This is a genomic window from Deinococcus sp. YIM 134068, assembly GCF_036543075.1.
Classification (GTDB): Bacteria; Deinococcota; Deinococci; order Deinococcales; family Deinococcaceae; genus Deinococcus; species Deinococcus lichenicola.
In genome coordinates, this window is record NZ_JAZHPF010000003.1 from 169145 (window position 1) to 280742 (window position 111598).

Below are 111598 nucleotides of genomic sequence, written 5' to 3' on the forward strand. Positions count from 1 at the left end.
CGCTGGTGGCGCTCGGCGGGCTTTGCGTGGGCCGGATTCGTCTACAGCTACCGGGTGCAGGCCAACTTCCGCATCGAGGTCTGGGCGGGCGTCGTCGCAGTCGCGCTCGCCTTCCTCCTGCGCGTCCCCCTCTCTCCCATCCTCCTCTGCTGCACGCTCGTGCTGAGCCTCGAACTCCTCAACACGGCGCTGGAGGCGGTCGTGGACCTCGCCAGCCCGGAGCTTCACCCGCTCGCCAAAGTGGCGAAGGACGCGGCGGCGGGCGCGGTTCTCGTGGCGAGCGTGGGGGCGCTGCTCGTCGGCGCGGTGGTGCTGGGGCCGCCGCTGCTCGCGTGGGTTGGGCGGTGGATAGCTTGAAGGACGGATGAGTTTGAGTCTCGAAGCCAGGAAGAGACTCTTCGCCCCTCCTCTCGGCTCCGCCACAGGATGAGGCGGCATGCACATCGCCACTCCGCCCGAGATGTGCTAAACTCTCCTGTCTATGGAGCCTCCCAGTTCTGGCTCTGGTTTGACGCCCGGTGAACTCCGCCTGCGGGCGGCGTTTTTGCTGTGGCCCCCCTACCGGCGACCGACGCCTTCTCCCGGCCCACAGCGGCGGGGCGAGAGGCGGGCAGCTTGTGCCGCGCGGAACGCCGGGGCGCGATGGAGCGCGCCCATTCATGAATGACCTTTTAGGGATCGTCGCCCTGTTCGTCCTCGTGCTCGTCAACGGGTTTTTCGTCGCGGCGGAGTTCGCGCTCGTGAGCGTGCGCCGCACCCGAATCGACCAGCTCGCCGAGGAGGGCAACAAGACGGCGCGGGCGACCCAGCGCGCCCTGCAAAATCTGGACCTGTACATCGCCGCGACCCAGCTCGGCATCACGATGGCGTCCCTGGGCATCGGCTTTGTGGCCGAACCTGCCATCGAGCACCTGATCGAGCCGCTGCTGGGGGGGACCACGCTCAGCGAGGGGCAGATCACGGCCATCGCGTTCGGCGTCGCCTTCGCGGTGAGCACCGTGCTGCACATCGTCTTCGGGGAACTCGCGCCCAAGAGCTGGGCCTTGCAGCGCAGCGAGCAGGTGTCGCTGTGGGTGACGCGGCCCCTGCTGATCTTCACGGCGGTCTTCAAGTGGGCCATCCGGGGGCTAAACGCGATGGGCAACGGCGTGGTGCGCCTCTTCGGACTGCGGGGCGTGGCCGGGCACCACACCGCCTACTCGGAGGAGGAAATTCGCATGATCGTCTCCGCGTCCAGCCAGGAGGGCGTGCTGGAGGACGACGAGAAGGAACTCGTCTACAACGTCTTCGACCTGTCGGACACGACGGTGCGCGAGATCATGACGCCGCGCATCGAGATGGTGCTCGTGGACGGGGCCAGCCCGCTGCGGCGGCTGCTGGAGCTGAACACCGAACACGGCTACTCGCGCGTGCCCGTGTATCAGGACACCGCCGACAACATCGTGGGCATCGCGCACACCTCGGACATGCTGCGGCACCTCGACGCGCTCGACACGACCACCATCGCGGACGTGATGCGGCCCGTCTTCTTCGTCCCGGAGGGCATGAAGATCAACGACCTCCTCGCCAAGATGCGCGAGAAGAAGTCGCACCTGAGTATCGTGGTGGACGAGTTCGGCGGCACCTCGGGACTGGTGACGCTGGAGGACGCGCTGGAAGAGATCGTCGGCGAAATCTACGACGAGACCGACGACGACGAGGTGCCGCTCGTGGAGGTGCTGTCCGAGGGCGTGTACCTGATGAACGCGAGCCTGACGGTGGGCGAGGTCGAGGAGCGCCTGGGCAGCAACCTGGAGGACGGCGACGGCGAGTACGACACGCTGTCGGGCTTCATGACGAACCACTTCGGGGACATTCCCGAGGTCGGCCAGAACTTCGTCCACGAGGGCTGGGCCTTCACCGTCGAGGAGGCCGATCAGCGCCGGGTGGTACGGGTGCGGGTCGAGCGGGCACCCTACGTGGACGCCCTCGAACCCGCCGTCTCCGAGGAGCAGGCGCGTGAGTGAGAACGGGAACCCTCCGGTGCCGGACCCCCAACTGCTGGAGGGGGCGAAGGCGGCCTTCAAGCAGGCTTATGTGCCCTACAGCAGGTTTCGCGTCGGCGCGGCGCTGCGAACGCCGGATGGACGGGTCTTTCTCGGGGCGAACGTGGAGAACGCCTCGTACGGCCTGGGCCGCTGCGCCGAGCAGTCCGCCGTGCAGGCGATGGCGACGGCGGGGGCGCGGAAGTTCACCGACCTCGTGGTGTACTCGGAGGCCACGCCGCCCGCCAGCCCGTGCGGGGGGTGCCGCCAGATTCTCTTCGAGTTCAGCCCGGAGGCCCGCGTCGTGTGCGTCAACCATCACGGCGAGGTGGTGAGCGGCCTCGTCCGCGACTTCCTGCCCCACGGCTTCCGGCTGGAGCAGCGGGACGACGGGCACGGGGTGGGGACGAAGTAGAGGGCGAGGCGAGTGGATTGTGGGAAGTAGGGGGCCATGGAGGCCGGACCGCTTCCCACTTTCCGTCACCGCTGACAGTTCAGCCGGGTTCTGCGTGCGGCATGGTGCATGGGGCAGTGGCGTCCGAGCGGGCAGGAAGAGTCACGCTCTCGACGGGCCGCAGCGAGGGAAGAGCGTAGTGGACCGTGGTGCTTCGCTGGGCAAGGGCGAGGCCACCCGACTTCCTGAATACATCGGCCAGCAGCTTCACGCACAGACCGTTTCCGTGAAGTTGGAGGCCGGTGATCGTGCGGGTCCGCGTCACGCGGTTGGGTTCGTCTACCGGAGTCTGAGGCACCGCCGTCCGCGCCCCGCCCACCAAGTTCCACAGTCGCACCGTGTTGACTCCAGCGCCGATCAGGTACTTCCCGTCCCGAGTCCAGAGGAGCTGCCTCACGTTGCTGTTTTTCAGCACCTGCACCGTCCCGTCTGGTCGTGCCAGCCGCATCTGGCACGAGTCGTACTTAGGAATATCCCAGCAGAAGCGCACTGCCGCCGCGTCCCCACGTGGGAAAAGGAGGGTCTGGATAGGGTTGGCCGGGAAGTCCGCCATAGGCACCGGACCCTCGACGCGCACGATCCGACCTCCGGGAAAGGCAACGTCTACCTGTCGGATCAGGGACGGGACGGGAGGCAAGGGGGCGTCGGCTGTGAGCACCAACATGCTCCAGCCTACGCCTCCCACCTCACCTCTTTCGTCCCTCAAAAGGCTGGGAGGAGAACCGCTCCGGCTCTCCCCCCGACCGTCAAGCTATGGACCCCTGCCTCAGTCGTGCGCCCCCGCGAGTTCCTTGCCGAACTGCTGCGCCTCCGTGCTCCCGGCCAGCGCCGTCGTGCTGCTCTGGCCGCCGCCCGCCGCCTGCGCCACGAGGTCGAAGTACCCGGTGCCCACCTCGCGCTGGTGCTTGACGGCGGTGAAGCCCCGCTCCTGCGCGGCGAACTCGCGCTCCTGCAACTCCACGAAGGCGCTCATCTGCCGCCGCGCGTAGCCGTGCGCGAGGTCGAACATCCCCATGTTCAGCGAGTGGAAGCCCGCCAGCGTGATGAACTGGAACTTGTACCCCATCCTTCCAAGTTCGACCTGAAAGCGCGCGATGGTCGCGTCGTCCAGATTCTTGCGCCAGTTGAAGGACGGCGAGCAGTTGTAGGCGAGCAGCTTGCTGGGGAACTTCGCGTGGACCGCCTCGGCAAACCTGCGCGCGTCCTCCAGGTTGGGCACGGAGGTCTCACACCAGATCACGTCGGCGTAGGGGGCGTAGGCCAGCGCGCGGCTGATCGCCTGCTCGATGCCGGGGCGGACGCGGTAGAAGCCTTCCGGGGTGCGCTCCCCGGTGCAGAAGGGCCGGTCGTTCTCGTCAATGTCGCTCGTGAGCAGGTTAGCGGCGTCGGCGTCGGTGCGGGCGATGAGGACCGTGGGCACGCCCGACACGTCGGCGGCGAGGCGGGCCGCGTTCAGGGTGCGGATGAACTGGGAGGTCGGCACGAGGACCTTGCCTCCGAGGTGGCCGCACTTCTTCTCGGAGGCGAGCTGGTCCTCGAAGTGGACGCCCGCCGCGCCCGCCTCGATCATCGCCTTCATGAGTTCGAAGGCGTTCAACGGCCCGCCGAAGCCCGCCTCCGCGTCGGCGACGATGGGCACGAAGTAGTCGATCTCGTCCCTGCCCTCGCTGTGCTGAATCTGGTCGGCGCGGCGCAGGGTCTGATTGATGCGCCGCACCACGTCGGGCACCGAGGAGGCCGGGTAGAGGCTCTGGTCGGGGTACATCTGCCCGGCGTTGTTCGCGTCGGCGGCGACCTGCCAGCCCGAGAGGTAGATCGCCCTCAACCCCGCCTTCACCTGCTGCATCGCCTGATTGCCCGTCAGCGCGCCGAGCGCGTTCACGAAGGGTTCCTCCCGCATCAGCCGCCACAGCTTCTGCGCGCCGTGCCGCGCCAGCGTGTGCTCAATGGGCAGACTGCCGCGCAGGCGCACCACCTCGTCGGCGGAGTAGGTGCGGCGGATGCCCTGCCAGCGCTCCTCGGTCTTCCAGGTCTTTTCCAGAATCTCGGCGTGGGTGCGGGGGCCGTGTTGCTGGGAATGGGGGGTCATGAGGGTCCTCCTGTGGGGTGTGAGGGGGGCGGCCCCCGCCCGGCTGGGCGAGGGAACGGGGGGAAGGGAGGTTGGCGGACGCGCCTCCGGTGGGTTGGATAGCGTCATTGTGCCCGGCCCGCCCGGCGTTTGAACTGGTGGACTTGCCGCACGTCCCGGTACACCACTTCGGCGGGTCCACCACCGGCGGGGGCAACAGCAAACGTCCCACCTCGCCGTGAGGGGGACGCCCGAATGTCCTGCTGGTCGCTGAAAGCTGGCGGCTGGCCGCCCTCCCCTACACCCGGACGCTCACCCCCAGCCACGCCTCCAGCTCGCGCTCGAACTCGGCGTGGTGGTCGTGGTGGTAGAGCAGGCCGTGGAATCCGGCCACCCGCGCCGCGTCGATGTTCTCCTGCACGTCGTCCACGAAGGCGACCTGCGAGGCGGGCACGCCCATCGCGCCTTGCAGGGCAGAGAAGGCGTCGGGGTGGGGCTTTTTCTGCCTCAGCTCATTGCTGAACACGAGCGCGTCGAAGCGGGCGAAGCGCGGATCACGGCGCAGGTGGTCGCTGACGACGGGGTAGTTGTTGCTCAGCAGGCCGACGCGGACGCTGCGGGGCAGGGCGGCCAGGGTCGCGTACATGGGCGCGTTGTCGTGGACGCTGCCGAGGTACAGGGCCTCGAACTCGTCGTAGGGCAGGGTGACGCCCGTCTCCTCCTGCATCGTCACCCAGAACTGCGGCAGGGTCCACTCGCCGACCTCCAGTTGCCGGACGTGCCGGAAGTAGCTCTCTCGCACCCGCTCCACGGGCACGCCGCTCCGGTCGGCGACGTTCTGGGTGGAGCGCCCGTCGAAAGTGCCGACGGTGAACACGCCGCCCCAGTCGAAGGCGACGTGACGGGGGGTGAGGGGGGTCTGGGGGGTCATGCCGGGCATTCTGGCGCAGGGTGAGAGGTGGGGCGGGGCGGCTGTTCAGACGGAGGGAAGCGGCGGCCCGCCTTCGAGACTCCGGCTTCCGCAAACCCTGGACTTCCCGCGAACGGCGCAGAAGGCGGAGGGCAGAGGGGAGCACGCCGACACCGAGCGCCCGGTACCCTCTGCCCCTGACCTTCCGTTCTCCGGCATCCACGTTCGCGGAAGGGCTGATGTTCCCCCTGAGCGTGACGCCTCGACCGCCACACCCAACGGACCCATCCTCCCCGCCCCCCGGCCCCCCAGTCCTTCAGGCTGAGCCGCCACCCGACACCCTATACTGGGCCGCCATGACCAAACAGCGCATTCCCATGACGCAGCGCGGCCACGACAAGCTCGTCGAGACGCTGAACCACCTCAAGACCACCCGCCGCGAGCAGATCAGCGAATACATGGGCGCGGCCATCGCCGACGGCGACCTGCGCGAGAGTGCCGCCTACGACGAGGCGCGGATGCAGCAGAGCGAGAACGAGTCGCGCATCATCGAACTGGAGGAGCAGCTCGAGCGGGCCGTCATCGTCGCCGAGGACGCGGCGGGCGGCGCGGGCCTGGGCGCGCGGGTGCGCGTGCGCGACGAGAAGGGCAACGAGCGCCAGTTCGAACTGGTCGGCACTTACGAGGTGGACGTGCTGAAAAACCGCATCAGCGACGCCAGCCCCATCGGCAAGGCGCTAAGCGGCAAGCGGGCCGGGCAGACCGTGACCGTGCCGCTGCCGAAGGGGACGGCGAGGTTCGAGGTGCTGGAAGTCACCTACGACTGAGGCGGGAAGCTCGCGGGGCCAGGCAGGGGCTTAACGGAACTTGTAGAAGCGCGACGATGAAGGCAGGGAGAGTGGGCGGGGGAGGAGCCGCCTCTCCTCTTTTTTGCCATAGCAGCCGCCTATCTCCAAAAGGGATGGGCGGCTTACATCTCGACTTGCCATACCCCTTACCGGACAAGTCAAGCCGCCCGCCAAGTGAGGATGGGTACAATACGGGCGCTCTTCTGGAATCACTTCCAACCCGCATTCATCCAGCCACGCTCTCACCCCACGGAGGTCCCGACCCATGACGATTCCACGCTCCAGCGGCGTGTTGCTCCATCCCACCAGCCTGCCCGGCCCCTACGGCATCGGGGAGCTGGGCGAGCGGGCCAGGCAGTTCGTGGACTGGCTCGCGGCGGCGGGGCAACGTTACTGGCAGGTCATGCCCCTCGGCCCCACCGGCTACGGCGACAGCCCCTATCAGGCGTTCAGCGCCTTCGCGGGCAACCCGTACCTGATCGACCTCACCACGCTGCGGGAGGAGGGGCTGCTTCAGGAGGGCGACTTCACGGCCATTCCCGACTTCAACGAGGACCGGGTGGACTTCGGCCTCCAGTATGTGTGGCGCAATCAGATGCTGGGGCGGGCCTACGCGCACTACGCCTCGAGGGACTCCGCGAGTGTGAAGGCCGAGTTCGAGGCGTTCGGTCGGGAAGAGGCCGCGTGGCTGGACGACTACGCCCTCTTCTCGGCGCTCAAGGACGCGCACGGGGGCCTGCCGTGGAACGCCTGGGAGCCGGGCACCCGCGACCGCGAGCCGGAGGCGCTGTCGAGCGCGCGGGCGTCGCTGGCCCCGTCCATCGAGCGCGTGAAGTTCGTCCAGTTCCTGTTCTTCCGGCAGTGGACGGCGCTGCGCGAGTACGCCCGTGAACGCGGCGTGCAGGTGATCGGGGACATTCCCATCTTCGTGGCGATGGACTCCAGCGACGCCTGGGCCAACCGCGAGGGGTTCTTCTTCGACGAGCAGGGGCAGCCGACCGTGGTGGCGGGGGTGCCGCCGGACTACTTCAGCGAGACGGGGCAGCTCTGGGGCAACCCGCTGTACCGCTGGGACGTGATGGCGGCGGACGGCTTCAAGTGGTGGATCGAGCGCTTCCGGGGCAGCCTCAAGCTCTACGACGTGATCCGGGTGGACCACTTCCGGGGCTTCGCGGGGTACTGGGAGATTCCCTTTCCCGCCGAGACCGCCATGCACGGGCGCTGGGTGCCCGCCCTGGGCTACGAGATGCTGGGTGCCGTGCGGGGGGCGCTGGGCGACGTGCCCATCATCGCCGAGGACCTGGGGGTCATCACGCCCGACGTGGAGCGGTTGCGCGACGACTACGGGCTGCCGGGCATGGCCGTGCTCCAATTCGCCTTCGGGGGCGGCGACTTCAGCGTGAACGACTTCCTGCCACACAACCTGCGTGAGAATCAGGTCGTGTACACCGGCACCCACGACAACGACACCACGCGCGGCTGGTGGCGCAACGCCGACGAGCAGGAGCGGCACAACTTCCGCGTGTACACGAACAGCAACCCCAGCGAGGAGACGTTCGCGTGGCAGCTCACGGAACTCGTCTTCGGCACCCGCGCCAACCTCGCCGTCGTGCCGCTGCAAGACCTCCTCAACCGGGGCAGCGACGAGCGCATGAACCTCCCCGGCACCACGGGCGACCACAACTGGACCTGGCGCTACCGCGAGGGCGACCTCACGGACGAGTTGGCGGCGCGACTGCGGGAGTTGACGGAGAGGACGAACAGGAGGGTGTAGGTCGTGGGTTGTAGGTCGTGGGTTGCAGGTCGTGGAGGCAGGGGCAAGAGCTTCTGCCCCCACCTCTTTTTGCTTTTCCCACTTCCCACGGGCCACAACCCACTACCCTGCTCCCATGAAGCTCTACACCAAAACCGGCGACGACGGCTCCACCGGCCTGTACGGCCCCGAACGAGTCAGCAAGACGCACGTGAGGGTCGAGGCCTACGGCACGGTGGACGAACTCAACAGCGCGGTGGGTCTCGCGCGGGCGCACAACGGGCGCAGCCATAAGCCCGAGCCAACGCTGGACGCCGACCTCGAATACCTCCAGAACGCCCTCTTTGACGTGGGCGCTGACCTCGCCACCCGGCAGGGCAGCGTCTCGGCGAGCAAGATCAGCCGCATGGACGCCGAGGACGCCGCCTTTCTGGAGGCGATGATCGACCGCTACCAGGAGAAGACGCCGCCCCTCAAGGAGTTCGTTCACCCCGGCGGCACCCTGACCTCGGCGGCGCTGCACGTCGCCCGCGCCACCGCCCGCCGGGCCGAACGCGCGGCCATCCGCCTCGCCGATGCCGAGGAAGTCAACCCCGCCGTCCTCGTCTATCTCAACCGCGTCTCCGACCTGCTCTTCATCATGGCCCGCGCGGCGAACGAGGCGGCGGGGGTGGGCGAGCAGGGATGGACGGTGAAGGGGCGGAGATGAGACGGAACACAGAGCAATAGTCTCTTCATCAACAATCTAAAGTTTCAAGATAGTCCCAGCTATCAGGAAGATTTAAATCCCCCATCATCACGTAGTAGGCTTTCCCAACAGAGTCTAAATTCAAGTCATCCTTTTGGTTGGCTGGCCAGAAGGTGTCGCATTCATCGCAGATATAACCTATTATTCCCGTGGGCTTGATTTTGACATGAAGCAATTCGCCCTGTTCGCATCCCGGACATAGGATCACTATATGTCAGCCCTTCCTCTCTCATAGACCTCAAAACCAGTGCGCTACAGCTATCACTCCGCGTGCACGAAATCCAGAATCGCCCGCGCAATCGCCCCCGCCACCCGCTCGCGGTAGACGGCCTGGGCGAGGCGTGGCCCCTCCACCGGGCTGGTGCCGAAGCCGATCTCGATGAGGATGGCGGCGGTGGTGGGGTTGCGGATGACGTAGAAGGCGTCGGTCTGCACGCCCCGGTTCACGGCCCCCGTGGCGGTGATGAGGCGGGACTGGACCTTCTGGGCGAGCTGGCGGGAAAAGGACATCTTGGCCTGGGCGAGCAGGTCTCCGAGGAGGTTCTGGGCATTGTTGGCGGCGCGGCGGGTGAGTTCCTGGCCGAGGCTGCCGCCGCCGTTCTCGCGCACGGCGAGGCTGCGGCCCTGCCCGGCGAGCGGCTGCCCGAAGTAGTACGTCTCGATGCCCTGCCCGCCCGGATTGGCCGAGGCGTTGACATGGATGCTGACAAAGGCGCTCGTCGTCCGGTTGGAGGCGAGGCGGGAGCGCGCGTCGAGGTCGCTGGCCTTGTCCGCGCTGAGGTGCTGGTTCCCGTTCCGGCTCATCACCACGTCCACACCGTGCCCCCGCAACATCCGGCGCACGCGGCGGGCCACGTCGAGGGTCACGTCGGCCTCCGTGACCCAGCGGCTGTGCATCCCCGGATCGATGCCCCCGTGCCCGGCGTCGAGGACCACGCGGGGACGCAAGGGAGAGTTCGTGCCCGCCGGACGGGTGACGACGCGCGAGCGGACGGGCGTGGCGGGCACGCGGGCGGCAGCCGTCCCCGTCGGCACGTCGATGACGAGGCGGGCCGCCTGCTTCCCCTTCGCCGGGAGAATGTTCGCTTTGGCCTTGCCATGCCCCGGCGCGAGCGTGACGGTGACGGTGCGGCCCGAGACCGTGTAACCTCGCACGCCGGGGGCGGAGAGAGTTCCCCGTGCGGCACGCAGGGTCACGCTCAGCCGCACGGTCGCCCGGCCACTGGCAACGCGGGTGCTGGCGGTGGCGGTGCGGGGCAGGTCGAACACCACGCGGGTATATCCGGCATGGGTGCCCACACGCGGCGCGGCGACCGCCGTGGACACGAGGAGGAGCAGGAGCAGGAGAAGACGCTTCACTGCGGGCGAGTGTAACTCCCCGGACCGTGAAAATGAACTGTTCTTAAAACCTCTCGTCCGCTGAACAGGGTGAGGAAGGAACGGCACCATCCGAGGGTCCTGACGAGAACGACGGCACTTCACCTCGTCTGGAACGACGTTTCCTCCTGCCCGCCGACTTCATGACCGCGAGGCGTCGGCCTCCTGCAAACGATCAGATGAGGGCCGTCCTCTCCCCTCCCCGATCACGTCCGGTTCAGGCCCGTGCTCTAGGGTGGGCCGGATGAGACGTGCCGTTCTTCTTTCCCTCCTCGCCGGGCTGACGCTCGGAATCGGCGACGCCGCGACCTTCGGGGGGCTGAGCGTGACCCCTCGGGGACCCCAGCGGCTCAACCTCCAGACGGGGGCGACCGAACTCCCGCAGGGCGGCACCGCCACCGACACCCGCACGGGGCTGCGGCTCAGCGCGGGGCAGATGGAACTTCGGCCCGGCGAGCGGCTGACGGCGCGGGGGGCGACGGTCACGCTCCGGCAGGGGGGTACCCTGCGGGCGCAGAACGTAGCGTACGACCTCGGGCGCGGGACGGTGACGGCCTCCGGCGGCGTGACGTACACGGACGCGCGCATCCGGGGGCTGACGGCGGCCCGGCTCGTGCTCCATATGAAGACGGGCTACGTGAGCGCCCTCGGCGACGTGCGGGCGCAGACGCCCAACCTGCGGGCCTCCGCCCTCGCCTTCGAGGCCGCCACGGCGCGGGCCATGCTCGCGGGGCCGTCCAGCGTGAGCCAGGGAACTCTCAAGGCACAGGCCAGCGCCGGGGGCCGCCTGCTGTTGACCTTCTGTGCCGGGGGCGTCCGGCGGGCCACACCCGACGCGGCGACGGTGGCCCGCTTCGCCCCGTACTTGAAGTGAAACTCCGACCCTTCCCCATGACCATTTCGCCCCCGACCCCCGGAGGTCCGATGCCGTCCAAACCACGACGTTCGTTTCGTCCCCTCGGCCCTGCTCTCGCGCTCGGTCTGCTCCTGGCAGGCACCGGGTCCGCCGTCTCGTCTCTCACGCAGGCGACTTCGCCCACACTGGAACTTACGTCGGCCCCCCGCACGGCCACGGACGCGGCGGCCCGGCGCGTGATGCCGCTGGGCGACTCCATCACCGACGGGTACAACATCCCCGGCGGCTACCGCATCCCGCTGCTCCCCGCGCTGAACGCGGCGGGCCTGCGGGTGGACCTCGTGGGGTCGGCGCGCAATGGCCCCGCGAGCCTCGCCGACCGCGACCACGAGGGCCACAGCGGCTGGCGGATTGATCAGCTCCTCGCGGAGGTGGACGGCTGGCTCTCTTCCGCCCAGCCGGACGTGATTCTCCTGATGATCGGCACGAACGATATGATCCAGAACCGCGACGTGGCGACCGCGCCCGCCCGGCTCGGCACCCTCCTCGACCGCATCGCCGCGCGCCGTCCCGCCGCCACCATCCTCGTCGCCTCCCTCCCGCCGCTCAGCGACCCGGCGGGGAATGCACGCGTGAGGGCCTTCAACGCCGCCCTTCCCGGCGTGGTGCGGGCGCGTGCCGCCCTGGGCCGGTGGGTCCGGCTCGTGGACGCCTCCGCCCGGCTGACGCCCGCCGACCTCGCCGACGGGGTGCATCCCAACGAGGGCGGCTACCGCAAGCTGGCGGAGATGTGGCTGGGTGCCCTGCGGGGGCTGTGAGGGAATCGCCAGTCGCCGGGGAAGGCGGGGGAGACCCGTCTCCCCAGTTCGCAACCTTCGGCAGATGAGAGCGTCGGGCAAGCAGATGAAGCACAGCCCGGCGTCTGTTTGCCCGAGCAGAGCGAGCGCATATCAACGAGCAGGACGGGGAATAGAGCCGTTTGGGGGGCGGTTCTCCAGACCCGGCGTCATTCGGAGAACTGCTCTAGGGGTGAAGCCGTCGCTCAGCCCGCCTGACCCGCCGGGGAGTCGAAGCGGTCTTCGAGGTGGGTGAAGCCCAGCACCTCGCACACGAACAGGCGGGTGAGTTCGGGGTCGAACTGGCGGCCCGACTCGGTGATGAGGTGGTCCACGGCGTCCTGATAGGTCCACGCGCTCTTGTAGGGGCGGACGCTCGTCAGGGCGTCGAACACGTCGGCCACGGCCACGATGCGCGCGGCGAGGGGAATGCGGTGCCCCGTCAGCCCCAGCGGGTAGCCGCCGCCGTCCCAGCGTTCGTGGTGGTGGCGCACCGCGTCCACCGTGGAGACGGGCAGGAAGGGCAGATCGGCCAGAAGCTGCACGCCCCAGACCGGGTGCTGGAGGATGACCTCGTACTCCAGTGGATCGAGGGGACCGGGCTTCTGGAGGATGGCCTGCGGCACCCGCGCCTTGCCGATGTCGTGGAGAGCCGCGCCCCAGCGCACGGCGGCGACCTCGGTGGCGCTGAGATGGGCGGCCTGCGCCAGCCGCTCGGCGAAGTCCACGATCCGGCGGATATGCTCGGACTGCCAGGCGTCCTGGCTCACCCCCAGGAAATGCACGGCCTCGTCCAGCGCCCGCTCCACGTCCTGAAGGCGCTCGGCGGTGCGGAAGGCGTGCTGTGCCGAGGCCGCCAGCGGCTCCAGCGTGCCCGCCACATATTCGCCCCGCGCGCCCCACGTCACCCGTACGATGTGGGTGTGCAGCGGCGTGGCGAGCGTGACCTCCTCCAATGCCCCCTGCCCCACCCGGAGCGCGCCGGGATGGCGGGCGCGCTCGTAGCGCAGCCAGCGGTGGAGCGGCTGCCCGGTCGCCTCCCCCGGCCTCAGCCCGGTGACGGCCTCCCACGCCCCGCCGACCTCCAGCACCAGCCCCGCCCCGTCGAGCAGAAAGAGCGCCGCCGGTTGCGCCTCCAGCAGCAGTTGGCGCAGGCCGGTGCGCGGGGTCTCCTCCCGCGCGGCGGGCTTGGGAGCGGGCCGCCCGGAGGCGAAGGGCGTCAGCGCCCCGAACAGGTCGAGGTCGTCAAACATCGCCGCCCCGGTCATCCCACCGGACGGGGTGGCTCATCCACCGGGGGGACAGAGGGAAATAGGGGCAGCCTCCGAAGCTCATGCACGCAGGCTAACCCGTCCGGTGTGAGGAGGACGTGAAGTAACACCACAATCATGCCTGCCGCCTGTCTAGCCCAAGATGAGCGTTTGATTACTTGTTTCTAAAAACCCGCTTCAAACGCCCCCCTCCTCGACCTGACAGGAGGAAACCTGCCTCCTATCCCCCCACCCCACCTCCGATGAACCGGCATTTCTGAACCCGTAGTTAAAGGTTTGGTGATGGCGAGACCCTGTGCCGTATCACATCGAAGGACCCAGGGAGAGGAGACGAACAGGAGGTTGAGGAAGGAGGTCGCCACCTCCCCCCGCGAACTTGCGGAGCTACCTGCGGAGCCGGGCGGATTCTTGCGGGTGGGCTGCCGGGGGCAGTCATCCCCGCGCGATTTGCCATAGGGTGGGGACATGTTGCGTGTGCTGTTCGTGGGGGACGTGTACGGGGCACCGGGCCGCCGGGTGCTGGGGGCGCACCTGCCCACCATCCGGCCCCGCTTCGACTTCGTGGTGGTGAACGGGGAAAACGCGGCGGGGGGCTTCGGGCTGCACCGCGACGCTGCCGACGCGATCCTGCGGGCGGGGGCGAACTGCATCACCCTGGGGAACCACGCCTGGCATCACAAGGACGTGTTCGCGCTGATGCTCGACGAGGCGAAGTACCCCATCGTGCGGCCCCTGAACTATGCCGATCCCGGCACGCCCGGCGTGGGCTGGCGGACCTTCGAGGTGAAGGGCGCGAGCGGCACGGGTGAGCGGCTGACGGTCGTGAACGTCCTCGGGCGCGTCTTTCTGGAGGCGGTGGCGAATCCCTTCCGGGCGGTGGACGACCTCCTGGAGCGGGACGACCTCGGCAGCGTGTTCGTGGACATGCACGCCGAGGCCACGAGCGAGAAGGCGGCGCTGGCGTGGCACCTCGACGGGCGGGTGGCCGCCGTGATCGGCACGCACACGCACGTTCCCACCGCCGACACCCGCATCCTGCCGGGGGGGACGGCCTTCCAGACCGACGCGGGCTTCACGGGGCCACGGGACAGCGTGATCGGGGCCGCGCCGGAGGGTCCCGTCCAGAAGTTCCTGACCGAGCGCCCGCACCGCTTCTCCGTGGCGGGGGGCGTGGCCGAACTCAACGGGGTGATTGTCCAGATGGAGGGGAACCGCGCCCTGGCCGTGGACCGTTACCGTTACGTGGAGGGGGAGGACTATGGGGATTCGCAGTGACGTGAATCTGCTCGGGCGCACGCTCGGTCAGGTGCTCCGGGAGCAGGAGGGCGAGGCCTTTTTCGAGCTGGTGGAGCGGACCCGCGCCCTGGTGCGCGACGTGCGGGCGGGCGGCGACGACGCCGAGTTGCGCGCCCTGCTCTCCGGTCTGGACGCGGAGGCCGCCGAGAATCTGGTGCGGGCCTTCGCGTGGTACTTCCAGCTCGTCAATCTGGCCGAGGAGTACGAGCGGGTGCGGGTGCTCTCGGCCACCCAGGGGGTGCGGTCCCAGAGCATCGAGCAGGCCCTGATGGACCTCAAGGCGCAGGGCGTGAGCGCGGACGAGGCCGAGGCGCTGCTCGCACGGCTGGACCTGGGGCTGACCTTCACCGCGCACCCCACCGAGATGCGGCGAAGGACGATCCGCCATCACCTCGTCGAGGTCGCCCGCGACATCCCTACCCTCGACGAGGCCGGGCTGGAGCGCGTCGCCGCCCACGTCGAGGCGATGTGGAGTACCCCGGAACTCCGCCGCCTCAAGCCTACCGTCCTCGACGAGGTGAAGGGCGGCCTGACCTACGTGACGAGCATCGCGCAGGCCCTCCCCAACCTCCAGCGTGACCTCGCGCGGGGCTTCCGGCATGTGTATGGGCGCGAGACGACCGCGCGGCTGCCCCTCTCCTTCTCCTCGTGGATGGGCGGCGACCGCGACGGCAACCCCTTCGTGACGCCCGAGGCGACCCGCAAGACGCTGGCCCTCCACCGCGAGCGGGCGCGTGAATTGATGATGTCCTCCGTGCGGCAGGCCTACTCCGACCTCAGCCAGGACGAGACGGGTTCGCAGGGGCAGGGGCAGGAGCCGTACCGCCTCGAACTCCAGTCCATCCACAACGCCATCCGGGACGGGGAGCCGGTCGAGCTGCTGCCCCGGCTGGAGGCGTTGCAGGCCCGGCTCCACGCCGAGGGGCAGCACCGCAGCGCCGACCAACTGCTGACGCCGCTCCTCGCCGTCGCGCGGGTGTTCGGGCAGCATCTCGTCAGCCTCGATGTCCGGGAGCACAGCGCGCAGACGGGGGCGGCGGTGGCTCGGCTGCTCGCGGAGGCGGGGGTGGCGGCGGATTACCTCGCGCTGCCCGAGCACGCCAAGCAGGAGGTGCTGGCCCGCGAACTTCGCTCGCGCCGCCCGCTGTGGCCCGCCGGGGAGGCGCTGCCGCCCGAATTGGAGACGGCCATCGGCCCCATCCGCGAGGTGCAGGCGGCCACTCGACTGGTCGGCCCGCGCGCTTTCGGGCGGTACGTCATCTCCATGAGCGAGAGCGTCAGCGACGTGCTGGAGCCGCTGCTCCTCGCGCGCGAGGTGGGCTTCCGGGTGCTGCCCGTGCCCCTTTTCGAGACGCTTGCTGACCTCGCCCGCGCGCCGCAGGTCGTGTGGGAACTCCTCAGCCTCCCCGAGTACCGCGCCGTGCTGGGCGACGACGTGCAGGAGATCATGCTGGGCTACAGCGACTCGAACAAGGACGCCGGATTCCTGGCCGCGAACTGGGCCTTGCACGAGGCGCAGAGGAAGATCAGCGACGTGTGCCGCCGGGCGGGGGTGCGCTGGCGGTTCTTCCACGGGCGCGGCACCAGCATCGGGCGGGGGGGCGGTCCGGCGAGCCGGGCGATCCTGGGGCAGCCCGCCGGGACCATCGACGTGGGGTTGCGGATCACCGAGCAGGGGGAGGCGCTGGCGGACAAGTACAGCCACCCGGTCCTCGCGCGGCGCAATCTGGAGCAGGCCCTTTACGGCCTGATGCTCGCCGCCGCCCGCCCGGCGCAGGACCCCCCCGAGGAATGGACGGCGGCACTGGACCGGGCCGCCAAAGCCAGCGCCACCGCCTACCGCGCCCTCGTGGACAGCCCGGCCTTCATTCCCTTCTTCGAGGACGTGACCCCCATCCACGAGATCGCCCGGCTGAACATCGCCTCGCGGCCCGTGCGGCGGTCCGGGGCACCCAGCCTCTCGAACCTGCGCGCGATTCCCTGGGTCATGAGCTGGACGCAGAACCGCGCGAACCTCCCCGGCTGGTACGGCCTGAGCGAGGGCCTGCGCGAGATCGGCCCCGACCTCGCCCGCGAGATGTACGCCGGGTGGCCCTTCTTCCGCACGGTGCTGGACAACGCGCAGATGAGCCTCGCCAAGAGCGATTTCCTGATCTTCGCCGAATACCTGCGCCTCGCGGAGGATCACGACCTCGCCGCCCGGCTGCGGGGAAGCTACGAGGAGACGGTGCGCCTCGTGCAGGAGGTCGTCGGGGCGGAGTTGCTGGCGAACGAGCCGAGGCTGCGCGAGAGCATCGGCCTCCGCAACCCGTACATTGACCCCATCCACCGCGTTCAGGTCGAGTTGCTATGCCGTGCCCGGTCGTCGGAGGGCGGGCTGGACGAGTTCGAGAGGCCGCTGATGGTGAGCTTGCAGGGCATTGCGGCGGGGGTGCGGAATACGGGGTGAGGGAGGTGGGGAGCGAGGGGACGACCACAACTCTCCTTTTTTTCGAGAACGCTCGGCCCGCTCACCCCCTCCCAGCCTCCCCCCTCAAGGCGGAGGGGCAAAACAGCCAACCCACGCCTCTGTCTGTTCGTTCCCTGACTCCCGACGTGTACTCCAACCGCATAAGTAGCAAGCTTGAACCTTCGCTCTCTCCCGTAAGGGTTTGCCCGACCGACTCCTGCTTCCGGCCCCCCGCTCCCAGTACCATGTTCCCACCTATGCGCCGCCTCCCCCTGCTGGGTGCGCTGCTCGCCTCCGTGGCGGGCGCACAAGCTTCCACGCCTGCCGCCGCCCTGCCGACCTGGGAGGGTCAGGTCATCTATCAGGTCATGCCCGACCGCTTCGCCGACGGCAACCCGGCGAACAACACGGGCGTGGACCGCGCCAATCTCCGCGTGTGGCACGGCGGCGACCTCGCGGGGCTGACGGCACGGGTGCCGTACCTCCGGGACCTGGGGGCGACGGCGGTCTGGCTCACGCCGATCTACCGCCAGCAGACGGCGAACTCCTTCGACACCGCGCCCTACCACGGCTACTGGCCCGCCGACTTCCGGAGCGTGGACCCGCACTTCGGGACGCTTGCGGATTTCGATGCCTTCACGGCGGCGGCGCGGGCGGCGGGGATGCGGGTGGTGCTCGATCAGGTCGTCAACCACTACGGCTACGAGGCGGCGGCGGTGAAGGAGCGGCCCGCCCTCTTCAACGGGAAAGCCGAGTGTGACGCGACGCGGAACAAGGACGTGGACTGCCCGCTGGCTGGATTACCCGACCTCAAACAGTCCAACCCCGAGGTGCGCGACCTGCTGAACGGGAACGCGGACTTCTGGCGCTCGCGGGGCGTGAACGCCTTCCGGTACGACGCGATCAAGCATGTGGAGCGGCCCTTCCTGCGCGACGTGCTGGCCCGCGACCGCGCCGCCGGGACGTGGACGCTGGGCGAGTGGTACGACGCCGACACGGGCACGGTGGCCGAGTGGCAGCGGGCGGGCTTCGACAGCCTGTTTCTCTTCAGCCTTCAGGCGGCGATGCAGCGCAGCATCATGGGCGGGCAGGGCCTGAGCGGGGTGGCGAACGTGCTGACCCGGCAGGGCGAACTCGTGCGGCCCGGCGAGGTGGCGCTGTTTCTCGACAACCACGACATTCCCCGCTTCGCGCAGGGGTCGCTCTTCGAGGACGAGGGGCAGGCCCGCACCCGCTACGGCCTGCGGGCGCTGATGACGATGAAGGGCGTCCCCGTGCTGTGGCAGGGCACCGAGATCGCCATGCGCGGCGGCCCCGACCCCGACAACCGCCGCTCCATGCGCTTCGAGAACGAGTGGACGCCCGCCGAGCGGACTGTGTACGACGTGGCCCGCGACGCCATCGCCGTCCGCAAGGCCAGCCGCGCCCTGAGCGTCGGGACGCAGAAGCTCCTGCCCGTTCCCGAGAGCCTGGGAGACGACCTCCTGCTCCTCACCCGCGAGGTGGGTAGCGAGCGTGTGCTGGCGGCGTGGCACGGCAGCCGGGAACGCCGGACCCACAGCGTCCGCCTGAGCGCACTGGGCCTCACCGCGAGCGATCTGGCCGTCACCCGCAGCCTGTACGCCGGGCAGGACGCGAAGGTCAGCGTGAGCGGAGGCTTCCTGCACCTGAGCCTGCCGGGGAAGGACGCGGCGGTGTTCAGGTTGCGGTAGGTGTTGGGGAAGGTGGGAGAGGGACAACAGAGCTAAAGCGTTCGCTCTCCAAAAAACCGTCACTCCCGACGCCCGATGCTTGCCGGTAGACAGACGGCCCATCCCACCACCACGTCGGCTCGCGGAGCGAGACGGTGGGCCTTCCAGACAGAGCACAATAAGATCAAACCTTGCCACGCTAAGAACCCGCCTACGCGCGCAGTCAACAGGCCCTTTGCCCAGCGCAGCGCCGCTCCCCCTGCTCTCTCTGGGGGGTGGGGGCAAACCGAAGCAAGATACCTAGCCCTTAAAAAGCCCCTCTCCAATCTCCCCTGCACTACCATGCTCCCCGTGCGTTCCCCCCTGCCCCGCGCCGTCCTCACCCGTCTGGAAACCGGGCGGCTGGTGGTGCTGAGCGTGGTGCTGGGCGTGCTGGTGGGGGTGCTGTGTGTGCCGCTCCGGCTGGGCCTGGACGCGCTGCTCCGGCTCTCGTCGGTGGTCACGGGCTACTCGCCGCCCGGCACCCCCGGCGAGGGCGGATTGCTGATGGCCTTCGGGGCGGCGCTGCCGTGGGGCCTGCTGGCGCTGCCGCTGGCGGGGGCCGCTTACGCCTGGCTCGTGCCGGGGGAGACGGGCGACCCGCTCGCCCAACTCGTGCGGGGCTACCACGCGCGGGGACAGTGGCCCGGCCCGGTCGCGCAGGTGCGGACGCTGGCGGGAACGCTGCTCGGGTACGCGGGAGGCCTGCTCGTAGGCCGGGACGCGCCCTTCACGATGGTCGGGCAACTGGGGGCGTGGGTGCTGCGGCGGGCGACGCGGCTGGACGCGGTGGAGGTGCGCGCCCTCACGCTGGCGGGGGCGGCGGCGGGGTTGGGAGCGGTGCTGCACGCGCCCCTGGCGGCGGCGGTCCTCGTGGCCGAGGTGCTCTACCGCCGCTTCGAGTTCGAGGTCGAGGTGCTGATGCCCTGCGTCCTCGCCTCCGTGGCGGCCTACGCGGTGTACGGGGTGGCCTTCGGCTTCACGCCGCTGTTCAGCGTGCAGGCGCTTCAGGTGCCCTCCGCCTCGCAGCTTCCGGGGGTGGCGGGCGTGGCGCTGGCGGTGGCGCTGGCGGGGTGGGCGTCCCTGTTCGCCTGCCGCCTGCTGCCGGGGGCGTGGACCACCGGACCGCGCCGCATCGTCCTGGGGGGCGTGTTCGGTGCCCTGACGGCGGCGCTGGCCCTCTGGAGCACGCCCGCCGTTCTCGGGGACGGGGCCGGGTGGGTGCAGCTCGGCGCGTCGGGCTTTCTGGGAGAGGAGGGCATCGTGGCGGGCGCGTGGCGCTGGGGGCTGCTCGCGCTGGGGGCGCGGCTGGCGTTCGGGGGCGGGGTGCTGCCGTCGGTCGGGGTGGGGGGGCTGCTCGGCGCGGGGCTGGGGTCGCTGCTGGGGGTGGACGTGGCGGTGTGTGCGCTGGTCGGCGCGGTCGCCTTCCTGACGACCACCCTCAACGTGCCCGTGGCGGCGGCGCTGCTGGCGGTCGCGTGGGGCGGGGACGCCATGCTGCCCACCGCCCTCCTCGCGGCGGGGCTGGCCCACCTCGTGAGCGGCGAGTCGGGGTTACTGCCCGGTCAGGCCCGCTCGCGCGCGGCGAGTCCCGTCCATGCGGCCACCGGCCTGAGCCTTCTCCCCGAGGGCGTGCGCTTCGTGGCCCGCCGTGCCCCCGATGGGGCGGGGACACCCGGCACGCCGTTGGATGCCCCATCCACCGCAGAGGACGGCGGGTTGCCCCCGCTCGCCTCCGACCGGGAACTGTACCGGCGCGGCGTTCCGGCGAGCTGGCGGGGCGCGCGGCTCTCGGTCCTCTCCCTGCCGCCCGGCGTGGAGGTCGTGGGCGTCGTACGGGAGGGGACGGTGCGCCTCCCCCGCCCCGAGTTGCGCCTCACCGCCGACGACGAACTCGTGTTCCTGGCGCGGCCCGAGGCGTATGCGGCTCTGGAGGGTGTGTTGCGGCTGCCGGGATGAGGTTGGACAGTTGAGCCGTCACGTCACCCCCTCATCCCGGCCCTCTGCCACGAACACCTGACGGGCAAGAGCAGGTCAACGTGCCAACTGTGCTCTTTTCTCCCTCCCTCCTTGTGGGGGAGGGTCGGGGAGGGGGGTGAAGAGCACCGCTCGTCCTCCTGCCAGATAATGAAAACACTCCTTTCGCCCGATCTGAAATTTGCATCAAACGTCAAGAGAAGAGAGGAAAGACGGAAGCCACATCCCGCCGTCTCCCCATCCTGAACGCCCCCGGTCGCACCTCCCGATAATGCCCCGGTGACTGCCGCGCCCGCCCGCCCCGACCGTGCCCCGTGGAACCGAGACGAGCGGCTGGGCATCCTGAATGGCTGGCTGGTGTTCCTGGGCGACGGCTTCCTGAACGTGTCGGTGGTGCTGGCGGGCTTCGCGGCGCGGCTGGGGGCACCCAATGCCGTCATCGGGCTGCTGCCCGCCATTGCGGGGGGCGGGTGGATGCTGCCGCAGCTTCTCGTGGCCGCGCGGGTGCGCCCGCTGCCGCACAAGCTGCCCGTGTACCGCTCGGCGGCGCTGGCGCGGATGCTCTCGTACCTGGCGATGGTGGTGATCGCGGCGACGCTGGCCGACCGTCCCGCCCTGTGCCTGACGCTGTTCATCCTGGCGATGGTGACCAATGCCCTCGCCTCCGGCGTGGCGGGGCTGCCCTTTCTGGAGGTCGTGAGCAAGGTCGTGCCCTCCAGCCGCCGCGCCCGCTTCTTCGGGACGCGCAATCTATACGGCGGGCTGCTCGCGTTCGGGGCCGGGCTGGTCGTGCGCTGGATTCTGGCGTCGGAGCTGGCCTTTCCGCTGAACTACGCGCTGATCTTCCTGCTGGGCACGGTCGCGTACACGGTGGGGTACGGGGTCTTCGGGCGGGTGACGGAGCCTCCCGACCAGCCCCTCCCGCCGGGCAACGTGTGGGACGAGGTGCGGTCCATCCCCGCCACGCTCGCGGACGCGCACTTCCGGGCCTTCCTGCGGGTGCGGCTGCTGCTGGCGGCGGCGAGCCTGGGCGAACCCTTCTACGCCGTGTACGCGCTGCGGGAGCTGGAGTACCCGGCGGCCACCCTGGGCGTCTTCGTGATGACCCTTACCGGGGCCGCGCCGCTATCCAACCTCGTGTGGCAGCGGGTCGCCGAGCGCAAGGGGTCGCGGCGCATCATCCGCTACGCGGCGGCGACGGCGGGCCTCGCCCCCCTCGTGGCGCTGACCGTGGGCACGCTGGGGCTGGGAGCGTGGGCCTACCTGCTCGTCTTCCTGCTCACCAGCGTGGCCGCGCAGGGCTTCAATCTCGGGCACACCAACCACCTCCTGAACATCTCGCCGCCCGAGTCCCGCAGCCGCTACATCGGCACGCTGAACACGCTCGTGGGCACGGTCCTCTTCGCGCCCGTCGTGGGCGGGGTAATTGCCGACACGTTGGGCTACCGCACCGTGTTCGTCCTCGGCTCGGCGCTGTTCGCCGTCGCATGGTGGCAGTGCGGGAAGTTGCGGCGGGACGCGTGAGGGCGGGCGGTAGTGAGACCCGAGCGATGAACCGACAGTCGCCGGAGGTCGTACCCAGAGTGACCCGTGTTGGGTCTCACCCAATGGGGGATGGAAGGACCCGGCCCACATCCTGCCACCGGGGACAGTTACTCACCCCCTGCGAGCGCGACAATGGGTGAACGTCTCCCCCACCCGAGGACCCGCCCATGACCATTCTGCCCCCCGACCGCGACCCACCACCCCAACCCGACCCTTCCCGCCGGGAGTTCCTGCGCCGCGCCGCCCTGTTCACGGGCACGGCGGTCGCGCTGGGCGGTGGCCTGACCCTGCTCACCCGCCGACCCGGAGCGGTCGATGGGGCGACTGGCGAGGAGGTCATCTGGCGGCCCGGCGGTCCCCCCGGCCCCTACGACACGGCGGAGGCAGTCACGCCCTACCGGCAGGCGACGACCTACAACAACTTCTACGAGTTCGGGCTGGGGAAGGACGACCCGGCCCGGCTCGGCGGCAGCCTCCGGACGCGCCCGTGGACGGTACAGATCGACGGCGAGGTCCGCAGGCCGCAGACGGTGGACGTGGACACGCTCCAGTCGTGGTTCCCGCTGGAGGACCGCGTGTACCGGATGCGCTGCGTGGAGGGCTGGTCGATGGTGATGCCCTGGCTGGGCTTCCCGCTCGGGGCGCTGTTGCGGCGGATGGAACCGACCGGACAGGCCCGCTATGTCCAGTTCACCTCCCTCCACGACCCCGAGCAGTTCCCCGGCCAGCGGTCGGGCGTGCTGGCGTGGCCCTACGTGGAGGGGCTGCGGCTGGACGAGGCGCTCCATCCCCTCACCCTGATGGCGGTCGGATTACAAGGTCGGGTGCTCCTCCCCCAGAACGGTGCCCCATTGCGGCTCGTCGTGCCGTGGAAGTACGGCTTTAAGAGCATCAAGTCGGTCGTGCGAATCACCCTGACCCGCGAGCAACCGCGCACGACGTGGAGCGAGGCCGCTCCGAACGAGTACGGCTTCTTTGCCAACGTGAACCCCGCCGTGGACCACCCCCGCTGGAGTCAGGCCACCGAGCGCCGCATCGGGGAGGGGGGCCGCCGCCCGACCCTGCCCTTCAACGGGTACGCGGAGGAGGTCGCGCAGTTGTACGGCGGGATGGACCTGGGGAAGTTCTATTGAGCCGCCGATCAGGCCCGCCGCTCCCCTGGCTCGTCCCCGCCGTCACAGTGGGCGGCCTGCTTCCCGCCGCCGTGCTGCTGCTGGACGCCACGACGGGCACACTCGGCGCGAATCCGGTGCAACGTGCCCTGCACCAGACGGGTCTGCTCGCCTTGACGCTGCTCATCCTCTCGCTGACCTGCACACCGCTCCGGCTCCTGTTTCGCTGGACGTGGCCCGCCCGCATCCGCAAGGCGCTGGGTCTGCTCGCCTTCGGGTACGCGGCGCTGCACTTCCTGATCTACCTCTTCGACCACGCCTTTGCGCCCGGCGTTGTCCTCGCGGACGTGCTGGAGCGGCCCTTCATCACGGTCGGCCTCACAGCGCTCCTCCTTCTCGTGCCCCTGGCGTGGACGAGCGGGCGGGACGACGTGCGCCGCCTGGGCTTCGCGCGCTGGCAGAGGTTACACCGGCTGGTCTACGTCGCCGTCAGCCTCGCCGCCCTGCATTACTGGTGGGGCGTGAAGCAGGACCGCACGGCACCGCTGGTCGCCGCCCTCGTCGTCGCGGCGTTGTTCGCGGTGCGGCTGGTGTGGAGGAAGCGTTCAGCCGCTCGGCGTCGGGTGGGGTCGGCTTCCCGGTTGTCGGGGGATTGAAGGGGTATTGAGGGGTTGGCTTTTTGGGAGGCCAGGCCCGCTTCACCCCCTCCCGGCCTCCCCCCTCAATGGGGAGGAGAAAAAGAGCTGAAGCTTTCGCTATGTTGCTCCCTCTTCCCTTGAGACGCTTGATCTGCAATAGAAAGTGAGCGTCCCAGAAGTACTTTTTGCTCCCTCCCTCCTTGTGAGGGAGGGTTGGGGAGGGGGGTGGCGAGCACCGCTCGCCCTGCTGTCAGAAGACAACTGCGGGTCGCATTCCCTCAATGCCCCAGAATCTTCCCCAGGAACGCCTTCGCGCGGTCGTGCTGCGGATTGGTGTAGAAGGCTTCGGGCGTCGTGTCCTCCACGATCTGGCCCTGATCAAAGAAAAGGATGCGGTCGGCGACCTCGCGGGCAAAACCCATCTCGTGCGTGACGACGAGCATGGTCATGCCGGTGCGGGCGAGTTCTTTCATCACGTCCAGCACCTCCTTGATCATCTCGGGGTCGAGGGCGGAGGTCGGCTCGTCGAAGAGCATCACTTTGGGGTCCATCGCCAGGGCGCGGGCAATGGCGACGCGCTGCTGCTGGCCGCCGGAAAGCTGCGCCGGGTACTTGTGCGCCTGCTCCTCGATGCCGACGCGGCGAAGCAACTCCAGCCCGCGCTTCTCGGCCTCGGCCTTGCCCGTCTTGCGAACACGCATCGGGGCCAGGGTGATGTTCTCCAGCACGGTCAGATGCGGGAAGAGGTTGAAGCTCTGGAAGACCATCCCGACCTCGCGCCGGATCGCGTCGAGGTTGCGCGCCCCCTGAAGAGGAATACCGTCCACCGTGATGCTCCCGCCGTCGTGGGGGTCGAGCGCGTTGATGGTGCGGATGAAGGTGCTCTTGCCGCTGCCGCTCGGCCCGATGATGACGACGACCTCGCCGGGCCGCACGCTCATGCTCACCCCGCGCAGGGCATGGAAGGTTCCGAAGTGCTTCTGCACCTCCTGGGCGACGATGATGGGCTGCACCGCCGGGGCACTCGTGCTGCCGGGCTGGGCACCGGTGCTGGTCTGGGTCATGCCGGGAGTGTACAGGCTACCGGGGAATGGAAAATCGAGTGGCGGCGGTGCCCTCTCCCACTTTCCCTCACTCCTCTCCCGAACTGGCGTTCACGTGGTCACGGCAGGCCAGCCCAGGACACCACCCCACGGCGGGCACGGTCTCCGGCACCGCCTCCAGCAGCCGCGCCCACAGCCCGTCGGCGTCCTCGGAGGCGAGGCACGACAGGCCCTCCCCCGCCCGGTAGCTCCACAGGCCCACGCGGGCCGCGCCGCTGACCCACGCCGCGCGCAGGGCCGCCACCGCGAGGTCGGCCCGGCCCCGCTCCACCCGGAAGGCGCGGACCCACAGGTGGGCGGCGCATCCCGCCCCGTCCGCGTAGGCCCGGAGTGCGTGCGCGTGCCGGGTGACGTAGGCGGCCTGCTCGGCGGGCGTGGGCTGCCAGTCGTAGGGATCGGTGCCCACGCTGCCCACCCGCCCCGCGAGGACGGCGGGATCGGGCCAGCCGTACCCCGGCTCGAAGCAGACGTGGTTGGTCAGCCCCGCCAATTGACCCTCGCGCAGCCAGCCCACCAGGAGGTCCCCCATTGGCCCGCCCCCGAGTCGGTCGCGCGGCTCGTCCCAGAACAGGCCGTCCGGCGCGGCGGCGACGGCGCAGGCGAGCCAGCGGGCCACGGCGTCGGCCACGGCGGGCGAGCGGGCACCGTGATGTGCGACCGCCGACAGCCCCTCGCCTCCGAACACCCCACCGACGCCCCAGGGCGAGAGCCAGGCTTCCAGGCCCGCGTCCCGCGCCGCCGTCACGAGGTCCACGGCGAGTCCGGGCGCGAAGCACACGTCCTGCTCGGTCAGCGGGAAGTTGACCCAGGTGAAGCCCGACCGGGCCAGCTCGCGCAGGTCGGGAGCGAGGTGCCGGAGCACGCGGGCGGAAAAGTAGGCCGTGCCGAGGGCGGGCACGGGGCCACCCCCGGTCAGGAATGGGTTGGCGGGGGGCATCCCAGCGATCATGACCCGTCGGCGGCAAGCTCGACTGTGGGAATCTCACGGAGGAGCTTGGCGGTAGTTCGGACCCACCCATCCCCGTCCCCTGTGGAATCTCTTCCAATTCCCGCCCCATGCTAAACTCCGTCTCATCCGTCACGCGGGCAACGGCCCTTCCGTCGCCCACAAGGAGCCTCCTATGAAGAGAATCACGACCGTCCTCCTGCTCGGTGCCGCCGCCGTGGCGTTCGCGCAGGGCAGCACCTTCCTGACCATCGGCTCCGGCTCGACCACGGGCGTGTACTTCCCGGTGGCGACGGGCATGGCGAAGCTCATCAACGACGCGGGGGCCGGAGTGCGCGCCAACGCCCGCTCGACGGGCGGCAGCGTCTTCAACGTGAACGCCCTCGCCACGGGCGAACTCGACGCGGCCATCGCGCAAAACGACATCGTGTACTACGCCTACCGGGGCACGGGCATCCAGGCCTTCCAGGGCAAGGCGAACAACAAGATTCGCACGATGGCGGTCCTGTACCCGGAGGTGCTGCACGTCATCGCCCGCCGCGACTCGGGCATCAACTCCATCGCGGACCTGAAGGGCAAGCGCGTCGTGATCGGTGATCTCGGCTCGGGCACCGAGCAGACGGCCCGGCAGGTGCTGGAGGCATACAACCTCAGCTTCGACGACCTCGGGCAGGCGCTCCGCGTATCGCCCGCCCAGGGCATCTCTCTGATGCAGGACAAGCGTGCCGACGCCCTCTTCTACACGGTCGGCGTGGGGGCCAGCGCCATCTCGCAGATCGCGCAGACGGTGGACGTGAAGGTCGTGCCCGTGGGCGGCAACCAGGCGTCCTCGCTGATCAAGAAGTACCCCTTCTACGTGCGCTACAACATCCCCGCCCGGAGCTACAAGGGTGTGGGAGCCACGGTGCCCAGCGTGGCCGTGCAGGCGACCCTCGTCACGACCACGGGCGTGAGCGACGACGCCGTGTATCAGGCCCTCAAGGCGTCCCTCGGCAACGAGGCCGAGGTCAAGGCGCTGCATCCCAGCCTCGCCACCAACTTCTCGTACGAGAAGGCCGTGAAGGGCCTCCCCGCCCCCCTCCACCCCGGCGCGGTCAAGTTCTTCCGCGAGAAGGGCGTCACCGTCCGCTAAGCGCCCACCGGGCCGGGAATGGGCCAGCCGCGCAGAGTTGACGGCTGGCCCTCTCTCTTAGGGAAAGGATGAGCAAGGCATGAGCGACCCGACAAGACCAGTATCCAGCGACCCGAGCCTGGACCACGCGGGGATGACCGAGGGCGAGCGCCGCGCCTTGGAGATCGTGGAGGCCGCCGAGACGGGCGGGCGCAAGCTGTTCGGGTGGCAGGCGTGGCTGGTGACGGCCCTCGCCATCGTCTGGTGCCTCTTCCAGATGTACGCGGCGCAGGTGGGCACGCTCGACCCCATCATCCTGCGGGCGACGCATCTCGCGTTCGCGTTCGCGCTGGCGTATCTGGTCTTCCCCTTCCGCAAGACGTCGGGCAAACCGCAGACGCGCGTGCCGTGGCTGGACTGGATTCTGGGGGCGGTCGCCGTGGGCAGCGCCGTCTACCTGATCGTGCAGTACCCGGCCATCGCCAACGTGCAGGGCGGCGTCCTCACCTCCACCGACGTGTGGGTGGGCAGCGCGATGGTCATTCTGCTGCTGCTCGCCGCGTGGCGCACCATCGGCATCGCCATGCCCATCGTGGCGGGCGTGTTCATGCTGTATGCGCTGACGGGGCCGCGCGGCCTGATCCGGGGCGACCTGGGGCCGCAGCTTCAGCTTCACGCGGGGCAGACGTGGCCGCAGATCGTCGGGCAACTGTTCGCCAACACCGAGGGCATCTTCGGCACGGCCATCGGCGTCTCCGCGCAGATCGTCTTCCTGTTCGTGCTGTTCGGGGCGATCTTCGACAAGCTCGGCGCGGGCGAGTGGTTCATGAACGTGGCGCAGGGGCTGCTGGGCGGCTTTCGCGGCGGCCCGGCAAAGGCGAGCGTCGTCTCCAGCGCCCTGAACGGCATCATCAGCGGCTCGTCGGTGAGCAACGTCGTGACTGGCGGCAACATCACCATCGGCACGATGAAGCGGGTGGGCTACTCGGCGGAGAAGGCGGGGGCCATTGAGGTCGCCAGCTCCAGCAACGGCCAGCTCATGCCCCCGGTGATGGGCGCGGCGGCCTTCATTATGGCGCAGAACCTCAACATCGAATACCGCAGCCTGATCCTCGCGGCGGCCATCCCCGCCTTCCTGTGCTACGGCGCTCTCCTCGTCGTCACGCACATCGAGGCGCTCAAACTCGGCCTACGCGGTCTCCCCCGCTCCGAACTCCCGCCCGTGCGGCGGACGCTGCTCTCGGGCTGGTACTACATCCTTCCCCTCGGCTACCTGATCGGCACGCTGACGATCAACCCGGAGGCCACCCCTGAGCGCGTGGCGCTGAACACCATCTTCCTGATGATCGGCATGATGTTCGTGCAGGAGGCATGGCGGGCGACGCGGGACGGGCGCGGCGTGGGGCGCGGCCTCGCGGACGGCGGGCGGATGCTGCTGCAAGCCTTCGAGGGCGGCGCTAGAAGCATGATCGGCATCGCCATCGCCACCGCCGCCGCCGGAATCATCGTCGGCATCGTGACGATCACGGGCCTGGGCTTCGGCCTCGCGGACATCGTGCAGAGCGTGAGCGAGGCGTTCCGGGGCCTCTTCGCGGGCCTCGCGGGACTCATCCCCGGTGTGGACGCCACGGCGGTCGCCGCCTTCGGCGCGATGCTGGTCGTGCTGTTCATGGCGCAGATCATCGCCCTGATCCTGGGGATGGGCCTGCCGACGACCGCCAACTACATCCTCATGAGTGCCCTGATCGTGCCCATCATCGCCCGGATCGCGGGGCTGGACACGAGCAACCCGGCGCAGATGCTCCCGGTCCACATGTTCGTCTTCTACTTCGGCATCATGGCCGACTCCACGCCGCCCGTCGCGCTGGCCGCCTTCGCCGCCGCCGCCATCTCGGGCGGAAATCCGGTGCAGACGGGCGTGCAGGCGTTCCAGTACGAACTGCGGACGGCCCTGCTCGCCTACATGATGTTCTTCAACCCGTCGTTGCTGCTCATCGCCAACAACAGGCTCGGCGGCCTGCCGTGGAGCGAGGCCGTGCCGATGATCCTCTTCGCCTTCATCGGCCTCGTCGCCTTCAGCGCGGCCACCCTGCGGTATCTGCACCGCCGCACGAACCTCCTCCAGACGCTCCTCCTGCTCGTGGCGTCCATCATCCTGATCATCCCCACGGGCCTGATCTGGAACGTGGCTGCCCTCGCCCTGATCGCCGTCGTGTACTTCTGGCAGAAGGCGGGGAGCCGGAACGAGCCGCCGGGGGTGGTGGCGACGGCGTAGGAGTCGCCAGTCGCCAGCTTCCAGTCGCCAGAGAAAAGCCCCCAGCGCATCAGGCCGGGGGCTTTTGCTGATCCTACATTTGCATCCGCTGGCGACTGGCGACTGGCCGCTGGCGACTTCCCTACCGTGTAGCGATCTTCACCCGCTTCTCCAACTGGTCCGTGAACAGCGTCATCACTGTCGTCAGCGCGAGGTAGACGGCGGCCACGGTCGTCAGGGTAGGGATGGGTTGGAAAGTCTCGCTGGAAACGCGCGACCCGGCGAGGGTGAGTTCGAGCAGCGCGATGGTCGAGGCGAGCGAGGAATCCTTGAGGAGCGCCACGAGGTTGTTCACGAGGGGCGGCACCACGATTCTCAACGCCTGCGGCAGCACGACCGTATTCATGGTCTGCCCGCCGCTGAGGCCCAGGCTGCGAGCCGCCTCGCTCTGACCGCGTGGGATGGCGAGGATGCCCGCGCGCACGACCTCGGCGTTGTACGCGCCCACGTTGAAGGCGAGGGCGATCACCGCTGACCAGAACTCGTTGAGCTGGACATTCAGCCCGACCGCTTGCAGGATAGGCGGCAGCGCGTTGTACACGAACAGAATCTGCACGAGCAGCGGCGTTCCCCGGACCAGCCACACGAAGAATCCGGCGGGGGCACGCACCAGCCACGCCCCACTCGTCCGCGCGATGCCAACCAAGACGCCGATGAGCAGGCCAATGACCCCGCTCACCACCGTCAGTTGGAGGGTCATCCGTGCCCCCTCCACGAACAGGTCGGCGCGGGGACCGATGGGGTCAGGCATCTGGCGGAGGATCAGCGTGATAGCGAAGAACAGCAGCAGGAACGCGGCGACGGCCCCCATCAGCCACAGCAGCAGGTTCGCGCCGCCGGGCGGTGGCCGGGTCGGGATCTTCGGGGCCGTCATCCGTCACCCTGAACAGTCGGGATGAATCGTAATGTCGGATGGGTTTTCATTGGGCCGATCATTCCATAAACAGGAGCTTGACGGGAAATGCCATTCCAGACAGACAAAGCCAGACAGACAAACAAAGGAGGAGGGGGCGGCGAACCAGATCGGCCCACCGCCCCCTCCCATGTCATCTGCTCAGCGGCAGCGGATGTCCTGGCTGAAGTACTTGCCGCTCACCTTGACGTAGGTGCCGCTGCTGAGTGCCTGATCGAGCGCGGCGTTGAGTTCCTTGAGCAGCGAGGTGTTGCCCTTCTTCACGGCCATCGCGATGCGCTCGTTGAACAACAGCTCGCCCTGCACGAGCTTGCCTTTTTGCGCCTTCACGAGGTCGAGGCCCGTGAACTTGTCGCCCACCCAGGCATCGGTGCGGCCCGCCAGCAACGCGGCCTGCGCGTCGGTGTCCTTCGGGAAGGTCTTCACGTCGCCCACGCCGGACACCTTGCGGACGTTCTCCAGGTACGTGGTGCCCACCTGCACGGCGACTGTCTTGCCCGCCAGGTCGGCGGCGGTCTTCGGGCCGCCCGGCTTGGAGACGATGGCACCGCCCGTGCAGTAGTGCGGCTTGGAGAAGCTGACCGCCTTTGCCCGCTCCGGCGTGATGCCGTGGCTGGCGATCACGAAGTCGTAGCGATCCTGATTCAGCCCGATCAGGAGGTTGTCGAAGGGCTGTGTCACCCACTGCACCTTGACGCCCATCTGCTTTGCCAGCTCGTTGGCGAGGTCCACCTCGAAGCCGGTCAGTTCCTTGCCCTTGAGGATGTTGAAGGGCGGGAAGGCCCCCTCGGTGGCGATTCGGATGGTACCGCTGCGCCTGATTTCCTCCCAGGTGCGCGCCTCGGCGGCACCCGCGAGCAGGGAGAGGGCAGTGAGGGCCAGCAGGGCGTTCTTGATCATCGGTTCTTCCTCCGAATGGAAATGACGGCTCCCCAAAGCGGTATCAGGCGGTCCGTCGGCGTGGGCGATGGCCGCACTCTAGCGTCTGGATGAAGGTCAGCGAAAGGGCGTATAGAAATACACAGCATCCCCTTTGTCCGGCTCAGGCCTTGTGTTGCCCCTCCCCCCTGAACGCCTGATGTGCAGGAGAAAGCGGGCGTGTCAGCCGTGCTCTTTTCTCCCTCCCTCCTTGTGGGGGAGGGTTGGGGAGGGGGGTGACTAGCAACGCTCGTCCTGCTGCCAGACGGCAAAAACTCCCTAACTCTCCTCTGCCTCCCTCCACAGCGAGCAAGCAGCGCCGCCCCCACTCGGAAGGCGGCGCTGCTTGCTCGCTGTGGATCAGTCGTCGGCGGAGACGCTGCCCAGGTTGACGGTGCGGCGGGACGAGTCGTTGTCGTACTCGTAGCCCAGGCCCAGGGTGTCGGCCTGACCGCGCGTGCCCGTCGGGGTGCCCCGGTCAATCGCCATCTCGGAGGCCACGTCGAAGGCGTGCAGGCGGGTCTGATCGACGAGGAGCTGGATATCGTCGCCGGGTTGCAGCAGGGTCTGGCCCTCGAGCTTGGAGGTCAGGGTCTGCCCCGCCACGTCGATCAACAGGTCGGTCTGCGCGCCCAGCGGCTCCACGACGACGACCTTGCCGTGCAGCACGTTGTTGCCCTGCGGAATGTCCGTCTGGCCGTGGCCGATCACGCCGATATGCTCGGGGCGGATGCCCATGAACACTTCCTTGCCCTCGTAGACCTTGAGGCTCTGCGACAGGCGTCCCATCGGGGCCACGCGGCTGCCGCCGAGCACGAATTCCCCGTTCTGCACCTTCGCCGTCAGGAAGTTCATCGAGGGGCTGCCGATAAAGCCCGCCACGAACTTGTTCTGCGGGAAGTCGTAGAGGTTCATGGGCGTGTCCACCTGCATGATCAACCCGTCACGCATCACCACGATGCGGTTGCCGAGCGTCATCGCCTCGACCTGATCGTGGGTCACGTAGATGATCGTGGCCCCGAGGCGACGGTGAAGCTGGGAAATCTGCGCCCGCATCTCCACGCGCAGCTTGGCGTCGAGGTTGGACAGCGGCTCGTCCATCAGGAAGACCTTCGGCTCGCGCACGATGGCGCGGCCCATCGCCACGCGCTGGCGCTGACCGCCCGACAGCTCCTTGGGCTTGCGGCCCAGCAGGTGCTCGATCTGGAGAATCTTCGCGGCGTCGCGCACCCGCTTGTCGATCTCCTCTTTGGGCGTCTTGCGGAGCTTCAGGCCGAAGGCCATGTTCTCGTAGACGTTCATGTGCGGGTAGAGCGCGTAGTTCTGGAAGACCATGGCGATGTCGCGGTCCTTGGGCGGCACGTCGTTGACCACGCGGTCGCCGATCCGCAACACGCCGTCGCTGATGTCCTCCAACCCCGCCACCATCCGCAGCGTGGTGCTCTTGCCGCAGCCCGACGGCCCGACGAACACCATGAACTCGCGGTCCTGGATGTGGAGGTTGAAGTCCTTCACCGCGTGATGCTTGGTGCCGTACCGCTTGTTGATGTGCTCCAGAATGACTTCCGCCATGAGTGGCCTACCTTTCGCCCCTGCTCTTGCCCGTGAGTGATTTCCCGTAAAGGGAAGGGTCGGGCAACCGGGGTACGTGACGAGAAACCCGGGGTGTACGCTGACGCTTGGCTGACGTGCGAAGTTTACCACGCTTTGGAAGAACGTCCGATGAGAACGGGCCGGGGTGATGGGCGGGGCGGGGTCAGCTCAGGAGGGGGAACGTTCCACCGAGCGCGGGAGGAACGGCTTGCGGGGGATGCCAAGCGCCGCTCGTCCTCTTACCCAGGCTGTCCCTCACATCCGGCATTTTGTAGGAAGGACAAGCCCCAAAACAGGACCGCCCAACGCCCCTACCTCACACCGGGTCCGCCTCCTCCACCGACACCGCCTCCAGCGCGGCGAGGTCCAGCAGCGTGACGCCCTGCGGGGTGACGCGGACGAGGCCCCGCTCCTCCAAACGCCGGACGACGCGGGCGACGGTCTCGCGGCTGGCGCTCAGGCGACCCATCAGGTCGGCTGTGGTGAGCGGCAGCTCGGCGGGACCCGGCACGCCCGCCCGGAGGCGCTGGCGGTAGAGGTGCGCGAGGATATGCGCGAGGGCGGCCTCCGTGTTCTGGCCGAAGGCGATCAACTCGTCGTTGAGGGCGGTCACACGCTCGGCGAGCAGCGCGGCGAGGTTCCACAGCACGCCCGGATGACGGCGCAAGATCACCTCGAAATGCTCGCGGTGGAGCATCAGGGTCCGCACCTCCGTGACGGCGCGGACGGTGGCGCTGCGCTCCTGCCGCGACAGGACGGCAGTCTCGCCCACCACGGCGGGGGCGTACAGGTCGCCCAGCACGCGCTCGCGGGTGCCGAGGCTCACCCGGCTGACCCGAACGACCCCCTGCGTGATGAGGTGCAGCGCCTCACCGGCGGCGTCCTGCTCGATGAGGGCCTGGCCGGGGGGAAAGGTCCGCTCGGTCACGGCGCGGGCCGCCTCGCGCACAGCGTCCTCGGGAACGTTCATGAAGAGTGGGGAGGAGAGGAGATCGTCCAGCCGCGCCATCGCCTCCCATGCTAGAGCATCGGCCCGCCCGCACCGTGATCCTCTCCCACCCAGAGCTGGGCCTGCCGGGGGATGAGCGGGTATGAGGTTCTTCACGTTGCTTCATGTAAGAAAACCTTCAAACGCACTCGGCCAGCATGTCGGCGAAGAGGGACAGTCTGCCGGCCACGTCCACCGACGCCGTTCGCGGGGTGGAAGGCGGCCTCGCCCACTTCCAGAAAGGAGCAACATGAAGGTACGTCACCTACTCAACCCCGCCCTCGCCCTGTGCACGGCGGCGCTGATCGTGGGCTGCAACCAGGCCTCCACCACCCCGACGGCCCAGGCGGAGGCCGCCCGCCCCACCCACATCATGAGCGTGCCCGTTCTCGCGGGCGACACGCGGGAGACGCTGGAGGCGCGTTACGGCGGCACCGTCACTCACCTGGACACGGAGTTCGCCCTCGTGGGCCTGGACGGCGGGAAGGTGCAGGCCCAGAACCTGCAAGCTCTGGCCGCGCGGGGCATCGTCGTCGAGCCGAACCGCGACACGTTCAAGGCGGGTGCCCTCGCCCGAATGGGCGGTGCACGCAGCATGTGGGCCGGGGGGGCGCGCAGCATGTGGGCGGGCGGTGCCCGGAGCATGTGGGCCGGGGGGGCACGCAGCATGTGGGCGGGCGGGACCTACTCCCTCGTCCCGGAGAACACCACCGCGTTCAAGCAGATCAGGCTGGAGGCCGCCCACCTTCTCGCGCCCAAGCTGGGCACGGGCGTGAAGGTCGCCGTCATCGACACCGGCATCGAGCTGAACCACCCCGCCTTCATCGGCAGCCTGGCACCCGCCAGCGAGTGGAAGGATTACGTGGGCAACGACGCGGTGCCGGAGGAGGTCGGCACGCTCGGCGTCGGCGGGTACGGCCACGGCACGGCGGTCGCCGGGATCGTCCTGCAGGTCGCGCCCCTGGCGACCATCCTGCCCATCCGCGTGCTGGATTCGGACGGCGCGGGCGACACGGACCATGTGGCGAGCGCGATCAGCCACGCCGTCGCCAAGGGTGCCCAGGTCATCAACCTGAGCCTGGGCAGCACCACCCCGTCCACGGCCATCCAGACGGCGATCAAGGCGGCCACCGGCAAGGGCATCCTCGTCGTGGCCTCGGCGGGCAACGACAACGCGAGGACGATCACCTACCCTGCCGCCCAGGCGGACGAGGGCTCGTCGGGGGACTACAGCCTGGGCGTGACCAGCGTCAACAGCTCCCACATCAAGTCCACCTTCGCCAACTACGCCTCCGACGTGGAACTCAGCGCCCCCGGCGAGAACATCTACACGGCGGGTCCCGGCGGCCTTCTGGTGGCCTGGAGCGGCACCTCGATGGCGGCCCCCATCGTCGCGGGCGGTCTGGCGCTCGCCCGTGGTCAGACGCTGGCCGTGCCCATCCACGACGTCACCAAGAAGATGGCCGAGAACGGCACCGACCCCTACAACAACGGGATGAACCAGGCCTACAAGGACAAGCTCGGCAAGCGCAGCCTGGACCTCGAACAGGCCCTGAAGAACATCGTCAAGTCCTAACGCGTCGATCAACGTGAGGACGGGGAGAGCTTCTTGCCCCGTCTTCTTCCATTGGGCATTGGGCGGCCCTCCCCCCTCCCCGCCGAGGATGAACGCCCGGACCTCCGGCCTGTAAGACCCCCGAAAGGTCGTGAGGACGAACATGGACCCGTGATGAATTCCTCTGGAGGTCTGGAAAACGCGGGTGGTGCCGACCTCCAGGCGCGGGAGGTGGCCCTGAGCGAGGCCAACACCTCGTCCCCGGCGTCCCCGAACACCGACCAGGAGTTGACCGCGATATTGACGAAGACCGCCCGCGCCGCCCACCTCCAGGGTCTGGCCCACGCCGAGCGCCAGGACGGCGAGCGGGCGCTGGCCTGCTTTCAGGAGGCGCTGGGGCACTTCGGGCGGCTGGGCGACCACGCCGGGCAGCGGGAGACGCTGGAGGCGCTGGGCCGACTCTTCTTGCAGCTCGGCGAGATTCCCAGCGCGGAACACCATCTGGAAACCGCCCTCACCCTCACCCGGCAGGACCACGACGACGCCTCGGAGGCCCGTATTCTCAACCTGCTGGCCGGGGTCTCCCACCGCAACGGGGCCTACACCCGGTCCCTGGATTGTTTGAAGGAGGCGCTGGAGATTCACAGCCGACTGAACAACCGGGCGGAGGAGGCCAACCTGCTGTGTAACATCGGCGTCCTCCAGATCAGCCTGGGGGCCTATCCCGACGCCCTGACCAACCTCACGCGGTCCTACCATCTGCTCAAGAGCGCGGTGCAAAACGAGAAGACGAAGGGCATCGTCCTCATCAACCTCGGGCTGCTGTATCTGGAGATCGGGGAACCGCCGGTCTCTCTGACCTACTTTCAGGAGGCCCTGCGGACGGCGCGTGAGCGGGAGGACCGGTTGCTGGAGGCGAACGCCACCCTGAATATCGGGATGGTGCAGGAGGAGACCGGCGACCACGAGGAGGCCGAACTCTCCTTCCGCGAGGCCCTGCACCTCTCCCGGACCCTCCAGTACCGGCCCGGCGAACTCTCGGCCCTCGACGGGCTGGGGAGCCTCCTCGCCGGGCGCGGGCAACTGGGGGAGGCCGCCGCCGCCCACGCGGAGGCCGTGACCATCGCCCAGGAAATCGAGGACCTGGAGGGCGAACTCGACGCCCTCAACCACCTCGGGCAGGTGCAGGCGCGGCTCGGCGACCTGCCCGCCGCCCTCGACTCGCTGGGACGCGCCCTGACGCTCGCGCAGGAGGCCGACCACAAGAAGCACGTCTTCGAGGTCCACCGCGCCCTGTCGGGGGTCCACAAGCGGGCGGGCGACTTCGAGCGGGCGCTCCATCACCACGAGCGGTATCACGAGGCCGAGCGCGCCCTGTTCAACGAGGAGAGCGACAGGAAGACGAGCGAGCTGAGCGCCCAGTTCGACGTGGAGCGTGCCCGCCACGAGACCGAGGTCCAGCGCATAGAGCGCGAGGTCGCCGAGACGGCGCGCGAGCAGGCCGAGGCCCTGGTGCGCGAGCGCACGCACGAGCTGGAGCAGGCGCAGGTGGAGATCGTGACCCGCCTCGCCGTGGCCGCCGAGTACCGCGACGACCTGACGGGCGAGCACACCTGGCGGGTGGGGCACGTCTCGGCCCTCATCGCGCAGGAGCTGGGGCTGCCGCCGGGGGACGTGGCCCTGCTCCGCATCGCCGCCCGGCTGCACGACGTGGGCAAGATCGGTATTCCCGACGCCATCCTCCTCAAGCCGGGCAAGTTCACCCCGGAGGAGTTCGAGCGCATGAAGGCCCACACCCTGATCGGGGGGCGCATCCTCTCGGGCGGGCACTCGCGCCTGCTCAGGATGGCCGAGGAAATCGCCGAGTCGCACCACGAATGCTGGGACGGCGGGGGCTATCCGCACGGCAGGGCCGGGCACAGCATCCCGGTCACGGGCCGCATCGTCTCGGTCGCCGACGTGTTCGACGCCCTGACGAGCGAGCGGCCCTACAAGAAGGCGTGGACCCCCCAGGAGGCCCTAACCGAGTTGCGGCGGCACGCGGGCACCCAGTTCGACCCCGAGGTGGTGGAGGCGGGCATGCGCGTCTTCACCCGCCCGGATTTCGCCCGCCTCATTCGGAGCGAGGCGGACGCTGCCCCACGGGCGAAGGCGGTCGAGGTAGCCCTTGCAGAGGTGGTCGTGCGGTGAGGTTCCCTGTGGATGACCACGGGAACTGATGATCCTTTTCACCGGCAACGCCCCGCCCGCTCACCCCCTCTGCTGCGGAGCTGTGCCAGTCCCAACCCCTCCCCAGGGGACGCCTGATGTGAGTTACCGATTAGGCAAAAGAAGCGTTCTTGCCGTCTGGCAACAGGACGAGCATTGCTCGTCACCCCTCTCCCCAGCCCTCTCCCGCAGGGGGAGAGGGAGCAAAAAGCACATTCGGCACGCTTAGTTCCTCATTCACATCAAGCGTTCAAGGGGGAGGGGCAAAAGAAATAGCTCCACGTCCCCTGTGGTCGTCCACTCCGTGAACCGGCACGGTCGTGAGGGGCGGCGGGTGAGGTGGGGCAGCAGACTTCCTGCGAACGTTGTGGAGAGCAGAAGGCCGATACCGCGTGCCCCCGCCTTCTGCCTTCGACCTCCTGCACTTCCTAACGCCCACGTTCGCAGGAGGTCGAGTGAGCGCGGGAGAGGCGCGGGCCTGAGCCTCCCGTTCTCGCCCCCAGTCAGCGCCCACCGCCCCACTCCGAACGCTCCCGGTCCGGCCCGCCCGCTGCGCTACAGTGCCCCGCGTGACCGACCCGGCCCCCTCCCCTCCCACGCTGGCCCCGGCCCTCCTCGCGCGGGAGGTGCGCCACGGCTTCGGCGCGGTGACGGTGCTGCACGGCGTCTCGCTGCACGTCGGCGCGGGTGAGGTCGTCGCCGTGACCGGTCCCAGCGGCAGCGGCAAGAGCACGCTGCTCCACCTCCTCGGTGGATTGGACACGCCGCAGGCAGGCGAGGTGTGGTGGGCGGGCGAGCGGGTGGACACGCTGGGCACGCAGGCGCGGGCGATCCGGCGGGCGGGGCGCGTCGGGCTGGTGTTCCAGCACCACTACCTGCTGGAGGACCTGACCGTGGGGCAAAACGTCCTCGTGCCCGCGCGGCTGGCCGGGGAGGACGGCACGGAACGCGCCCTCGCCCTGCTGAACCGGGTAGGGCTGGGGGGGCGCGAGCGGGCGCTGCCGGGCGTCCTCAGCGGAGGCGAGCGTCAGCGGGTCGCCGTCGCCCGCGCCCTCGCCACCCGGCCCGCCGTCATCCTCGCCGACGAGCCGACGGGCAGCCTTGACCGGGCGAACGCGGAGGTGATCGCGGGCCTCCTGATCGATCTCGCGCGGGAGGACAGCGCCGGGGTGCTGATGGTGACGCACGACGAGCGGCTGGCAGGGAGGGCGGACCGGGTGCTGCATCTGCTGGACGGGCGGATGGAGACGAGTTGACGAGCTTTAACCGCCGAGCTGTTCGGGCAGATCAACCCTGAAATATTGTTTCTCACGTCGGATGGGCGAGGCTACCGGGAGGGCCAGGATGTCGGCAAGCCAAGCGGTCAACTTCGGCAGGACAGTGTTTTCCACATAGAGGCGTGCGGCCTGAGACAGGCTGTTGGCAACGGCACCTGCACGGACATAGAGCCTCTCGTACCCCACGTTCTCGTTCGGCGGCCAGAAGTGCGCGTCGAAGAAGATGCCTCCCACACCACGGACGAGGTGCGTGTCTACGGATAGCTCAGCTTCAGCAAGTGCCTGAGCGAGTATGGACGGCTTCAGGACAAAACTCATCCCCCTCGGCAATGGTCCCTTTTCACTCTTCATAAAGTTTTCTTTTACCGACAAGACTCCTGTTTCAAATGGGTGCCCCCTACCACCCCGCCCGCCCATACACGTCCGGGAGCGCCGGACTCATGCCCAGCTCCCGCGCCGCGCGCTGCGGCCAGTGGGGGTCGCGCAGGAAGGCGCGGGCGAGGGCCACGAGGTCGGCGGTTCCCTCCTGCAAGAGACCTTCCGCCTGGGCGGGTGTGTCGATCATGCCCACGGCCATGACGTGCAGGTCGGACACCTCCGCCTTGACACGGGCGGCGAAGGGGGCCTGATACAGCGGGCCGGGGGTGATCTGCTGAACCGGCGTGAGGCCACCGCTGCTCACGTCCAGCACGTCCACGCCCTCGTAGCGTAGGAGCCGTGCCAGCGCCACCGTCTGCTCCTCGTCCCAGCCGCCGGGTGCCCAGTCGGTTGCGGAGACGCGGACAAAGAGGGGCAGGTGCATCGGCCACACGCCGCGCACCGCCCGCACGACCTCCAGCAGCAGGCGCGTCCGGTTCTCGAAGCTCCCGCCGTACTCGTCCGTGCGGAGGTTGGCGAGGGGCGAGAGGAACTGGTGCAGCAGGTAGCCGTGCGCCGCGTGGACCTCCACCACGTCGAAGCCCGCCATCTGCGCGCGCTGGGTGGCGGCGGCGAAGTCGGCGGTCACGCGGCGGAGGTCCTCGGCGCTCAGGGCGACGGGGTGCGGGTAGGCGGCGTTGTACGGCTCGTCGCTCGGGCCGACGACCTGCCAGCCGCCCGCCTCCACCGGCACCGCGCCCCGCCCACGCCACGGGGCATAGGTGCTCGCCTTGCGGCCCGCGTGCGCGAGTTGCACGCCGATCAGCCCGCCGTACCGATGCACGAGGTCGGTGATGTGACCCAGCGGCACGATCTGCTCGTCCGTCCACAGGCCGAGGTCTTCCGGGCTGATGCGGCCCTCCGGGGAGACGGCGGTTGCCTCGGTGAAGATCAGGCCCGCGCCGCCGAGCGCGAACTGGCCGAGGTGAACGAGGTGGAAGTCGTTCGCCAGCCCGTGCTTCGAGGAGTACATGCACATGGGCGAGACGACGGCGCGGTTGGGAAGGGTCAGGCCGCGCAGCTTCAGGGGGGTGAACAGGCGGGGCGTGGGGGCGTCCCCGATGGGTGTGGCGGTCGGCGTGGGGCCGGGTAAGGTCATGCTCAGGAATCTAGCCCGAATTGGGGCCGGGGCGTCCTGCTGCGCCAGATGGCGGACGCGCCGTGAGGAACGCACAAGCGAAGCTGGAAGGATGGAACTTCGCACCAGCTTGGAAGGCATCGGCCCCGCCCAACTTCGGGTTTTTTCGAGGGGTGGCCGAACCCACCCGGCCCGGAGACACTTCACCGCCTCCTCATCGCGTCCTATCGCGTTTCCCTCGCTCTGGACGGTGAGGGGCGAGTCGTCGGCATCGCTCAGGCGATCAGCGACGGCATGCTCACCGCCTTCATTCCGATGCTGGAGGTGCGGCCCGAATACCGGGGCCGGGGGCTGGGAACAGCGCTCATGCAGCACCTCCTCGGGCAATTGGAGCACCTGTACGCCGTGGACCTGAGTTGCGACGACGACCTCGTGCCCTTCTACGAGCGGCTGGGGATGAGGAGGGGGAACGCGATGGTGCGGCGGAATTACGGGCACCAGAATGGCACCCCGCCCGCCGAGGAGTGAGTCTGTTCCAACCTCTCAACTGCTCGCGCTCGTGTAGCTCCCCACCGCCTTCAGCCAGAAGAGCCGCGCGCCCACGAAGAACACGGCGGCCACGAGCGGCGAGGCGAGCGCCAGGGCGGGCGTCAGCTCCCCCGTCAGCGCCTGCGCGGGCACGGTCGTGATGAAGGCGATGGGCACCACGAAGGTCAGGAAGGCGCGCACGGGCACCGGAAAGGCCGTCACCGGGAAGCGGGCCGCGCCGAACACGCCGTTGAACAGCTCGGTCACGTTCTGCGTCTTCACGAACCAGAAGGCCGTCGTGGACAGCACCAGCCAGATGCAGTACACGATGACGAGCGCGGAGACGTACAGCAGGGCGGCCCCCAGCACCCCGAGGGGGGTGACAGTGAGGTGCGAGGCGGCGTACACGGTCAGCCCCATTCCCATGAGGAGGTCGGTCACGCGCAGGACGTTGAGGTGGCGGGTGCTGATGCCGAACTGCGCGTCGATGGGCTTGAGCAGCGTGAAGTCCATGCTGCCCGTCCGCACCGCCTCCGCGATCTTGGAGAGGTTGGGCTGGATGAAGACGCTGATGAAGCCCTCGGTGAGGGTGAAGAGGCCGACCACCAGCAGCGCCTCGTGGAAGGACCAGCCGCCCACGGCGGTCGTGCCCGGCTGCCCGAACAGCACCGCGATGCCGAGCAGCGCCACGCCCACCTCCCCCAGCGAGGCGAGGACGGCCCCGATGAAGTTCGCCCGGTATTCCAGTTGGGCCGAGAGCGTCGCGCCCGTGAAGATGCGGATGAGGCGGAGGTAGCGGGTCACTGGGCACCTTCGATGCGCTTGTGGTCTGTGGATTGTGGCTTGTGGAAAAAGAGGGGGGCCTCCTCTACAAGCCACGAGCCACGTGCTCCACGCCTCACGCCCCCACCGCCCCATACTTCCTAAGCCCCCGCCGCCACACGATCAGGCGCAACAGGCCGAAGACGACGAGCCAACCGAGCAGCACCAGCGCCCCGCGTCCGGCGTCGCTGAGCGTGGCCTTGCCCGCGAGGAGTTGGGCGGGGAGGCCGAGCATGTAGGGGAAGGGGGTCCAGACGGCGACGCGCTGCACCCATTCCGGGTAGAAGGCGAGGGGCGCGAACATGCCGCCGAGCGCGGCGTACACGAGCCACACGACCTCCTGAAAGCTGGTGCTGGATTCGGTCCAGAAGGCGAGGAGGCCGATGACGTACTCCCACAGGAAGCGGGCGCTGAAGCCGAGGAAGGCGAGGCCGAACGCGGCGAGGTAGGCCCAGGGGTCGGCTGTGAACTGCGCGCCCGCCAGCCACGCGAACAGGCACACGAACGCGATCAGCGCGGGAAAGCGCACCACCCGCTCGGCGAGGTGCCCGGCATACCACATCCAGAGGGGATCGAGGGGACGCAGCAGCTTGGGCGAGAGGGTGCCCTGCCGGATGTCCATATCGAGTTCCCATGCGACCCACACGACCATCAGTTGCGAGACGAGCCAGGTGGAGAGGAAGTACGTGGCGAACTCGGCGGAGCTGTACCCGTTGATCTGCCCGCCCGGTGCGTTCCCCGCCTGCGCCATCCACACGAGCATCATCACGAGCGAGAGCGTGCCCGAGAGCATCCAGATCACGATCTCGGCGCGAAACTCGGTCATCTCCGCGAACTGGGTGGCGAAGAGGGTGCGGAGTTTTTTCACGGTGGCGGTCATGGCGTGACCCCGGCCCGCCTATGGACCGTCGCTTGTCGCCTGTGGAGGAACCCGTCTTTTTCTACAAGCCGCAGGCCACGCGCCACACGCCTACACACGTTCCACCTCCCGCCCCCGCCCGAACAGCGCCGCCATCACCGTCTCGATGGGCGGGTCCTCCACCGTCAGGTCGGCCACGTCGAGGTCGGCGAGGAGGCGGGCGGCGCGGGTGCTGACCTCGGCGCGGGGGACGGTGAGTTCGGCGCTCAGGCCGTCCACGCGCACGTCGTCGCCGTAACGGGCGAGCTGGGGAGCGGTAACGGGGCGGCGCAGTTGGAGGCGGACCGTTTTGCCCCCGCTCCCCTGCGCGGCGAGGTGGGCGAGGTCGCCGTCGAAGACGAGTTCGCCCCGGTCGATCACGAGGATGCGGCGGGCGAGCGCCGTCACGTCGGCCATGTAGTGGCTCGTCAGGATGACGGTCGCCCCGTACCGCTCGTTGTAGTCGCGGATGAAGGCGCGCACGCTCTCCTGCATGTTCACGTCGAGGCCGATGGTCGGCTCGTCGAGGAAGAGGACCCGTGGGCGGTGGAGCAGGGCGGCGGCGAGTTCGCACTTCATCCGCTCACCCAGCGAGAGCTTGCGGACCTGCTTCTTGAGGATACCCTCCAGCCCCAGGACCTCGGTGAACTCGGCCATCGTCGCCCGGTACTGCGCGTCACTGATCTCGTAGATCGCCTGATTGACGAGGAAGGAGTCGAGGGCGGGCAGGTCCCAGATGAGCTGCTGCTTTTGCCCCATGACGAGGGTGATGCCCTTGAGAAAGGCCGTCTCGCGGCGGCGCGGCTCGAAACCCGCCACCCGCGCCTCGCCGCCGGAGGGGTGCAGCAGGCCGGAGAGCATCTTGAGCGTCGTCGTCTTGCCCGCACCGTTCGGTCCCAGGAAGCCGACCACCTCGCCGGGTTCGAGGTCGAAGGACACGCCGCGCACGGCCTCGACCTCATGGCTTTTACGCTTCACGAAGGACCGCAGGCTGCCCAGGAACCCCGGCTCCTTCTCGTGGACCGTGTAACTCTTGCGAAGGTCGCGGACGCGCACGCTGGCGTCCGGTGTGGAAGTGGTCATCTGAGGTACAGGGTAAGGCGCTCCGGGTGGAAGCGAATAGGTGAAATGGCGGGGTCGGACTTCAGGGGGTCGCCAGTCGCCAGCGGCCAGTCGCCAGGGACAACACCGACTCCACGTTTCCTCCTGCTTCGGTCGCCTGCGGAGCGGCTGGGCGAGGATAGGCGCGGCGGGGAGGTTCGGGAACCTTCTTTCCCTCCCGTAGCCGGTAGATTCACCCGATGCCCCTGACCCGACGCCCGTTGCCCCTCCCGTCCTTCGCCACGGAGCGCGCGTGAATCCCTGGGTTCTCCTCGCCCGCGCGCCCATTCCCGGCAGCACCGATTCCCTGTGCCTCCACCGGCGCGGCGACGAGTTCTCGATTCAAATTTCAGGGTACGTCAGCGAGCTGATGAACAGCCGCCAGCACGCCTCGGAGGACGCGCTGGCGCACCTGGCCTGCGCCGCTATCGCGGGCCGCCCGGACCCGCAGGTGCTCGTCGGCGGGCTGGGGATGGGCTTCACGCTCGCCGCCGCGCTGGGGGCGCTGGGGCCACGGGGCGTCGTGACGGTCGCCGAACTCGTGCCGGAGGTCGTGGAGTGGAACAGAGGCCCGCTCGGCGACTGCGCAGGCCGCCCGCTGGAGGACCCCCGCACGCGCGTGCATGTGGGCGACGTGGCCGACCTGCTCAGGACGCGGCGGGCCGCCTTCGACGCCGTGCTGCTCGACGTGGACAACGGCCCGGAGGGGATGACGCACCGGGAGAACAACTGGCTGTACTCCCCGGCGGGCCTGGCTGCCGCCCGACAAACTCTGCGGCCCGGCGGCATACTCGCCGTCTGGTCGGCCACCCCGGACCCCCGCTTCACGAACCGGCTGCGACGGGCGGGCTTTGGGGTCGAGGTCCGCACGGCCCGCGCCCGCCCCGGCAAGGGTGCCCACCACACGATCTGGCTGGCCCACTCGCCCGGCGGACGGAATAAGGGCGACACGGGTGGGAGGCGGGAAGTCGCCCGCTCCTGAGCGGCCTGCGCCCCGACCCGCCCTTCTGTGCGTTGAGTGCGCGGCTGTTCCCCCGACAGTCACGGATAAAATCCCGGCTGGGGCGTACCCTCCGGGCATGACGCGCGCCCGTTCGGGGGATAACCCTACCACCTCTCCCGCCGCCTCCCCCACCCCGTCCGCCCTCGCGCGGATGTTCGTGGTCGTGGCCCTGGCCGGGATCGGCGGGGGGCTGCCCGCCCACACGCGCCGGGCGCTCACCTCGCGCGGCTGGATGACGGACGAGGCTTTCGCGGAGACCTACACCCTCGCGCAGCTCACGCCGGGGCCGAACGCCGTGAATCTCGCGGCGATGGTGGGGGCACGGCTGGCGGGACGGGCGGGGGCACTCGCCTGCACCATAGGAGTGCTGACGCCCGGCATCGTCGCCATGCTCGCCGTGAGTGCGGTGGCGCTGGGGCAGGCTGGGGGGTTGCCACCCGCCGTGCAAAGCGGCCTGCGTGGGGCGGCGTGCGCGGCGCTCGCGGTGCTGCTGACCGCCGCGCTCCCCGTCGTACGGGTGGGGTGGGGCGTGCGGGGTGGCCCGGTGCTGACCGCCCTGACCTTCCTCGCGCTCGGCGTGCTGCGGCTGGACCTGCTGCCCGTGCTGCTCGCGCTGGTGGGGGTGGGGCTGCTCATCCACCGTCCCCGGCCCAACTCGGAGAAGGCATGACCGATGCCCCCGTCAACCTCGCCGAACTGCTCCTCGCCTTCGCGCGGCTGGGCCTCATCAGCTTCGGCGGCACGAACGTCGCGGAGTTGGAGCGGGCGCTCGTCCTGCACCACCGCTGGATCGACGCGCAGACGCTGGCGAACGGCTTCGCGCTGGGTCAACTCATGCCGGGGCCGAATATGCTCGCGGTCACGCATTACGGGTACGCCGCCGCCGGGCTGCCCGGTGCCCTGACCGCCACCCTCGGCTTCTACGGCCCGACCGCCCTGCTGAGCGCCGTGGTCGCCCTCGTGTGGCAGCGGCACAACAAGCACCCGTGGGTCGTTGCGTTTCGGAATGCCCTGCTGCCCTTCGGCGGTGGGGTCATCCTCGCCGGGGCGCTCGTGCTGGGGCGCACGTCCGTCACCTCCTGGCCCGCCGCGCTCCTTGCCGGGGTCGCCTTCCTGCTGCTGTGGCGGACGGGGGCGAACAGCGCCGTGGTGGTGCTGGGGGCGGCGGTGGTGGGGGCGCTGCTGGGGTTGTGAGGAACAACTCTACACTCTCCACTCCTCTCCCCAACCCAGGAACGTCAGCGTTTCGCCCTGCATCTCAGCCCAAGACAGACAAGCCTCTGGGTTGACATAAATCCCCTCGTTGATTAAATCTGCCGCCCACTCCGGCACCCAGCACAACAAACCGGACGAGCCACTTGAGGCGAGCAGAGGCGGCACAACCATCAACCAGGTGTCCCACGGTGGAATGTTGTTATCGTCTATGTAACCACTGCTTGCCACACGCGCGGCCCCATCAGACAACGACGAATCGGGATCAACAATGAGCAAGGCTCGCGGACGAGCCAACTCCCGCCGGGCAAATGTGAACGTCTGTTCGTCTGGGGCTTGCCCCAACAGTTGCCGCCGCAGGTCGAAGAATCGTTCGAGTTCAGCGGCATCGGGCATCCCCGAGAAACCGTCCGTCAATGGCCGCGCCGCTGCCCTTAACCCCTCGCTCCGGTGGATGAAAGCGGGTGCCCCGGAGAGCAAGGCGTCCCAACTCGCCACGTCATCGGGAGGCAGTTCAACCCGTGCCTGGAGTGAGGCCACATCGTACTTTGGGGCGAACTCCTCCGCCTAGGCGAGGCATTCGGCCAGACGCTCAAGCAGCATGACTTGACATAGCACGACGGTAAGCGGAGGGACCGCCCGTTTCCCGGCCCTTGCTCTAGCATGGCTCACGTGACGACCGACTGGCGCGAACACGCTCCCTCGCGGCGGGCGCGGCCTCCGCAGGTGCGGGGGGCGGTAGCGCGGCCCCGGCTGCTCGCGCTGCTGCGCTCCTCGCGGGTGGTGATGGTGGTGGCCCCGGCGGGCTACGGGAAGACGACCGCCCTCGCCGCCCACCTGCCCGACCTCGGGCAGACGTGCTGGCTGACCCTGGACGTGGACGACGCCGACCCGCAGGTTCTCGCCTCGGGGCTGGCGGTGGCGGTGGCGGGGCTGCCGGGGGGCGAGGGGCCGGGGGCGCTCCTCGACGCGGGGGCCGCACCGAGACGGGTGGCGGCGCGGGTGGCGGACGTGCTCGACACGGCGGACGCCCTGCTCGTCCTCGACGAGGCGCAGCATCTCGCCGGGCCACTGACGGAAGGGGTGCTACGCGAACTGCTGGGCGGGCGGGTGGCGCTGCTCGCGCGCACGCCGCTCCTGAATTCCGATCTGACGCGGCTGGAGACGGCAGGCGACCTCACGCGCGTCTCGGCGTCCGACCTCGCCTTCACGCCCGCCGAACTCGCCGAACTGCTCGCGGCGCACGGGGTGACGGCGGACGCGGCGGAGGTGCGGCTCGCGCACGGGGTCACGGAGGGGTGGCCCATTGCGGCCCGCTTTCTGGCGCAGGCGGCGGCGCAGGGGCGGGTGCGGCTCGCCGGGCTGTCGGACCTCGACGGGGGGGAGGCGCAACTGGGCACCCTGTTCGCCTACCTCGCGCAGGAGGTTCTGGGACCGCTCGACCCCAGCCTCAGATCGCTGCTCACGCGCGGCAGCGTCTTCGAGGAGCTGACGCCCGACCTCCTGACCGATGTTCTGGGGGCGGACGTGCTGGGGCCGGGGGAATTGGGCGAGCGGGAGGCGGGCACGCTGCTGGGGGCGCTGGCGAGCGGCGGCACCTTCCTGACGCGCACGGGCGACAGCTACCGCGCCCACCCACTCTTGCGGGCGCACCTGCGCGGCCTGCTCACCCCCGGCGAGGCGCGGGAGATCGCGGCGCGGGGGGCGGCCTATTTCGAGCGGACGGGACGGCCCCGGCGGGCACTCGCCGCGCACCTCGGGGCGGGGAACACGGCGCGGGCCGCCGAACTCCTCGCCGGACACGGGGGCCGCTGGCTGGACGGGGGCCGGGTGACGCTCGTGGAGCGCAGTCTCGCCCGGCTGCCGGGGGCCGCGTGGACGCCCGCCCTCCACGCCCTCTCCGGGGACGCCCTGCGGTTGGGGTCGCGGTACGTGGAGGCGCTGGCGGCCTATGCGCGGGCGGAGCCGCTGGCGCGTGCCCTCGGGGAGGCGCAGGTCGCGCTCGACACGGTGCAGCCCGACCTCGCCTGGGGACCGCTGGACATGGCGGCGGCGCTGGCAGGCGGGGAGGAGGCGGCACGGGTGGAACAGATGCGGGCGGAGAACCACCTCAACGCGGGGGACCCCGCGCGGGCGCTCGCCCTGCACCCGGAACTCGCGGCGGGGGCACGCTACACGCTGCGGTCGGGCCGTCTTCAGGATGCCCTCACCCTCGCCCTCCATGCCGCGCGCGGGGAGGCGGGGGGCGCGCGGGCGGCGCAGAACCACCGGGAGGGGCTGCTCCTCGCCTCCTTCCTCCACGCGGTTCTCGGTGAGCCGGGGGAGGCCGCCCGCCGCGCCCGCGAGGGGCTGGCCGAGGGCGAGCGGCTGGAGAGCCGCTTCGTGCGCTCGCTCGCCCTCGCCCGGCTGGGCCACGCGGAGGTGGCGGCAGAACGCTTCGGGCAGGCGCGGGCCGCCTACGAGGAGGCGCTGACGCTCGCGCAGGACGTGGTGCCCCGCCTCCAGGTCGAGCCGCGCCTGGGGCTGGCGTACCTGGAGGCGCGGGCGGGCCACCCGGCCCCCGCCGCCGACCACGAGGCCCGCGCCCTGACCCACGCGGGAGGCGACCGCTACGTGGAGGGGCTGACGCGGCTCACGGCGGCGCTGGGGCGACTGCACGGGGGGGACGCGGCGGGGGCGCTGCCGGGCCTGCGCGCGACTCAGGAGGTTTTCACAGCCTGCGGCGACGCCTTCGGGGTGGGGGCGGCGGCGCTGGCCGTGTATGCGGCGACCGGTGAGGTGGACGACGCGCCCGAGGCCGCCCATGCCGTCGTCTCCTTCCCCTTTCTGCTCGCCCGGCGCTCGCTGCTCTCCCCGGCGCGGACGCGGGCGGCCCGCGCGGCCCTGCTCGCCCGCCTCGCCGCTCACACTCCCGATAGGGGGGCCGCGCTCCTGTCCGTCGCCCACGCGCTCGGCTACGGACACCTGCCCAGCCCGGACGAGGTGCCCGGCGTGAACGTGCGGGTGCACGTGCTGGGCCGGGTGGCCGTGACGCGGGACGGTGGCCCGGCGCGCGAGTGGGGCCGCGCCCGCGCCCGTGACCTGCTTGCGCTCCTCGCCGTTCACGAGAACGGGCTGCCGCGTGAGGCCGCGCAGGAGGCCCTCTTTCCCGGCGCGGACCCGCAGGTCGGCGAGCGCAACTTTCGCGTCACCCTGCACGCGCTGGGGCAGGTGCTGGAGGAGGGCGTGGCGAGCGGCACCTTTCTGGAGCGCGGCGACTGGCTGCGGCTGCGCGGCGGCCCCGACCTGGGGGTGGACCTGTGGGAGGCCCGCCGACACCTCGCCGCCGCCCCCGGCACCCCGGCCCGCGCCGAAGCCCTTCTCGCGCTGCCGGGCGGGGTGGCCGACAGCGACCTCGCCGCCGTGCAGGCCGAGGCCGAACGCCACGCCGCCCTGCTCCCCGAGGCGCTGGCGGCGGAGGCCGACCACGCCCTCAGAACGGCCCGCCCCGACCTCGCCGCCCGGCTCTCGGCCCGCGCACTGGACCTCGACCCCGCCCACGAACCCGCCGCCCGCGCCCTGATGCGCGCCCACCACGCCCGCGCCAACCCCGCCGCCGCCGCCCGAACCTACGCGGCCCTGCGCGCGGCCCTCGCCGAGCTTGGATTGACGCCCTTGCCGGAAACGGAGGGGCTACGTCAGGCGCTGATGGGAGGGATGCGGATTGAGGGATGAGGCGGAGTCGGACGCCACAGTGGAGGAAGGGCCTTGAGCGTTTCTCCCTCTCCCCTGGTGGGAGAGGGCCGGGGTGAGGGGGCGACCCAGTGACCCAACCGAGAACCGCCCCCTCATCAGCCATCCCTTCCCCTCCCCACTGAAACCGCCCCGTGACGCCCCCTCCCTAAACTCCCCTCCATGACCCACACGGAAACACGCGCGGCCCTCGTCACGGGCGGCACGAGCGGCATCGGCCTCGCCATCGCGCGGCGGCTGCAAGCGGACGGTCTGCGCGTCGCCGTCCTCGACCTCGACCGCCCGCAGGCCCGCGAGACGGCCTCGGCGCACGGCCTGGCCTTTATCCCCGGCGACCTGACCCGGCGCTCCGAATGCGCGCGGGCGGTGGAGGAAACGGTCGCCACGCTCGGCGGGCTGGACGTGCTCGTGAACAATGCGGGCTTCCAGCACATCGCGCCCGTGGCCGAGTTTCCGGAGGACACGTGGGACGCCATGCTCCACGTCATGCTCACCGCGCCCTTCCTGCTCAGCAAGTACGCGTGGGCGCACCTCACCCGCTCCGGGCAGGGCCGCATCATCAACGTGGCGAGCATCCACGGGCACGTCGCCAGCCCCTTCAAGGCCGCGTATATCAGCGCCAAGCACGGGCTGATCGGCCTGACGCGCACGGCGGCGCTGGAGGCGGGCGAGCAGGGGCTGACCGTCAACGCCATCTGCCCCGCCTACGTCCGCACGCCCCTCGTGGAGCACCAGATCAAGGACCAGGCCCGCACGCGCGGCATGAGCGAGGCCGAGGTGGAGGGCCGCGTCCTCCTCGAATCCGCCGCCATCAAGCGCCTGCTAGAGCCGGAGGACGTGGCCGCCCTCGCCAGCTACGTCGCCAGCCCCGCCGCGTGGGGCATGACGGGCGCGGTCCTCGACCTCGATCTGGGGTGGACGGCGCGGTGAGGGAGGGCTGAGGGGAGTCGCCAGTCGCCAGCTTCCAGTCGCCAGGACGGGCGGGGGCTGGGTCGTTTTCTCCGTTCTGTCCCAAAAAAATCCGTGGATGTAGGTCTTGCTTTTTGCCCCTCCCCCTTGAGGGGGGAGGCTGGGAGGGGGTGAACGAGCCTGGCCCTCCCAGAGAATAGACTGCCGAGCCATCCTCCACCCCAAGAGCAAGGCCCGAAGTCCTTTCCCAGACTCCGGGCCTCCCCTCTTTCCTCCCTATGCCCCGACTAATCCACTCCTCTTCAGCAGGGCCTCCGGGTCGGGGTCGCGGCCCATGAAGTCACGGTAGAGCTGTGCGGCGTCGGCGCTGTTGCCCCGGCTGAGGATGGCGTCGACGTAAGCGCGACCCGTCTCGCGGTTGAAGATGCCCTCCGTGGCGAAGCGGGAGAAGGCGTCGGCGTCGAGAACCTCCGCCCACTTGTAGGAGTAGTACCCCGCCCCGTAGCCGACCGGGTTGGAGAACAGGTGGGTGAACTGCGCGATGCGGGCGTAGTCCTCATGGAAGGGATACGGGTAGAAGCGGCCCATGATCTCACGCGCCACGCGGATGGGGTCGGCGTCCGGCGCGTCGGGGTCGAACTCCACGTGCAGCACGAGGTCCACCGTCCCGAAGGAGAGCTGACGCATCGTGGCGGTCGCGGCGCGGTAATTGCGGGCGGCCACCATGCGGTCGAAGAGGTCGTCCGGCAGCCGCTCGCCCGTCTGGTAGTGGCGGGCGAAGAGGTCGAGGGCCTCACGCTCCGTCACCCAGTTCTCCATGATCTGCGAGGGCAGCTCCACGAAGTCCCAGGCGACGCGCGTGCCGCTGAGGCTGCGGACGGGCACCTGTGAGAGCGCGTGGTGGAGCAGGTGGCCGAACTCGTGGAAGACCGTCTCCACCTCACGCAGGGAGAGCAGGGCGGGCGTGTCCCCGCTCGGCGGCGTCATGTTGCCGCACATCAGGCCGAGATGAGGCTCAACGTCCCTCTTCCCATTGGCCTTCTCACGCGGCCCGCCCGTCACGAAGCCGTTCATCCACGCGCCGCTGCGCTTGGTGTCGCGCGGGAACCAGTCGGTGTAGAAGGAGGCGACGTGGGTGCCCTCCTCATCGGAGATGTCGTAGTAGCGGACCTCCGGGTGCCAGCCGGGGGCCTGCGCTTCGCGTACGGTGATGCCGAAGACGCGGTTCACGATCTCGAACATGCCCGCGAGCACACGGTCCATCTCGAAGTAGGGCCGCAGCGCCTCCTCGTCGAAGTCGTACTTCGCCTGCCGCTGCTTCTCTGCCCAGTAGCTCACGTCCCACGCCTCCAGCGCGGGGGCGTCCGGCCCGGCCTGCTCGCGGTAGAAGGCTTCCAGCTCGGCATTCTCGCGCTCGAAGAAGGAGCGGACGCGGGCCTCCATGTCGCGCTCGAAGCCCAGCGCCGTGTCGCCGCCGCCCGCCATGCGGTCCTCCAGCACGTAGTCGGCGAAGTCGCGGAAGCCCAGCAGGCGGGCCTGCTCGCGGCGCAGACGCAGGATTTCCAGCACGAGCGGGCGGTTGTCGCGCCCCTCCTGCACGCCCACCGAGTTCTGCGCAAGCCACATCTCGCGGCGCAACTCGCGGTCGTCGGCGTACACGAGGATCGGCTCGGCGACGGGCTGGTGGAGGGTCAGGCGGTGGCCCTCCCGCCCATGCGCCCCCGCGTCCCGGCGGGTGGCGTCCCGCACGCGCTCCGGCACACCCGCGAGGCGCGACTCGTCCACGTACAGCTCCCACGCGGCGGTCGATTCGAGCACGTTCCTGGAGAAGTCGTTCGTCACGTCCGCCAGCCGGGTGTTGACCTCCAGCAGCCGCTCCTTCTGGTCGTCGGGGAGGTCGGCCCCCTCGCGGCGGAAGTCGTCGAGGGTGAGCTTGAGGTGCCGGGCACGCACGGGGTCGAGCGTGCGGGCCACCCTCGTCTCCGCGAAGCCCTTCAACGCCGCCCACAGCGCGGGGTGGAGGGTGAGGCCGGTGTAGAACTCGGTGACTTTGGGCAGGATGGCGCGCTTGGCCGCCTGCCACTCCGGGCTGCTCACCACGCTGTCGAGGTGCGAGACGATCACGCGCACGGTGTCGAGTTGCTCGGTCAGCGTGTCGAGGCCCTCCATGAAGTCGGCGTAGTCGCGCTCGCCCGCCCGCGCGAGGGTGTCCAGCCGCTCTCGCGTCTCCGCGAGCAGGGCGTCCACGGCGGGTTCGGCGTGTTCGGGGCGGATGCGGTCGAAGGGGATGCGGAACCCCACGTTCAGCAGCGGGTTGCCACTCTGAACGGGCGTGGCCGGAACTGTGGTCATGGCTGGGAGTATAGAGAGCGCGGGGGTGGGACAGTGTGGATTTCAAAGGGGTGTGGGGGTGCCTCCCCTCCCTCTGCCCTCGCCCAATGGCAGATGACGACGGGCCTCCTCCCGTGCTCAACTTCCGCATGGACGTTCAGCTCCATCCGCCCCTTGCCCTGCCGCCCGGCGTAACTCTCCGGCCTGCCACGCCCGCCGATACGGCCCGCGTCGCCGCCTTCCTGAGCATCGCCCACCCGGAGTCGCCCGTCGCCGCCGAGGACTTGGAGCGGCTGGAGGCCACCCGGCAGCCGGACGAGCCGCACGCTCGCACGCTCGCGCTGTCAGGTGGGGAGATCGTCGGCCTCGCGGAGACGGGTGTGCCACGCTCGGACGGGCATCCCGGCTGGCTGGACGTGAGCGTGCGGACGCTGCCGGACCTCGCGAGCGGGTCACTTGCCGAGGCTCTGTTCGCCCACGCCGAGGCGGCGGCCCTCGCGCACGGTGCCCGCGTCCTCGTCACCCGCGTGCGGGAGGACTGGTGGGAGAAGCCCTTCTACGAGGCGCGCGGTTATGCCGAACACGACCGTATGTGGATGAGCACGCTCGATCTGCGGACGCTGGATTTCGCCCGGTTCGCGCACTACGAGGCGCGGGCGCGGGCGGCGGGCCTCTCTATCCGCCCCCTGAGTGAGTTGGGGGAGTTCGACGAGGCGCAACAACACCGCCTCTATACGTTGATCGCCGCCCTGCTGCGTGACGTGCCGAGCACCACACAGGTCAGCGTGTGGCCCTTCGAGACGTGGCAGCGCCGCGTGGCGGAGCGTTTGAATCCGGTCGGCCTCTTCGTCGCCGTCGCGCCGGACGGAGAGTGGGTGGGCGTGAGCGAGCTGTACCTTCCCATCCCCACCCGCCCTGGCACGCTGCACAACGGGCTGACGGGCGTGCTGCCCGCGTGGCGTGGGCATGGCGTCGCCTCCGCCCTCAAGCTCGCCGCCGCCCGCGCCGCCCTGGAACGCGGGTTTACACACTCGCGCACGGGCAACCACAGCGGCAACCGCCCGATGCTCGCGGTCAACACGCGGCTGGGCTTCGTGCGGGAGGCGGCGATGGTGACGCTGATGAAGGCTTGTGGCGTGTAGCTCGTCGCTTGTAGGAAAAGCCCTCGACAAGCCACACGCCACAAGCTACGAGCCTCTCTCCAGCAACATCGCGTCTCCCAGCGAATAGAAGCGGTAGCCCCCCGCGAGCGCCGCGTCGTAGGCCGCCCTGATTCTCTCCTCGCCCGCGAAGGCCGCGACGAGGAGAAGCAACGTCGAGCCGGGCAGATGCAGGTTGGTGATGAGAAGATCAGGCACCCGCACGGGCGTTCCCGGTGTGATGAAGATGCGGGTGTCGCCCTCGCCCGCCTGCACGGTCCCGTCCTCGTTCGCGCTGCTCTCCAACGCCCGGACGGTCGTGGTCCCGACGGCGACGATGCGGCGGCCCTCCGCCTTCGCCGTGTTGATCGCCCGCGCCGTCGCCCCCCCGATGGCGTAGCGTTCGGCGTGCATCACATGGTCGGCGACGCTCCCGGAGATAGGGCGGAAGGTCCCCGCCCCGACGTGCAGGGTGAGGGTGTGGCGCTCCACGCCCAGCGCGTCCAACCGTCCTAGAAGTTCCGGCGTGAAGTGCAGCCCCGCCGTGGGAGCCGCCACGCTGCCGGGGTCGCGGGCGTAGACCGTCTGATACCGCTCGCGCCACCGCTCGTCGCTGTCGCCCGCGTCAATGTACGGCGGAAGCGGCAACCGCCCGATCTCGTCCAGGTGCGGCTTGAGGTCATGGTCGAAGCGGAGCAGTCGGGCACCGTCTTCGAGAACGCCGACAACTTCCGCGCGATGATCGCCCAACCACAACTCCTTCCCCGCCCGTTTCGCTGGCTTGAGGTAAGCCGACCAGACGTTCGCCTCCTCCTCTCGCAGCAGCAGGACTTCGACCTGACCGCCGCCGCTGTGCTTACCGTTTGGAGCGCTCACGACGGGCTTGCGGGCCATGACGCGGGCGGGAATCACCCGGCTCTCGTTGAAGACGAGCACGTCGCCGGGGCGCAGGAGGTCCGGCAGGTCACGGAAGACGCAGTGTTCGATGCGCTCTCCCACGACCATCAACCGGGACGAGTCGCGGGGTTCGGCCCCAGTCTGGGCAATCCGCTGCTGCGGCAGCTCGAAGGCGAGGCGGGCCAGCACGGCGTCCGGGTCGGGTCGGGGCGGCGTCATCGGGTGGGGGTCACTCCTCGGGGCGGGCGACCTTCTGGCGGGCGGGCATCAGGGCGTCCTCGATGTCGGGAAGGTGGGTGAAGCGGTCGGCGGCGTCGATGAGCTTCTGGGCGGTGTGCTCGCGGAAGGCGACAACCTCCACGCGCTTGCCGCGCTCCTGCAACACCTCCACCATGTCGGTGAAGTCGCCGTCGCCGCTGCCCAGCACCACCACGTCGAGGTGGTCGAGGAGCCGCACCATGTCGGCCACGATGCCCATGTCCCAGTTGCCCTCGTAGATCGCCCGACCGCCCTCGGTGACGTGGTGCAGGGTCAGGTTCATGCGCCGGACCTTGTAGCCCAGTGCGCTGAGCTTGTAGATGAAGGGCCGCGCCGTCGCCTCCCCCTCGCGCTCGACCGTGTAGGCGATGGCGTGGACGAGTTCGCGGTTGGCCGTGGCCGCCCTCATGATCGTCTCGAAGTTGACGGTCCGCTCCACCAGATCACGCGCCGAGTGGTAGAGGTTCTGGGTATCGATAAAAACGCCCACACGGGGGCGGGAAACGACGTACTGCATGGGGCTTCTCCTGTTGCGGGGGCAGAAAGGGACGGGACGAAAGGCGGGCCTGCTCAAAAGACGCGGGCAGTGTAGCAGGCCCCCTCTTCCCCGCACTCCGCACCCCCGGCACGGGTAATGTGGGGGACATGACGACCGACACGCCCCGGCTCAGTGACGCTCTCGGTGTGGCCCAGGCGGCCTACGACTCGTACAGGGCGCGCGGCCTCAAGCTCAACATGCAGCGCGGCCAGCCCTCCGACGCGGATTTCGACCTGTCTAACGGGCTGCTGACTGTGCTGAGTGCAGAGGAAATGAAGATGGACGGCCTGGACCTGCGGAACTACTCCACCACGGTGGCGGGCCTGCCCTCCGCGCGGGCGCTGTTCGCCCAGTATCTCGACGTGAAGGCCGAGAACGTAGTGGTGTGGAACAACGCCAGCCTGGAGCTTCAGGGCATGGTGCTGACCTTCGCCCTGTTGCACGGCGTCCGGGGGTCGGAGGGGCCGTGGATCACGCAGGCTCCGAAGATCATCGTCACCGTGCCGGGCTACGACCGCCACTTCCTGCTGCTGGAGACACTGGGCTTCACGCTGCTGACGGTGGCTATGCAGCCCGACGGCCCGGACGTGGAGGCCATCGAGCGGCTCGCGGCGGCGGACCCCTCCGTCAAGGGCGTGCTGTTCGTGCCGACGTACTCCAACCCCGGCGGCGAGACGATCAGCCTAGAAAAGGCGCGGCGGCTGGCCGGGCTGAAGGCGGCGGCCCCCGATTTCACGATCCTCGCGGACGACGCCTACCGGGTTCACCACCTCAGCACCGAAGACCGCGACGAGCCGGTCAACTTCGTGGTGCTGTGCCGGGACGCGGGCTACCCGGACCGGGCCTTCGTGTTTGCCAGCACGAGCAAGATCACCTTCGCGGGGGCGGGGCTGGGCTTCGTGGCAAGCAGCGAGGACAACGTGAAGTGGCTCTCGAAGTACCTGAACGCCCAGTCCATCGGCCCGAACAAGCTGGAGCAGGCACGGCACGTCCGCTTCCTGTCCGAGTATCCCGGCGGCCTGGAGGCGCTGATGGACGCCCACGCTGCCCTCATCGCCCCCAAGTTCCGCGCGGTGGACGAGACGCTGCGGGCGAACCTGGGCGACGGGAGCGAGTACGCGACGTGGGCCTCCCCACGGGGCGGCTACTTCATCAGCCTGGACACGGCGGAGCCGGTGGCGGCGCGGGTGGTGCAGCTCGCCAACGAGGCCGGAGTCAGCCTCACGCCTGCCGGGGCCACCTATCCGGGCGGGCAGGACCCCACGGGCCGCAACATCCGCCTCGCCCCGACCCGCCCGCCTGTGGAGGAGGTCTTCACGGCGATGGAGGTGGTCGCCGCGTGCATCCGCCTGGCAACGGAGGAATACCGGGTGGGCCGTCAGGGGTAACTCCAACTCGCCCTCCCGCGACTGAGCGACCACACGAGGACGTGAGGCTATTTCTGTTGCCCCTCCCCCTTGAACACTTGTTGTGAACGAGGAGATGAACGTGTCGGATGTGCTCTGTTCTCCCTCCCTCCTTGTGGGGGAGGGCCGGGGAGGGGGGTGACGAGCACCGCTCGTCCTCCTCCCAGACGGCGGAAACGCTTCCTTCGTTCAATCTGTCATCTATTCCCAACGTTCGTGAGAGAGGGCATCCTGACGCCTCCGCCGCCCTATTCCCGCCTCCTCCCCAAATCGTTCACACCGATTGACTGGACGGCGGACCCCATCCCCGCCTACATCTGCTTGCTTTCCCCCGCCCATGAGCCGACGATGTGTCCATGCCCACCCGTTACTCCGGCTCGGTGGAGGAGCGCACCGCGCTGGACGCCTACATCAAGCTGTGGCGCGCGGCCCACGCCGTCGAGGTGGCCGCCAACCGCCACCTGGGCGACCACGGCCTGACGACAAGCCAGTTCGGGGTGATCGAGGCGCTCTACCACCTGGGGCCGCTCAGCCAGCGTCAGCTCGCCGACAAAATCTTGCGTTCCAGCGGCAACCTCACGATGGTCATCGACAATCTGGAGCGCGACGGTCTGGTCAGGCGCGAGCGTGACGCGCAGGACCGCCGGGTGGTGAACGTCTTTCTCACCGAGGCGGGCGAGGCCCTCGTCTCGCGCGTGCTGCCCACCCACGTGCGCGGCATCCGCGAGGTCTTCGGCGTCCTCGACCCGGCGGAGGTGGCCCAACTCGCCGCGCTGGCCCGCAAGCTCGGGCTGGGGCTGCGGGAAGTGGAGCGGACGCCCACGCGGGGCCGGGTGCGTCAGGGCGATTGAGCAGGTCTGGTCCACCTCACACCCAAATCGTTCAACGTCAATCTAAATTAGGGTCATGACCTCCCCCCTCTCCTCCATTCCCGGCACGACGCCCGTGCAGGGCCTCCACCACGTCACGGTGATGGCGCAGGACCCCCAGCGCAACATCGACTTCTACTCGCGGACGCTGGGGCAGCGGCTCGTCAAGGTGACGGTGAACTTCGACGATCCGGGGACGTACCACTTCTACTACGGCGACCTGACCGGGCAGCCGGGCACGATCATGACCCACTTTCCCTGGCCGGGCGCGAAGAGGGGCGTGCGCGGTAACGGCGAGGTCGTGGCGACGGCGTACAGCGCCCCCCGCGCGAGCGAGAATTACTGGCGGGAGCGCCTGACCAAACACGGCTTCACGTTCCGCGAGGGCACCCGCTTCGGGGAGGCGGTGCTGACCGTAGGGGACCCGGACGGCACCTGGGTCGAGCTGATCTTCGAGGACGGCCAGCCCGTTCAAAGCTGGCCCGCCAGCCCCGTTCCCGCCGAACACGCGCTGCGCGGCTTCCACTCCGTCACCGCCTGGGTGCGGGAGACGGGGGCGGTGCGCGACCTCCTCATGGGGCGGCTGGGCTTCGCGGAAGCAGGGAGCGAGCCGGACGCCGAAGGCACCCGCACCCGCTTCCGGGGCAGCGGCGACGGGGTGGGACTGTTCGTGGACGTGGTGGAGCGGCCCGGCCAGCCGCGCGGCTCCTTCGGGGCGGGCAGCATCCACCATGTCGCCCTGCGGACCCGTGACGACGCCGAGCAGGAGGCGTACCTGACCGGATTGGAGGCCGCCGGATACCGCCCGACGCCCGTGCAGGACCGCCAGTATTTCCACTCGATCTACTTCCGCGAGCCGAACGGCGTGCTGTTCGAGATTGCCACCGACGCGCCCGGCTTCCCCGACGACGAGCCGGTGGAGGAGCTGGGCAGGCACCTCAAGCTCCCCGTGTGGTTCGAGGCCCGGCGCGCGACCATCGAGGCGCATGTGCCGAGGATTGTGAGCCGCGAGTACGGCGTGACCATTGGAAACCGGGACCTGGGGGCGGGCACTCCGCCGACGCCGGAGGTGAACGGCATTCAGGTCCACACGGCGGGCCGTCCGCTCGGTGAGGCGCGGGTGGCGATGGTCCTCCTCCACGGGCGCGGCGGCACTGCCCCGGACATCCTGACGCTGGCAGACGAGCTGAACCTGAGCGCCTTCGCCTACCTCGCCCCGCAGGCGGAGGGGAACACGTGGTATCCCCTGTCCTTCCTCGCGCCCGTGGAGCGCAACCAGCCGCATCTGGACCGCGCCCTCGCCACGGTGGACGGCGTGCTGGCCGAGCTGGAGAGGCAGGGCGTTCCCCGCCGGAACGTCGTGCTGGGCGGCTTCTCGCAGGGCGCGTGCCTCGCGCTGGAGTACGCCAGCCGAACGGGCGGGCGGCTCGGCGGCGTGGTTGCCCTCAGCGGCGGGTTGATCACGCTGGACCAACGGACCGACCTGGGCGGCACCCCCGTCTTCATGGGCGTCGCGCCCGACGACGCTCACATCCCCCTCTCCCGCTTTCAGGAGAGCGCCGAACACCTCCGCACCCAGGGGGCGAACGTGGACGCCCGCATCTACCCCGGCCTCGGCCACTCGATCAACAAGGACGAGCTGGACGCGGTGCGCGAGATCATGCAGAGGGTGATCGGGGAGAGCGTGTAGGTGGATCAAAAGGGAAGTGCGCCCCTTCGTATCGATCTCGAAGAGGGGCGCTTTGTTTGCTGGCGGCTGGCGGCTGGAAGCTGGCCGCCCTACTTCTGCGGCGGCTTGCTCGGACGCACCTCGATCCGGCTCGGCAGCGTCCGCGCGGGCATGTTCAGCAGGTCCACGGTGAGCTGCGCGATGTCCTCCGGCTGAATCTTCCAGGCGTCGGCCTCGCTTGGCGTGTGTCCGGCGAAGTGGGTGGCGACGCTGCCCGGCATGATCTGTGTCACCTTGATGTCGTGCTGGCGCAGGTCGAGGGTCAGCACCTCGGACAGCCCGTTGAGGCCGAACTTGCTCGCGTTGTACGCGCCGCCGCCCGCAAACGGGTTGCGTCCGGCGAGGCTGGAGAGGGTGAAGATGTACCCGCCGCGCCGCTTGAGCGCCGGAATGGCCGCCTTCACCGTATAGAACGCGCCGCTGAGGTTGGTGTCGATGACCTCGCGCCACTGCTCCACGCTCAGGTCGGCGACGTTGGCGAAGTTGCCGACGCCCGCGTTCACGAACAGCACGTCCAGCCCGCCGAAGGCCGCGACGTGGGCCTCCACCTCGCGCACCAATGCCTCCGGGTCGCGCACGTCGCAGACCACGCCTCTCGCCTGACCCACGATCCCCTGAGCGGCGGTCTCCACCTCGTCCGCGTGGCGGCTGGTGAGCGTGACCGCGTACCCCGCCTCCGACAAGGCCCGCGCCACCGCGAGGCCGATGCCCTTGCTCGCGCCGGTCACGAAGGCACTCTTCGTCGCCTGCCCGCCCTGCCCACTGCCCTGCCCGCCGCCCTGTGTCATCCGCGAACCGTAACACGCCCCGGCGGCCAGGCCGGGGCGGGTGAAGGGGCGCTCAAGAATTCAGGAACGGCTGCGCTTCGGGGTCGTTCGAGTGGCGGCGCACCGAGTCGGTCGCCACGACGATGGCCTCAACCATTGCCGTCAACAACGTCACCCCGGCGGCCAAGCCGGTGCCCAACCCCAGCACCAGGGCCACGGCCCCCAGCAGCAGCGCCACGATCATGATTCCGAGTAAACGTTTCCGTACGCTGATAAAAGCGCAGTACCTTAAATGGTCCGTTCTGTTCATGAGGGTCTCCCAGGCATCTCTTCCCATTGTGGGGAAAAAGTGTGAGAAATTCCTCATCTCGTCTATCCCGGAGCACGCAGGGCGGGGGCGGGCACACCTTCCCTCCTCCGGCGTGTGCCCGCCCCCCGCCCCATCGCCAGGCTCAGGGCAGACGCTTGGCGAGTTCGTTGTAGACGTAGTTGGCGGCCTGGGCCTGCTGCTGCCAGAGGGTGAGGAGGCCGAAGGTCTCGTTCAGGGAGACGCGCCCGCCGTCCGGCAGGTCGAAGTCAAGGCGGGCGTTGAGCTTGGCCCAGGGCACGAGCGCGTTCGGCGCGACGAGAACGGGCGTGACCCGGATGGTCTCCGGTGCCGCCTCACCCGTGACGATGATCGCCCTGGGATAGCGCCGCTTGATCGCGCCCGCCGAATCCCGCCGCATGGCACTCACGATGCCGGTCCACTGCTCGCCGCTCAGCAACTTCGGGTTGCCCTCGATGCGCGGGTCGAGAATCAGGTACCGGGCGCGGCTGAGCTGATCGGCATTCCAAGCGGTGGAGGGCGCGGCAGCCCACGCGGGCGCGGTGGTCAGGCCGAGGAGGACGGTGACAGTCAGGGCAGGGGTCCGGCAAAGAAACATGCGCCACAGTCCACCACACCTTCCCTGATGAACCGTGAATCCGGCGTGAGGGACGGCCCGGCGTGAGGGGCCGGTCAGGCGCGTCATCTAGAGCAATAGGGACGAGTTCCGCGAATGTGAATGCCCCGCAAGGAGGATGGGGGATCGTTCGCGGCAGCTGGGCGGGCGTTAGGTCCCCCTCTCCCACGAGGGCGGGCATTAGCATGGGCCATGCAAGAACTGCTCCACACCCTGCGCCGCCTGCGCGCCCCGGACGGTTGCCCGTGGGACCGCGAACAGACCCATGAGTCCCTGCGCCCCTACCTGCTGGAGGAGGCCGCCGAGGCGGTAGATGCCGTGGCGGAGGGTGCAGAGGCGCTCGCCGGGGAACTCGGGGACGTGCTGCTTCAGGTCGCCTTCCACGCCGTCATCGCCGAGGAGGCGGGCACCTTCACCTATGCGGACGTGGAGCGGCACATCGTCGAGAAACTGGTGCGGCGTCACCCGCATGTCTTCGGGGAGGTGAAGGTCTCCGGCGCGGGCGAGGTGGTGGCGAACTGGCAGGCGATCAAGGCCGCCGAACGCGGGGGCAGGCCACGCAGCGCCGCCGAGCGGGTCCCTGCTGCCCTGGGGGCGCTGGCGCGCGAGACGCAGGCGCAGAGGCTCGCCGGCCAGGAGAAGGGGGACCGGGAAGGGGTACGCGCGGCCCTGGACGCGGACCCCGACTCGCCGGAGGGCGTTGCGGACGTGCTCGCGGCGGTCATCGCCTGGGCGCGGGGGATGGACGTAAATGCCGAGGTGACGCTCAGGGAACGGACGCACGCCCTCCTCACGTCCCTGCCCGACCCGGAGGCGTCCCGAACCGAAGCGCAGGCGGGCGCGTGATTCAGCCCGGCGGGGCACCCGATCCCCTGGACGACGCGCAGGCCGACCCGTGGGCCGTGTGGGTGGGGGAGCGCACCCGCGCCCTGCTGGACCTGCCCGAGTACCGCCGCGCCGCCGTCCTCGTCGCCCTGACCCGCGAGGCCGACCCGCGCGTGCTCCTCACCGTGCGCTCGGCGGACCTGCCGACCCACCGGGGGCAGATCAGCTTCCCCGGCGGCAGCCTGGAGCCGGGCGAGACGCCAGCGCAGGGGGCCTTGCGCGAGGCGCAGGAGGAGGTGGGCCTCGACCCCGCCTCCGTCGCCGTGCTGGGCGAGCTGGACGACGTGTTCACTCCCATCGGCTTCCACGTCACACCCGTCCTCGCCCGCGTGCCCGCCGAGCCGCGCCTGACCCTCACTGCCGAGGTCGCCCAGATCATCATGCCGACGTTGGGTGAGTTGCGTGCCCTGCCCGTCACCCGCGAACTTCGCACCCTGCCGGGCGGCGAGCGCGTGCCCCTGTACCGCTACCCCTGGCGCAGTCACGACATCTGGGGCATGACGGCGCGGGTGTTGCACGATCTGTTGACGCATGGGCCGGTGGGGATGTAGGGGAGCGGTCAGCCGTCAGCGGTCAGCTTTCAGCAAAACATTGGGAACAGGTGGGTGGACGAGCTTTCACCCCTTCCTCGGCAAGCAGACGCGAGAGCCTCCACACATCCTGCTGACGGCTGAAAGCTGAAAGCTCCCCAAAGAACAACCCCCACCACGCGGGCGGGGGCTGCTCTCCTTCCTGGTCGCTCAGCGGGCGGGGTTGATCGTCACCTGGGCGTCGCGCTGCACGTTGTAGGTGCTGACGAAGGTGCGGTAGCCGGGGGCGATCAGGACGACCTCGCGGCCACCACGGGCGACCGTGACGTTCAGGGTGCCGCCGCGAATGATGCCGACCTCCTGGCCGTCCACGAAGACGCGTGCTCCCTCCACGCGGCTGCGGATGGCGAGGGTGTACTGGCCGCTCGCCACGACGGGCGCGGGGGTGGTCGCCACGGTCTGCGCGAACTCCACGTTCAGGTTGGTGGTGCTGCCCGCGCGCACGGCGACGGTCGTGGTGTAGTCGCGGAAGCCGGGGGCCTGCACGCGCACCGGGTACGAGCCGGGCTGGAGGCCGCTGAAGGTGGTGTTCGCGCTGCCCAGGCGGCGACCGTTGAGGATCACGGTGGCGTTGGGGACGTTGGTGCCCACGAACAGGTTGCCCGTCTGCACCGGGGTCTGCGCCACGACGGAGAAGAACGCGGTGTCGCTGATCCAGCTATTTTGCGGCAGGGGATTCACGACGATGCTCAGGGCCTGCGCGAGCTGCTGCTGGCCGCGCGGGGTCACGGTGGCGAAGCTGTCCTGCCCGGTCTTGAAGGCGCTGATCTGGTCGAGGTTGAGCTGCGTCAGGCTGGCGAGCGCGAGCACCTTGTTCAGCCCCACGTCCTCGCCCACCGTGAAGGTGAAGTTGGCCCCGGTCGCCGGGAAGGTGGTGGTGGTGTTCGCCTTGACGAAGTTGCCCTCGTTCAGGCGGTTGGGCAGAATCTGCGTGACCTCGCCGTTGGCATCCACGTTGAACAGGTACACGTAGGCGTCACGGTTGACGGACGTGGAGAGGCGGATGTTCTCGCCCACGCGGTAGGTGGGGTTGGAGCTGCCGCTCTGGTCCTTGTCCACCCGCACGCTCACGCTCAGGTCGGGCTGCACGGGGTTGACGATGATGCTCTGCGCGCTGATCCGGGGAGCTGCCACCGCCGTACCGAGCAGCATCGCGGCGGGAATCATCAGAAGCTTGTTCATGGGTACCTCCGACACAGAGCCTACGGGCCACCGCTTGACGGGCCATGAGCAGGACCGTTCGGAATGTTAATTGGGCTTCAGCCCACCGTCAGGAAGGTGATGCGCGGCTGACACAGTGTTTTTTCGCATAGAAGTTGGGCAGGGATGGACGAGTTCGGGAAGGAGGATTTCACTCTCATCGGCCTTCCCACCAGTTTGAATGAGACCTGAGACCCGGACCCGTCTCGTTAGCGGCTGGTCGCTGGCCGCCCCGTCTCAGCGAATCAGCCGCGCCGGTTCCACGTTCGCCGCCCGCCGCGCCGGTATGAGGGCGGCGAGGAGGGTGGTCCCCAAGCCCACCGCGTTTACCCACAGCAGATCGCCCACGCGCACCTCCACGGGGAGCGCCGTGATGAAGTACAGGTCGCCGGGAAGCTGGAAGGGCCGCGCGGTGAAATACGCGCTGATGCCGAGGCCGAGCAGGTTGCCGAGGAGCAGGCCGCCGAGGCCGAGCGCCGCTCCCTCCAGCAGAAAGGTGCGCGTGATCATCCCGCGCGTGGCCCCGATGGCGCGCAGGATGGCGATCTCCTGCGTCTTCTCGAACACGGCGAGCGTGAGGACGTTGGCGATCCCGAACGCCGCCACGATCACGATCAGGAACACGACGAAGCCGATCACCCGCTTCTGGAGGGCGAGCTGGTCGAGCAGCGTGCCGTACAGACCCTGCCACGGAATCGCCGAGTAGGGCCGGGTGCGCGTCAGGCTGTCCCCCACTCCCGGCGCGGCGTCCGGGTCGCGCAGGCGGAGCTGGTAGCCCGTGACGTTGCGGGTGCCCTGCACGGTCTGGAGAGTGCCGAGGCTGGTGAAGGCGTACCCGGAGTCGATCAGGTAGTTCCCGGTGGTGAAGACGCCCTTCACGCGGAGGGTCGCCCGGCGCTGGGTGCTGTTCAGCAGGCGCACCTCGTCGCCCGTGAAGGCCCCCACGCTGCGGGCGAGGGCCGCACCGAGCAGCACCTCGCCCTCCCCCAGCCCGCGCAGGAGCGCCCCCTCCTCCGGCGTGAGTTGCAGCACCCGCGCCGCGTCGGGCGTCACGCCGAAGAGGGTGGTGAAGTCCACCCCGGCCCGCCGCCCCTCTCCTGCCGGACGGGTGAGCAGGCCCTTGTCGCCCAGGAAGGGGGTGAAGGCCGTCACCTGCGGGTTGGCGCGTATCTCGGCCTCCAGCGCGGCGTCCCGTGCGGAGGGAGTGAAGGCCGTCAGGCTGAGGTGGGGGCTGGCCCGGAGTGTGGCGTCCACGAGCGCCCGCGTGAAGCCGTTCGTGAGGCTCAGCGCGGCGATGAGGACCATCACGCCGACCGCGATGCCCAGCACGGTCAGGACGTTCTGGGTGCGCCTGCGGCTGAGGTGGGCGCGGGCCAGGGTCCAGGCGAGATCGGGGGGAGTGGAGGCCACGTCCGGGGAGGATAACAGAGGGCTGTGAGCGGTCAGCCGTCAGCCGTCAGCCGTCAAAAAGAACGAGGCGTGGGCCGACCCGTCCGGGCTTGCCCACGCTTACAAGCTCGGCCCGTGTTCAGCGCACGGCGGTGATCCGCACCTGTCGGGCACCGAAGCGGATAGCCTGCGTCCGACTCGCCATCCAGATGTCCACGCTGCCCACCTTGCGCGCGGCCATCGTGTCCTCCACGGAGAAGACCTGACCCCGCAGGAGGTTGCCCGTGCGCCCGCTCAGGTCCTCGATGGTGATCTTGCTGCCGTAGGGAAATGTCCGCAGCAGGTCGCGGCTGAGGGCCACCACGCCGTTACGGACGCGGGTGCCCGTCGCCGTGATGAAGGGCGTGCTGTCGGTCTGGCCGGGGGTGCTGTTGTACGCCGTGGCCCGCGCCACGACGCTGCGGCCCGTACGGCGACCCACCGCCACCGTCTGCGCCTGCTGGGCCTGGGCCTGCTCCACCGCGCGGGTGCGGGCCTGCTGCGCCGCCTGGGCCTGCGCGCGGGCGATCTGGGCACTCCGCACCTGCGCGGCAGTGGGCTGCGTCGTCGCCGTCTCCGTCGTCGCCGCCTGGGCGGGCCTGACGGGAGGCTGGACAGCCTGAACCGGGGCCGGGCGCGCGGGGGCGGGCACCACGGCGGTCAGGGCGTCCCGCACCGCCTCCTCGGCGAGCGTGGCGGCGGGAAGGGCGGGCAGGGCACCGGCCAGGCCGGAGAGGCCGAGCACGAGAAGGGGTGCCCAGCACTTGTTTTTTTGCGACATGCGTCTCCTCCGAACGCTCCAGAGGAAACGTCCGATCTATTCGGGTGTGAATTGAAGTTCCAGCTTTAGCAGCCGTCCTTCACTGAGAGCCAGACTAAGAGACGGATGTGAGGGGCGATTTGAATCTCGCCTCCCTCAGCTCATCTGAGAGACTCGTCATTCCCTTCCCCCCACCAACAGGCCAGGGGTTCGAGTCGCTCTGGGCGTCTGCTCGCCAGATGAGGACACTTCTAATACTTTAATTTATATTCTCATCCTCTAGGTTGCCTTTGGGGCCGTGGGGAGAGCAGAACGGGGTCGAGACTCATCAGAAGAGGCTCAAAGAGTGATGTGAGTTAGATTTCCTCATTCCTTCTGAGACAATGGGGGAACTGGCCCCCTCCATCATGGGAACCAGTCTGAGCGGCTTCTCATCTCTCTCTTACTTCTCGTTCTCCGTCTTCTTCTTGTCGGGTTTGGGGGCGGAGGCCCAACGGGAGAGGATTTCGGAGGCCACGTCACGGTAGATGGGGGCGGCGAGCTGGGAGCCGTGGTGGTTGAGCTTGGCCCCGTGGACCATGACGGCGACGGTGACGCGGGGGGCGTCGGCGGGGAAGAAGCCCGCGAACACGCTGTCGTAGAGGTCGCTGCGGTAACCCTGGGCACCCGCCGAGACCTGTGAGGTGCCCGTCTTCCCCGCGAGCGCGTAGCCCTTGAGGCCCGCCTGGTGGGGAATGCCCTCCTCGATGACGGCCTGCAGCATCGTGCGGGTGGTGCGGGCGGTCTCGGGGCGCAGGACCTCGCGGCGCTCGCCCGCCGGTTCGCCGTCCACGAGGCGGGGCGAGACGTACAGGCCGTCGTTGGCGACGCTGTTGTAGGCGGCGGCGAGCTGGAGGGTGGTGCTGCTCATGCCCTGGCCGAAGGCGTTCGTGACGCGCACGAGATCGTCCCACTTCCGCAGGGGCTGGAGGCGGCCCGTGCTCGTCATGACGGTGGGAAGGTCCACGTAGTCGCCGAAGCCGTAGCGGCTGAGGTAGCCGCGCATGTCCTCCGGCCCGAAGCGTTCGACGATATGGCTCATGCCCACGTTGCTGCTGTAGCGCAGCACCTGCCGGGTGGTGAGACTCTTGGGGTGGTCCACCGCGTCGTGGATGGTGCTGCCCCAGCGGCCCCCCACGAAGCGGCGCATGGGCGTCTGGTAGAGCGTGCCCGGCGAGGTCAGCCCCTCGTTCAGGGCCGCCGCCACGACCAGCCCCTTGACGGTCGATCCCGGCTCGAACACGTCGAGGAAGGGACGGTTGCGCCGGGCGGCCTGGCTGTACTTGCGCCAGTGGTTCGGGTTGAAGGGCGGGTAGCTCGCGGCGGCGAGGACGCGGCCCGTGCGGGTCTCCAGCACGACGACCGAGCCGTACTCGCCCTTGTGCTTGGGAATGGCGGTCGCCAGGGCGGTCTCGGCGGCGGCCTGCACGCCGGGGTCGAGGGTGAGGCGCAGGTCCTGGCCCGCCGCGAGGGAGCGGTCGTAGGCGTACTCCAGCCCCTCCAGCCCCTCGGTGGCCCCCAGCATCCCGACGACCTGCCCGGCGAGCTGACCCTGGGGGTAGACCCGCCTGCCGTTCACGCTGCGGGCGAGCACACTGCCGTCGGCGGCGGTGATCGTGCCGCGTGACTGCACGGCACCGCGCCTCACGCCCTGCGGCACGCCCCATTCGAGCTGCGCGTAGGCCCACACCAGCGTCAGGAACAGCACGAGCGCGATGAGCTGCATGAAGCGGGAACGGGAACGAATCTTCACCTCCATGCGGTCCTCACCTCCAGGGTGGTCTGTGCGGGCAGGGGGGCGGGGGCGGGCACCCCGGTCAGGGCGGCGGTCGTCTTGGGAGCCTCGGCGAAGCGGCGCATCCCGTTCTTCGCCGCCCACGCGCGCACCCGCTGCGGGTTGCCGAGGGCCTGCACCCGCAGTTCGAGGTCGTCGCGCTCGGTGGTCAGCATGGCCTCGCGCTTCTGGGCGTCGCGCAGGTCAGGCCGCACGTCCTGGGTCAGGAAGCGCGCGGCGACGAGCGTCAGGGCGAGCACGAGGTACAGGCCCACGTAGCGCACCGCCCGCGCCCGCCACGTTCCGGCGCTGAGGTCAATCCGGGCGGCGGTCATGACGTCCCCTCCGGCCCGGTGGATCGAGGGGGCATCTTCTCAGCGGCGCGCAGCTTCGCGCTCCGGGCGCGCGGGTTGCGGGCCTGCTCCTCCTCGCCCGCCTCCACGGGCCGCTTCGTCAGCGGCGTGAGGGTGGACGAGCCGCGCAGGAACCGCTTCACGATGCGGTCCTCGAGCGAGTGAAAGGAGATGACGGCGAGGCGGCCCCCCGGCGCGAGCAGGTCCTCGGCGGCCCCCAGCCCGTCGCGCAGGGCACCGAGTTCGTCGTTGACGTGGATGCGGAGTGCCTGGAAGGTCCGCCGGGCCGGGTGGATGCCCTTCGAGAAACCGGGGTACGCCCGCTTGACGATCTCGGCGAGGCGGACGGTGGAGGTGATGGGCGAATCGGCGCGGGCCTGCCCGATGGCGCGGGCGATGCGGCGCGAGTGGCGGTCCTCGCCGTACTCGTAGATGATCGCGGCGAGGTCCTCTTCGGGGTACGTGTTCACCACGTCGGCGGCGCTCTCCCCGCTCTGGCTCATCCGCATGTCGAGCGGCGCGTCGGTGTGGTAGGAAAAGCCGCGCCCCGCATCGTCGAGCTGGAAGCTGCTCACCCCGATGTCGAGGAGCACGCCGTCCACCCGCGTCACGCCGAGGGGGGCGAGCAGGGCGCGCAGGTCGCGGTAGTTGCCCTCCAGGGCGGTCAGGCCGGGGAGGTTGGCGGCGCGGACGCGGTTCAGGGCGTAGGGGTCCTGATCGATGCCGATGACGGTGGCCCCGGCCTCCAGCAGCAGCCGGGTGTGGCCGCCGCCGCCGAGGGTGCCGTCCACGAGGACGCGGCCAGGGGCGGGAGCCAGGGCCTCCATGACCTCGGTGGCGAGGACGGGGACGTGGGAGAGGGAGTCGGGTGGGGGAACGTCGGGATTGGGAAGGCCGTTGGGGGCGATATTCATGGTGGTCACGCCGTTCTTGTCGCTTACGCCACGAAGTTGGCGAGAAGGTCGGGTTGGGGGGGGTCCTGCTGCACGGCGGCGATGGCCGCCTCCCAGCGGGCCGGACTCCACAGCTCCAGGCGTCCGGGGGCACCCGCCACGATCACGTCGCTCTCCAGCGCGGCAAAGGTCCGCAGCGTCTGCGGCACCGACACGCGGCTCTGGTTGTCGAGCCGAGCCTTGCTCGCGCCCGAGTAGAAAAAGCGCACGAACGCCCGCGACGAAGCGTCCGTGAGCGGAAGGCTCTCCAGTTGCGTCTCCACCCGCCGCCAACTGGCAAGCGGGAAAACGTACAGGCAACCCTCCATGCCGCGCGTGAGAATCATCCCGTCCTCGACGAACTCCCGGAACGGCGGCGGCATCACCACGCGCCCCTTGTCGTCTAAGGTGTAGGGATACTCTCCGAATGGCACCTTCTCCTCAGTTCCCACACGCCACCCACCGGTGGGGCCGGGGACGGCGCGGGCAGGACAGCCCGATCAAGCGTCGTGGACGCATCTCCTGGACTGTGAACGAAGCTTAACAGTCCCCCCCACGAATTACCACCGATTCCCACTTTCGTCTCCTTCAGCCCCCCACTTCCGGCGAGCTTCCCCACCGCGCGGCTGAGCTACCGTCACTCATTTTTGTCGGAAATTACACTCCGGGCGCACGTCATCCCTGCCACTGAAGAGGCATCGACCCTCTGGACGGTGATTCGCCCGCCTTTTCGGTCGCGCCCGCCCCCTGCTCCCCCGTGAGGTCCCCCTTGAACAAGCTCCGCACGCTCGCCCTGCTGACCACCGCCTCCTTGTTGATCACTGCCTGCACCGGCGGACAGACCCCCGGCGACACCTCCGGCGTGGCGACCGTCGAGGTCACGGTGCCCGCCAGCACCAATTTGCGGCTCAACAGCACGGCGACCTTCAGCGCCGTTACGAAGGCCGCCGACGGCACCGTCGTCACCGGCAAGACCCTCACCTGGAAATCCTCCAATCCCGATGTCGCCTCCGTCGATGCCAATGGCGTCGTCACCGCCAGACGCTTCGGCTCGGCCACCATCAGCGCCAGCGTGGGCAGCGTGACGGGCAACAAGACGGCGACGCTCCGCACCTACGGGGTGGAAGCCTTCCTGGGCATCCGCGATGGGGGCGAGGACACTGCCGTGCTGCTGCGCTACCGCACGGCCACGGGAGCCAAGCCCACCGCCGACAAGCTCACCTTCACCGTCACCGGCCCCCCCGGCTGGAACGGCGGCCAGCCCGTGCCGCTGGAGGTCTCCAAGTCCACCTACTTCTCCCGGAACGACGGCGCGGACGCCCACTGGTTCCAGTTCGGGTGGACCAAGGCCGGCAACATCGCGGCGGTGGTCGGGGACTACAAGGTGGAGTACCAGGTGGACGGCGAGACGTGGAGTTCGACGGCCAAGATCAGTAGCCTGACCAACTCCTCGAAGACGCCGACGGGGATCGCCGTCACCGGCTACGGGGCTTCGACCGTGACGGCGACATGGGACGACGTGCTGCCCGGCGGGAGCTATCAGGCGGAGGTGCTGGGGTTCTACCCGGTGGTGTACACGAGTGAGAGTAAGGGGACGCTGAACGCGGTGGGCCTCTCGGCGGGGCAGGCGTTCAACGTGGGCATTCACGCGCTGAGCCTGGACGTGGACCCCTCGGCCCTGGAGACCAAGCCCCTCTCCGGCCAGTTCGATGTCCGCTTCAACACGGCGGCCTTCACGAAGCCGGGCACCTCGGCAAATGCCGCCCGAGTCATGCCGCTGGGCGACTCGATCACCGACGGGTTCAATATCCCCGGCGGCTACCGCATCCCGCTGTACTCCAAACTCTCTACTCGCGTGCCCAGGCCCGATCTCGTCGGCTCGCAGCAGAACGGCCCGACCACCCTGGGCGACCGCGACCACGAGGGCTACAGCGGCAAGCGCATCGACGAGATCGCGGCGGGGGTAAACGGCTGGCTCGATGCCCAGCAGCCCGACACCGTGATGCTGATGATCGGCACCAACGACATGATTCAGGGCTACGACGTGGCGAACGCGCCCGCCCGACTGGGGGCGCTGCTCGACCAGATGAGCGCTCGCCGCCCGAACACGCGCATCCTCGTCGCCTCGCTGCCGCCGCTCGCCGACGCGACGCACAACGCGCGGGTGCAGGCGTACAACGCCGCCCTGCCCGCCGTGGTCCAGGCGCGGGCCAACGCGGGCAAGAAGGTGACGCTGGTGAACGCCGCCTCCGCGCTGACCACCGCCGACCTCGCCGACGGCGTGCATCCCAACGAGGGTGGGTACGGCAAGCTGGCGAACGTGTGGTACGACGCGCTGGTAGGGACGCCGGACGCACTCACACCACAGGGCGCAGCCAGCCGACCGCTTCCGGCGACCAACCAGCCCCTCCACATCCCGACGGTGCGTTGACCGACGCTTGAGGGAGCAGACCAGGACTTCGCCCCATGACGGGCGGAGTCTTTCTCTTTTGGGGACAAATCCCCACCCGCCCTCCCCGTAGCTTGGACCGATGCGGAACTTCAACCCTACCCTTGCCGGGGCCGTCCTCGCGGCGGTCGGTGTGGCGCTCGGCGCGTTCGGTGCCCACGCCCTGCGGACGCGGCTCGATCCGGCCACGCTCGCCAACTTCGAGACGGGCGTGCGCTATCAGATGTACGCGGCCCTCGCCCTCCTCGCCCTGGGCACGCAGCCGGGCCAGCGCCGGGCACCCGTCCTGCTCCTCGCCGGGGCCGTGGTCTTCAGCGGCACCCTCTACGTCCTCGCCCTGACAGGTCAGCGTTGGCTGGGAGCCGTCACACCCATCGGCGGAGTGCTGCTGATCGCCGGGTTCGTGGTGGCGGCGCTGGATGCGAGGAGAGCAGACGGCATGCGCTGAAAGCCTTTTCCCACAACCTACACCTCACCTCCCACAACCAAGCCGCCACCCACGATTTCTGCGGGTGGCGGCTCGTTTCTGGCACGGGGAGGCGGTAAGCCGGGTTCTGTCCCCCACTCTCGCGGGGGCACGGTCATCTCTCTGGGACGCACGTCGCCGCGCGCCTCAAGCGACCATCCTGGCGGTCGGTGGGGCGGGCCGCCCCTCGCGCACTGTCGGGTCTTGCACCGGATGGGGTTTGCCAGCGCCCCCGGTCTCCTGGGGGCCTGGTGCGCTCTTACCGCACCGTTTCACCCTGACCACCCCCGCCCGCGCCGGGGCTGCACGTCTCTCGACGCCTGGGGATGGCAGACTCGTTTCTGTGGCACTGTCCTTCGGCTTCGCCGCCTCCCGCGCGCTGTGGCGCTCGCGCGGGCGCTTGACTCGCCGACCAGCCGTTAGCTGGCATCCTGCCCTGCGGTGCCCGGACTTTCCTCACCCTGTCACCAGGGCGCGACCGTGAGCCTCCCCGCGTGGGGCAGGTTATCAGGTTGTGGGGTGTGGGCTGGAGGGTGTGGGGAAACCTAAAGTTGCCCTCCTGCCTCACAGCCCACACCCTCCTACTCCCACCGTCCCAGCGTCTCCCGCTCGGCCCGCTCCCGCAGGCGGCGGGGCACGTCGGCGGGGTTCAGGAGGTCGTGGAGGTCACGCTCCTTGAGTTCGCGGTACTCGCCGGGGTCGAGGTCGCCGAGCCACAGGCCGCCCACCCGGTAGCGCAGCAGGCGCGTGACGGGGTGGCCGAGCGCCTCCAGCATCCGGCGCACCTGACGGTTGCGGCCCTCCCCGAGCGTGACGAGGGCACCGCCGGGGGCGGGACGGGCATCCAGCGCGCGGGCGGGACCGTCATCCAGCTCTATACCGTCGAGGAGAGCCTGCATCTCGTCGGCGGTCGGGTCGCCCGGTCCCGCCGTCCACGCGCGGTACGCCTTCTCGTGGCCGTAGCGCGGGTGGGTGAGGGTGAGGGTGAGGTCGCCGTCGGTGGTGAGGAGGAGCAGCCCCTCGGAGTCGCGGTCCAGCCGACCGACCGGGTGCAGGCCGGGCACGGGAGGCATGGCGGAGAGGACGTTGCGCCGCCCATACTCGTCGCGGGCGGTGGTGACGTACCCGGCGGGCTTGTGCAGCAGGAAGGTAATGCGCTCCAGGGCGGCGGTCTCCACGAGCGAGCCGTCCACCCGCACCTCGTCGGCGGGCGTGACGGTGCGGCCCAGCGTGGCGACCTCGCCGTTCACGGTCACGCGGCCCGCCGTGATCAGCTCCTCGGCGGCGCGGCGGGAGGCGACCCCGGCCCGCGCGAGACGCTTTTGCAGACGCTCGCCCCCACCGCTCATATCCGGCTCCGCCCGGACGGCAGGGCGAGCAGCCCCGCCACCGCGAGCAATGTCAGCAGTCCCGCGAGCGCCAGCATCCCGAGGCGCACGGGGGCGGGCAGCGTGTCCGCGAGCCGCAGGGCGGGCGGCACGAGCGCGGCGACGGTGAGCAGGTTTCCGGCGGCGAGGGCGAAGACCGCCGTCCCATCCGACCGCGCCCCCCCCACGAGCAGGAACGCGCCCCACGCGGCGATCAGCCCGCCCGCCACCCGCGCGAGCCACAGCGGCGAGACCCCCAGCACGGTCGCCGCCGTCGGGGGGAGGAAATACAGGAACAGCCCGACTGGCAAGAACACCAGCGCCGTCAACCAGAACGCGGCCCGCAACACGCCCGCTAGTGTACGCGAGGGCAGCCAGGAATTAGCTTTCAGTGGGAGGGGGCGCGGCCCGTGGTCGTTCGCCCCTGCTACCCTGCCTCCCATGCCGGTGATCGCCGTGGACAAACCGCTGGGCCTGACCTCTCACGACGTGGTGAACCGGGCGCGGCGGGCGCGGGGCACGCGGCGGATCGGGCACACGGGCACCCTCGATCCCCTCGCCACGGGCGTGCTCGTCCTGTGCGTGGACGACTCCACCAAGCTCGTGCAGTTCATGGAGGCCGACGGCAAGGACTACCTCGCGTGGATCGCCCTCGGCGGCGCGTCGCCCACGTTGGACGCGGAGGGACCGCTCGGGGAGGTCGTGCCCTTCTCTCCCCCGAGAGAAGAGGAGCTGCGGGCCGTGCTGGCAGGTTTCGTCGGCCCGCAGGCGCAGGTGCCGCCGCAGTACAGCGCCGTGCAGGTGGGTGGGAAGCGGGCGTATGCGGTCGCGCGGGCCGGGGGTGAACTGGAGTTGCCCGCCCGGAACGTCGTCATTCACTCGCTGGAGTTGCTCGGCGTGTACGGCTCCCTGGAGGACGCCCCCCGCACCTTCGCCCGGCATTCGGAAGGTTGGGCACCCGACCCGGACGGACGCGCCTTCACGCTGCCGCCGCCGCTGGGCCGCTTTCCCACCCTCCTCGTGCGGGCGAGCGTGGGGAGCGGAACCTACCTGCGCTCGCTCGCGCGGGACGTGGGGGCGGCGCTCGGCGTGCCCGCCCACCTCGCCGGGCTGGTCCGCACGCGCGTGGGCCGCTACGACCTCGCGGACGCGGTGGCCGTGGAGGACCTCGCCGGGGCGGAGGGCGTGCCCGACCTCGCCGCCCTCGACTTCCCACACATCGAGGCGGACGAGCGGCTGGCCCGCGAATTACGGCAGGGCAAGCGGCCCCGGCACCCGGCGACGGGGCGGCACGTCGTCACGCTGAACGGCGACCTCGTGGCGGTGGTGGACGGGGACGGGGAACAGGTGCGGGTGGTGCGGGCGTGGGCATAAGGTGGCCTGAAGTTCCACCTTCGCTCTCCGGCTCTACTTCGTCAACTCCACCACGACCTCATACAGCTTGCCCTTGCCTTTCACTCGCAACCCGGTCCCAACGATGCTCGACCCGATGCGGGTATCCCTGACCACGTGAATATCATGCCTCGTGAATCCGAAGTGCCCGGCCACATGGGTGAACACTTCGTCCACGGGGAGATTGATGCCCTTCACAATGGAATTTCCGACGACAATAAGTGCCTTAGAGCCGGGTCTAAGTACCTCATGGGTCTTTTGCAAGAACCGGTAGGTGTCATTGAAATACTCGGTGGCGTAGTTCGCCCACCCCTGCCCGCCGTACACACCACGATCTGTCTGGGTCCCAGCCAACTGCGCCGTGAGGTCTTGCAGCCATGGGGACTCGAAGATCAAGGCTGTTCGGTACCTGGCGTCGCGCACGGTCTGCCAGTATTTGCCGTAGTTGTCGAGTTCCAGGTAACGCAGGTCTTTGGGCTTCGAGGCAAAGCCAAGCCAGTACAGGTGAGGGCGCGTGTTTCGCAGGTAGTGATAATTGTTGAGGTAGGGCGGCGAAGTCACGATCAGATCGACGCTATTGGCCGCAAGGTCCGAGCGCATAAACGAGCCTTGGTACACCTGTGCGGTCTGGCCGTCCAGCGGCACTCCCTGAGCGGCCACGAGGTCGCCATGCATCTCCATCAGCTTGTCGCGCATCGTTTGGGCCACATCGGCGTCTTCTATCTGAGGCTTGCCCGCAGCGGCCCGTGACCCTAACGACGGCTCGTACGAGTAATTAGAGTACGAGACCATCGTGGCCCCAAAAGCCACCCGGAACAGGTCGCGGAGGTCCTCGTCCCCGAGGGCGTAGATGAAGTCCCACACACGCAGCACTTTGACCAGGACACGTTCGCTGTAGAAGGGCGTGCGGGAAGTGAAGCCCGGCGGGACCGTGCTTCTGGGGGGTCGGTCCGCAGCCATGTGCACCCCAAAGGCCTCAACCTGTGCTAGAAGCTCACCCGGCCTCACTCCCCGCAGGGCTTTCAGCTTGGCCCGCTGCACGAGGACGGGAAAGGGATTGATGTCGTAGGAGACGACGGAATGGCCGCGCAAGAAGGCAGTGAGGGGAGCTGTTCCCACGCCGCCGAAGGGATCGAGGACCACCTGGTCCGGGGCGGGTTCGGGCAGGTGCAGCTCCAGGGCGTGCTGTACGAACTCCGAGGAGAACCCGGCGATCCAGTTCACCCAGCGGTGCACAGCAAGCGTCTTGTTCGATGCGAACGCCGTGTCTTTGTAAGCCGACTTCTCGTTGGGCAGCTCAAGCAAGACGGGCTGACTCACGCGGAACGTTCCAAGTGGGCAGGATTGGCGCAGTAGATTCCACCACGGCGGCCCCGTGGCTGCTCTAGCAGATGGACGTGGCCGAGAAGAACAAGTCGTCGCAGCGCGAGGTGGGCGGCCTTCCGGCTGAGGGCCAGCGCCCCCGCAAGACTTCCAGCGCTGTACTCCCCTTCGCCCTGCAAGGAGATGTAGAGAAACACCAGCTTCTCAGTACAGGTTAATGTCCGGGGAAAATGCATCGCCCCAACGGTAGCATCCACGCTGGAACTACACAAATTTAGAAGTGTAGGCGCGGGAAGTACGAAAGGGGAGGGCGTAGACGCCAGGACGTAGGTTGAGGACGTGATTCGCAAGTTCGTCGTGCCCGAGAACCTGGAGGCCGACCTCCTGGCGTTCTATGAGGCGCAGGAGGTCTACCCTCTTCGTCATTTGGAGCAGATGCGGGGGGAACTCGGGCTGTTACTCGGGGCATACGCTCTGTTCTACACCGGGCCATTCGACCTGTACGCTCCCGTTGTCGCGGCCAACCAGCAGGGCTTCATTCAGCCCCTTTACATCGGGAAGGCCGTGCCCAAGGGGGACCGCACTGGGGAAAGCGCGAAGAAGGCCGTTTTGGAGAACAGTTTGCACAAGCGGCTATACGAGCACACCCGCTCGATCAGTCAAGCTGAGAATCTCGACGTAGCGGACTTCTCCTTCAGGGTGGTTCCAACCACACTGCACCTCTCGGCCTGGGTAGAAAGCGTCCTGATCAGCCAGTTCGTTCCGGCATGGAATCGTCACATCGACGGTTTCGGCAACCACGACCCCGGCAGCGGGCGCTACAACCAAAGGCGCTCGGTGTGGGACCAGATTCACCCAGGCCGCTCGTGGGCAAGCCGGATGGCGAACCTCGCCCTCTACGATTTGGCCGAGTTGCGGGAGCGCATTAGTGCTCGCCACCATGCACGGGAGGTCAGGCTGGAGGAAGACCTAGAGCAGATGTCGGAGCAGTAGGTTCGAGGCACGCCCCAGCGTCCTCAGTACCCCGCCGCCACCTCCACCCGCACCGCCCCCACTCCCTCCAGCCCCCCCGCCAGCGTGACGAGCAGTTCGTCCTTCAACGCGGGCGCGATGAACTGGATGCCGACGGGCAGCCGTACCCCGTCCACTACCTCGAATCCGGCGGGGACGCTCAGGGCTGGGAGGCCCGCGAGGTTGATCGCCACCGTGTCCACGTCGGCGGCGTACATGGCGAGGGGGTCGCTCGTCTTCTCGCCGCGCCGGAAGGCGGGAAAGGGGCTGGTGGGTGTCACGAGCACGTCCACGCTGGCGAAGGCACGGGCGAAGTCCTGCGCGATGAGACGGCGCACCCGCATGGCTTTGGAGTAGTAAGCGTCGTAGTAGCCGCTGCTCAGCGCATAGGTGCCCAGGAGGATGCGGCGCTTGACCTCCGGGCCGAAACCCTGCTCACGCGCCCTGGTCATACTGCCCGTCACGTCGGGGGCGGGGGCACGCTCGCCGTACACCATGCCGTCGTAGCGGGCGAGGTTGCTGCTCGCCTCGGGCATGGCGATGAGGTAGTAGGCGGCGATGGCGTGGCGGACGGAGGGGATACTTAGCTCAGTCACGGTCGCGCCCGCGCTCCGCAGGGCGGCCAGCGTCTCCCCCAGCACGGCGTCCACTCCGGGCGTGTTGCCGCTCAGGCTCTCGCGGACGACGCCCACGCGCAGCCCACGCAGGTCGTCCGGCGTCCCCGCCCCGAAGGCGGGCGGCGCGTCCAGGCTCGTCGCGTCGCGGGGGTCGTGTCCGGCGATCACGTTCATCAGGAGGGCGAGGTCCTCTGCCGTTCGCGCGAAGGGGCCGATCTGGTCGAGGCTGCTCGCGTAGGCCACGAGACCGTAACGGCTCACCCGTCCGTAGGTGGGCTTCAGGCCGTACACACCCGTGAAGGCGGCGGGCTGACGCACGCTGCCCCCGGTATCGCTCCCGAGGCTGACGGGCGTGACGTTTGCGGCGACGGCCACGGCGCTCCCGCCGCTGCTGCCGCCCGGCACGCGCTCCCGGTCCCAGGGGTTGAGGGTCGGGCCGGAGGCGCTGCTCTCGGTGCTGGACCCCATCGCAAACTCGTCCATGTTCGCCTTGCCGATGATCACGGCCCCCGCCGCCGTCAGGCGCTCCACGGCGGTCGCGTCGTAGGGGGAGACGTAGTTCGCCAGAATGCGGCTCCCGCAGGTCGTGCGCGTGCCCGCCACGTTGAGGTTGTCCTTCACGACGACGGGCACGCCCGCGAGGGGCAGGCTCTCCCCCGCCTCCAGCCGGGCCTGCACCCGCGCGGCCCCCTCCTCAGCCCGGTCGTTCAGGCTGATCAGGGCGTTGAGACCGCGAACGGCCCCGGCGCGGGCACGGGCGGCGTCCAGGAGGGCCTGCGGGGTCGTTTCACGCGCCCTCACGGCGCGGGCGAGGTCGGTCGCGGTGGGCGGGGCATCCGGCATGGCGTCCAGTGTAGCCGCCCCTCTTCAAGAGGCGTGGGGCGTGGTTCTCGTCCCCGTTCAGCTCAAGCGGAGCGCGGTGGTTGAAGTCTTCCGCCCACCCCGGTATGGCGTCCGAGTCACCCCAACTCCCGCCCTACCCCCGCTCGGCGGGCCGGACGAGGACGCTCTCCCCGGCGCGCAGGCGCGAGCGCAGCAGCAGTTCGGGCGGCAACAGCAGCCGCACGCCGAGGTTCGCCCCCCCGCGAACGGGCAGCGTGACGACCTGCCCGGCGGCGTCCCGAACCGCGATGTGGGAGACGTGCCGGGCCGACCCCTCCCGCCAGCGGTCCCAGATCGTGCCGTCCACGACCGCCGTGCCGTGGACCTCCCGCGTCAGCGTGACGGTCAGGCGGGCGAGGCGGGTCTCGCGGCGGGCGAGCAGGCCGAGCCGCAGCAGGGTGGCGATCAAGCGCCGCGCAGGGGCGTCACCCGCGAGTTCGGCCAGGGGACGGCCCGCCTCGATCTGCCGCAGGAGGCTCTGCTCCGGGAGGCTCCAGCGCATCGCCGCCACCCGCTCCGGGGACGTGACGCGCGCGGGGCCGCCGAACTCCAGTTCGGGGATGGGCAGGGCACCCAGGGCCTCCACGATGAGTTCGTCCACGCCCACATCGAGCCGGGCACCGGGATGCGTCAGCCCCTCGTCGAAGTGGAAGCGGCCACGGGGATCACGCAGCAGCCGCACGAGCGCGGCGGCACCCAACTCGGGTCCGAAGCGCAGATGACGCACGTGCCCGCGCTCCAGCCAGACCTGGAAGGTCCCCTCCGGGTGTTCGACCCTGAGCGCCCCCGTGCGGCCCTGCCCGCCGAGGAGGGACAGCAGCTCGATGGGATCGAAGGTTTCGAGGTTGGTGGTGTTCAGCATGGGAAGTGGGGCCATGAAACGGAGAGGCCCCATTCCACAGACGCCCTGTTCTCGCACGGTCCCCGCCCACATGCAAGCGGGCCGAGGGGAGGGGGATGGGGGGTAGGACCCCCGGCGGGGAGCGTGTGTGGAAGTGGATGACCAGGGGAACGCACGCGCTGCTCCGGGGACGCCCTGCCCGTCCTTCTGGACGACGAACACGCCCCACGGCTCAACCCGTCACTCACCCCAGGCGTTTGAGGCGCAAAAGAAATGGCTCCACGTCCTCGCGGGATCGTTCAGGAGACTGGGGAAGAGGCCTCCTCCCCTCCATGTTCCCCTACCCGCGCAGCAGGTGGGAGAAGTCCGCGCCGTCCAGGGGTGGAAGCTCGTTCAGGCCGGTCAGGCCGAATTCCAGCAGGAATTTCTCGGTGGTGCCGTAGAGCAGAGGCTGGCCGACGGCGGGGCTGCGGCCCACGACCTTCACGAGTTCGCGCTCCTGAAGGGTGACGACCGTGCCCGCGCTGCCGCCGCGCATCGCCTCGATCTCCGCGCGGGTGATGGGCTGGCGGTAGGCGACGACCGCGAGGACCTCCAGCGCGGCGGCGCTCAGCGTGGGCAGCGGCGGCGGCGCGAGCAGGGGCGCGAGGTGCGCGGCCAGCCCCGGCGGCACGACGAGGCGGTAGCCCCCCGCCACCGCCTCCACCGTGAAGCCCAGGCCCGCGCCCTCCAGCACGGCCCCGAACTCGTCAAGCGCGCGGGCGGCGGCCTCCTCGGGCAGCCCCAGCAACCCGGCCACCTCGCGCCGGGTGACGGGCCGTCCGGCGGCGAGCAGGGCCGCGCCGATCAGGGCATGGGGGGTGGGCGGAGGACTCATTCGCACCCCAGCCCTGTTCTCAAACGACGCCGCCAACTCTTCGCGCGGCCTGGGGGAGCCGAGAAGTCAGGCACGAGGTCGGACGACCCCCTCCTCACAATTTCCCTCCGTGAAGCCTCAACCGCTCCCGCACCGCCTCCGAGGGGAGGGCACCCTCGCGCAGCACCTCCAGCCTCCCACCGTCCGGCCACACGCGCACGACGGTGCTCGCCCGACCCGACGCCGCAACCCCGCCGTCCGGCAGCAGGAAATCCGCGAGGCCGGACGCCCGCGCCTGCTCGGGGGTGCGCGCGGCCTCCTCCCCGCTGCGGTTGAGGCTGGTCGTGGCGAGGGTACCCCCGCAGGCGCACAGCAGGGCGAGCGCGACCGGGTGGTCCGGCACCCGCACCCCCACCCAGCCGTCCGGGGCAAGGTCAGGCGGACAGGCCGCGCTGGCGGGCAGCACAAGCGTGAGGGGACCGGGCCACAGCCCCGCCACGGCGTCGAAGACCGCGCCGCCCAGCGTGAGGGCACGCGCCGCCCCCACATCCACGCACGAGAGCTGCACGGGTTTGCCCGCCTCGCGGCCCTTGCGGACGTACAGGAGTTCGGACGCCTCCGGCCTGACGGCGAGACCCCAGACCGTCTCGGTGGGGTAGCCGACCACACCGCCCGAGGCGATGACCCCGGCGGCCCGTGCAATTTCGTGAGTCCAGTCCATCCCCAAGCCGCCGCTTCCTGCCTGTGCGCCCGGCCTGTAAGGGGAGCGCAAGACGGGCCTGACTATACTCGCGCCCATGCCGGTCTACGAATATCGCGTCCGGGACCGTTCCGGGAAGAGCATGAAGTCCCAGATGGAGGCCGAGTCCCTCGCCCAGGTGCGTGACGCCCTGCGGGCGAAAAACCTCCTCATCCTGGAGATCAAGGCTCCCAAAACCGGTCTGAGCGCCGACGTGAAGATTCCCGGCCTGGGCGACCGTCCCCCGAACCTCAAGCAGGTGGCCGTGTTTTCCAAGCAGCTCGCCACCCTGATCAACGCGGGCGTGCCGCTCGTGCAGTCGCTCGCCATCCTCCAGCGCCAGATCGAGAGCAAGGCCTTTCAGGGCATCATCAAGGGAATGCGCGCGGACGTGGAGGCGGGCACGCCGCTGAGCGAGGCGCTGCTCAAGCATCCCAAAGTCTTCAACCGCCTGTACATCAACCTCGTCAAGGCGGGCGAGACGAGTGGGACGCTGGACAGCATCCTCGAGCGCATCGCCGCCTTTCAGGAAAAGGAACTCGCCCTGCGCGGCAAGCTCAAGAGCGCGCTGACGTACCCGGTGGTCGTGCTCGTGTTCGCCATCGGGATCACGTACTTCCTGCTCACGACCATCGTGCCGCAGTTCGCGGGGATTCTGGAGCAGCTCAACGCGCCGCTCCCCATGATCACCAAGATTCTGATGGCCGTCTCGGACTTCCTGAAGAACTCCGGCCTGCTGATCTTCGTCTTCGTCGGCGTTGTGGTCGCCCTCTACCGCTGGTATTACAAGAGACCGAGTGGCCGGGTGGTCATCGACCGCATCAAGCTGCGGCTGCCCGTCTTCGGGAACCTGCTGCAAAAGAGCGCCATCAGCTCCTTCGCGCGCACCTTCGGCCTCCTGATCAGCTCCGGCGTGAACATCATCGAGAGCCTGGAGATCACGAAGGGCACGGCGAACAACGCCATCGTGGAGGAGACCATCGAGAACGCCAAGAACGTGGTGATGGTGGGCGACCCCATGAGCGCGAGCCTCGCCACGAGTAAGGTCTTCCCGCCGATGGTGGTGAGCATGGTCTCCATCGGCGAGGAGACCGGCTCGCTCGACACCATGCTCGGCAAGGTGGGCGACTTCTACGACCGCGAGGTGGACGAGGCCGTGGACAGCCTCACCGCCGCCATCGAACCCCTGATGATCGTTTTTCTCGGTGGCATCGTCGGCGTGATCGTGGCGGGCATGTTCCTGCCGATGTTCAGCATCATCGGGCAGCTCAGCCAGTAGGCCCGGCCAGTCGCGGAGGGCACTCCGAGACACGCGGCAGAGGCCGAAATGTGCCTCCCGCCCCTCACTTCACGCGGAAGGGTTCCCCAAGACAGGCGACCTTTCCGCACTTTGTTGTTCGGAGCCATCTTCGGAGGAAGCCCCACCGTCCAAAGGGGCCGGGCGTCCTTCGACCCTTCCGGCGGTTGGTGCCCACGCCAGCGCCTCCCCGGAACCGGCCTCTCCTGCCTGCCGACAAAGCCGCCGTTCCTCTTCCTGGAGGGGCAGCCCTACCCCTTCGCCGCCGGGGGCCGCGCGCCCCCGTCCGTCAACTCGATCAGCCAGCCCATCAGTTGAATGAACGCCAGCGCCATCGCGGGCGTCCCCGCCAGCATCATGATCCACCCGCTGATCTGCTGGTTGTCCAGCGGCGTGAGGTTCCACAGGCACAGCGCCGCGACGTAGGGCGTGTACAGCACCTGCCGCGAGTACAGCCACACGGCGGCCACGCTCATCATCGGCAGGGCGGCGAGCAGACCGAACCATCCGCGCGAGCCGATGGACGCGGGCTGCACGCTCGGCAACGGACGGAGGACGACCCCCCACACGAGCAGGCTGCTCAGCAGGTACAGCGCGGGAAGGAGCGCCCCCGCCGTGTTCGTGACGATGCTGGCGTTGAATCCGGCGGGCACGTTCCAGAAGATGACGACCGCGAACCAGACCGCGAGCGCCACCCACGGGTCGAGGAGCACGCCGAGAATCCGACCGAGCGGACGCCGGGGGTCAATCGCGACACCGCGCGGCAACCCCAGGATGAGGAGCGGCGGGACCACCTCGGCGAGAACCATCAGGCGGCTCATGTACAGCGCCATGCTGTTGAGGGTGAGGGTGGTCGCGGCGGACTGGGTGGCGAGGATCAGGAGCACCATTCCCAGCGCGAACAGCACGGCCCGCCACACCGGCCAGCGCGCCCGGCCCTCCTCACTCCGGCGGGCGACGGCGAAGCGCCAGGCATACACCCCCGTCACCGCGAGGACGGGCAGCCACACGAGCGGGTCGAAGCGCAGCGCGAGCAGCTCAGTCAGGCTGGGGTTGAGGTCGGTAGGCAGGCTCACGGGGCCGGGTTCTCCATGACGTAGGTGAGGTCACGCACCACCCGCTCCACCTGCGGAAGCTGGGTGTAGTCCCACAGCACGCGGAGCCTGCCGGAGGCGTCGATGAGGTACGTGCCCGTCGTGTGATTGATCTGATACTCCGTCTCGCTCCGCACGTCGGCCTTCTGGTACGCCACGCCGTAGGCACGGGCCGCTGCCGCGAGGTCAGGCTCAGGAATCCGCACGGCGATCGCCTTCCCGAAGAAGTCCACATATTCCTTCAATCGGGCAGGCGTGTCGCGGGCCGGGTCCACGCTGACGAGCACCACGTCGAAGCGGTCACGTTGGGCGGCGGGCAGCGCCTGGCGGGCCTTTTCGAGGTAGGCCAGACTCAGGGGGCAGATGTTCGGGCAGTGGGTGAAGCCGAAGAAGAGGGCGGTCGTGCGCCCGCTCCCCCCCGGCTGGAAGGTCCACGGCTGCCCGTTCTGGTCGGTGCCGCCGAAGGTCCGCGCGGCGGTCGGGCGGTCGTAGGCCGTGCCGTAGAAGGGGAAGGGACTCTTCAGCCGCGCGTAGCCCCATGCCCCCCCCAGCACGAGCACGACGGCGCACACGGCGAGGAGCGCCGACACGTACCAGGGACGCGCGGCGGGGGACGAGGGCAGGGAGACTTCGGTCATGGGGTCACGGCTTGCGGACGACGGCCTTCACCGGGAGCGTCCGCCCCCCCGTCCCGACCAGGGTAAGAGGAAGCGTCTCCCCCACGCGCAGGGGACGGGTGAAGTCCATCAGCATGAGGTGGTCGCCCGTCGCGGACAGCCGCAGGGTGCCCCCGGCGGGGACGGTCAGGGTCTTCACGTTCGTCATGCCCGTGCGCCCCTGACTGTCCCGGCGTGTCGCCATCAACATGCCGTGGCGGGCGACGGCGGCACGCACCCCGGTCAGGGTGACGGGCGTGCGCCCCTTGTTGTGCAGCGTCATGAATATGCTCGTCTCGGTCGCGCCGGGGGGCACGGCGACCACCGTCGCGCCCCGCACGGTCAGGGGCAGGGGGGCGGCGCTTTGTGCGGCAGGTGTGACGGGTGCAGCGGGGTGCCCCGAGTGCCCCGCCGAGGCCGGAAGCACGACCGCCGCGAGCGCGAGGGCCGCGAGCAGGGGGGTCAGGGTGGCAAGACGGTTGAGCATGGGCAGGGGGAGCCTCCTTGAGTGCGTCGGCCCGGTTGACCCCAGTCTAGGCGCGCGGGGGGGCCGGATTGTCCCCGCTGGCCGGAGGTTCGTGGGGTCGCTGCGGCGGCTGTTCCTCGCACCACACCAACGTTGGGCGGCTTGATCCCTGGATTTGAGTGACCCGGAGCAAGAGAAAGACCACGGGGATGGACGGTCCTCCCTTCCAGGGACGCCAGGCACGCTCACCCCCTCCCAGCCTCCCCCCAGGAACGCTTGTTGTGAATTGCAGATTGGGAAGTTGAGGCGTTTCATTGTTCAGCAGGACGGGCGTTGCTCGTCACCCCTCTTCCCAGCCCTCTCCCGCAAGGGGAGAGGGAGCAAAAAGCACATCCGGCACGCTTATCTTCTAATCCGCATCAAGCATTCAAGGGCGGAGGGCAAAACAAACGGCTCCACGTCCTCGGACGGTCGTTCACTCGACTCAAAGCAGACGAGCGGCCCCGTCCTTCTGGCGACTGGCCGCTGGCGACTGGCGACCCTGCGGCGACTTCCCCACCTCCCTTCCTCCGTCCAGCACTCCCAGACTCCCGACCTCATGGAACCTGTTCCACGTCTGCGCGCGGAGGGGTATGGTGGGGGCACGGTTATGAGAAAGCCCACGATTCAGGATGTCGCCCGGCGGGCGGGCGTCGGGGTCGGCACGGTGTCACGGGTGCTGAACAACCACGCCGCCGTCAAGGGCGCGACGCGCGAGACGGTGCTGCGGGCCATCGGCGACCTCGACTACACGCCCAACCCGCACGCCCGGCGCATCGCGGGGGGCAAGAGCTACACCATCAGCGTGCTGCTGCCCGTCGTGACGACCGAGTTCTACGTGCGGCTGCTCGACGGGCTGGAGACGGCCTTTCAGGAGGCCCGCTACGACGTGGCGATCTTTCCCCTGCTCGACCGCTCGCGGCTGGAGCGGTATCTCGGCTCGCACACGCTGGCGTACCAGGCCGACGGCCTCGTGATGGCGACCTACAACCTCTCGGGGCTGTTTCAGGAGCGGCGGCTGCGGCCCCAGCAGCCCACCGTCCTCGTGGACGCGCACGCCGAGGGGGTGGACTGCGCGTACATGGACAACGTAACGGGCGGGCAACTCGCGGGCGAGCACGCGGCGGCCCTGCCCGGCGAGCTGTACGCGATCTGGGTGGAGACCGAACTCGACCAGCTCTTCACCACCCTCGTCTTCGAGGAACGCCGCGCCGGATTTCACCGTGCGGTGGCGGAGGCGGGCCGTACCGTGCGTGCCGAGTTCACCTCCAGCTTCGACCCGCTCGCCGCGCGCAACGCCGCGTCCGCCCTGCTCGACGCGGCCCACTTCCCCTGCGCCGTGTTCGCCTCCGCCGACCTGCTCGCCGGGGCGCTCCTCGACGAGGCGGGGGCGCGGGGGCTGAGGGTCGGCCACGACCTGCGCGTCATCGGTTTCGACGACCAGCCGTGGGCCGCCGCGCGGGGCCTGACCACGCTCCACCAGCCCGTCGAGAGCATGGGCCACGAGGCCGCGCAACTCCTCCTCTCCCGCCTCGGCGGCTACCGGGGACCCCCCCGCGCCCGCCGCTTCGAGCCTCGGCTGATCGTGCGGGAGACGGCGTAGGGCGTTCCCCTTCTTCTCCACAAGCGACGGGCCACACGCCATACCCTCCCCTCAATGCCTCGTCTCCGCCACCCTCACCTCGTCGCGCCCGTGCCGCTTGACTCCGTACATGGCGGCGTCGGCGCGGGCCACCACGTCGTCGGGAGACTCGCCGGGCCGGGCGACGGCCACGCCGAAGCTGGCGGTCACGCCCGTGACCTCGCCGTGACGTTCGTCGCGCAGGTGGGCGCGCAGGGTCTTGAGGAGGTGACGCAGGGGGCCGTCCTCCAGCGACGGCAGCAGCAGCACGAACTCCTCCCCGCCCCAACGGGCCGCCATCCCGCCGGGGGGCACCACCTCCCGCGCGGCCCGCGCCACGCCGCGCAACACCCGGTCGCCGACCCCGTGACCGTAGGCGTCGTTGACCTGCTTGAAGTGGTCGAGGTCGAACAGCACGACCGTGTAGCGCCCCCCACTCTCCGCCAGCGCGTCCAGGCGTTCCTCGGCGGCGCGGCGGTTGGCGAGGCCGGTCAGGGCGTCACGGTACGCGGCCTCGCGCATGGCGAGCAGTTGCCCGCGCTGCACGCCGAAGGTCCCCTGCACCACGATGGTCACGGCCCCGACGAGCAGGAATTGCAGGACCGAGCCGAGGAGCCGCTCATCGGCCCACCCCGTGAGGCTGAGATTGAACAGGCACAGCCCCAGCACGACCGCGTAGGTCGCCGCCGCCCACAGCGCCGCCCGGCGAGGCGGGTAGAGCAGGAAGGGCGCGGCGTACAGCAGCGAGAACCAGTACGTGCTCTCGCTGAGCATCCGTGCCCCCGGCACGAACACCCGGAACTGCTGCTCCAGCGCCAGCAGAAAGTACACCGTGGTCGCCGCGTAGATGACGTTCGCCGCCGTGAGGATGGGCAGCCAGCGGGCCGTCAGCGCCGTCTGGAGCGCGAGCAGCAGCAGCGCCAGCAGGGGCAGCGCCACCCGGTCGAGCGGGTCGTAGTTGGGATGCTGCACCCACAGCGCCGTCATGCACGCCAGCGCCCCCGCCCACGCCAGCACCATGAACATCCGCCGCTGCGAGACCTCCCAGGGCCGGTCCGTGGGCATGTGGGGTTCGCGGTGGGGGGCAGGCTTTGTCAGACACACTCCGGGGGACGGGCGGTAAGTTCCTCATCCTACCCCGAGGTGTGAGAACAGTCGCGCGTGGGTGAGTGTCCAGAAACGCCGGAACTTTATTGAAATCCTGCCCCCAACCTCTCTTTTTCCCGCCTGGAAACAAGAGAAATCGGGGGAATCGGTAGAAGAAGCCGCTCTCCCCTTTGTGTGTCTGCCCCCTCAATCGTTAAGACCGGGGGCCGCCTCTTTTCTTCCTCACCGCCGGACGATGTGATGAACGCGGCAGCGAGCCTCGTACGTCTCCTGCGCGCCGACGAGGACCACGGGATCGTCGTAGCGGGCGGGCTGGCCGCCGATGAGGCGCTGGGAGCGGGTGGCGGGGGCACCGCAAACGGTGCAGATCGCCGTCAGCTTCTCCACGCTCTCGGCGCGGGCGAGCAGGTCGGGCACGCAGCCGAACGGCTCGGCGCGGAAGTCGAGGTCCAGCCCGGCGAGGATCACCCGCACCCCCGCCTCCGCCAGCCCCAGCGCGAGCGGCCCCAGGTCCGGCCCGAAGAACTGCGCCTCGTCGATGCCCACGACCTCGGGGAGCAGGTGCCCCGGCGCGGAGAGGAGCGTTCCCTCCCCCGCCAAGTGCGCGCCGATGGCCGCCACGCCCTGCACCGCCACCGCCTCGATGGTGCGGCCCGCGTGGCTGGCGACCTGCGAGGCGTGATAGCGGTTGTCGAGCGCGGGCTTGAACACGGCCACCCGCTGCCGGGCGATGACGGCGCGGTTGAGGCGGCGGATGAGTTCCTCACTCTTGCCGCTGAACATCGGCCCGACGATCACCTCGAGGTGGCCGCCGTGATAGGGGGACTTGAGCACGGGGCGGATTATGGCAGAGGGTAGGGAGGCGGGGGGTAGGGAAGGTCAAACCGCCGTCATGTGTGCGGCACAGACTGGTGAATGCGAACGGCACGCTTCCTCCTCCCGTTGGCTCTCGCCCTGAGTACCGTAGGCAGTGCCCAAAGTTATCCCGGATTCGAGTACGGCCCGGACCGCTGGCCCGACCTGCTGCGCGTCTCGGCGCGGGTACCGGAGTTCGCCGGATTCACCCAGTCGAGCGCCTCTGGAAAACTCGTGACGCTTCCCGCGTTGACGGACCCCGCGCAGGAGAAGAGCTTGCGGGCTTTCCTCGCCTCGGATACCTACTGGCGGCAGGTCATGGTGGACAAGCAAGTGCCTCCATCGGGAAGCCTTCGGCTGGAATACTCGGTGACGGAACTGGTGAAGGTCGCTCAGGCGGTGAAAGCCGTTCGCCCCAACGCGACCGTTCGCGTCAACACCGCCCTGAACCGCGTGGTGCTGAACGCCGACGTGAAGTACGTTCGCGCCCTGGCCCGGCAGATCGGGGCGGGGGACCGGCTGGCGGCGGAGTACGGCGAACGTGCCCCGGAGTTGAAGTACGACATTCAGCCGCGTGTGGTGAGCAAGAGTGGGTTGAAAGACCTCGGAGGACCTTCAAGGGTGGTGCCGAACCTCACGGTTCTCGTGACGAACCTGCTGAGGCGTCCCGTGGTCTTTGGGGTAAGTTGCGGCGGACAGCTCCCTGTGCATGTGGCCTATGCGAACGGCTCCTTTGTCCGGGAGATTCTCAATGTGGCCTGCACACAGGAATTGGCCTCGCTCCTCATCCAGCCCGGCGAAACGCTCTCCTTCCCCAGCTTCCCGTGGCAGAAGCTCACGGACCTAAAGCCTGGAAAGTACCTGTGGGTGTACGGCAAGCAGACATTCCCCTTCACGCTCAAGCCATAAAAAACTGCCCCACCGATGCGGCGGGGCGGCTTCTTTCCTCTGTCCTTACTTCTTCTTCGTGCGGTAGGAGTCGCCGAAGCGCTTGTTGAACTTGTCCACGCGGCCCTCCGTGTCGACGAAACGCTCCTCGCCGGTCCAGAAGGGATGCACGCCGCTCCACACATCCACATGAATCTCGGGACGGGTGGACAGGGTTTCCATGACGACCTTGCCCTGGTACATGATCTTGGTGGGCACGGCCTTGGGGTGGATGTCTTTCTTCATGTTCTTCCTCCTCCGCCACGTCTGCGGTGCGTAGCGGGCAACCCTGAGAGTATAGCAGGCCGTCACAGACTTGACCAGACGTACCCCTCGTCCCACGGCTCGCCCCGGCGCAGGACGGGGGCGCGCGTGCCGAGGACCCGGTGCCCCCCCTTGACGGCGGCGCGCACGATCAGTCGGGGGTCGAGGTTCGGGTGGAGGAGGCGGGCGAAGGCGACCTCCTCGCGCACGTCGAGGCTCTCCCCACTGGCGACGGAATCGGTGCCGAGGGCGACCTCCACCCCCGCCGCCGCGAAGGCCGTCCACGGGAAGACGCCGCATTCGAGGTGCGTGTTGGAGCGCGGGCAGGTGACGACGGGGCAGCCCGCGCGGCCCGTGCGTGCGATGTCATCCGGGGTGACGTTGACCATATGGACGAGGGTGGGCCGTCCCGCCAGCGCCCCGAGTTCGTCCAGATAACGGACGGGCGTGAGGTCCGGCTCCGGCTCACGTCCGATCACCGCCGCGAAAGTGTCCGGGTAGGGCAGACGGCGCATGGATTCCCAGATGGGGCCGCCCCCGGTGCGGAAGAGGTCGAGTTCAGCGGGATGCTCGGCCACGTGAATCTGCACGGGCAGGCCCTCCCCCGCCGCGTACTCGGTCAGCAGTCGCATCAGGCGGTGGCTGACAGTGAAGGGCGTGTGGGGCGAGAGACCGACGCGCGGCCCACCGGGGCGCTCCAGCCGACGCGCCGCCTCGACGGTGGCCCGCGCCGCCCGGAACACCTCGTCCGCCCGCTCGGGAAAGGGGCTGAGGACCTCGAAGTAGAGGACGCCGGGCAGATCGTCGCGCGCCAGCAGCGGGGCCAGCGCCTCCGCCTGCCACACGATGTCACCGACCGCGCCAACACCCAGCCGCGCGAGTTCGTCGGCCCCGGCGAGCGCCCCCGCCACCCCCCGTTTCTCGCGCTGCGCGATCACGACCTCGGGAATCCAGCGGAAGTACGGCAGCGCCCGGAACTCGTAGGCGCTCATATCGAGGTGGGTGTGGGCGTTCACGGGGGGCGGCGCGATCACGGCCCCGGCCCGCCACTCCCGCGCGTGGGGGTAGCTCGCGCGCAGGGTCTCCGGGGTCCCGGTCGCCGCGATCATCCCCCCGGCCACGACCACTCCCCCCGGCGAGAACCCCCCACCCACGCCCGTGAACAGCACGTCGCAGGTGAGGAGTTCGGGGAGGTGGGAGTCAGGGGAGGCAGCAGACATGAGGGGCATTCTGCCGCGTCGAAATGGACTTCAGCTCAACTGCCGCACTCGCGTCTGCAACTCGCGCGCCACGGCGTCCGGCCCCTGCGCCAGCAGTCCGTCGGGCACGTGCCAGCGCCCCTTCTGCTCGAACTCGGAGGTGAAGAGGCTGGCCAGACCCGTCGCGCGGCGGTCCACCTCCAGGATCACGTCCAGCCCGCCCGTCGCCGGGAAGATCATCATCTCCAGTTCGGAGAGCTGGTACTGCCCGTACGGCGGCTTGAAGCTGAGTTCCTGCACGATGCGCCCGTGGTGGTACTCGACCTCGCTGGCCGAGAGCCGGAAGCCGAGGCGATCCGCCGCATTGATCAGCGTCTCCATGTCGCGGCTGGGGAGAATCTGGAGGTGGTCGGTGTCGCCGGGGTCGGCGGCCCCCGCGATGTCCGCGTCAGTCACCAGCCAGACCGACGTGCCCGGCAGGGTCAGCGGCGTGCCCTGCGGGATGGTGAAGCGGAAGGGCAGTTCGCGCGTCTCGCCGGGCCGCAGGTCGAAGCCGCCGAGGACGGGCCGGGTGAACAGCGTGTGCGTCACGTACTGGTCGTCCTTCCTGTAGCGGGTAGCGAGGCCCATGTTCAGGCGCTCCACGCGCTGCTCCACGCTGCCGCCCTGCACGATCACCGTGCCCGTCAGGTCCTCGCCGACCCGCACCGCGCTCTGGTCTACCCGCGCGTCCACCCGTGCTCCGCCCACGCCGACCGCCGCCATCATCTTCTTGAGAAATCCCATACGCCCTCCCTTACGTGGTGAGTCTCGCCACAGTTCCAGGGGGAGCTTACGATTTCTGAGTCTCCGCAATTCTCCGGGCGTTCATGGCGGCCCCGACGATTCCGGCCTCGTTCTGGAGGGCGGCGGGCACGAGCTGGCTGCGGGTGAGCTGAATCTGGCTCTGCCACTTGTCGGCCTTTTTGCTGATGCCGCCACCGATGATGAAGAGGTCGGGGCTGAAGATCAGCTCCAGGTGCTGAAGGTACGTGCTGGCGCGTTTGGCCCACGCCTTCCAGTTCAGGTCGTCGCGCTCGCGGGCACGGTCGGAGGCCCACGTCTCGGCGTGCTTGTCGCCCTTGAGCCACAGGTGGCCGAGTTCGGTGTTGGGCACCAGAACCCCGTCGTGGATGAGCGCGCTGCCGATGCCCGTGCCGAAAGTCAGCACCATGACCACGCCCCTCACCCCCGCCCCCGCCCCGAAGCGGGCCTCGGCCAGCCCCGCCGCGTCGGCGTCGTTGATGAGGTGGACCTCGCGCCCGGTCGCCTCGGTGAACAGGGCGTCGGCGTCCAGCCCGATCCAGCCCTGGTCCACGTTGGCGGCGCTGAGCGTCTTGCCGTGCTGCACGATGCCGGGAAAGGTCACGCCCACCGGCCCCTCGTGCCCGAAGTGCCCCACGAGCTGCGCCACCACGTCCTTCACGGCGTCGGGCTGTGCCCCGGCGGGTGTGGGGATGCGGTGGCGCTCGGCTGTCAGCTTCCCGGTCGCCGTGTCTACAGGCGCTCCCTTGATGCCGCTGCCGCCGATGTCGATGCCGAGGATCACGCTCATGGGGTACAGCCTAAGCGACGGGGACGCCTCATCGGTAGCGGGGGAAGTGTTCAGCGGTCAGCCGTCAGCTTTTATCCTTCTCCTGCTGACCTCTGACCGCTGAGAGCTGACCGCTACGAAAAAACCGCCCCCACACCGGGAGGCGGTCTGTGAAACTCTGATGGCCTTACTGGTTCCGCGCACCCTTCGCCGCGTCCACAAGGGCGCGGAAGGCTTCCGGCTCGCGGGCGGCGATATCGGCGAGGACCTTGCGGTTGAGGTCCACCCCGGCGCGCTTGAGGCCGTTGATGAAGGTCGAGTAGTTCATGCCGTGCAGCCTCGCGCCCGCGTTGATGCGCTGAATCCACAGGCGGCGGAAGTCGCGCTTCTTGTTGCGGCGGTCGCGGTACTCGTAGGTCGCGGCGTTGAGCAGCGTCTGGAAGGCGTTGCGGTACTGCTTGCTCCGGCTGCCCCAGAAGCCCTTCGCCCGCTTGAGGACCTTCTTGTGGCGGCGGCGGCGGACGGTTCCGGTCTTGACGCGTGGCATCTAGCTCACTTCCCCTTCGGCAGAGCGGCCTTCATGCGCGCCCACTCGCTCTTGGCGAGAACGAAGCCCTTGCCCTTGCTGCTGATCTTGGAGCCGCTCTCGCCGGTGTTCTGGTGGCGCTTGCCACTCTTGAACGCCATCACCTTGCCCGTCGCCGTGATCTTCACCCGGCGGCTGGCGCTCTTCTTGGTCTTCATCTTCGGCATATCACTCCTGTAGCCCGGTGCCACTCCACATCGGGAGGGTCGCCGTCTGGGAGTCCGGGCCGTTTCTCGCTGGAAACTGTTGGCTGCCCGGCCCCGCTTGGCCGAAGAAGAACTATACGCGAGGGGGGCCGGGAGGGGCAAGGGGGAAGGCTCGATATTCCCAGCCCCTCTCGCATACCGACTCAACGAACATGCGGCCTTGCAGCATCCTTACACTCACGCATCTTGGGAGGGCTAGGACGAAGTACTCATTCCCTAGACCAAAGCCACACGCAGCAAAACAGCAGACGAGGGGTTAGGGCGATTTTCCAAGCCCCGCCTTACGGATCGCATTTAAAAGCCGAGTTATAGCCTGCACAACCTCTATAGCAGCGGCACGAACCTCAGCGTCACGAGCCAGGCGTGCGAGGTGTTGGGCAATCCTACGGGCGGCATTCAAAACACGCTCAGCACCCATACGGGAAGCAGCATTCATTCTATCTCCAACTGTACCAGCCACAGCGCCCGGTAGGAGTCCAGCCGTACGGGGTAAGGCCCGAAGGTGAAGGCGCTCCCGCCGAGGCGGTCGGTGGCGTGGTCGCCGAGGTGGTCGCGCAGGACGTGGGAAGGGAGCAACACCTCCTCCTCGCTGAAGTTGTAGGCCTGCACCATCACGCCGAGGGGGTGGTCGCGCCGGAGCAGCAGCACGCGCCCGTCGGGGCTGGGGACGACGTGGCTCTCGATGCTGGCGTGGAGGTGCGGCGTGTCCCGGCGCGTGTGGATGAGGTGGCGCAGGCCCGCATTGACCCGTGCGGCGGGCAGGTCGGGGGCCGTCTCCACCCGCCCCGCCAGCTCCCAGTCCATGCGCGGGCGGTGGACCCAGCGGTTGTCGGGGGCGTGTTCGGGCGTGTCTGTGAAGGCGTAATCGTTCAGGAGCGCGAGTTCGTCCCCCATGTACAGCAGCGGCACGCCGCCGAAGCCGAGGACGACCGCGTGGGCGAGGAGCAGCCTCCGCACGGCGTCATCTACCCGGCCCGCGTCGCCGCCGACCTCCAGCGCGGCCTCCAGCCCGGCGAGACTTGCGCCCGAGCCGCTGATCCGGCGGTCCCCGGTGGCGGGGTTGTACTGAAAGACGAGGCCACGCGCGAAGGAACCGGGAAACTCCCCGCTGTAGAAATCGCTGAGGAAGTGGCGGTGGCCGGGACCGTTCAACCCAGCGCGGGCGGCGTCCTCGTCGCTGATCGCCCAGCCGATGTCGTCGTGGCAGCGGACGTACATGCCCCAGGTCGTGTTCGTCGGCTTGGGCGGAAAGGCCCGCAACGCCTCCTCGAAGAGCCGGGTGTTGCGGCTGGCGAGGGTGGACCAGATTTGGACCATCAGGCTGTTGTGGTAGGCCATGTCCGAGACCTTGCCGTGGTGCGCCCGCGTGCCGAGGTAGTGGATCAGGTCGCCGGGCGCGACGATGGCCTCGGCCTTGAAGGCGACGGCGGGCGCGACGATGCGGGCGGCGGCGCGCAGGGCGCGGGTGAGGTGGTGGACCTCCGGCTCGTTCTGGCTGGCCCCTCCCAGCCGCTTCCAGATAAAGGCGATGGCGTCCAGCCGGAAGACCTCCACCCCCCGGTTGGCGAGGTACAGGATCAGGTCGGCGAACTCCAGAAACACGTCCGGGTTGGCCCAGTTCAGGTCCCACTGGTACGTGTTGAAGGTGGTCCACACCCAGCCCTGAGTCTGGTCGTCCCACGTGAAGTTGCCCGGCGCGAAGTCGGGGAAGACCTCGGGAAGCGTGCGCTCGAAGGCGTCGGGCTGGATGCGGTCGGGGAAGATGTGGAAGTAGGCACGGTATTTGGGGTCCCCGGCCCGCGCCTTCTGTGCCCATTCGTGCTCGCGGGCCACATGGTTGAGCACGAGGTCGAGGACGAGGCTGACGCCACGCCCCCGCAGGCCGCGCGCCAGGGCCGAGAGGTCGTCCAGCGTGCCCAGGTCCTCGCGGACGGCACGGTAGTCGGCCACCGCATAGCCGCCGTCGTTCTCGCCGGGTCGGGGCCTCAGCAGCGGCATCAGGTGGAGGTACTTCACCCCCAGCCCCTGAAGGTAGTCCAGATGCTCGCCCACGCCCTTGAGGGTCCCCGCGAAGCGGTCCGCATAGGCGACGTAGCCGATCATGTCGGGGGTCTGGAGCCAGTCGGGGCGCAGGAGGCGGGCCTCGTCGAGCCGTCTCAGGTCGGCGGGGCGGGCATGGTAGGCATGGAGCAGAACTTCGAGCAGCCGCTCCTGCAAGGCGTCCGCCTGCTCCCCGTACACGGCGCGCAGGCTCCCTTGCAGGTCGGCCCCGTACCGCTCCAGGCGCAGCAGGAAGGTCTCGGCGTCACGGTCGTCGTCGAACGCGGTCCTCAACCGCGCCCCCAGGTCTGACTTGAGCACGCGCCCAGCATACGGCGAAAGCTGGAAGGGGTTCCAAATGGGGAGCCAGGCCCTACCGCAGCTCCGCCCGCACCTCCTCCAGCGCGCGGCCCAGCAGGTTCTCGCCCCAAACCTGACGGCTCGCCTCCGCCTCCCCCTCCGAGAAGCCGATGCCCCAGATACGGTCGGTGGGCGAGGCCTCCACGAGGGGCGCGTCTCCCGTCCCCAGCAGCGCCCGCCGAAGCCCCTCGTTCTGCCCGAATTTCAGCCGCAGCATGTCGAGCGCCACGTCGTACCGCTCCCGCGCCCAAACCTCGTCGTCGTAGGGGGTGACACGGCGGCCCAGCGCCTTGCACTCCGCCGGGGTGCGGGAGGCGAGGATGGCGGCAAGCGTCGCCTCGTCCCCGAAGAGCCGGGCCTTGCGCGCCATGAGGTACTGCTCGGCCCAGCGGTAGGTCACGCCCTCATCAGTGAAGACGCTCGGGTGGAAGTTGGAGAAGGGGTGGGCGGTGCGGTAGAAGTACACGGTTTCGGGCATGAGAAAAGACTGGCAGGACGGGACAGGAAGGACATCTGCCAAGCGGGTTAGGCCAAAGCGGGGGCGGCGAGGTCTCCCCCACCGCCCTTCTCGCCTGATCTGCGGTTACTGAACCGCGCCGCGCTCCACGTTCAGGTACACGGCCACGTCGTCCATGCTCTCCACCTGCGAGAGGGGGACGTAGTGGTGCTGACCGTCGGGGCTGTCGTTCTTCGTGAGCTTGAGCTGGTCGCCCTCCAGCTTGTCCACCGTGCCGACGTGCTCGCCGTTCGTGTCCTTGACCTGCATATGCTCGCCCATCTGTTCGAGGCGCTGGCGGAGGTTCTGGTCAATGCGGCTGGTGATCTCTCCGGCGTCGTTCTGCGTCATGCGGGAAGCCTAGCCCGCCCCTCCCACGGGTCAGATGACAGTCAGGTAGAGGGGACGGTCACGGAACGTTGGGGGAATCTCCATGCTCGATCTTCGGCTTACATCTCCGACGCGAGCACCCGCAAGGCAACCACGTCGAGGGCGGCCAGCGCGGCGTTCACCCTCTTTCCGAACCCCGGAGGAGCACCCGGCTGGGCGGCGGCCAGCGCCACCGCGCCCTTCTCGTTGAGCAGCCAGGCCCGTTCCCGCGCGCAGAGCGTCTGGACCATCGCCATGACCGCCTGATACACACAGCCCTGCGCGTGGTGCAGGTCGCCGCGTCCCAGGCCTTTCTCCGCCCCGTCCAGCCAGAAGTTCGGCTGCCAGCCGTAGTGCCTCTCCAGCGATTCGGCCAACGGCTCCGGGTAGCCACCCAGGCGAGTTCTCAGCCGCTCCACCCTTCCCGATGGGTCATGGAGGAGGACGCCCACGGCCAGTTCCGCCGCGTAGTGGTGCCCGTGGATGCCGTGGGGGTGCCCCGGCTGGGCGTGCAGGGTGACGCGTCCGGCGAGGGCGTCCTTCACACTCTTCCCCACCCGTCCCAGTTCCCGGTAGATGAAATCCACCCGCTGCCCACCCACCGTCAACCACGCGCCGCCGTCCACCCACGGTCCCCAGCCGCCGGGCGGAGTGGCCGAGGCGGTGCCCGAATCGTCCAGCTCCCGACAGATGGTATTCAGGGCAGTCAGGTCGAGGGGCCTCCCGGCGTCATAGGCGAGGCCGAGGTCGAGGTCGGAGTCGGATCGGGCGTTGCCCCGCGCGTGCGAGCCGCCGAGGGAGACGGCCACCACGCCGGGAATCCGGGACACGCGGGCCGTGATGGCGTGCGAGAGAGCGGGAACGGTCACGCGGGCTTTTCGTTCCTCTGCACCACGCAGAAGGGGTTGCCCTCCGTGTCGGCGAGCACCACGAAGTCGGCGTCCGGCGGGTAGCGCCAATCCACACGGGTGGCCCCGAGCGAGAGCAGGCGCTCCACCTCCGCCGCCCCATCGTCCGCGTACAGGTCGAGGTGGTGACGCCGCGCCCTCTCCGAGTCCACCAGATCGAGGGCGAGTTGCACGCCCGGCCCCTCCACGGGAACGAGAACGGCCCAGTCGTCGTCGGGTTCGTTCCGCAGCCGGTAGTTCAGGGCCTGCGTCCAGAAGGCGATGGCCCTCGGCACGTCCCGCACGCCCCACACGATGGACCCGATGGTCAGCATGGCGTGAGTCTGCCACAGGCCCACCGCGCATCCGGCCTACCCCTTCCCGGTCAGGCGGCGGATTCGGCCCCCGCCCCGCCCCGCTATGATGCCCCCTATGACGAAGGCGGGCGACAAGAAGGCGCAGCAATACGGGGTGACGCCCCAGAGCGTCGATTTCAACGACTGGTACAACGAGGTCGTCAAGAAGGCCGATCTCGCCGACAACAGCCCCGTGGCGGGCGCGATGGTCGTCAAGCCCTACGGCTCGGCGCTGTGGGAGAACATCGAGCGCTGGCTGGATACCCGCTTCAAGGCGACCGGGCACGAGTCCCTGATCTTCCCCACCCTGATCCCGCTGAACTTCATCACGCGCGAGGCCGACCACGTGGAGGGTTTCGCGCCCGAACTCTTCACCGTGAGCAAGATCGGCACCGAGGAGCTGGCCGAACCCTACGTCCTGCGCCCCACCTCCGAGACGATCATCGGGCACATGTGGAGCGGGTGGCTCAACTCCTACCGCGACCTGCCCTTCCTCCACTACCAGTGGGGCAGCGTGTTCCGCGCCGAGCTGCGGACGAAGGCGTTCCTGCGGACCTCGGAGTTCTACTGGCACGAGGGGCACACCGCGCACGCCGATGAGGCTGAAGCCCGCGCCGAGGTCCGCCAGCAGCTCGACCTCTACCACGAGTTCTGCCGCGACGTGCTGGCCCTGCCCGTCGTGCGCGGGGAGAAGACGGCCTCGGAACGTTTCGCCGGGGCGGTCGCCACCTACTCCATCGAGGGCATGATGCGCGACGGCAAGGCGCTGCAATCGGGCACCTCGCACTACCTGGGGCAGAACTTCTCCCGCGCCTTCGACGTGAAGTTCCAGACGCGCTTTCAGTTGGAGGAATACGCCCACACGACGAGCTGGGCCATCTCCAGCCGCATCATCGGCGCGCTGATCATGACGCACGGGGACGACTTCGGGCTGATCATGCCCCCGGGCATCGCGCCCATTCAGGTCGTCGTGATTCCCGTGGGCCGCAAGGACAACTTCGACGAGATGGTGGCCGAGGGCGAAAAGCTCGCCGCCGAACTGCGCGCCCAGGGCCTCTCGGTGAAGGTGGACAGGCGTGACGGCGTGACGAACGGTTTCAAGTACAACGACTGGGAACTCAAGGGCGTGCCCGTGCGCGTGGAGATCGGCCCCCGCGATCTGGAGCAGGGCGTGGTCGTGGTGAAGAACCGCAACGCCGAGGCGAAGGAGACCTTGAGCCGCGAGGAGGCCGTGAGCGGGATGCGGGCGCGGCTCGACGGCATTCAGGCGTGGCTCCTGAAGCGGGCGACCGACTTCATGCTGGAAAACACGGTCAGGGCGGACACCTACGAGGAGTTCAGGGCCGCCATCGAGGCCGGGAAGTGGGTGCGGGCCTTCCACTGCGGCGACCCCGAGAGCGAGCGGCAGATCAAGGAGGACACGAAGGCGACCATCCGCAACATCCCCCTCGACGACGCGGAGTTCTTCGCCGAGCGCGAGGAGGGCGGGGTGTGCGTGCATACCGGGCGGCCCGCCGCGTACGGGAAGCGGGCAATTTTCGGGCGGCAGTATTGAGGGAAGGGGTCAGCCGTCAGCGTTCAGCAGTCAGGGGAGGGCCGTTCACTTTGGTGGGTGGTTCTTGTTGCCTTCGCGCATTGGTTAGGGTGGGTCCATGAGCATTCAACCGGCTGAGGTCGCCGCCCAGTACGCCACCGACCGGAACTTACGAGTTCGGATCGAGACGCACGAGCAATACACCGTTGGGCCGAGATTAGAACCAGAGGTGGACCGCCTGCTCTCCCTACGGGGTGACGAGGCGCTGCTGGATGTGGGCACCGGCCCCGGCAACTTCCCCGGACGGCTGCGCGCGGAGGGGCACCGGGGCCGCCTCGTCGGGGTGGACCTCTCGCCCGGCATGGTCGAGCGGGCGGCCAGCACATACCCCGGCGTCGAGTTCGTGGAGGCGAGCGCGGACGCCCTCCCCTTCCCGAACGGCACCTTCGATCTCCTCACGGCCCGGCACATGCTGTACCACGTCCCCGACGTATCCGCCGCCCTGGCAGAGTTCATGCGGGTCCTGCGACCGGGTGGGCGATTCTTGGCGGTGACGAACGCCACCGGGTACATGGGCGAACTGTGGGAGGCTGTGGCGGAAGTCGTCCCCGAACAGCCCGCTCTTGCCGGACTGCTGGAGAGCCGCGCGGGGTCGGCGGTGTTTTCCGAACAGAACGGGGAGCCACTGGTGCGCGGGGCGTTTGGCAACGTCGAGGTTGGCCTTCTGGAGAACGCCCTCGTGTTCCCCACGCCTGAGCCGGTGCTGGCCTACCTGGGGTCCATGACGGCACTGCAACGCCTTCCCGACAAGGACCGCCTACAGGTCCTGAGCGCACTCCGGCGGGCACTCGCTCCCCGGTTCCTCATGGGGGAATGGCGCGTCTCCAAGCGCGTGGCCTTCCTCCATGCCCGCAAGAAGTGAGGCCAGACGCCACTCAACGGTCGCTCGCCATCAGGTACACCCCGGCCAGCAGCACGAGCAAGCCCAGCCACCCGCGCCAGCCGTGCGGCTCGTGCAGAAACAGTGCCCCGAACACGAAGATGAAGGCGAGGCTCAGGCGGTCGAGGGCGGCCACACCCGCCGTCGGCCCGACCTTGAGGGCCGCGAAATACGCCAGCCACGAGGCCGCTCCGCTCAGGCCCGCGAGGACGATGAACAGCCAAGCCCGCCCGCTGAAATTGGTCCTGTCTCCGAGAAGTGCCCCGAGTTGCCCGGTGCTCAGCGCGACGGCGACCATCACCAGCGCCATGACGACCGAGCGCAGGGCCGTGGCGAGGGTCGGGTTCACGCCCTCCAGGCCGAGCTTGCCGAAGATCGTCACGCCCGCGCCGCCGAGTGCGGCGAGCAGACCGAGGGCCACCCATCCCAGTGAAGTCATGAGGAGATGATGCCGCGTCCCTCCGCCATCCGGCTCTTTTCCCTCGCCCCCAACTCCTCTACACTGGTGGGCGTGATCCGCTCTGCGCTTACCATCCGGGGACGCCTCGCCTAGCCGAACAGCTTGAGCGTGCGTCCCCGGCTGCGTGTGGCCGGGGCTTTTCTTTTGCCGCGCCGAGGCCACCCTCTTCCCCTCTCGACTCTCAGACCTCCAAAGGACCCACCCATGACCCGACCCCAGATTCAGGAACCGCGCGCCGAGCGTTACAACCCCCACGCCGTCGAGCCGAAATGGCAGGAGCGGTGGGAGCGTGACGGCCTGTACACCTTCCGCGAGGACCCGGCCAGGACGAAGTTCTACGCGCTGACGATGTTCCCGTACCCCTCGGGCAACCTGCACATCGGCCACTGGTACGCGAACGTCGCGCCGGATGCGCGGGCGCGCTGGCTGCGGATGCGGGGCTACAACGTCCTGTTCCCGATGGGCTTCGACGCCTTCGGGCTGCCCGCCGAGAACGCGGCGATCAGGAACGGGCTGAATCCGGCGGTCTGGACGTACTCGAACATCGAGCACATGACGGGGCAGTTCAGGCGCATGGGCACGATGATCGACTGGAGCCGCTCCTTCGCCACCTGCGACCCCGAGTATTACCGCTGGAACCAGTGGTTCTTCACCCAGTTCCTGAAGCGCGGCCTGGCCTACAAGAAGGACGGGCTGGTGAACTGGTGCCCGAAGGACCAGACCGTGCTGGCGAACGAGCAGGTCGTGGACGGGGCGTGCGAGCGGTGCGGCACCCCCGTCGAGCGCCGCAACCTGAGCCAGTGGTACCTGAAGATCACCGACTACGCGGACGAACTGCTGGACTTCTCGGATACCGACATGCCCGAGCGCGTGCGGCTGATGCAGACGAACTGGATCGGCAAGTCGGTGGGCGCGGAGATCACCTTCGACACGCCCGCCGGGCCGGAGACGGTCTTCACCACCCGCCCGGACACCGTGATGGGCGCGACCTTTCTGGTGCTGGCCCCCGAGCATCCGAAGGTGGCGGCACTGACGACGGACGCTCAGGCCGACGAGGTGAGCGCCTACGTCGAGGCGGCGGGCCGCAAGACGGACGTGGAGCGCCAGCAGGACGTGGGTGAGAAGACGGGCGTGTTCACGGGGAGCTACGCCTCGCACCCGGTCTCCGGGCACCAGATTCCCATCTGGGTCGCGGACTACGTGCTGGTGACGTACGGCACGGGGTCGATCATGGCCGTGCCGAGCGGCGACCAGCGCGACCTGGACTTCGCCCGCAAATTTGGGCTGGAGGTTATCGAGACGGTGCGCCCCGAGGGAGCCGAGCCGATGGACCCGGCCACCGTGACCGAGGCGTACAGCGGCGACGGCATCATCGTCAACGAGGGACCCTTACACGGGATGCGGGGCGGCAAGGCGCACATCACCGCCGTGATCGACCGCCTGGCGGAATTGGATGTGGCGCAGGCCAAGACCACCTTTCGCCTGCGCGACTGGCTGTTCGCGCGCCAGCGGTACTGGGGCACGCCCATTCCCGTCGTGTACTGCGCCCAGCACGGCGCGCAGCCCGTCCCCGACGACCAACTGCCCGTCCGGTTGCCGGAGAACGTGGAGTTCACGCCGACCGGCCAGAGTCCGCTGAAGCTGGACCGTGAGTGGATCGCCACGACCTGCCCCGTCTGCGGCGGCCCCGCCGAGCGTGACACGGACACGATGGACACCTTCGTGGATTCGAGCTGGTACATGTACCGCTACCTGTCGCCCCGTGACGACGCGCACCCCTTCGATCCGGCAAGGGCCGACCTGCTGCCGGTGGACCTGTACACGGGCGGCATCGAGCACGCCATCCTGCACCTGCTGTATTCGCGCTTCTGGACGAAGGTGATGCGCGACATGGGCCTGACCACCCAGAGCGAACCCTTCCGGGCGCTGCGGAACCAGGGCATCATCCTGGGGCCGGACGGCGAGAAGATGAGCAAGAGCCGGGGCAACGTGGTGGACCCCGACGATCTGGTGGGCGAGTACGGGACGGACACGGTGCGCGCGTACCTCATGTTCATCGCGCCGTGGGAACTGGGCGGCCCCTGGGACCCCAGCGGCATCAACGGCCCCGCGAAGTGGCTGTCGCGCGTCTGGGCGCTGTACTTCGACGAGGGGGTGCCCGGCCCCCAGGAGGCGGTGACGGCGGCTGAGCTGCGCTACGCCGTCCACTCCACGTTGAGGAAGGTGACGGGCGACTTCGACCACCTGAGCTTCAACACGATCATCTCTTCCCTGATGGAGCTGACGAACACGCTGGTGAAGGCCAAGCGTTCGCCCGTCTTCGGGACCCCGGCATGGGACGAGGCACTGGACATCTTCAACCGGATGCTGGCCCCCGTCGTGCCCCACATCGCCGAGGAAATCTGGACGGAACGGGGCAGAGAAGCGAGCGTCCACGTCCAATCCTGGCCCGAGGTGGACGAGGCCGCCGCCACCCGCGACACCGTGACCATCGGTGTGCAGGTGAGCGGCAAGGTGCGCGGACAGGTGGAGATCAGCAGGGCGGCGACCCAGGAGGAGGCCCTGAGTGCCGCCCGCGCGAATCCCGACGTGGCCCGCTTCGTGGAGGGCAAGACGACGGTGAAGGAGATTTACGTACCAGGCAGGATTATCAATATCGTGGTGAGATAGCCTCACAATGAGGTGCCCCGCACACCGAGCCGACCGGAATGTGCGGGGCTTGTTCGTTCATTGCAACGAGCGGTTACTGCGGCATCTTCCCCACCGCACTCGCCAGCACCTCACGGAGCAGCCGAATCTGTTCGGCATTTGGCCTGGGCGGGAGCCTCGTCGTTCACGGGAGACCGGGTCACACGGCGGGCGTGGGGGAGTGACAGCGGTGGCCCCATCAGTTGAGGGGATTGCCCTCAGGAGATGGGGTCCGAGCGGAGCGAGAACCCGTCATGGCGAGCGGTTGGAGTGCAGTTGATGGGGTGCTCTTTGCCCCATCAACGGAACGGAATACCGCGATCAGTTCAGCCGCTCAGGGCCGGACGGCTCCTCCCCGGCGTAGACGGCGGCCACCTCGCTCAGCAGGCGGCGGGCGAGGGCGATCAGGCCGTCCTCCGTGGTGTCGCTCAGGTGGAAGGCCCCCCGCTCCCCGTACTCCCCGACAAAGGCCCCACCCTCGCGGCGAACGCGGACGAACACCTCGCACAGGCCGAGGCGCACCCAGGCGGCGTACCAGCCCCCCGGCGGCGTGGGGCGCAGGCGGTGGGTGGGGTCGGGAGTGGGGTCCAGCGTGACGTTGTTCAGCGGCAGGCCGGGGCCGCTCGCCGTCCGCAGGGCGTGGTACAGGGCATTCAGGAACGCCTCGCAGGCCCGCTGCTCGGCCTGCCGGGCCTCGGCGGCGCGGCGGATGGCCCCTTGCAGGGCGTCGAAGTCGTTCACGTCCAGCGCCTCCTCATGGCGCATTCGTACCACGCGCGGGGGCCGGGCACCCCCTTCCCCCGTTATCCTGCGCCCCGTGAGCACGCACGCGGTCCGGTCCGTCCTCCTGATCTCCAACGGCACGGCGGAGGACCTGATCGGGGCGCGGCTGCTGGGGCATCTCGCGGGGGAAGCGCGGGTGCTGCCGCTCGTCGGGGCCGGGCGGGCCTACGCGGGCGTGCCGGGGGTGACTCGGATGGGTGAGGAACTGGGTCTGCCGAGCGGCGGCTTCCCCTTCGGGAGCGCGGCGAACCTGCTCGCGGACCTGCGGGCCGGACTGGTGGGCGGGTCGCTGCGGCAGTGGCGGGACGCCCGGCGGGCGGCGCGGGGCACGGGCGCGGTCGTGGTGGTGGGGGACGCCTACGCGCTGATGGTGGGCACCGTGGCGGCGCGGGGGGTGGGAGTGCCGCTCGTCCACGTCCAGCCGCTCCTGAGCGCGCACTATCTGGAGGGGTTGGGCGTGTGGGGGACGCTCTCGGAACTCAACGCCCTCGGGGCGAACGTGCCCATGCCCTACGAGCTGCGGCTGGCGCGGGGGGCGCGGGCGGTCTTCGTGCGGGACGCGGGGACGGCGCGGTACTACCGGCGGCGGGGCGTGCGGGCGCGGTGGGCGGGCAGCTTCGCGCTGGATGTGCTGCCACCGCCCGAACGCGACCTGTCAGCCCTGATCGGCGGTCGGCGGGTCCTCGCCCTCCTGCCCGGCTCGCGGGAGGACCACCGGGAGAGTCTGCCCCTCATGCTGCGGTCGGCGGCGCGGGTGCCGGGCGTGGCGGCCCTCGTCGCGTGGCCGCACGGCTGGGACGCGGTGACGCTGCCGTGGGGCTGGACGCTGCGGGTGGAGGACAGCCGCACAGCCTGGGCGGAGGGCGAGGGCGTCCGTGTTCCCCTCCTGCGCGGCGCGTTCGGGGCGGTGGCGCGGGCGGCGGACGTGGCGGTGGGCACGGCGGGCACGGCGAACGAGCAACTCGCGGGCCTCGGCGTGCCCGTCGTCGCCTTTCCGACGCTTGGCCCGCAGTACACGCCCGGCTTCGCGCGGCGGCAGGGGCGGCTGCTGGGAGACGCGCTCAAGGTGGTCTCTCCAGACCCGGACGCGGTGGCGACGGAGGTGCTGGCCCTGCTCGGGGACCCGTCGCGGCGGGCGCGGGCGGCAGTGGCGGGGCTGGGGCGCGTCGGCGCGGCGGGGGCGCTGCCCGTCGTCGCGGCGGAGGTGGGGAAGATACTGGGGGAAGTCTCAACGGGAGAACGAGGTCCTGAACGCAAAAGCTCGGCCAGTTGAACCCCGGTGCCTAGCCCCCGTAGCTCGCCCGCAGCCGCCGCACCCCGTCCCGGAATCCGATGGGGCACATGGGCAGGTCACGGAGGAGGACGGGCGTCAGACCGCGCGCCTTCAACCCCACGAGCAGGAGGTCCACCACCTCCGGCGTCACCTCCGGGCCGTCGTGGAGGAGGAGGACGCCGCCGGGCCGCACCTGCCCCAGCACCCGCGCGGCGAGGGAGGCGGCATTCTCCCCGGTCCAGTCGCGCCCCTCCACGTCCCAGAGGGCAACCCGGCGGCGGGCGAGGCGGGCCAGCACGCGCGTCAGCGGACTGTGACCACCGTAGGGGGGGCGGTACAGGTGAGGGCCGCTCTCCCGCGCGCGGGGATGCCACCGCACCTGCCGCCACTCCCGCCACGGGGGCAGGAGCAGGGCGTGGGTGTGCCAGCGCCCGTGCGCCTCCACCTGGTGCCCCGCCTCCCGCAAGGCCCGCGCGAGGTCCGGCCACCGCTCCCACGCCGGGGCCGTCACGAAGAAGGTGGCGGGGGCACCGTGCCGCGCGAGGACGGCGAGGAGGTCCCCCGTCCTTTCGCCCGGCCCGTCGTCGAAGGTGAGGGCCACCCGCCGCGAGGAACGGTCGCCGGGACCGAGCGCCCCCCACCCGGCGGCCCGCCCCAGCACGTCGGCCAGCAGGGCGGCGAGCAGCGTCAGGCCGAGGGGGACGAGCGCCCACGCCCGCTGACGGCGGGTTCCCCCGGTGTGTTCTGGCGACTGGACGCTGGCGACTGGCAGCTCTCCCATCGCTCACGCGGGCTGCGCCGTCCGCTCCTCCGGGAACGCGCGGCGGAAGACGATGTAGGCGGCGGCGGTCGTCAGCGCCATGACCGCGCCCACAAGGAAGGGGCCGGGCAGCCCCAGTTGCGCGAAGGCGAGGGCACCGACGAGGGGGCCGAGGGCCGTGCCCGCGTTCTCCACGGTCATCAATGCCCCCCACGCGGCGGGACGCTCGGCTTCGGGAAGGGTGCCCGTTACGAGCGCGGCCCAGCCCGGCGAGATGCAGGCGTACCCCAGCCCGACGAGGGCCGCGAGCGGGTACATGGCCCACAGGGGCGGCGTGGTGGCGATGGCCGCGAAGGACAGGCCGATCAGCCCGAAGCCCACCGTCAGGGCGAGGCGTGCCCGCCCCCGGTCGGCCACCCGCCCGGTAAAGGGCAGGCTCGCGTAGGCGACCACCCCCCCCACCACCAGCAGGGCGACGAGACCCCAGTAGTTCAGACCCAATCCCGGTCCGAGTCTGAACAGCAGCGGCCCCAGCAGCGTCATGGTGATGTTCTGGACAAAGGCGGCGGGCAGCAGCGGCGCGAGGGCGCGGGCGGCGCGGCGCACCCGCTCGGGCGTGGGGGCGGCTCCCTCCTCCCGGCGGCGCACCCGGCGTGCGGGCAGGGCGAGGGTCGCCAGCACGGCGAGTACCTGCATCCCCAGCGCGATGAGGAGCGGCAACGTGGAGTTCCCCTGCGCCAGCCCGCCGAGCAGCAGGAAGCCGCCGCCGACGAGGGGCATCACGCCCAGCGCCACGCCCGTGATCGCGCGGCCCTGGTAGCCCTCGCGCGCGGCGTCGGCGGTGAGGTTCATCGCGCCGGGCCACATCGCCGCGAAGCCCGCCCCGTGCAGCGCGGCGATGGGAACGAGGAGCCACGGCCACCGGGCCAACGGCAGCAGCGCGAGCGCGACGAGACTCAACAGCGCCCCACCGAGCATGACCACCCGCAGGCCGTGACGGGCGATCAATGCCCCCGCCGGGCCGCGCATCAGCGTGTCGGCGGCGAAGTGGGCGGTCCACGCCGCGCCCACGGCGGTCAGCGGCAGCCCCAGCGCGGCGGGACCCGCCTGCGGAAGGTAGGCGGCGTACACCCCACTTCTCACGAACTCCGCACAGGCGAGCGCGACGGCGGCGGCCATGACCGGCCCCAGGGTGCCCGGACGCAGCGGCAGGCGCTCCCGATTCACGTCCCCACCCCCGGCGAAGGGATGACGGGCCGCGCCCGATCACCTGTTAGCCTGTGCCCGTGCCGGACTTCACGGTCGTGATTCCCGCGCGCAACGAGGCGGCGTACCTGCCCCTCACCCTGCGCGCCCTGGAACGCCAGCTCTCTCCCCCCGCCGAGGTCATCGTCGTGGACAACGCCAGCCAGGACGACACGGCGGCGGTCGCGCGGGCGTGGGGCGCTACGGTCCTCTCCTGCCACGTGCGCGGCATCGCCCCCACCCGTCAGGCAGGGCTGGAGGCCGCCCGCACGCCCTGGGTCGCCACCACCGACGCGGACTCGCTGCCCGGCCCCGAGTGGCTCGCCCACTTCCACGAGGCCGCCGGACCCGGCCAGGACGGTCATGGACACGGCGGGCGGGTGGCCCTCTACGGCCCGATGCGCTTCTGCGGGGTGTCGCGGCCCCTCGCCACGCTCTCCGGGGTCGCCTACACCACCTTCCTGCGGGCGTGCGAGGCCGCCGGGAAGCCCAACCTCGCCGGGGCGAACATGGCCTACTCCCGACAGGCCGCGCTGCTGGCGGGCGGCTACCCCGACGTGGAGGCCTACGAGGACGTATTGCTGGGGCAGGCGCTGGCCCGCCTGGGAGAGGTCGCCTACGTGCCCGGTGCCCTCGTGGAGACGAGCGCGCGGCGGCTGGAGGGGGGCTGGCTGCCCTTCCTGTGGCGTCACGCGCAAAACCTCAGCGGTCATACGCGAGGGTACTTCGGGAACTGACGCCCACGGCGGCCCCCGCCTCCACCGGGAAGGGCGTCTCGCGCGGCACCCCCAGCGCCCCCGCGTACACGTCGAGCACCCGCTCGGCCACCCCACCGGGCGTCCAGGCGGTGCCGAAAGCCCGCGCCCCCCGCGAGAAGCGCGCCCACTTCTCCCCGTCGGACAGCAGGTCCGCCGCGTGCTCCCGCAGCGCCCCCGCGTCGCCGGGTGAGACGAGGTAGCCGCTCCGCCCGTGCGACACGCCGCTCAGGGTGCCGCGCGCCCCAACCGCTACGACGGGCACGCCCATCAGTTGCGCCTCCTGAAGCACCAGCCCCTGCGTCTCCGTGTCGCTGGCGAAGAGGAAGAGTTCGGCGAGGCGGTAGTACGCCCCGACCTCCGTCCAGGGCCGCACGCCCAGAAAGCTCACGCGCCCGGCCACGCCCAATCGCTCGGCGTGCTGCACGAGGTGTTCACGCTCCGGTCCCTCGCCCAGCACGACGAGGTGCGCGTCCGGCAATCCGGCGAGCGCGTCCAGCACGAGGTCGAACCGCTTCTCACGCGCCAGCCGCCCGACGGTGAGGAGACGGCGGGTGCCGGTCGGCCACGGATTCTCGACCGGTGGGGCCGAGCGCAGCACCCCCGGCTCGACGGCGGTGGGAATGACGACCGGGTTCTGAACGCCCATCGCGCGGGTCACGTCCAGCATCGCGGCGGTGGGGGTGATGACCGCCTGCGCGCGGCGGTAGTACAGGCCCATGACGCGCGTGACGATCCCCGTGTGGCGCTGCACCAGCGGCAGGCCGGGGACGTAGTGCGTGTACGCCTCGATGTGCGTGTGGTACGTGGCGACGTGCGGCACACCCCACTTGCGCGCGAGGCGGGCACCTGCCAGCCCCAGCGTCAGCGGCGTGTGCGTGTGAACGAGGTCATACTTCTGCTCGAAGTCCTTTCGGGTCGGCCACGCGAGGCGGTAGGTCGGCAGGAAGACGTAGCGCACGCTGGAGACCCGGCGCACGTCTGGCCTCGTCTCCAGAGCCTCCGGGCTGTGCTGGTCCGGGCTGTGCTGTCTTGGAAAGGAGGGCGCGACCACCTCCACGTCGTGACCCCGCGCCCGCAGCTCGTCGCTGAGCAGCCCGACGCTGGTGACGATGCCGTTCTGGTCGGGCAGGAAGGTGTCGGTGAAGAGTCCTATGCGTAGGGGTCTCATCGAACCTCCCCCGGCCACCGCGTCGTTAAAGGAATCCTGAAGCATCACTGCCCAGGAGCATACGACGCCGGACCTGACCCATGCACTCATCGGCGGTCAGGAATCTTCACCTCTCCCCGTCCCGCCTCCCATCCCCGCTACAGTCGGGCCATGCCCGCGAAGGACGACCCCCACGCCTCCCCGCTGACCCGCCGGGCGCGCCGTGCCCTGAGCCGCGCGGGTGCCCACGGTGCCCTCCACGGCGGCCACCCCGGCGACCCACGTGTGGGTCTGACGGTGCCCGCTACCACGCCGGACGAGGTGCAGGAGGGAATAACGGCGTTGGGGACGGCAGGGGTGAGGGCGACGCTGCTCGTCCCGGTCGGACTCGCGGACACGGACGCCGAGGTGCTGCGCCTCGCCACGAACGCCGGGCACGAGGTCGCGGGGCAGGGCGACCCGGCTGGGCTGACCCGGCTGGACGTGGCGGTGGGCGGGACCGTGACGGCGTGGGCCTTCGATCCCTCCCTGAGCGGCGTCCAACTTCGTGCCCTCGCCGCGTCGGGCGTGCGTCCCCTGCCCCTCCCCTCCCCAGCGCCCGAGCTGGGCCTCACCCTGCGCGTCTCCCCCGCCGACCTTCCCGGCACCCTCGCCCGGCTGCGGACACTCGGCTACCGTCCCGTGCCCGTGCGCGAGTTGCCCGACCTGCGGCCCGCCACCCCCCGCGACCTCCTCATTCACGTCTACCGCCGCCTCGTGGACGACCGCTTCGCCCGCTCTCACGGGGTCCTGCCCCTCACCGAGCGGGCCGACGGGGTGATGCGGGTGGCGCTGCGGCCCATGCCCGCCGTGCTGCCCTTTCCACCCGGCTCACTGGCCGCCGAACTCCACCTGCACAGCCCGCGCCTCGTGGGCCTGAACGCGCGGGGGTCGCTGACGGCCTACCGCGCCTACCAGCGGTCGTTGCGGGATGTGGCCGCCGCCCTGCGGGACCGACCGGAGTTCGGGGACGCGCGGGCCGTCTTCGCCGTCACCCTCTTTCACGGGCCGCTGGAGAAAAACGGCTTCACCCTGACGCCGCTGCCGCCCATGCAGGCGCGCGTGTATGGCCTGGGCTTCCGCGTCATGCGCGTGGTGTACGGCACGCGGGTCGCCCCCTCGGAGACCGAGCCGAGGATGGCGTGGATGGAGCGGGAAGCGTTCCTGCGGCGGCATGGGTGAGAGCTGCTCCTGTCGTCAGGCTTGATCCAGCCTCCTGGGGAGAGCCGCCCCTCCCGCATCACATATGAGCGTCTAACGACCCAGGGGCAGCACGTCCCGCGCCCCGCCGAGGTGGGCCAGCGCGAGGGAGCGGTCCCCGTGGACGAGACCGGCCAGCGCCCACTGCACCTCCAGCGTGCCCGCCCAGAACCGGGCGCGGTCGAGGTGATCCCCCAACTCCGGGTAGGCGGGCAGCACCCCGGCGATCAGGGACTCCCCGTAATTGGACAGCAGCGCGGCCAGATCGGTCGCCGGGTCCCCGAGGCCCGCCGTGCCGAAGTCGATGACTCCCGCGAGGCGTTCGGCCTCCAGGTCGAAGAGCACGTGATACACCCCCAAATCCCCGTGAATCAGCCGGGGCGCGGGCGTCAGGTCCAGGATGTCCGCCAGGACCGGGGCGAAGTGGTCGTGAATCCAGGTGCGCTGATGCCGCATCAGGAGGGGAAACAGATGCTCCTCGGCCTGGGCCAGCAGCGCCAGCCAGTCCTCACGGGTTCGGAGGGCGTCGGATGCCTGAAGACCGGCGGCTTCGGTGGCGGCGCGCGGAATGGCGTGCATCTGCCGCAGGAACGACAGGAGGTCCGCCAGGACGGTTCGGCGAGTCTCCGGGGAGAGCCGCAGAAGACGGGTACGGGTCAGGGGTTCGCCGGGGAGAAAGCGGTAGCTGACGAACTCCGGCTCCAGGTGCTCGAACTCCGGCACCCGCAGGGACGTGTGCTCACGGACCAGGGCGAGCACCCGCGCCTCCTGCCGCAGGGCCTCGGCGGCCCACCGATGTTTGCCGAAGCGGCAGACCCTCTCGTGATCGACCACGACGACATCGTTGACCATGCCGTCCTGATTGAAGTCCAGCGTGTGTAGGGGCAAGTCGGGGTAGACCGACCGGATTTTGTCCAGATACGCCTGGGGAACGGACACGTTGACACCCTGACGGCCTGACAGATTTTATGAGGGCGAACGAAAAACGAGCTGCCAGCCGACTTCGAGCGTTGTTTGTAGTACAGTATGAGGGCGTTTTCGTCCGCTCAGTGGCTCAGGGTCAGGCTTACCCT

The 111598-nt window shown here is 69.5% G+C and carries 104 protein-coding genes and 1 other RNA gene (1 of these 105 only partly in view); 45 read left to right on the top strand and 60 right to left on the bottom strand.

All coding sequences use genetic code 11. From position 1 onward, the window contains the following. From V3W47_RS05170 to cdd, 3 genes are all read left to right on the top strand, one after another. Window positions 1-357: the 3' portion of a diacylglycerol kinase gene (locus V3W47_RS05170; RefSeq protein WP_331824113.1), read on the top strand. 33 nt of this gene lie to the left of the window's left edge; the window shows 357 of its 390 coding nt (coding positions 34-390); its start codon lies beyond the left edge, outside the window; its stop codon occupies window positions 355-357. 302 nt (window positions 358-659) lie between these two features. Continuing rightward, the gene (locus tag V3W47_RS05175; protein WP_331824114.1) at window positions 660-2006 is read left to right on the top strand and encodes a hemolysin family protein; all 1347 of its coding nucleotides are present in this window, start codon (window positions 660-662) and stop codon (window positions 2004-2006) included. Continuing rightward, window positions 1999-2439, top strand: coding sequence for a cytidine deaminase (gene cdd, locus V3W47_RS05180; protein WP_331824115.1), 441 nt, complete (start codon window positions 1999-2001; stop codon window positions 2437-2439). Before V3W47_RS05175 ends, cdd begins: the two co-directional genes overlap by 8 nt. 79 nt (window positions 2440-2518) lie before the next feature. Here the strand turns inward: cdd and V3W47_RS05185 are convergent, their stop codons facing one another. The 3 genes from V3W47_RS05185 to V3W47_RS05195 form a co-directional block, all read right to left on the bottom strand. Next, a complete protein-coding gene (locus tag V3W47_RS05185) occupies window positions 2519-3055 on the bottom strand; it encodes a hypothetical protein (protein ID WP_331824116.1) in 537 nt (178 codons plus the stop codon). A gap of 189 nt (window positions 3056-3244) precedes the next feature. Continuing rightward, the gene (gene aceA, locus V3W47_RS05190; RefSeq protein ID WP_331824117.1) at window positions 3245-4567 is read right to left on the bottom strand and encodes an isocitrate lyase; all 1323 of its coding nucleotides are present in this window, start codon (window positions 4565-4567) and stop codon (window positions 3245-3247) included. Window positions 4568-4844: 277 nt separating this feature from the next. Then, window positions 4845-5477, bottom strand: a complete 633-nt coding sequence (locus V3W47_RS05195; RefSeq protein ID WP_331824118.1) for an HAD family hydrolase — start codon at window positions 5475-5477, stop codon at window positions 4845-4847. 335 nt (window positions 5478-5812) lie between these two features. Between V3W47_RS05195 and greA the strand changes: the two genes are divergently transcribed. The 3 genes from greA to V3W47_RS05210 all read left to right on the top strand — a co-directional run bounded on the left by greA (window position 5813) and on the right by V3W47_RS05210 (window position 8766). After that, a complete protein-coding gene (greA, locus tag V3W47_RS05200) occupies window positions 5813-6283 on the top strand; it encodes a transcription elongation factor GreA (protein ID WP_331824119.1) in 471 nt (156 codons plus the stop codon). 286 nt (window positions 6284-6569) lie between these two features. Then, window positions 6570-8078: a 4-alpha-glucanotransferase gene (gene malQ / locus V3W47_RS05205; RefSeq protein WP_331824120.1), complete on the top strand. Its 1509-nt coding sequence runs from the start codon at window positions 6570-6572 to the stop codon at window positions 8076-8078. A 115-nt stretch (window positions 8079-8193) separates the two neighbouring features. Continuing rightward, window positions 8194-8766: a cob(I)yrinic acid a,c-diamide adenosyltransferase gene (locus tag V3W47_RS05210; RefSeq protein ID WP_331824121.1), complete on the top strand. Its 573-nt coding sequence runs from the start codon at window positions 8194-8196 to the stop codon at window positions 8764-8766. Window positions 8767-9066: 300 nt separating this feature from the next. On the opposite strand, the gene V3W47_RS05215 is transcribed toward V3W47_RS05210, so the two are convergent. Then, window positions 9067-10164, bottom strand: a complete 1098-nt coding sequence (locus tag V3W47_RS05215; protein WP_331824122.1) for an N-acetylmuramoyl-L-alanine amidase family protein — start codon at window positions 10162-10164, stop codon at window positions 9067-9069. Window positions 10165-10426: 262 nt separating this feature from the next. Here V3W47_RS05215 and V3W47_RS05220 point away from each other — a divergent pair, with 262 nt between their 5' ends. After that, the gene (locus V3W47_RS05220; RefSeq protein ID WP_331824123.1) at window positions 10427-11056 is read left to right on the top strand and encodes a hypothetical protein; all 630 of its coding nucleotides are present in this window, start codon (window positions 10427-10429) and stop codon (window positions 11054-11056) included. 50 nt (window positions 11057-11106) lie between these two features. Continuing rightward, window positions 11107-11856 (top strand): SGNH/GDSL hydrolase family protein, encoded by a 750-nt coding sequence (locus tag V3W47_RS05225; RefSeq protein WP_331824124.1) that lies wholly within the window; start codon window positions 11107-11109, stop codon window positions 11854-11856. A 224-nt stretch (window positions 11857-12080) separates the two neighbouring features. On the opposite strand, the gene V3W47_RS05230 is transcribed toward V3W47_RS05225, so the two are convergent. After that, complete coding sequence (locus tag V3W47_RS05230) at window positions 12081-13127, bottom strand: HD-GYP domain-containing protein (RefSeq protein ID WP_331824125.1); 1047 nt, start codon at window positions 13125-13127, stop codon at window positions 12081-12083. 483 nt (window positions 13128-13610) lie between these two features. Between V3W47_RS05230 and V3W47_RS05235 the strand changes: the two genes are divergently transcribed. From V3W47_RS05235 to msrQ, 7 genes are all read left to right on the top strand, one after another. Beyond that, entirely contained in the window at window positions 13611-14420 is an 810-nt protein-coding gene (locus V3W47_RS05235) for a TIGR00282 family metallophosphoesterase (RefSeq protein WP_331824126.1), read from the top strand. Further along, a complete protein-coding gene (locus V3W47_RS05240; RefSeq protein WP_331824127.1) occupies window positions 14404-16890 on the top strand; it encodes a phosphoenolpyruvate carboxylase in 2487 nt (828 codons plus the stop codon). The genes V3W47_RS05235 and V3W47_RS05240 overlap by 17 nt, the downstream gene beginning before the upstream one ends. A gap of 257 nt (window positions 16891-17147) precedes the next feature. Further along, window positions 17148-18602, top strand: a complete 1455-nt coding sequence (locus tag V3W47_RS05245) for an alpha-amylase family glycosyl hydrolase (RefSeq protein ID WP_331824128.1) — start codon at window positions 17148-17150, stop codon at window positions 18600-18602. A 321-nt stretch (window positions 18603-18923) separates the two neighbouring features. Continuing rightward, window positions 18924-20579: a chloride channel protein gene (locus tag V3W47_RS05250; RefSeq protein WP_331824129.1), complete on the top strand. Its 1656-nt coding sequence runs from the start codon at window positions 18924-18926 to the stop codon at window positions 20577-20579. Between the two features lie 297 nt (window positions 20580-20876). Beyond that, window positions 20877-22121, top strand: coding sequence for an MFS transporter (locus tag V3W47_RS05255; protein WP_331824130.1), 1245 nt, complete (start codon window positions 20877-20879; stop codon window positions 22119-22121). A gap of 188 nt (window positions 22122-22309) precedes the next feature. Then, window positions 22310-23275 carry a protein-methionine-sulfoxide reductase catalytic subunit MsrP gene (msrP, locus tag V3W47_RS05260; protein ID WP_331824131.1) on the top strand — a complete coding sequence of 322 codons (966 nt, stop codon included), beginning with the start codon at window positions 22310-22312 and terminating at the stop codon, window positions 23273-23275. After that, window positions 23272-23910: a protein-methionine-sulfoxide reductase heme-binding subunit MsrQ gene (gene msrQ / locus V3W47_RS05265; protein WP_331824132.1), complete on the top strand. Its 639-nt coding sequence runs from the start codon at window positions 23272-23274 to the stop codon at window positions 23908-23910. The genes msrP and msrQ overlap by 4 nt, the downstream gene beginning before the upstream one ends. A 260-nt stretch (window positions 23911-24170) precedes the next feature. On the opposite strand, the gene V3W47_RS05270 is transcribed toward msrQ, so the two are convergent. Together V3W47_RS05270 and V3W47_RS05275 are read right to left on the bottom strand one after the other, a co-directional pair. Further along, window positions 24171-24956 carry an amino acid ABC transporter ATP-binding protein gene (locus V3W47_RS05270; protein ID WP_331824133.1) on the bottom strand — a complete coding sequence of 262 codons (786 nt, stop codon included), beginning with the start codon at window positions 24954-24956 and terminating at the stop codon, window positions 24171-24173. Window positions 24957-25023: 67 nt separating this feature from the next. After that, window positions 25024-25932, bottom strand: coding sequence for a hypothetical protein (locus V3W47_RS05275; protein WP_331824134.1), 909 nt, complete (start codon window positions 25930-25932; stop codon window positions 25024-25026). Between the two features lie 184 nt (window positions 25933-26116). On the opposite strand from V3W47_RS05275, the gene V3W47_RS05280 reads away from it, so the two are divergent. Together V3W47_RS05280 and V3W47_RS05285 are read left to right on the top strand one after the other, a co-directional pair. Next, entirely contained in the window at window positions 26117-27073 is a 957-nt protein-coding gene (locus V3W47_RS05280; RefSeq protein WP_331824135.1) for a TAXI family TRAP transporter solute-binding subunit, read from the top strand. Window positions 27074-27152: 79 nt separating this feature from the next. Next, a complete protein-coding gene (locus V3W47_RS05285) occupies window positions 27153-29327 on the top strand; it encodes a TRAP transporter permease (RefSeq protein ID WP_331824136.1) in 2175 nt (724 codons plus the stop codon). Window positions 29328-29448: 121 nt separating this feature from the next. On the opposite strand, the gene V3W47_RS05290 is transcribed toward V3W47_RS05285, so the two are convergent. The 4 genes from V3W47_RS05290 to V3W47_RS05305 form a co-directional block, all read right to left on the bottom strand. After that, window positions 29449-30240, bottom strand: coding sequence for an amino acid ABC transporter permease (locus V3W47_RS05290; RefSeq protein ID WP_331824137.1), 792 nt, complete (start codon window positions 30238-30240; stop codon window positions 29449-29451). Window positions 30241-30420: 180 nt separating this feature from the next. After that, window positions 30421-31179, bottom strand: coding sequence for an ABC transporter substrate-binding protein (locus V3W47_RS05295; RefSeq protein WP_331824138.1), 759 nt, complete (start codon window positions 31177-31179; stop codon window positions 30421-30423). Between the two features lie 378 nt (window positions 31180-31557). Further along, window positions 31558-32769: an ABC transporter ATP-binding protein gene (locus V3W47_RS05300; protein ID WP_331824139.1), complete on the bottom strand. Its 1212-nt coding sequence runs from the start codon at window positions 32767-32769 to the stop codon at window positions 31558-31560. A 337-nt stretch (window positions 32770-33106) separates the two neighbouring features. Beyond that, on the bottom strand, window positions 33107-33799 hold the full coding sequence (locus V3W47_RS05305) for a Crp/Fnr family transcriptional regulator (RefSeq protein WP_331824140.1): 693 nt from the start codon (window positions 33797-33799) through the stop codon (window positions 33107-33109). 229 nt (window positions 33800-34028) lie between these two features. Between V3W47_RS05305 and V3W47_RS05310 the strand changes: the two genes are divergently transcribed. The 3 genes from V3W47_RS05310 (at window position 34029) to V3W47_RS05320 (ending at window position 38797) form a co-directional block, all read left to right on the top strand. Then, entirely contained in the window at window positions 34029-35354 is a 1326-nt protein-coding gene (locus V3W47_RS05310; protein ID WP_331824141.1) for a S8 family serine peptidase, read from the top strand. 153 nt (window positions 35355-35507) lie between these two features. Beyond that, window positions 35508-37523 (top strand): tetratricopeptide repeat protein, encoded by a 2016-nt coding sequence (locus V3W47_RS05315; RefSeq protein ID WP_331824142.1) that lies wholly within the window; start codon window positions 35508-35510, stop codon window positions 37521-37523. A gap of 578 nt (window positions 37524-38101) precedes the next feature. Further along, window positions 38102-38797: an ABC transporter ATP-binding protein gene (locus V3W47_RS05320; protein WP_331824143.1), complete on the top strand. Its 696-nt coding sequence runs from the start codon at window positions 38102-38104 to the stop codon at window positions 38795-38797. Between the two features lie 6 nt (window positions 38798-38803). Here the strand turns inward: V3W47_RS05320 and V3W47_RS05325 are convergent, their stop codons facing one another. Together V3W47_RS05325 and V3W47_RS05330 are read right to left on the bottom strand one after the other, a co-directional pair. Continuing rightward, a complete protein-coding gene (locus V3W47_RS05325) occupies window positions 38804-39190 on the bottom strand; it encodes a hypothetical protein (protein WP_331824144.1) in 387 nt (128 codons plus the stop codon). Between the two features lie 25 nt (window positions 39191-39215). After that, window positions 39216-40334 (bottom strand): NADH:flavin oxidoreductase/NADH oxidase, encoded by a 1119-nt coding sequence (locus V3W47_RS05330; RefSeq protein ID WP_331824145.1) that lies wholly within the window; start codon window positions 40332-40334, stop codon window positions 39216-39218. Between the two features lie 195 nt (window positions 40335-40529). Here V3W47_RS05330 and V3W47_RS05335 point away from each other — a divergent pair, with 195 nt between their 5' ends. Then, the gene (locus tag V3W47_RS05335) at window positions 40530-40841 is read left to right on the top strand and encodes a GNAT family N-acetyltransferase (RefSeq protein ID WP_331824218.1); all 312 of its coding nucleotides are present in this window, start codon (window positions 40530-40532) and stop codon (window positions 40839-40841) included. 15 nt (window positions 40842-40856) lie between these two features. On the opposite strand, the gene V3W47_RS05340 is transcribed toward V3W47_RS05335, so the two are convergent. The 3 genes from V3W47_RS05340 to V3W47_RS05350 form a co-directional block, all read right to left on the bottom strand. Further along, complete coding sequence (locus V3W47_RS05340; protein ID WP_331824146.1) at window positions 40857-41645, bottom strand: ABC transporter permease; 789 nt, start codon at window positions 41643-41645, stop codon at window positions 40857-40859. Window positions 41646-41739: 94 nt separating this feature from the next. After that, complete coding sequence (locus V3W47_RS05345; protein ID WP_331824147.1) at window positions 41740-42543, bottom strand: ABC transporter permease; 804 nt, start codon at window positions 42541-42543, stop codon at window positions 41740-41742. Between the two features lie 90 nt (window positions 42544-42633). Next, the gene (locus tag V3W47_RS05350) at window positions 42634-43644 is read right to left on the bottom strand and encodes an ABC transporter ATP-binding protein (RefSeq protein WP_331824148.1); all 1011 of its coding nucleotides are present in this window, start codon (window positions 43642-43644) and stop codon (window positions 42634-42636) included. 271 nt (window positions 43645-43915) lie between these two features. On the opposite strand from V3W47_RS05350, the gene V3W47_RS05355 reads away from it, so the two are divergent. The 3 genes from V3W47_RS05355 to V3W47_RS05365 all read left to right on the top strand — a co-directional run bounded on the left by V3W47_RS05355 (window position 43916) and on the right by V3W47_RS05365 (window position 45859). Beyond that, a complete protein-coding gene (locus V3W47_RS05355; protein ID WP_331824149.1) occupies window positions 43916-44644 on the top strand; it encodes a spermidine synthase in 729 nt (242 codons plus the stop codon). A gap of 97 nt (window positions 44645-44741) precedes the next feature. Beyond that, window positions 44742-45335 carry a chromate transporter gene (locus tag V3W47_RS05360; RefSeq protein WP_331824150.1) on the top strand — a complete coding sequence of 198 codons (594 nt, stop codon included), beginning with the start codon at window positions 44742-44744 and terminating at the stop codon, window positions 45333-45335. Further along, window positions 45332-45859, top strand: a complete 528-nt coding sequence (locus V3W47_RS05365) for a chromate transporter (protein ID WP_331824151.1) — start codon at window positions 45332-45334, stop codon at window positions 45857-45859. Before V3W47_RS05360 ends, V3W47_RS05365 begins: the two co-directional genes overlap by 4 nt. A gap of 9 nt (window positions 45860-45868) precedes the next feature. On the opposite strand, the gene V3W47_RS05370 is transcribed toward V3W47_RS05365, so the two are convergent. Continuing rightward, complete coding sequence (locus V3W47_RS05370) at window positions 45869-46273, bottom strand: hypothetical protein (RefSeq protein ID WP_331824152.1); 405 nt, start codon at window positions 46271-46273, stop codon at window positions 45869-45871. A 267-nt stretch (window positions 46274-46540) separates the two neighbouring features. Here V3W47_RS05370 and V3W47_RS05375 point away from each other — a divergent pair, with 267 nt between their 5' ends. Both V3W47_RS05375 and V3W47_RS05380 read left to right on the top strand, forming a co-directional pair. Continuing rightward, complete coding sequence (locus tag V3W47_RS05375; RefSeq protein WP_331824153.1) at window positions 46541-49591, top strand: AfsR/SARP family transcriptional regulator; 3051 nt, start codon at window positions 46541-46543, stop codon at window positions 49589-49591. A 180-nt stretch (window positions 49592-49771) separates the two neighbouring features. Further along, the gene (locus V3W47_RS05380) at window positions 49772-50539 is read left to right on the top strand and encodes a 3-hydroxybutyrate dehydrogenase (RefSeq protein ID WP_331824154.1); all 768 of its coding nucleotides are present in this window, start codon (window positions 49772-49774) and stop codon (window positions 50537-50539) included. A 255-nt stretch (window positions 50540-50794) separates the two neighbouring features. Here V3W47_RS05380 and V3W47_RS05385 read toward each other — a convergent pair whose 3' ends face one another. Next, complete coding sequence (locus V3W47_RS05385) at window positions 50795-52870, bottom strand: M3 family metallopeptidase (protein WP_331824155.1); 2076 nt, start codon at window positions 52868-52870, stop codon at window positions 50795-50797. An 86-nt stretch (window positions 52871-52956) separates the two neighbouring features. Here V3W47_RS05385 and V3W47_RS05390 point away from each other — a divergent pair, with 86 nt between their 5' ends. After that, window positions 52957-53991 carry a GNAT family N-acetyltransferase gene (locus V3W47_RS05390; protein WP_331824156.1) on the top strand — a complete coding sequence of 345 codons (1035 nt, stop codon included), beginning with the start codon at window positions 52957-52959 and terminating at the stop codon, window positions 53989-53991. A 45-nt stretch (window positions 53992-54036) separates the two neighbouring features. On the opposite strand, the gene queA is transcribed toward V3W47_RS05390, so the two are convergent. Together queA and V3W47_RS05400 are read right to left on the bottom strand one after the other, a co-directional pair. Continuing rightward, window positions 54037-55104: a tRNA preQ1(34) S-adenosylmethionine ribosyltransferase-isomerase QueA gene (gene queA, locus V3W47_RS05395; RefSeq protein ID WP_331824157.1), complete on the bottom strand. Its 1068-nt coding sequence runs from the start codon at window positions 55102-55104 to the stop codon at window positions 54037-54039. A 10-nt stretch (window positions 55105-55114) separates the two neighbouring features. Next, the gene (locus tag V3W47_RS05400; protein WP_331824158.1) at window positions 55115-55660 is read right to left on the bottom strand and encodes a LabA-like NYN domain-containing protein; all 546 of its coding nucleotides are present in this window, start codon (window positions 55658-55660) and stop codon (window positions 55115-55117) included. 128 nt (window positions 55661-55788) lie between these two features. Here V3W47_RS05400 and V3W47_RS05405 point away from each other — a divergent pair, with 128 nt between their 5' ends. From V3W47_RS05405 to V3W47_RS05415, 3 genes are all read left to right on the top strand, one after another. Then, window positions 55789-57069 (top strand): aspartate aminotransferase type Ic, encoded by a 1281-nt coding sequence (locus V3W47_RS05405; protein WP_331824159.1) that lies wholly within the window; start codon window positions 55789-55791, stop codon window positions 57067-57069. A 374-nt stretch (window positions 57070-57443) separates the two neighbouring features. Continuing rightward, complete coding sequence (locus tag V3W47_RS05410) at window positions 57444-57938, top strand: MarR family winged helix-turn-helix transcriptional regulator (protein WP_331824160.1); 495 nt, start codon at window positions 57444-57446, stop codon at window positions 57936-57938. Between the two features lie 55 nt (window positions 57939-57993). Beyond that, window positions 57994-59646, top strand: a complete 1653-nt coding sequence (locus tag V3W47_RS05415) for a VOC family protein (protein WP_331824161.1) — start codon at window positions 57994-57996, stop codon at window positions 59644-59646. Window positions 59647-59735: 89 nt separating this feature from the next. Here the strand turns inward: V3W47_RS05415 and V3W47_RS05420 are convergent, their stop codons facing one another. The 3 genes from V3W47_RS05420 to V3W47_RS05430 all read right to left on the bottom strand — a co-directional run bounded on the left by V3W47_RS05420 (window position 59736) and on the right by V3W47_RS05430 (window position 61378). Beyond that, window positions 59736-60473 (bottom strand): SDR family oxidoreductase, encoded by a 738-nt coding sequence (locus V3W47_RS05420; protein ID WP_331824162.1) that lies wholly within the window; start codon window positions 60471-60473, stop codon window positions 59736-59738. A gap of 52 nt (window positions 60474-60525) precedes the next feature. Next, window positions 60526-60696, bottom strand: coding sequence for a hypothetical protein (locus V3W47_RS05425; protein ID WP_331824163.1), 171 nt, complete (start codon window positions 60694-60696; stop codon window positions 60526-60528). 208 nt (window positions 60697-60904) lie between these two features. Next, window positions 60905-61378 carry a hypothetical protein gene (locus V3W47_RS05430; protein ID WP_331824164.1) on the bottom strand — a complete coding sequence of 158 codons (474 nt, stop codon included), beginning with the start codon at window positions 61376-61378 and terminating at the stop codon, window positions 60905-60907. A gap of 210 nt (window positions 61379-61588) precedes the next feature. On the opposite strand from V3W47_RS05430, the gene V3W47_RS05435 reads away from it, so the two are divergent. Then, window positions 61589-62242 (top strand): MazG family protein, encoded by a 654-nt coding sequence (locus tag V3W47_RS05435; protein ID WP_331824165.1) that lies wholly within the window; start codon window positions 61589-61591, stop codon window positions 62240-62242. Then, window positions 62239-62832 (top strand): NUDIX hydrolase, encoded by a 594-nt coding sequence (locus V3W47_RS05440; protein ID WP_331824166.1) that lies wholly within the window; start codon window positions 62239-62241, stop codon window positions 62830-62832. Before V3W47_RS05435 ends, V3W47_RS05440 begins: the two co-directional genes overlap by 4 nt. 189 nt (window positions 62833-63021) lie before the next feature. Here the strand turns inward: V3W47_RS05440 and V3W47_RS05445 are convergent, their stop codons facing one another. From V3W47_RS05445 to mraZ, 7 genes are all read right to left on the bottom strand, one after another. After that, on the bottom strand, window positions 63022-64053 hold the full coding sequence (locus tag V3W47_RS05445; RefSeq protein WP_331824167.1) for a PEGA domain-containing protein: 1032 nt from the start codon (window positions 64051-64053) through the stop codon (window positions 63022-63024). A 255-nt stretch (window positions 64054-64308) separates the two neighbouring features. After that, window positions 64309-65481 (bottom strand): FtsX-like permease family protein, encoded by a 1173-nt coding sequence (locus V3W47_RS05450; RefSeq protein ID WP_331824168.1) that lies wholly within the window; start codon window positions 65479-65481, stop codon window positions 64309-64311. A 118-nt stretch (window positions 65482-65599) separates the two neighbouring features. Continuing rightward, complete coding sequence (locus V3W47_RS05455) at window positions 65600-66280, bottom strand: RlpA-like double-psi beta-barrel domain-containing protein (RefSeq protein WP_331824169.1); 681 nt, start codon at window positions 66278-66280, stop codon at window positions 65600-65602. Window positions 66281-66701: 421 nt separating this feature from the next. Continuing rightward, window positions 66702-68057: a peptidoglycan D,D-transpeptidase FtsI family protein gene (locus V3W47_RS05460; RefSeq protein WP_331824170.1), complete on the bottom strand. Its 1356-nt coding sequence runs from the start codon at window positions 68055-68057 to the stop codon at window positions 66702-66704. After that, a complete protein-coding gene (locus V3W47_RS05465; RefSeq protein ID WP_331824171.1) occupies window positions 68048-68407 on the bottom strand; it encodes an FtsB/FtsL family cell division protein in 360 nt (119 codons plus the stop codon). The genes V3W47_RS05460 and V3W47_RS05465 overlap by 10 nt, the downstream gene beginning before the upstream one ends. Further along, window positions 68404-69339 carry a 16S rRNA (cytosine(1402)-N(4))-methyltransferase RsmH gene (gene rsmH, locus V3W47_RS05470; protein ID WP_331824219.1) on the bottom strand — a complete coding sequence of 312 codons (936 nt, stop codon included), beginning with the start codon at window positions 69337-69339 and terminating at the stop codon, window positions 68404-68406. Before rsmH ends, V3W47_RS05465 begins: the two co-directional genes overlap by 4 nt. A gap of 23 nt (window positions 69340-69362) precedes the next feature. Then, a complete protein-coding gene (gene mraZ / locus V3W47_RS05475; protein ID WP_331824172.1) occupies window positions 69363-69791 on the bottom strand; it encodes a division/cell wall cluster transcriptional repressor MraZ in 429 nt (142 codons plus the stop codon). 335 nt (window positions 69792-70126) lie between these two features. Between mraZ and V3W47_RS05480 the strand changes: the two genes are divergently transcribed. Beyond that, the gene (locus tag V3W47_RS05480; RefSeq protein WP_331824173.1) at window positions 70127-71788 is read left to right on the top strand and encodes a GDSL-type esterase/lipase family protein; all 1662 of its coding nucleotides are present in this window, start codon (window positions 70127-70129) and stop codon (window positions 71786-71788) included. A 100-nt stretch (window positions 71789-71888) separates the two neighbouring features. Further along, window positions 71889-72254 (top strand): DUF423 domain-containing protein, encoded by a 366-nt coding sequence (locus V3W47_RS05485; RefSeq protein ID WP_331824174.1) that lies wholly within the window; start codon window positions 71889-71891, stop codon window positions 72252-72254. Between the two features lie 79 nt (window positions 72255-72333). Here V3W47_RS05485 and rnpB read toward each other — a convergent pair. The 3 genes from rnpB to V3W47_RS05500 all read right to left on the bottom strand — a co-directional run bounded on the left by rnpB (window position 72334) and on the right by V3W47_RS05500 (window position 73989). Continuing rightward, window positions 72334-72766: RNase P RNA component class A (rnpB, locus tag V3W47_RS05490), an RNA gene on the bottom strand. 87 nt (window positions 72767-72853) lie between these two features. Next, window positions 72854-73621 carry a pseudouridine synthase gene (locus V3W47_RS05495; RefSeq protein ID WP_331824175.1) on the bottom strand — a complete coding sequence of 256 codons (768 nt, stop codon included), beginning with the start codon at window positions 73619-73621 and terminating at the stop codon, window positions 72854-72856. Then, window positions 73618-73989, bottom strand: coding sequence for a hypothetical protein (locus tag V3W47_RS05500; RefSeq protein WP_331824176.1), 372 nt, complete (start codon window positions 73987-73989; stop codon window positions 73618-73620). The genes V3W47_RS05495 and V3W47_RS05500 overlap by 4 nt, the downstream gene beginning before the upstream one ends. A gap of 91 nt (window positions 73990-74080) precedes the next feature. On the opposite strand from V3W47_RS05500, the gene truB reads away from it, so the two are divergent. After that, complete coding sequence (gene truB / locus V3W47_RS05505; protein WP_331824177.1) at window positions 74081-75013, top strand: tRNA pseudouridine(55) synthase TruB; 933 nt, start codon at window positions 74081-74083, stop codon at window positions 75011-75013. A 33-nt stretch (window positions 75014-75046) separates the two neighbouring features. Here truB and V3W47_RS05510 read toward each other — a convergent pair whose 3' ends face one another. Beyond that, a complete protein-coding gene (locus V3W47_RS05510; RefSeq protein WP_331824178.1) occupies window positions 75047-76351 on the bottom strand; it encodes a site-specific DNA-methyltransferase in 1305 nt (434 codons plus the stop codon). A gap of 342 nt (window positions 76352-76693) precedes the next feature. On the opposite strand from V3W47_RS05510, the gene V3W47_RS05515 reads away from it, so the two are divergent. Next, on the top strand, window positions 76694-77347 hold the full coding sequence (locus V3W47_RS05515; RefSeq protein WP_331824179.1) for an Eco29kI family restriction endonuclease: 654 nt from the start codon (window positions 76694-76696) through the stop codon (window positions 77345-77347). 23 nt (window positions 77348-77370) lie between these two features. On the opposite strand, the gene gatA is transcribed toward V3W47_RS05515, so the two are convergent. The 4 genes from gatA to V3W47_RS05535 form a co-directional block, all read right to left on the bottom strand. Then, the gene (gatA, locus tag V3W47_RS05520) at window positions 77371-78825 is read right to left on the bottom strand and encodes an Asp-tRNA(Asn)/Glu-tRNA(Gln) amidotransferase subunit GatA (RefSeq protein WP_331824180.1); all 1455 of its coding nucleotides are present in this window, start codon (window positions 78823-78825) and stop codon (window positions 77371-77373) included. Between the two features lie 133 nt (window positions 78826-78958). Then, the gene (locus tag V3W47_RS05525; protein WP_331824181.1) at window positions 78959-79741 is read right to left on the bottom strand and encodes a DUF4388 domain-containing protein; all 783 of its coding nucleotides are present in this window, start codon (window positions 79739-79741) and stop codon (window positions 78959-78961) included. A 304-nt stretch (window positions 79742-80045) separates the two neighbouring features. Further along, entirely contained in the window at window positions 80046-80582 is a 537-nt protein-coding gene (gene scpB, locus V3W47_RS05530) for an SMC-Scp complex subunit ScpB (protein ID WP_331824182.1), read from the bottom strand. Between the two features lie 94 nt (window positions 80583-80676). Then, entirely contained in the window at window positions 80677-81282 is a 606-nt protein-coding gene (locus tag V3W47_RS05535) for an L-threonylcarbamoyladenylate synthase (protein ID WP_331824183.1), read from the bottom strand. Window positions 81283-81358: 76 nt separating this feature from the next. On the opposite strand from V3W47_RS05535, the gene pilC reads away from it, so the two are divergent. After that, on the top strand, window positions 81359-82579 hold the full coding sequence (gene pilC / locus V3W47_RS05540) for a type IV pilus assembly protein PilC (RefSeq protein WP_331824184.1): 1221 nt from the start codon (window positions 81359-81361) through the stop codon (window positions 82577-82579). Between the two features lie 269 nt (window positions 82580-82848). On the opposite strand, the gene V3W47_RS05545 is transcribed toward pilC, so the two are convergent. From V3W47_RS05545 to V3W47_RS05555, 3 genes are read right to left on the bottom strand one after another with little or no spacing between them, the layout of a single operon-like run. Continuing rightward, window positions 82849-83673 carry a cytochrome c oxidase assembly protein gene (locus V3W47_RS05545; protein WP_331824185.1) on the bottom strand — a complete coding sequence of 275 codons (825 nt, stop codon included), beginning with the start codon at window positions 83671-83673 and terminating at the stop codon, window positions 82849-82851. Further along, window positions 83670-84329, bottom strand: a complete 660-nt coding sequence (locus tag V3W47_RS05550; protein ID WP_331824186.1) for an SCO family protein — start codon at window positions 84327-84329, stop codon at window positions 83670-83672. Before V3W47_RS05550 ends, V3W47_RS05545 begins: the two co-directional genes overlap by 4 nt. A gap of 4 nt (window positions 84330-84333) precedes the next feature. Further along, a complete protein-coding gene (locus V3W47_RS05555; protein WP_331824187.1) occupies window positions 84334-84834 on the bottom strand; it encodes a copper chaperone PCu(A)C in 501 nt (166 codons plus the stop codon). Window positions 84835-85462: 628 nt separating this feature from the next. On the opposite strand from V3W47_RS05555, the gene V3W47_RS05560 reads away from it, so the two are divergent. Further along, window positions 85463-86455: a substrate-binding domain-containing protein gene (locus tag V3W47_RS05560; protein WP_331824188.1), complete on the top strand. Its 993-nt coding sequence runs from the start codon at window positions 85463-85465 to the stop codon at window positions 86453-86455. Between the two features lie 51 nt (window positions 86456-86506). On the opposite strand, the gene V3W47_RS05565 is transcribed toward V3W47_RS05560, so the two are convergent. Next, entirely contained in the window at window positions 86507-87538 is a 1032-nt protein-coding gene (locus tag V3W47_RS05565; protein WP_331824189.1) for a GGDEF domain-containing protein, read from the bottom strand. Window positions 87539-87802: 264 nt separating this feature from the next. After that, window positions 87803-88414 (bottom strand): thymidine kinase, encoded by a 612-nt coding sequence (locus V3W47_RS05570; protein WP_331824190.1) that lies wholly within the window; start codon window positions 88412-88414, stop codon window positions 87803-87805. Between the two features lie 81 nt (window positions 88415-88495). Between V3W47_RS05570 and V3W47_RS05575 the strand changes: the two genes are divergently transcribed. Continuing rightward, window positions 88496-89344, top strand: a complete 849-nt coding sequence (locus V3W47_RS05575) for a hypothetical protein (protein ID WP_331824191.1) — start codon at window positions 88496-88498, stop codon at window positions 89342-89344. 45 nt (window positions 89345-89389) lie between these two features. On the opposite strand, the gene rpmE is transcribed toward V3W47_RS05575, so the two are convergent. The 11 genes from rpmE to V3W47_RS05630 form a co-directional block, all read right to left on the bottom strand. Continuing rightward, window positions 89390-89608, bottom strand: a complete 219-nt coding sequence (gene rpmE / locus V3W47_RS05580; RefSeq protein WP_216319610.1) for a 50S ribosomal protein L31 — start codon at window positions 89606-89608, stop codon at window positions 89390-89392. 62 nt (window positions 89609-89670) lie between these two features. Beyond that, entirely contained in the window at window positions 89671-90846 is a 1176-nt protein-coding gene (locus V3W47_RS05585; RefSeq protein ID WP_331824192.1) for an amidohydrolase family protein, read from the bottom strand. Window positions 90847-90876: 30 nt separating this feature from the next. Beyond that, the gene (locus tag V3W47_RS05590; RefSeq protein ID WP_331824193.1) at window positions 90877-91611 is read right to left on the bottom strand and encodes a sporulation protein; all 735 of its coding nucleotides are present in this window, start codon (window positions 91609-91611) and stop codon (window positions 90877-90879) included. A gap of 46 nt (window positions 91612-91657) precedes the next feature. Next, window positions 91658-92419: a polyphosphate--glucose phosphotransferase gene (gene ppgK / locus V3W47_RS05595; protein ID WP_331824194.1), complete on the bottom strand. Its 762-nt coding sequence runs from the start codon at window positions 92417-92419 to the stop codon at window positions 91658-91660. A 166-nt stretch (window positions 92420-92585) separates the two neighbouring features. Then, window positions 92586-92945 carry a 50S ribosomal protein L20 gene (gene rplT / locus V3W47_RS05600; protein ID WP_331824195.1) on the bottom strand — a complete coding sequence of 120 codons (360 nt, stop codon included), beginning with the start codon at window positions 92943-92945 and terminating at the stop codon, window positions 92586-92588. A gap of 5 nt (window positions 92946-92950) precedes the next feature. Then, window positions 92951-93151 carry a 50S ribosomal protein L35 gene (gene rpmI / locus V3W47_RS05605; protein ID WP_331824196.1) on the bottom strand — a complete coding sequence of 67 codons (201 nt, stop codon included), beginning with the start codon at window positions 93149-93151 and terminating at the stop codon, window positions 92951-92953. A gap of 471 nt (window positions 93152-93622) precedes the next feature. Further along, complete coding sequence (locus V3W47_RS05610) at window positions 93623-95551, bottom strand: alpha-amylase family protein (RefSeq protein ID WP_331824197.1); 1929 nt, start codon at window positions 95549-95551, stop codon at window positions 93623-93625. Window positions 95552-95603: 52 nt separating this feature from the next. After that, window positions 95604-96068, bottom strand: a complete 465-nt coding sequence (ybiA, locus tag V3W47_RS05615; RefSeq protein WP_331824198.1) for a riboflavin biosynthesis intermediates N-glycosidase — start codon at window positions 96066-96068, stop codon at window positions 95604-95606. Between the two features lie 105 nt (window positions 96069-96173). After that, window positions 96174-96437, bottom strand: a complete 264-nt coding sequence (locus V3W47_RS05620; RefSeq protein ID WP_331824199.1) for a DUF2171 domain-containing protein — start codon at window positions 96435-96437, stop codon at window positions 96174-96176. Window positions 96438-96535: 98 nt separating this feature from the next. Then, entirely contained in the window at window positions 96536-97324 is a 789-nt protein-coding gene (locus V3W47_RS05625; protein WP_331824200.1) for a nucleotidyltransferase domain-containing protein, read from the bottom strand. Further along, on the bottom strand, window positions 97321-97677 hold the full coding sequence (locus V3W47_RS05630) for a VOC family protein (protein ID WP_331824201.1): 357 nt from the start codon (window positions 97675-97677) through the stop codon (window positions 97321-97323). Before V3W47_RS05630 ends, V3W47_RS05625 begins: the two co-directional genes overlap by 4 nt. 88 nt (window positions 97678-97765) lie before the next feature. On the opposite strand from V3W47_RS05630, the gene proS reads away from it, so the two are divergent. Both proS and V3W47_RS05640 read left to right on the top strand, forming a co-directional pair. Then, the gene (proS, locus tag V3W47_RS05635; protein ID WP_331824202.1) at window positions 97766-99253 is read left to right on the top strand and encodes a proline--tRNA ligase; all 1488 of its coding nucleotides are present in this window, start codon (window positions 97766-97768) and stop codon (window positions 99251-99253) included. Between the two features lie 97 nt (window positions 99254-99350). After that, window positions 99351-100154 carry a class I SAM-dependent methyltransferase gene (locus tag V3W47_RS05640; RefSeq protein ID WP_331824203.1) on the top strand — a complete coding sequence of 268 codons (804 nt, stop codon included), beginning with the start codon at window positions 99351-99353 and terminating at the stop codon, window positions 100152-100154. A gap of 13 nt (window positions 100155-100167) precedes the next feature. Here V3W47_RS05640 and V3W47_RS05645 read toward each other — a convergent pair whose 3' ends face one another. Beyond that, window positions 100168-100611, bottom strand: a complete 444-nt coding sequence (locus V3W47_RS05645) for an EamA family transporter (RefSeq protein ID WP_331824204.1) — start codon at window positions 100609-100611, stop codon at window positions 100168-100170. Between the two features lie 225 nt (window positions 100612-100836). Here V3W47_RS05645 and leuS point away from each other — a divergent pair, with 225 nt between their 5' ends. Then, complete coding sequence (leuS, locus tag V3W47_RS05650; RefSeq protein ID WP_331824205.1) at window positions 100837-103302, top strand: leucine--tRNA ligase; 2466 nt, start codon at window positions 100837-100839, stop codon at window positions 103300-103302. A 339-nt stretch (window positions 103303-103641) separates the two neighbouring features. Here leuS and V3W47_RS05655 read toward each other — a convergent pair whose 3' ends face one another. Further along, on the bottom strand, window positions 103642-104085 hold the full coding sequence (locus tag V3W47_RS05655) for a hypothetical protein (protein ID WP_331824220.1): 444 nt from the start codon (window positions 104083-104085) through the stop codon (window positions 103642-103644). A 52-nt stretch (window positions 104086-104137) separates the two neighbouring features. Between V3W47_RS05655 and V3W47_RS05660 the strand changes: the two genes are divergently transcribed. Next, window positions 104138-105376 carry a lipid-A-disaccharide synthase-related protein gene (locus V3W47_RS05660; RefSeq protein ID WP_331824206.1) on the top strand — a complete coding sequence of 413 codons (1239 nt, stop codon included), beginning with the start codon at window positions 104138-104140 and terminating at the stop codon, window positions 105374-105376. 10 nt (window positions 105377-105386) lie between these two features. Here the strand turns inward: V3W47_RS05660 and V3W47_RS05665 are convergent, their stop codons facing one another. After that, complete coding sequence (locus V3W47_RS05665) at window positions 105387-106157, bottom strand: polysaccharide deacetylase family protein (RefSeq protein WP_331824207.1); 771 nt, start codon at window positions 106155-106157, stop codon at window positions 105387-105389. Window positions 106158-106160: 3 nt separating this feature from the next. Beyond that, window positions 106161-107363 carry an MFS transporter gene (locus tag V3W47_RS05670; protein WP_331824208.1) on the bottom strand — a complete coding sequence of 401 codons (1203 nt, stop codon included), beginning with the start codon at window positions 107361-107363 and terminating at the stop codon, window positions 106161-106163. 59 nt (window positions 107364-107422) lie between these two features. Here V3W47_RS05670 and V3W47_RS05675 point away from each other — a divergent pair, with 59 nt between their 5' ends. Continuing rightward, a complete protein-coding gene (locus V3W47_RS05675) occupies window positions 107423-108118 on the top strand; it encodes a glycosyltransferase family 2 protein (RefSeq protein WP_331824209.1) in 696 nt (231 codons plus the stop codon). On the opposite strand, the gene V3W47_RS05680 is transcribed toward V3W47_RS05675, so the two are convergent. Further along, entirely contained in the window at window positions 108084-109307 is a 1224-nt protein-coding gene (locus V3W47_RS05680) for a glycosyltransferase (protein ID WP_331824210.1), read from the bottom strand. The two genes, V3W47_RS05675 and V3W47_RS05680, sit on opposite strands and share 35 nt — an antisense overlap. 150 nt (window positions 109308-109457) lie before the next feature. Here V3W47_RS05680 and V3W47_RS05685 point away from each other — a divergent pair, with 150 nt between their 5' ends. Further along, the gene (locus V3W47_RS05685; protein ID WP_331824211.1) at window positions 109458-110507 is read left to right on the top strand and encodes a YkoP family protein; all 1050 of its coding nucleotides are present in this window, start codon (window positions 109458-109460) and stop codon (window positions 110505-110507) included. A 72-nt stretch (window positions 110508-110579) separates the two neighbouring features. On the opposite strand, the gene V3W47_RS05690 is transcribed toward V3W47_RS05685, so the two are convergent. After that, window positions 110580-111464, bottom strand: a complete 885-nt coding sequence (locus tag V3W47_RS05690) for a phosphotransferase family protein (protein WP_331824212.1) — start codon at window positions 111462-111464, stop codon at window positions 110580-110582. Window positions 111465-111598 lie beyond the last annotated feature (134 nt).

What these genes read in the sequence shown, in the direction of transcription:
- aceA (WP_331824117.1), bottom strand. Translation starts at nt 4,567, where the DNA reads ATGACCCCCCATTCCCAGCAACACGGCCCCCGCACCCACGCCGAGATT.
- V3W47_RS05680 (WP_331824210.1), bottom strand. Translation starts at nt 109,307, where the DNA reads ATGAGACCCCTACGCATAGGACTCTTCACCGACACCTTCCTGCCCGAC.
- V3W47_RS05350 (WP_331824148.1), bottom strand. Translation starts at nt 43,644, where the DNA reads ATGACCACTTCCACACCGGACGCCAGCGTGCGCGTCCGCGACCTTCGC.
- rsmH (WP_331824219.1), bottom strand. Translation starts at nt 69,339, where the DNA reads ATGAATATCGCCCCCAACGGCCTTCCCAATCCCGACGTTCCCCCACCC.
- V3W47_RS05315 (WP_331824142.1), top strand. Translation starts at nt 35,508, where the DNA reads ATGAATTCCTCTGGAGGTCTGGAAAACGCGGGTGGTGCCGACCTCCAG.
- V3W47_RS05620 (WP_331824199.1), bottom strand. Translation starts at nt 96,437, where the DNA reads ATGACGCAGAACGACGCCGGAGAGATCACCAGCCGCATTGACCAGAAC.
- V3W47_RS05225 (WP_331824124.1), top strand. Translation starts at nt 11,107, where the DNA reads ATGCCGTCCAAACCACGACGTTCGTTTCGTCCCCTCGGCCCTGCTCTC.
- V3W47_RS05240 (WP_331824127.1), top strand. Translation starts at nt 14,404, where the DNA reads ATGGGGATTCGCAGTGACGTGAATCTGCTCGGGCGCACGCTCGGTCAG.
- V3W47_RS05550 (WP_331824186.1), bottom strand. Translation starts at nt 84,329, where the DNA reads ATGACCGAAGTCTCCCTGCCCTCGTCCCCCGCCGCGCGTCCCTGGTAC.
- V3W47_RS05400 (WP_331824158.1), bottom strand. Translation starts at nt 55,660, where the DNA reads ATGCAGTACGTCGTTTCCCGCCCCCGTGTGGGCGTTTTTATCGATACC.
- pilC (WP_331824184.1), top strand. Translation starts at nt 81,359, where the DNA reads ATGCCGGTCTACGAATATCGCGTCCGGGACCGTTCCGGGAAGAGCATG.
- rplT (WP_331824195.1), bottom strand. Translation starts at nt 92,945, where the DNA reads ATGCCACGCGTCAAGACCGGAACCGTCCGCCGCCGCCGCCACAAGAAG.
- V3W47_RS05390 (WP_331824156.1), top strand. Translation starts at nt 52,957, where the DNA reads ATGGCAGATGACGACGGGCCTCCTCCCGTGCTCAACTTCCGCATGGAC.
- rpmE (WP_216319610.1), bottom strand. Translation starts at nt 89,608, where the DNA reads ATGAAGAAAGACATCCACCCCAAGGCCGTGCCCACCAAGATCATGTAC.
- V3W47_RS05250 (WP_331824129.1), top strand. Translation starts at nt 18,924, where the DNA reads ATGCTCCCCGTGCGTTCCCCCCTGCCCCGCGCCGTCCTCACCCGTCTG.
- V3W47_RS05645 (WP_331824204.1), bottom strand. Translation starts at nt 100,611, where the DNA reads ATGACTTCACTGGGATGGGTGGCCCTCGGTCTGCTCGCCGCACTCGGC.
- V3W47_RS05270 (WP_331824133.1), bottom strand. Translation starts at nt 24,956, where the DNA reads ATGACCCAGACCAGCACCGGTGCCCAGCCCGGCAGCACGAGTGCCCCG.
- V3W47_RS05235 (WP_331824126.1), top strand. Translation starts at nt 13,611, where the DNA reads ATGTTGCGTGTGCTGTTCGTGGGGGACGTGTACGGGGCACCGGGCCGC.
- V3W47_RS05230 (WP_331824125.1), bottom strand. Translation starts at nt 13,127, where the DNA reads ATGTTTGACGACCTCGACCTGTTCGGGGCGCTGACGCCCTTCGCCTCC.
- V3W47_RS05220 (WP_331824123.1), top strand. Translation starts at nt 10,427, where the DNA reads ATGAGACGTGCCGTTCTTCTTTCCCTCCTCGCCGGGCTGACGCTCGGA.
- V3W47_RS05245 (WP_331824128.1), top strand. Translation starts at nt 17,148, where the DNA reads ATGCGCCGCCTCCCCCTGCTGGGTGCGCTGCTCGCCTCCGTGGCGGGC.
- ppgK (WP_331824194.1), bottom strand. Translation starts at nt 92,419, where the DNA reads ATGAGCGTGATCCTCGGCATCGACATCGGCGGCAGCGGCATCAAGGGA.
- V3W47_RS05280 (WP_331824135.1), top strand. Translation starts at nt 26,117, where the DNA reads ATGAAGAGAATCACGACCGTCCTCCTGCTCGGTGCCGCCGCCGTGGCG.
- V3W47_RS05685 (WP_331824211.1), top strand. Translation starts at nt 109,458, where the DNA reads ATGCCCGCGAAGGACGACCCCCACGCCTCCCCGCTGACCCGCCGGGCG.
- V3W47_RS05495 (WP_331824175.1), bottom strand. Translation starts at nt 73,621, where the DNA reads ATGAGCGGTGGGGGCGAGCGTCTGCAAAAGCGTCTCGCGCGGGCCGGG.
- V3W47_RS05175 (WP_331824114.1), top strand. Translation starts at nt 660, where the DNA reads ATGAATGACCTTTTAGGGATCGTCGCCCTGTTCGTCCTCGTGCTCGTC.
- V3W47_RS05285 (WP_331824136.1), top strand. Translation starts at nt 27,153, where the DNA reads ATGAGCGACCCGACAAGACCAGTATCCAGCGACCCGAGCCTGGACCAC.
- V3W47_RS05575 (WP_331824191.1), top strand. Translation starts at nt 88,496, where the DNA reads ATGCGAACGGCACGCTTCCTCCTCCCGTTGGCTCTCGCCCTGAGTACC.
- leuS (WP_331824205.1), top strand. Translation starts at nt 100,837, where the DNA reads ATGACCCGACCCCAGATTCAGGAACCGCGCGCCGAGCGTTACAACCCC.
- V3W47_RS05565 (WP_331824189.1), bottom strand. Translation starts at nt 87,538, where the DNA reads ATGCCCACGGACCGGCCCTGGGAGGTCTCGCAGCGGCGGATGTTCATG.
- V3W47_RS05365 (WP_331824151.1), top strand. Translation starts at nt 45,332, where the DNA reads ATGACCGATGCCCCCGTCAACCTCGCCGAACTGCTCCTCGCCTTCGCG.
- V3W47_RS05410 (WP_331824160.1), top strand. Translation starts at nt 57,444, where the DNA reads ATGCCCACCCGTTACTCCGGCTCGGTGGAGGAGCGCACCGCGCTGGAC.
- V3W47_RS05590 (WP_331824193.1), bottom strand. Translation starts at nt 91,611, where the DNA reads ATGGGATTTCTCAAGAAGATGATGGCGGCGGTCGGCGTGGGCGGAGCA.
- V3W47_RS05465 (WP_331824171.1), bottom strand. Translation starts at nt 68,407, where the DNA reads ATGACCGCCGCCCGGATTGACCTCAGCGCCGGAACGTGGCGGGCGCGG.
- V3W47_RS05665 (WP_331824207.1), bottom strand. Translation starts at nt 106,157, where the DNA reads ATGGGAGAGCTGCCAGTCGCCAGCGTCCAGTCGCCAGAACACACCGGG.
- V3W47_RS05305 (WP_331824140.1), bottom strand. Translation starts at nt 33,799, where the DNA reads ATGGCGCGGCTGGACGATCTCCTCTCCTCCCCACTCTTCATGAACGTT.
- V3W47_RS05375 (WP_331824153.1), top strand. Translation starts at nt 46,541, where the DNA reads ATGGCTCACGTGACGACCGACTGGCGCGAACACGCTCCCTCGCGGCGG.
- V3W47_RS05380 (WP_331824154.1), top strand. Translation starts at nt 49,772, where the DNA reads ATGACCCACACGGAAACACGCGCGGCCCTCGTCACGGGCGGCACGAGC.
- V3W47_RS05330 (WP_331824145.1), bottom strand. Translation starts at nt 40,334, where the DNA reads ATGACCTTACCCGGCCCCACGCCGACCGCCACACCCATCGGGGACGCC.
- msrP (WP_331824131.1), top strand. Translation starts at nt 22,310, where the DNA reads ATGACCATTCTGCCCCCCGACCGCGACCCACCACCCCAACCCGACCCT.
- proS (WP_331824202.1), top strand. Translation starts at nt 97,766, where the DNA reads ATGCCCCCTATGACGAAGGCGGGCGACAAGAAGGCGCAGCAATACGGG.
- V3W47_RS05460 (WP_331824170.1), bottom strand. Translation starts at nt 68,057, where the DNA reads ATGGAGGTGAAGATTCGTTCCCGTTCCCGCTTCATGCAGCTCATCGCG.
- V3W47_RS05300 (WP_331824139.1), bottom strand. Translation starts at nt 32,769, where the DNA reads ATGGCGGAAGTCATTCTGGAGCACATCAACAAGCGGTACGGCACCAAG.
- V3W47_RS05430 (WP_331824164.1), bottom strand. Translation starts at nt 61,378, where the DNA reads ATGTTTCTTTGCCGGACCCCTGCCCTGACTGTCACCGTCCTCCTCGGC.
- V3W47_RS05640 (WP_331824203.1), top strand. Translation starts at nt 99,351, where the DNA reads ATGAGCATTCAACCGGCTGAGGTCGCCGCCCAGTACGCCACCGACCGG.
- ybiA (WP_331824198.1), bottom strand. Translation starts at nt 96,068, where the DNA reads ATGCCCGAAACCGTGTACTTCTACCGCACCGCCCACCCCTTCTCCAAC.
- V3W47_RS05445 (WP_331824167.1), bottom strand. Translation starts at nt 64,053, where the DNA reads ATGAACAAGCTTCTGATGATTCCCGCCGCGATGCTGCTCGGTACGGCG.
- V3W47_RS05535 (WP_331824183.1), bottom strand. Translation starts at nt 81,282, where the DNA reads ATGGACTGGACTCACGAAATTGCACGGGCCGCCGGGGTCATCGCCTCG.
- V3W47_RS05630 (WP_331824201.1), bottom strand. Translation starts at nt 97,677, where the DNA reads ATGCTGACCATCGGGTCCATCGTGTGGGGCGTGCGGGACGTGCCGAGG.
- V3W47_RS05415 (WP_331824161.1), top strand. Translation starts at nt 57,994, where the DNA reads ATGACCTCCCCCCTCTCCTCCATTCCCGGCACGACGCCCGTGCAGGGC.
- V3W47_RS05405 (WP_331824159.1), top strand. Translation starts at nt 55,789, where the DNA reads ATGACGACCGACACGCCCCGGCTCAGTGACGCTCTCGGTGTGGCCCAG.
- scpB (WP_331824182.1), bottom strand. Translation starts at nt 80,582, where the DNA reads ATGAGTCCTCCGCCCACCCCCCATGCCCTGATCGGCGCGGCCCTGCTC.
- V3W47_RS05295 (WP_331824138.1), bottom strand. Translation starts at nt 31,179, where the DNA reads ATGATCAAGAACGCCCTGCTGGCCCTCACTGCCCTCTCCCTGCTCGCG.
- V3W47_RS05455 (WP_331824169.1), bottom strand. Translation starts at nt 66,280, where the DNA reads ATGTCGCAAAAAAACAAGTGCTGGGCACCCCTTCTCGTGCTCGGCCTC.
- V3W47_RS05345 (WP_331824147.1), bottom strand. Translation starts at nt 42,543, where the DNA reads ATGACCGCCACCGTGAAAAAACTCCGCACCCTCTTCGCCACCCAGTTC.
- gatA (WP_331824180.1), bottom strand. Translation starts at nt 78,825, where the DNA reads ATGCCGGATGCCCCGCCCACCGCGACCGACCTCGCCCGCGCCGTGAGG.
- V3W47_RS05435 (WP_331824165.1), top strand. Translation starts at nt 61,589, where the DNA reads ATGCAAGAACTGCTCCACACCCTGCGCCGCCTGCGCGCCCCGGACGGT.
- truB (WP_331824177.1), top strand. Translation starts at nt 74,081, where the DNA reads ATGCCGGTGATCGCCGTGGACAAACCGCTGGGCCTGACCTCTCACGAC.
- V3W47_RS05310 (WP_331824141.1), top strand. Translation starts at nt 34,029, where the DNA reads ATGAAGGTACGTCACCTACTCAACCCCGCCCTCGCCCTGTGCACGGCG.
- V3W47_RS05360 (WP_331824150.1), top strand. Translation starts at nt 44,742, where the DNA reads ATGACGCGCGCCCGTTCGGGGGATAACCCTACCACCTCTCCCGCCGCC.
- V3W47_RS05290 (WP_331824137.1), bottom strand. Translation starts at nt 30,240, where the DNA reads ATGACGGCCCCGAAGATCCCGACCCGGCCACCGCCCGGCGGCGCGAAC.
- V3W47_RS05585 (WP_331824192.1), bottom strand. Translation starts at nt 90,846, where the DNA reads ATGTCTGCTGCCTCCCCTGACTCCCACCTCCCCGAACTCCTCACCTGC.
- V3W47_RS05385 (WP_331824155.1), bottom strand. Translation starts at nt 52,870, where the DNA reads ATGACCACAGTTCCGGCCACGCCCGTTCAGAGTGGCAACCCGCTGCTG.
- V3W47_RS05525 (WP_331824181.1), bottom strand. Translation starts at nt 79,741, where the DNA reads ATGGCCCCACTTCCCATGCTGAACACCACCAACCTCGAAACCTTCGAT.
- malQ (WP_331824120.1), top strand. Translation starts at nt 6,570, where the DNA reads ATGACGATTCCACGCTCCAGCGGCGTGTTGCTCCATCCCACCAGCCTG.
- V3W47_RS05485 (WP_331824174.1), top strand. Translation starts at nt 71,889, where the DNA reads ATGCGGAACTTCAACCCTACCCTTGCCGGGGCCGTCCTCGCGGCGGTC.
- V3W47_RS05370 (WP_331824152.1), bottom strand. Translation starts at nt 46,273, where the DNA reads ATGCCCGATGCCGCTGAACTCGAACGATTCTTCGACCTGCGGCGGCAA.
- V3W47_RS05425 (WP_331824163.1), bottom strand. Translation starts at nt 60,696, where the DNA reads ATGATCGTGGCGCTGCTGCTGGGGGCCGTGGCCCTGGTGCTGGGGTTG.
- V3W47_RS05195 (WP_331824118.1), bottom strand. Translation starts at nt 5,477, where the DNA reads ATGACCCCCCAGACCCCCCTCACCCCCCGTCACGTCGCCTTCGACTGG.
- V3W47_RS05655 (WP_331824220.1), bottom strand. Translation starts at nt 104,085, where the DNA reads ATGCGCCATGAGGAGGCGCTGGACGTGAACGACTTCGACGCCCTGCAA.
- V3W47_RS05210 (WP_331824121.1), top strand. Translation starts at nt 8,194, where the DNA reads ATGAAGCTCTACACCAAAACCGGCGACGACGGCTCCACCGGCCTGTAC.
- queA (WP_331824157.1), bottom strand. Translation starts at nt 55,104, where the DNA reads ATGACGCCGCCCCGACCCGACCCGGACGCCGTGCTGGCCCGCCTCGCC.
- V3W47_RS05420 (WP_331824162.1), bottom strand. Translation starts at nt 60,473, where the DNA reads ATGACACAGGGCGGCGGGCAGGGCAGTGGGCAGGGCGGGCAGGCGACG.
- V3W47_RS05275 (WP_331824134.1), bottom strand. Translation starts at nt 25,932, where the DNA reads ATGCCCCCCGCCAACCCATTCCTGACCGGGGGTGGCCCCGTGCCCGCC.
- greA (WP_331824119.1), top strand. Translation starts at nt 5,813, where the DNA reads ATGACCAAACAGCGCATTCCCATGACGCAGCGCGGCCACGACAAGCTC.
- V3W47_RS05560 (WP_331824188.1), top strand. Translation starts at nt 85,463, where the DNA reads ATGAGAAAGCCCACGATTCAGGATGTCGCCCGGCGGGCGGGCGTCGGG.
- rpmI (WP_331824196.1), bottom strand. Translation starts at nt 93,151, where the DNA reads ATGCCGAAGATGAAGACCAAGAAGAGCGCCAGCCGCCGGGTGAAGATC.
- V3W47_RS05555 (WP_331824187.1), bottom strand. Translation starts at nt 84,834, where the DNA reads ATGCTCAACCGTCTTGCCACCCTGACCCCCCTGCTCGCGGCCCTCGCG.